At 69.9% G+C, this 115,343-nt stretch carries 85 protein-coding genes and 3 pseudogenes (1 of these 88 running past the window's edge); 42 read left to right on the top strand and 46 right to left on the bottom strand.

From position 1 onward, the window contains the following. Nucleotides 1-123: the start of an acyl-CoA thioesterase gene (locus ACIREO_RS27345; protein WP_404114817.1), read on the bottom strand. It extends 753 nt beyond the left edge of the window; only the first 123 of its 876 coding nucleotides appear in the window; the start codon lies at nt 121-123; its stop codon lies beyond the left edge, outside the window. A gap of 34 nt (nt 124-157) precedes the next feature. Further along, nucleotides 158-2,671 (bottom strand): DEAD/DEAH box helicase, encoded by a 2,514-nt coding sequence (locus ACIREO_RS27340; RefSeq protein ID WP_404114815.1) that lies wholly within the window; start codon nt 2,669-2,671, stop codon nt 158-160. Nucleotides 2,672-2,826: 155 nt separating this feature from the next. Here ACIREO_RS27340 and ACIREO_RS27335 point away from each other — a divergent pair, with 155 nt between their 5' ends. After that, on the top strand, nt 2,827-3,618 hold the full coding sequence (locus ACIREO_RS27335) for a metal-dependent hydrolase (RefSeq protein WP_404114813.1): 792 nt from the start codon (nt 2,827-2,829) through the stop codon (nt 3,616-3,618). A 65-nt stretch (nt 3,619-3,683) separates the two neighbouring features. Continuing rightward, nucleotides 3,684-5,219, top strand: coding sequence for an ATP-dependent DNA ligase (locus tag ACIREO_RS27330; protein WP_404114811.1), 1,536 nt, complete (start codon nt 3,684-3,686; stop codon nt 5,217-5,219). A 53-nt stretch (nt 5,220-5,272) separates the two neighbouring features. Here ACIREO_RS27330 and ACIREO_RS27325 read toward each other — a convergent pair whose 3' ends face one another. The 6 genes from ACIREO_RS27325 to ACIREO_RS27300 form a co-directional block, all read right to left on the bottom strand. Beyond that, nucleotides 5,273-6,634 carry an NAD(P)/FAD-dependent oxidoreductase gene (locus tag ACIREO_RS27325; RefSeq protein WP_404114809.1) on the bottom strand — a complete coding sequence of 454 codons (1,362 nt, stop codon included), beginning with the start codon at nt 6,632-6,634 and terminating at the stop codon, nt 5,273-5,275. A gap of 181 nt (nt 6,635-6,815) precedes the next feature. Then, nucleotides 6,816-8,597, bottom strand: coding sequence for an ABC transporter ATP-binding protein (locus ACIREO_RS27320; protein WP_404114807.1), 1,782 nt, complete (start codon nt 8,595-8,597; stop codon nt 6,816-6,818). Further along, complete coding sequence (locus ACIREO_RS27315) at nt 8,594-10,426, bottom strand: ABC transporter transmembrane domain-containing protein (protein WP_404114805.1); 1,833 nt, start codon at nt 10,424-10,426, stop codon at nt 8,594-8,596. The genes ACIREO_RS27320 and ACIREO_RS27315 overlap by 4 nt, the downstream gene beginning before the upstream one ends. Before the next feature lie 153 nt (nt 10,427-10,579). Next, complete coding sequence (locus tag ACIREO_RS27310) at nt 10,580-12,031, bottom strand: Gfo/Idh/MocA family protein (protein ID WP_404114803.1); 1,452 nt, start codon at nt 12,029-12,031, stop codon at nt 10,580-10,582. A 259-nt stretch (nt 12,032-12,290) separates the two neighbouring features. Beyond that, nucleotides 12,291-15,233, bottom strand: coding sequence for an FAD-binding and (Fe-S)-binding domain-containing protein (locus ACIREO_RS27305; protein ID WP_404114801.1), 2,943 nt, complete (start codon nt 15,231-15,233; stop codon nt 12,291-12,293). Nucleotides 15,234-15,279: 46 nt separating this feature from the next. Then, complete coding sequence (locus tag ACIREO_RS27300; protein ID WP_404114799.1) at nt 15,280-15,726, bottom strand: MarR family winged helix-turn-helix transcriptional regulator; 447 nt, start codon at nt 15,724-15,726, stop codon at nt 15,280-15,282. Between the two features lie 153 nt (nt 15,727-15,879). On the opposite strand from ACIREO_RS27300, the gene ACIREO_RS27295 reads away from it, so the two are divergent. Then, nucleotides 15,880-17,685 carry an ABC transporter ATP-binding protein gene (locus ACIREO_RS27295; protein WP_404114797.1) on the top strand — a complete coding sequence of 602 codons (1,806 nt, stop codon included), beginning with the start codon at nt 15,880-15,882 and terminating at the stop codon, nt 17,683-17,685. Nucleotides 17,686-18,143: 458 nt separating this feature from the next. Here ACIREO_RS27295 and ACIREO_RS27290 read toward each other — a convergent pair whose 3' ends face one another. After that, on the bottom strand, nt 18,144-19,220 hold the full coding sequence (locus ACIREO_RS27290) for an NAD(P)-binding domain-containing protein (protein ID WP_404114795.1): 1,077 nt from the start codon (nt 19,218-19,220) through the stop codon (nt 18,144-18,146). Between the two features lie 73 nt (nt 19,221-19,293). On the opposite strand from ACIREO_RS27290, the gene ACIREO_RS27285 reads away from it, so the two are divergent. From ACIREO_RS27285 to ACIREO_RS27265, 5 genes are all read left to right on the top strand, one after another. Further along, nucleotides 19,294-19,716 (top strand): secondary thiamine-phosphate synthase enzyme YjbQ, encoded by a 423-nt coding sequence (locus tag ACIREO_RS27285; RefSeq protein WP_404114793.1) that lies wholly within the window; start codon nt 19,294-19,296, stop codon nt 19,714-19,716. 667 nt (nt 19,717-20,383) lie between these two features. Next, on the top strand, nt 20,384-21,139 hold the full coding sequence (locus ACIREO_RS27280) for a (5-formylfuran-3-yl)methyl phosphate synthase (RefSeq protein WP_404115093.1): 756 nt from the start codon (nt 20,384-20,386) through the stop codon (nt 21,137-21,139). Between the two features lie 9 nt (nt 21,140-21,148). Then, nucleotides 21,149-22,558: an aldehyde dehydrogenase family protein gene (locus ACIREO_RS27275; RefSeq protein ID WP_404114791.1), complete on the top strand. Its 1,410-nt coding sequence runs from the start codon at nt 21,149-21,151 to the stop codon at nt 22,556-22,558. Beyond that, nucleotides 22,555-23,661, top strand: a complete 1,107-nt coding sequence (locus ACIREO_RS27270) for an NAD(P)-dependent alcohol dehydrogenase (protein ID WP_404114789.1) — start codon at nt 22,555-22,557, stop codon at nt 23,659-23,661. The genes ACIREO_RS27275 and ACIREO_RS27270 overlap by 4 nt, the downstream gene beginning before the upstream one ends. A gap of 92 nt (nt 23,662-23,753) precedes the next feature. Continuing rightward, nucleotides 23,754-24,644, top strand: coding sequence for a class I SAM-dependent methyltransferase (locus tag ACIREO_RS27265; RefSeq protein ID WP_404115091.1), 891 nt, complete (start codon nt 23,754-23,756; stop codon nt 24,642-24,644). A gap of 145 nt (nt 24,645-24,789) precedes the next feature. On the opposite strand, the gene ACIREO_RS27260 is transcribed toward ACIREO_RS27265, so the two are convergent. Beyond that, nucleotides 24,790-25,323 carry an EF-hand domain-containing protein gene (locus ACIREO_RS27260; RefSeq protein ID WP_404115089.1) on the bottom strand — a complete coding sequence of 178 codons (534 nt, stop codon included), beginning with the start codon at nt 25,321-25,323 and terminating at the stop codon, nt 24,790-24,792. Nucleotides 25,324-25,724: 401 nt separating this feature from the next. Between ACIREO_RS27260 and ACIREO_RS27255 the strand changes: the two genes are divergently transcribed. Beyond that, the gene (locus ACIREO_RS27255) at nt 25,725-26,441 is read left to right on the top strand and encodes a dienelactone hydrolase family protein (RefSeq protein WP_404114787.1); all 717 of its coding nucleotides are present in this window, start codon (nt 25,725-25,727) and stop codon (nt 26,439-26,441) included. A gap of 117 nt (nt 26,442-26,558) precedes the next feature. On the opposite strand, the gene ACIREO_RS27250 is transcribed toward ACIREO_RS27255, so the two are convergent. After that, nucleotides 26,559-27,050 carry a hypothetical protein gene (locus ACIREO_RS27250; protein WP_404114785.1) on the bottom strand — a complete coding sequence of 164 codons (492 nt, stop codon included), beginning with the start codon at nt 27,048-27,050 and terminating at the stop codon, nt 26,559-26,561. Nucleotides 27,051-27,259: 209 nt separating this feature from the next. On the opposite strand from ACIREO_RS27250, the gene ACIREO_RS27245 reads away from it, so the two are divergent. Beyond that, complete coding sequence (locus ACIREO_RS27245; RefSeq protein WP_404114783.1) at nt 27,260-29,638, top strand: hypothetical protein; 2,379 nt, start codon at nt 27,260-27,262, stop codon at nt 29,636-29,638. Nucleotides 29,639-30,119: 481 nt separating this feature from the next. Then, a complete protein-coding gene (locus ACIREO_RS27240; protein WP_404114781.1) occupies nt 30,120-30,725 on the top strand; it encodes a class I SAM-dependent methyltransferase in 606 nt (201 codons plus the stop codon). A gap of 183 nt (nt 30,726-30,908) precedes the next feature. Here ACIREO_RS27240 and ACIREO_RS27235 read toward each other — a convergent pair whose 3' ends face one another. Together ACIREO_RS27235 and ACIREO_RS27230 are read right to left on the bottom strand one after the other, a co-directional pair. Continuing rightward, nucleotides 30,909-34,280 carry a GH92 family glycosyl hydrolase gene (locus ACIREO_RS27235; protein ID WP_404114779.1) on the bottom strand — a complete coding sequence of 1,124 codons (3,372 nt, stop codon included), beginning with the start codon at nt 34,278-34,280 and terminating at the stop codon, nt 30,909-30,911. 521 nt (nt 34,281-34,801) lie between these two features. After that, on the bottom strand, nt 34,802-35,215 hold the full coding sequence (locus tag ACIREO_RS27230) for a MerR family transcriptional regulator (RefSeq protein WP_404114777.1): 414 nt from the start codon (nt 35,213-35,215) through the stop codon (nt 34,802-34,804). 421 nt (nt 35,216-35,636) lie between these two features. Between ACIREO_RS27230 and ACIREO_RS27225 the strand changes: the two genes are divergently transcribed. Then, nucleotides 35,637-37,124 carry a SulP family inorganic anion transporter gene (locus ACIREO_RS27225; RefSeq protein ID WP_404114775.1) on the top strand — a complete coding sequence of 496 codons (1,488 nt, stop codon included), beginning with the start codon at nt 35,637-35,639 and terminating at the stop codon, nt 37,122-37,124. Nucleotides 37,125-37,168: 44 nt separating this feature from the next. On the opposite strand, the gene ACIREO_RS27220 is transcribed toward ACIREO_RS27225, so the two are convergent. The 5 genes from ACIREO_RS27220 to ACIREO_RS27200 are packed head-to-tail and all read right to left on the bottom strand — an operon-like array spanning nt 37,169 to nt 44,706. Further along, nucleotides 37,169-40,294, bottom strand: coding sequence for an alpha-mannosidase (locus ACIREO_RS27220; protein ID WP_404114773.1), 3,126 nt, complete (start codon nt 40,292-40,294; stop codon nt 37,169-37,171). A gap of 58 nt (nt 40,295-40,352) precedes the next feature. After that, entirely contained in the window at nt 40,353-41,531 is a 1,179-nt protein-coding gene (locus ACIREO_RS27215) for a glycoside hydrolase family 76 protein (RefSeq protein WP_404114772.1), read from the bottom strand. Nucleotides 41,532-41,579: 48 nt separating this feature from the next. Continuing rightward, nucleotides 41,580-42,440: a carbohydrate ABC transporter permease gene (locus ACIREO_RS27210; protein ID WP_404114770.1), complete on the bottom strand. Its 861-nt coding sequence runs from the start codon at nt 42,438-42,440 to the stop codon at nt 41,580-41,582. 2 nt (nt 42,441-42,442) lie between these two features. After that, complete coding sequence (locus ACIREO_RS27205; RefSeq protein ID WP_404114768.1) at nt 42,443-43,396, bottom strand: carbohydrate ABC transporter permease; 954 nt, start codon at nt 43,394-43,396, stop codon at nt 42,443-42,445. Beyond that, nucleotides 43,393-44,706 carry an ABC transporter substrate-binding protein gene (locus ACIREO_RS27200; RefSeq protein ID WP_404114766.1) on the bottom strand — a complete coding sequence of 438 codons (1,314 nt, stop codon included), beginning with the start codon at nt 44,704-44,706 and terminating at the stop codon, nt 43,393-43,395. The genes ACIREO_RS27205 and ACIREO_RS27200 overlap by 4 nt, the downstream gene beginning before the upstream one ends. Nucleotides 44,707-44,990: 284 nt before the next feature. Between ACIREO_RS27200 and ACIREO_RS27195 the strand changes: the two genes are divergently transcribed. The 4 genes from ACIREO_RS27195 (at nt 44,991) to ACIREO_RS27180 (ending at nt 52,040) form a co-directional block, all read left to right on the top strand. Further along, the gene (locus ACIREO_RS27195; protein ID WP_404114764.1) at nt 44,991-46,703 is read left to right on the top strand and encodes a class I mannose-6-phosphate isomerase; all 1,713 of its coding nucleotides are present in this window, start codon (nt 44,991-44,993) and stop codon (nt 46,701-46,703) included. Continuing rightward, nucleotides 46,700-47,704 carry an ROK family protein gene (locus ACIREO_RS27190; protein WP_404114762.1) on the top strand — a complete coding sequence of 335 codons (1,005 nt, stop codon included), beginning with the start codon at nt 46,700-46,702 and terminating at the stop codon, nt 47,702-47,704. Before ACIREO_RS27195 ends, ACIREO_RS27190 begins: the two co-directional genes overlap by 4 nt. A gap of 191 nt (nt 47,705-47,895) precedes the next feature. Beyond that, nucleotides 47,896-48,879, top strand: a complete 984-nt coding sequence (locus ACIREO_RS27185; RefSeq protein ID WP_404115087.1) for a LacI family DNA-binding transcriptional regulator — start codon at nt 47,896-47,898, stop codon at nt 48,877-48,879. 98 nt (nt 48,880-48,977) lie between these two features. Beyond that, nucleotides 48,978-52,040 carry an alpha-mannosidase gene (locus ACIREO_RS27180; protein WP_404114760.1) on the top strand — a complete coding sequence of 1,021 codons (3,063 nt, stop codon included), beginning with the start codon at nt 48,978-48,980 and terminating at the stop codon, nt 52,038-52,040. A gap of 220 nt (nt 52,041-52,260) precedes the next feature. Here ACIREO_RS27180 and ACIREO_RS27175 read toward each other — a convergent pair whose 3' ends face one another. The 4 genes from ACIREO_RS27175 to ACIREO_RS27160 all read right to left on the bottom strand — a co-directional run bounded on the left by ACIREO_RS27175 (nt 52,261) and on the right by ACIREO_RS27160 (nt 55,816). Further along, complete coding sequence (locus ACIREO_RS27175; RefSeq protein ID WP_404114758.1) at nt 52,261-53,523, bottom strand: DUF6357 family protein; 1,263 nt, start codon at nt 53,521-53,523, stop codon at nt 52,261-52,263. 134 nt (nt 53,524-53,657) lie between these two features. Next, complete coding sequence (locus ACIREO_RS27170; RefSeq protein WP_404114756.1) at nt 53,658-54,302, bottom strand: hypothetical protein; 645 nt, start codon at nt 54,300-54,302, stop codon at nt 53,658-53,660. Nucleotides 54,303-54,447: 145 nt separating this feature from the next. Then, nucleotides 54,448-54,888, bottom strand: a complete 441-nt coding sequence (locus ACIREO_RS27165) for a hypothetical protein (protein ID WP_404114755.1) — start codon at nt 54,886-54,888, stop codon at nt 54,448-54,450. Nucleotides 54,889-55,330: 442 nt separating this feature from the next. Then, nucleotides 55,331-55,816 (bottom strand): carboxymuconolactone decarboxylase family protein, encoded by a 486-nt coding sequence (locus ACIREO_RS27160; protein ID WP_404114753.1) that lies wholly within the window; start codon nt 55,814-55,816, stop codon nt 55,331-55,333. A 196-nt stretch (nt 55,817-56,012) separates the two neighbouring features. Between ACIREO_RS27160 and ACIREO_RS27155 the strand changes: the two genes are divergently transcribed. From ACIREO_RS27155 to ACIREO_RS27135, 5 genes and pseudogenes are all read left to right on the top strand, one after another. Continuing rightward, nucleotides 56,013-56,936, top strand: a complete 924-nt coding sequence (locus ACIREO_RS27155) for an RNA polymerase sigma-70 factor (RefSeq protein ID WP_404114751.1) — start codon at nt 56,013-56,015, stop codon at nt 56,934-56,936. Nucleotides 56,937-57,093: 157 nt separating this feature from the next. Beyond that, nucleotides 57,094-57,264: pseudogene (locus ACIREO_RS27150) on the top strand (D-galactonate dehydratase); the annotation flags it as partial. Nucleotides 57,265-57,355: 91 nt separating this feature from the next. Then, nucleotides 57,356-57,997 carry a bifunctional 4-hydroxy-2-oxoglutarate aldolase/2-dehydro-3-deoxy-phosphogluconate aldolase gene (locus tag ACIREO_RS27145; protein ID WP_404114749.1) on the top strand — a complete coding sequence of 214 codons (642 nt, stop codon included), beginning with the start codon at nt 57,356-57,358 and terminating at the stop codon, nt 57,995-57,997. Continuing rightward, nucleotides 57,994-58,821, top strand: coding sequence for a sugar kinase (locus ACIREO_RS27140; RefSeq protein ID WP_404114748.1), 828 nt, complete (start codon nt 57,994-57,996; stop codon nt 58,819-58,821). The genes ACIREO_RS27145 and ACIREO_RS27140 overlap by 4 nt, the downstream gene beginning before the upstream one ends. Beyond that, nucleotides 58,713-58,967, top strand: coding sequence for a PfkB family carbohydrate kinase (locus tag ACIREO_RS27135; protein WP_404115086.1), 255 nt, complete (start codon nt 58,713-58,715; stop codon nt 58,965-58,967). The genes ACIREO_RS27140 and ACIREO_RS27135 overlap by 109 nt, the downstream gene beginning before the upstream one ends. Before the next feature lie 291 nt (nt 58,968-59,258). Here ACIREO_RS27135 and ACIREO_RS27130 read toward each other — a convergent pair whose 3' ends face one another. From ACIREO_RS27130 to ACIREO_RS27120, 3 genes are all read right to left on the bottom strand, one after another. After that, nucleotides 59,259-59,474 carry a DUF6243 family protein gene (locus ACIREO_RS27130; protein ID WP_404114746.1) on the bottom strand — a complete coding sequence of 72 codons (216 nt, stop codon included), beginning with the start codon at nt 59,472-59,474 and terminating at the stop codon, nt 59,259-59,261. 558 nt (nt 59,475-60,032) lie between these two features. Further along, nucleotides 60,033-62,753: an AAA family ATPase gene (locus tag ACIREO_RS27125; RefSeq protein ID WP_404114744.1), complete on the bottom strand. Its 2,721-nt coding sequence runs from the start codon at nt 62,751-62,753 to the stop codon at nt 60,033-60,035. A gap of 81 nt (nt 62,754-62,834) precedes the next feature. Then, entirely contained in the window at nt 62,835-64,337 is a 1,503-nt protein-coding gene (locus ACIREO_RS27120) for a multicopper oxidase family protein (protein WP_404114743.1), read from the bottom strand. 169 nt (nt 64,338-64,506) lie between these two features. On the opposite strand from ACIREO_RS27120, the gene ACIREO_RS27115 reads away from it, so the two are divergent. Together ACIREO_RS27115 and ACIREO_RS27110 are read left to right on the top strand one after the other, a co-directional pair. Continuing rightward, a complete protein-coding gene (locus ACIREO_RS27115) occupies nt 64,507-65,187 on the top strand; it encodes a response regulator transcription factor (RefSeq protein WP_404114741.1) in 681 nt (226 codons plus the stop codon). 119 nt (nt 65,188-65,306) lie between these two features. After that, a pseudogene (locus ACIREO_RS27110) lies at nt 65,307-66,323 on the top strand (sensor histidine kinase); the annotation flags it as partial. 46 nt (nt 66,324-66,369) lie between these two features. On the opposite strand, the gene ACIREO_RS27105 reads toward ACIREO_RS27110, so the two are convergent. Continuing rightward, the gene (locus ACIREO_RS27105; RefSeq protein ID WP_404114739.1) at nt 66,370-67,947 is read right to left on the bottom strand and encodes an aromatic amino acid ammonia-lyase; all 1,578 of its coding nucleotides are present in this window, start codon (nt 67,945-67,947) and stop codon (nt 66,370-66,372) included. A 62-nt stretch (nt 67,948-68,009) separates the two neighbouring features. On the opposite strand from ACIREO_RS27105, the gene ACIREO_RS27100 reads away from it, so the two are divergent. The 4 genes from ACIREO_RS27100 (at nt 68,010) to ACIREO_RS27085 (ending at nt 73,669) form a co-directional block, all read left to right on the top strand. Beyond that, entirely contained in the window at nt 68,010-69,584 is a 1,575-nt protein-coding gene (locus ACIREO_RS27100) for an NAD(P)-binding domain-containing protein (protein ID WP_404114738.1), read from the top strand. Continuing rightward, the gene (locus ACIREO_RS27095) at nt 69,581-70,651 is read left to right on the top strand and encodes an alpha-hydroxy acid oxidase (RefSeq protein ID WP_404114736.1); all 1,071 of its coding nucleotides are present in this window, start codon (nt 69,581-69,583) and stop codon (nt 70,649-70,651) included. Before ACIREO_RS27100 ends, ACIREO_RS27095 begins: the two co-directional genes overlap by 4 nt. After that, a complete protein-coding gene (locus tag ACIREO_RS27090; protein ID WP_404114734.1) occupies nt 70,645-72,015 on the top strand; it encodes a cytochrome P450 in 1,371 nt (456 codons plus the stop codon). The genes ACIREO_RS27095 and ACIREO_RS27090 overlap by 7 nt, the downstream gene beginning before the upstream one ends. Before the next feature lie 124 nt (nt 72,016-72,139). Continuing rightward, nucleotides 72,140-73,669 carry an MFS transporter gene (locus ACIREO_RS27085; RefSeq protein ID WP_404114732.1) on the top strand — a complete coding sequence of 510 codons (1,530 nt, stop codon included), beginning with the start codon at nt 72,140-72,142 and terminating at the stop codon, nt 73,667-73,669. Here the strand turns inward: ACIREO_RS27085 and ACIREO_RS27080 are convergent. The 5 genes from ACIREO_RS27080 to ACIREO_RS27060 form a co-directional block, all read right to left on the bottom strand. Continuing rightward, nucleotides 73,666-75,114 carry a class I adenylate-forming enzyme family protein gene (locus ACIREO_RS27080; RefSeq protein WP_404114730.1) on the bottom strand — a complete coding sequence of 483 codons (1,449 nt, stop codon included), beginning with the start codon at nt 75,112-75,114 and terminating at the stop codon, nt 73,666-73,668. The two genes, ACIREO_RS27085 and ACIREO_RS27080, sit on opposite strands and share 4 nt — an antisense overlap. After that, nucleotides 75,107-76,651, bottom strand: a complete 1,545-nt coding sequence (locus tag ACIREO_RS27075; protein WP_404114728.1) for an NAD(P)-binding domain-containing protein — start codon at nt 76,649-76,651, stop codon at nt 75,107-75,109. Before ACIREO_RS27075 ends, ACIREO_RS27080 begins: the two co-directional genes overlap by 8 nt. 105 nt (nt 76,652-76,756) lie before the next feature. Next, nucleotides 76,757-77,896: a M20 family metallopeptidase gene (locus tag ACIREO_RS27070; protein WP_404114726.1), complete on the bottom strand. Its 1,140-nt coding sequence runs from the start codon at nt 77,894-77,896 to the stop codon at nt 76,757-76,759. A gap of 11 nt (nt 77,897-77,907) precedes the next feature. Further along, nucleotides 77,908-79,332, bottom strand: a complete 1,425-nt coding sequence (locus ACIREO_RS27065; RefSeq protein WP_404114724.1) for an aldehyde dehydrogenase family protein — start codon at nt 79,330-79,332, stop codon at nt 77,908-77,910. 81 nt (nt 79,333-79,413) lie between these two features. After that, entirely contained in the window at nt 79,414-80,976 is a 1,563-nt protein-coding gene (locus tag ACIREO_RS27060) for a GMC family oxidoreductase (protein WP_404114722.1), read from the bottom strand. Between the two features lie 130 nt (nt 80,977-81,106). Between ACIREO_RS27060 and ACIREO_RS27055 the strand changes: the two genes are divergently transcribed. Then, a complete protein-coding gene (locus tag ACIREO_RS27055) occupies nt 81,107-81,604 on the top strand; it encodes a GbsR/MarR family transcriptional regulator (protein WP_404114720.1) in 498 nt (165 codons plus the stop codon). Nucleotides 81,605-81,716: 112 nt separating this feature from the next. Here ACIREO_RS27055 and ACIREO_RS27050 read toward each other — a convergent pair whose 3' ends face one another. Both ACIREO_RS27050 and ACIREO_RS27045 read right to left on the bottom strand, forming a co-directional pair. Beyond that, nucleotides 81,717-81,920: a ferredoxin gene (locus ACIREO_RS27050; protein WP_404114718.1), complete on the bottom strand. Its 204-nt coding sequence runs from the start codon at nt 81,918-81,920 to the stop codon at nt 81,717-81,719. Between the two features lie 70 nt (nt 81,921-81,990). Further along, the gene (locus tag ACIREO_RS27045) at nt 81,991-83,208 is read right to left on the bottom strand and encodes a cytochrome P450 (protein WP_404114716.1); all 1,218 of its coding nucleotides are present in this window, start codon (nt 83,206-83,208) and stop codon (nt 81,991-81,993) included. Nucleotides 83,209-83,517: 309 nt separating this feature from the next. Here ACIREO_RS27045 and ACIREO_RS27040 point away from each other — a divergent pair, with 309 nt between their 5' ends. Beyond that, nucleotides 83,518-83,976, top strand: coding sequence for a MarR family winged helix-turn-helix transcriptional regulator (locus ACIREO_RS27040; RefSeq protein WP_404115084.1), 459 nt, complete (start codon nt 83,518-83,520; stop codon nt 83,974-83,976). Nucleotides 83,977-84,137: 161 nt separating this feature from the next. After that, nucleotides 84,138-86,363: a PQQ-binding-like beta-propeller repeat protein gene (locus ACIREO_RS27035; RefSeq protein WP_404114714.1), complete on the top strand. Its 2,226-nt coding sequence runs from the start codon at nt 84,138-84,140 to the stop codon at nt 86,361-86,363. Nucleotides 86,364-86,443: 80 nt separating this feature from the next. Here ACIREO_RS27035 and ACIREO_RS27030 read toward each other — a convergent pair whose 3' ends face one another. Genes ACIREO_RS27030 through modA form a run of 3 tightly spaced genes read right to left on the bottom strand, consistent with a single transcriptional unit; the run spans nt 86,444 to nt 89,213 of the window. Continuing rightward, nucleotides 86,444-87,541, bottom strand: coding sequence for an ABC transporter ATP-binding protein (locus tag ACIREO_RS27030; protein ID WP_404114712.1), 1,098 nt, complete (start codon nt 87,539-87,541; stop codon nt 86,444-86,446). Next, entirely contained in the window at nt 87,538-88,389 is an 852-nt protein-coding gene (modB, locus tag ACIREO_RS27025; RefSeq protein WP_404114710.1) for a molybdate ABC transporter permease subunit, read from the bottom strand. Before modB ends, ACIREO_RS27030 begins: the two co-directional genes overlap by 4 nt. Next, on the bottom strand, nt 88,386-89,213 hold the full coding sequence (gene modA, locus ACIREO_RS27020) for a molybdate ABC transporter substrate-binding protein (RefSeq protein WP_404114708.1): 828 nt from the start codon (nt 89,211-89,213) through the stop codon (nt 88,386-88,388). Before modA ends, modB begins: the two co-directional genes overlap by 4 nt. A 224-nt stretch (nt 89,214-89,437) precedes the next feature. On the opposite strand from modA, the gene ACIREO_RS27015 reads away from it, so the two are divergent. Next, nucleotides 89,438-89,920, top strand: a complete 483-nt coding sequence (locus ACIREO_RS27015) for a molybdopterin-dependent oxidoreductase (protein ID WP_404114706.1) — start codon at nt 89,438-89,440, stop codon at nt 89,918-89,920. Between the two features lie 31 nt (nt 89,921-89,951). Here the strand turns inward: ACIREO_RS27015 and ACIREO_RS27010 are convergent, their stop codons facing one another. Then, entirely contained in the window at nt 89,952-92,861 is a 2,910-nt protein-coding gene (locus ACIREO_RS27010) for an alpha-glucuronidase family glycosyl hydrolase (RefSeq protein WP_404114704.1), read from the bottom strand. A 346-nt stretch (nt 92,862-93,207) separates the two neighbouring features. Further along, nucleotides 93,208-94,263 (bottom strand): alpha/beta fold hydrolase, encoded by a 1,056-nt coding sequence (locus ACIREO_RS27005; RefSeq protein ID WP_404114702.1) that lies wholly within the window; start codon nt 94,261-94,263, stop codon nt 93,208-93,210. Nucleotides 94,264-94,577: 314 nt separating this feature from the next. On the opposite strand from ACIREO_RS27005, the gene ACIREO_RS27000 reads away from it, so the two are divergent. The 3 genes from ACIREO_RS27000 to ACIREO_RS26990 all read left to right on the top strand — a co-directional run bounded on the left by ACIREO_RS27000 (nt 94,578) and on the right by ACIREO_RS26990 (nt 99,237). Continuing rightward, nucleotides 94,578-94,778, top strand: coding sequence for a hypothetical protein (locus tag ACIREO_RS27000; RefSeq protein WP_404114700.1), 201 nt, complete (start codon nt 94,578-94,580; stop codon nt 94,776-94,778). Nucleotides 94,779-94,888: 110 nt separating this feature from the next. Then, nucleotides 94,889-96,850 (top strand): acyl-CoA dehydrogenase, encoded by a 1,962-nt coding sequence (locus tag ACIREO_RS26995; RefSeq protein WP_404114698.1) that lies wholly within the window; start codon nt 94,889-94,891, stop codon nt 96,848-96,850. Nucleotides 96,851-97,233: 383 nt separating this feature from the next. Then, complete coding sequence (locus ACIREO_RS26990) at nt 97,234-99,237, top strand: NAD-binding lipoprotein (RefSeq protein ID WP_404114696.1); 2,004 nt, start codon at nt 97,234-97,236, stop codon at nt 99,235-99,237. Nucleotides 99,238-99,803: 566 nt separating this feature from the next. On the opposite strand, the gene ACIREO_RS26985 is transcribed toward ACIREO_RS26990, so the two are convergent. From ACIREO_RS26985 to ACIREO_RS26970, 4 genes are all read right to left on the bottom strand, one after another. Beyond that, nucleotides 99,804-100,691, bottom strand: a complete 888-nt coding sequence (locus tag ACIREO_RS26985) for a geranyl diphosphate 2-C-methyltransferase (RefSeq protein WP_404114694.1) — start codon at nt 100,689-100,691, stop codon at nt 99,804-99,806. A 16-nt stretch (nt 100,692-100,707) separates the two neighbouring features. After that, a complete protein-coding gene (locus ACIREO_RS26980; RefSeq protein WP_404114693.1) occupies nt 100,708-102,015 on the bottom strand; it encodes a family 2 encapsulin nanocompartment cargo protein terpene cyclase in 1,308 nt (435 codons plus the stop codon). Between the two features lie 107 nt (nt 102,016-102,122). After that, the gene (locus tag ACIREO_RS26975; protein WP_404114691.1) at nt 102,123-103,535 is read right to left on the bottom strand and encodes a family 2B encapsulin nanocompartment shell protein; all 1,413 of its coding nucleotides are present in this window, start codon (nt 103,533-103,535) and stop codon (nt 102,123-102,125) included. 539 nt (nt 103,536-104,074) lie between these two features. Next, nucleotides 104,075-104,500, bottom strand: a complete 426-nt coding sequence (locus ACIREO_RS26970; RefSeq protein ID WP_404114689.1) for a spore-associated protein A — start codon at nt 104,498-104,500, stop codon at nt 104,075-104,077. Between the two features lie 227 nt (nt 104,501-104,727). Here ACIREO_RS26970 and ACIREO_RS26965 point away from each other — a divergent pair, with 227 nt between their 5' ends. Continuing rightward, a complete protein-coding gene (locus ACIREO_RS26965; protein WP_404114687.1) occupies nt 104,728-105,282 on the top strand; it encodes a CGNR zinc finger domain-containing protein in 555 nt (184 codons plus the stop codon). Nucleotides 105,283-105,318: 36 nt separating this feature from the next. On the opposite strand, the gene ACIREO_RS26960 is transcribed toward ACIREO_RS26965, so the two are convergent. Together ACIREO_RS26960 and ACIREO_RS26955 are read right to left on the bottom strand one after the other, a co-directional pair. Further along, on the bottom strand, nt 105,319-106,224 hold the full coding sequence (locus ACIREO_RS26960; RefSeq protein WP_404114685.1) for a TIGR03619 family F420-dependent LLM class oxidoreductase: 906 nt from the start codon (nt 106,222-106,224) through the stop codon (nt 105,319-105,321). 173 nt (nt 106,225-106,397) lie between these two features. Continuing rightward, the gene (locus tag ACIREO_RS26955) at nt 106,398-107,456 is read right to left on the bottom strand and encodes an aldo/keto reductase (protein WP_404114683.1); all 1,059 of its coding nucleotides are present in this window, start codon (nt 107,454-107,456) and stop codon (nt 106,398-106,400) included. Between the two features lie 120 nt (nt 107,457-107,576). On the opposite strand from ACIREO_RS26955, the gene ACIREO_RS26950 reads away from it, so the two are divergent. The 5 genes and pseudogenes from ACIREO_RS26950 to ACIREO_RS26930 all read left to right on the top strand — a co-directional run bounded on the left by ACIREO_RS26950 (nt 107,577) and on the right by ACIREO_RS26930 (nt 111,449). Further along, on the top strand, nt 107,577-108,407 hold the full coding sequence (locus tag ACIREO_RS26950; protein WP_404114681.1) for a helix-turn-helix transcriptional regulator: 831 nt from the start codon (nt 107,577-107,579) through the stop codon (nt 108,405-108,407). 126 nt (nt 108,408-108,533) lie between these two features. Beyond that, entirely contained in the window at nt 108,534-109,112 is a 579-nt protein-coding gene (locus ACIREO_RS26945; protein WP_404114679.1) for a dihydrofolate reductase family protein, read from the top strand. A 154-nt stretch (nt 109,113-109,266) separates the two neighbouring features. Beyond that, nucleotides 109,267-110,007 (top strand): DUF1684 domain-containing protein, encoded by a 741-nt coding sequence (locus ACIREO_RS26940; RefSeq protein ID WP_404114677.1) that lies wholly within the window; start codon nt 109,267-109,269, stop codon nt 110,005-110,007. A gap of 146 nt (nt 110,008-110,153) precedes the next feature. Next, nucleotides 110,154-110,780, top strand: a pseudogene (locus ACIREO_RS26935) (ATP-binding cassette domain-containing protein). A gap of 150 nt (nt 110,781-110,930) precedes the next feature. Next, a complete protein-coding gene (locus ACIREO_RS26930) occupies nt 110,931-111,449 on the top strand; it encodes a GNAT family N-acetyltransferase (RefSeq protein ID WP_404114675.1) in 519 nt (172 codons plus the stop codon). 304 nt (nt 111,450-111,753) lie between these two features. Here ACIREO_RS26930 and ACIREO_RS26925 read toward each other — a convergent pair whose 3' ends face one another. Both ACIREO_RS26925 and ACIREO_RS26920 read right to left on the bottom strand, forming a co-directional pair. Next, the gene (locus tag ACIREO_RS26925) at nt 111,754-112,026 is read right to left on the bottom strand and encodes a hypothetical protein (protein WP_404114673.1); all 273 of its coding nucleotides are present in this window, start codon (nt 112,024-112,026) and stop codon (nt 111,754-111,756) included. A gap of 949 nt (nt 112,027-112,975) precedes the next feature. Next, nucleotides 112,976-113,854 (bottom strand): LysR family transcriptional regulator, encoded by an 879-nt coding sequence (locus ACIREO_RS26920; RefSeq protein ID WP_404114671.1) that lies wholly within the window; start codon nt 113,852-113,854, stop codon nt 112,976-112,978. Nucleotides 113,855-113,941: 87 nt separating this feature from the next. Here ACIREO_RS26920 and ACIREO_RS26915 point away from each other — a divergent pair, with 87 nt between their 5' ends. Continuing rightward, nucleotides 113,942-114,667, top strand: a complete 726-nt coding sequence (locus tag ACIREO_RS26915; protein WP_404114669.1) for an SDR family oxidoreductase — start codon at nt 113,942-113,944, stop codon at nt 114,665-114,667. Nucleotides 114,668-114,948: 281 nt separating this feature from the next. Further along, the coding region (locus ACIREO_RS26910; RefSeq protein ID WP_404114667.1) for a hypothetical protein at nt 114,949-115,343 on the top strand (395 nt) is incomplete at its 3' end.

The raw sequence follows: 115,343 nt of genomic DNA, 5'->3' as shown, positions 1-115,343 counted from the left end.
GCCCGCGACCTGCCCGCCGAAGACCCGCTGGAGGGACTCGTCGGGGCTGCGGCCACGGAAGATGTTGACCTCGATCCGCTCCAGGTCGAGCAGATCGACCAGGCTTTCGGCGGGGTTCGTCATGCGGTTCTGCTCCACTCTCCTGGCAGGGGCGTCGTCACAGCTGGCCCACGGCCGTGACCCGGACGACTGCCCGGCCCTCCTCGTCGGAGGCCGCGAGATCGACCTCCGCACGAATTCCCCAGTCATGGTCGCCCGCGGGGTCGGCGAAGGCCTGCCACACCCGCCACAGACCGTGCTCCGGGTCCTCGTCGATCTTCAGCAGCTTCGGGCCGCGCGCGTCCGGGCCCGTGCCCAGGTCCTCGTGCGCGTCCCAGTAGCCGTCCATCGCCTCGCCCCAGGCGTCCTCGTCCCAGCCGCTGTCGGCATCCAGCTCGCCCAGGTCACGGACCCGGTCCAGGGCGGCCAGCTCCACCCGGCGGAACATCGCGTTGCGCACCAGGACACGGAAGGCACGGGCGTTGGCCGTGACCGGCTTGACCTCCTCGGCACGCTCCTGCGCCTGCTCGGCCGTCTCCACCTCCGGATTGGCCAGCTGCTCCCACTCGTCCAGCAGACTGGAGTCCACCTGACGCACCATCTCGCCCAGCCAGGCGATCAGATCCTCCAGGTCCTCGGACTTCAGATCGTCCGGGATGGTGTGCTCCAGCGCCTTGTACGCACTCGCCAGATAGCGCAGCACGATGCCCTCGGTGCGGGCCAGCTCGTAGTTCGAGGTGAACTCCGTGAACGTCATCGCCCGTTCGTACATGTCCCGGATCACCGACTTCGGAGACACCGGGTGGTCACCGACCCACGGGTGGCTCGTGCGGTACACGTCGTACGCGTGCCAGAGCAGCTCGCTCAGCGGCTTGGGGTACGTGACCTCCTGGAGCCGCTCCATCCGCTCCTCGTACTCGACACCGTCCGCCTTCATCTGCCCGACGGCCTCACCCCGCGCCTTGTTCTGCTGGGCGGCCAGAATCTGCCGCGGGTCGTCCAGCGTCGACTCGACGACCGAGACCATGTCCAGGGCGTACGAAGGGGATTCGGCGTCCAGCAGGTCGAAGGCGGCCAGCGCGAACGTCGACAGCGGCTGGTTGAGCGCGAAGTTCTGCTGGAGGTCGACGGTGAGCCGTACGATCCTGCCCTCGGCGTCGGGCGTGTCCAGTTGCTCGACGACACCGCCGTCGAGCAGCGAACGGTAGATCGCGATGGCACGGCGGATGTGCCTCAGCTGAGCCCTGCGCGGCTCGTGGTTGTCCTCGAGCAGATGGCGCATCGCCGCGAAGGCGTTTCCCGGGCGGGCGATCACCGCGAGCAGCATCGTGTGCGTGACCCGGAAGCGGGAGGTCAGCGGCTCGGGGTCGGACTGGATCAGCTTGTCGAAGGTCGTCTCCGACCAGGCGACGAAGCCCTCGGGGGCCTTCTTCCGGACCACCTTGCGCTTCTTCTTGGGGTCGTCGCCCGCCTTCTTGACGGCCTTCTCGTTCTCGATGACATGCTCGGGGGCCTGCGCGACGACGAAGCCCGCAGTGTCGAATCCGGCCCGGCCCGCCCGGCCCGCGATCTGATGGAACTCGCGGGCGCGCAGGGTGCGCACGCGGGTGCCGTCGTATTTGGTGAGCGCCGTGAACAGCACCGTACGGATGGGGACGTTGACACCGACGCCCAGCGTGTCCGTGCCGCAGATGACCTTCAGCAGACCCGCCTGCGCGAGCTTCTCGACGAGGCGGCGGTACTTGGGGAGCATGCCCGCGTGGTGCACCCCGATCCCGTGCCGCACGTAACGGGAGAGGTTCTGGCCGAACTTGGTGGTGAAGCGGAAGCTGCCGATCAGGTCGGCGATCTTCTCCTTCTCCTCCTTCGTGCACATGTTGATGCTCATCAGCGACTGAGCCCGCTCCACCGCTGTGGCCTGCGTGAAGTGCACGATGTAGACGGGCGACTGCCGGGTGTCCAGGAGCTCGGTGAGCGTCTCCGTGATCGGCGTCAGCCGGTACTCGTAGCTCAGCGGCACCGGCCGGGTCGCGGAACGCACCACGGACGTCGGGCGGCCGGTACGGCGGGTCAGATCCCCCTCGAACATCTTGACGTCGCCGAGGGTCGCCGACATCAGCACGAACTGTGCCTGCGGGAGCTCCAGGATCGGGATCTGCCAGGCCCAGCCACGGTCCTGCTCCGCGTAGAAGTGGAACTCGTCCATCACGACCTGGCCGATGTCGGCGTACTTGCCGTCACGCAGCGCGATCGACGCGAGCACCTCGGCGGTGCAGCAGATGACCGGGGCGTCGGCGTTGACCGAGGCGTCGCCGGTCAGCATGCCGACGTTCTCCGTGCCGAAGAGCTTGCACAGGTCGAAGAACTTCTCCGAGACCAGCGCCTTGATGGGCGCGCTGTAGAACGTGACCTTGTCCTGGGCCAGCGCGGTGAAGTGCGCACCCGCCGCGACCAGGCTCTTCCCGGAGCCCGTGGGCGTGGAAAGGATCACGTTCGCCCCGGAGACCACCTCGATCAGCGCCTCCTCCTGAGCCGGATAGAGGGTGATGCCCTGCGATTCGGTCCATGACGAGAAGGCCTCGAAGAGGGCGTCCGGGTCTGCGGTCGGGGGCAGCTGATCGATAAGGGTCACGCCCCCATCTTGCATGCCCCCGGCCCGGATGAGGGAACCGGAGGATCCGGCGAAGATCACGGACGATACGCTTCCCACTCAACTCGGCCGCCTCACACAGACAATGGCGGCACGGCCTGGACACACGGCCGAATCACGATGGGGCGGGAACAGCCATGATGGGACCGGCACACTCTCTGTCAGGGGCAGCGGCCTGGCTGGGGGTGGGTGCCGCGGCCGCTGCCGCGGGCCACACGATGCCCTGGCCCGTCCTGGTCGTGGGTGCCCTGATCACCGCGGGCGCGGCGCTCGCCCCGGACCTCGACCACAAGTCGGCCACCATCTCCCGGGCCTTCGGACCGATCTCCAAGGGTCTCTGCGAGATAGTCGACAAGCTCTCGTACGCCGTCTACAAGGCGACCCGGGGCGCGGGTGACCCGCGCAGGACCGGCGGTCACCGCACCCTCACCCACACCTGGCTCTGGGCGGTGCTGATCGGCGCCGGAGCCTCGGCCGCGGCCGTCTTCGGCGGCCGGTGGGCGGTCCTCGGCATCCTCTTCGTCCACCTCGTGCTCGCCGTGGAAGGCCTGCTGTGGCGGGCGGCCCGGGTCTCCAGCGACGTCCTCGTGTGGCTGCTGGGCGCGACCAGCGCGTGGATCCTCGCCGGAGTGCTCGACCAGCCGGGCAACGGTTCCGACTGGCTGTTCGCCGCGCCCGGCCAGGAGTACCTGTGGCTCGGACTCCCCATCGTGCTCGGCGCGCTCGTCCACGACATCGGCGACGCCCTGACCGTCTCGGGCTGCCCGATCCTCTGGCCGATACCGTTGGGCCGCAGGCGCTGGTACCCGCTCGGTCCGCCGAAGGCCATGCGGTTCCGGGCCGGCAGCTGGGTGGAGCTCAAGGTGCTGATGCCCGTCTTCATGATCCTCGGAGGCGTGGGCGGCGCGGCGGCGCTCAACGTCATCTGAGGGCTGCCCCGTGATCCCGGCGCTCTCCGGGGGCGGCGTGCCCTCCGCCGTAGCACCATGGCCGCATGCTGCTCGCCAGGCTCGCCCGTGTGTCCCTGGAGGTCGCCGCGACCTCGGCCCGAACCCGGAAGACCGCCCTGCTGGCCGGCCTCTTCCGGGAGGCGGGGCCGGACGACGTCCCGGTCGCCATCCCGTATCTCGCCGGCCGCCTCCCGCAGGGGCGGCTCGGGATCGGCTGGAGCGCCCTGCGCCACGACGTGACGCCCGCCGACGACCCCACGCTGACCGTGACGGAGACCGACGCGGAGCTGACAGCGATCGGAGCCCTCAGCGGCCCTGGCTCGCAGGCAGCCCGCAGAGAGAGTCTGACACGGCTGCTCGGCGCCGCCACCGCCGAAGAACAGCGCTTCCTGCGCGCACTGCTCACCGGTGAGGTGCGGCAGGGCGCCCTGGACGCCGTCGCCGCCGACGCCCTCGCCGACGCGGCCGGAGCACCGCCCGCCGAGGTGCGGCGCGCCGTCATGCTCGCCGGATCCCTCGGACCCGTCGCCCGTACCCTGCTCGCCGAGGGGCCCGGGGGCCTCGCCTCCTTCCGGCTCACCGTCGGGCGCCCGGTCCAGCCCATGCTGGCGCACACCGCCGCCTCCGTGACCGAGGCGATCGACCGGCTGGGGCCCTGCGCGGTCGAGGAGAAGCTGGACGGCATCCGCGTACAGGTGCACCGTGACGAGGCGGGCATCCGCGTCTACACCCGCACGCTCGACGACATCACCGACCGGCTCCCCGAACTCGCCGGGGCGGTGAGCGCCTTCCCTGCCGACCGGTTCATCCTGGACGGAGAGGTGATCGCGCTCGGCGCCGACGGGAGGCCGCGGCCGTTCCAGGAGACAGCCGGGCGGGTGGGCTCCCGGCGCGATGTCGCCACCGCGGCGGGCGCCGTTCCCGTGGTCCCCGTCTTCTTCGACGCGCTGTCCGTCGACGGACGTGAGCTCCTCGACCTCCCTTTCGCCGAACGCCACCGGGAACTGGCCGCACTGGTCCCCGAACCGATGCGTGTACGGCGTGTCACCGTGGACGACCCCACGGACGAGCCGCGGCGCGAGGCCGCGCTGGCGTTCTTCGAGGCCACGCTGGCCCGCGGGCACGAGGGCGTCGTCGTCAAGGGCGGCACTGCGGCGTACAGCGCCGGCCGCAGGGGTGCCTCCTGGCTGAAGGTGAAACCCGTGCACACCCTGGACCTCGTGGTGCTCGCCGCCGAATGGGGCCACGGCAGACGCACGGGGAAGCTCTCCAACCTGCATCTGGGCGCCCGCCGTGAGGACGGCACGTTCGCGATGCTGGGCAAGACTTTCAAAGGGCTCACGGACACCGTGCTCACCTGGCAGACCGGACGCCTCCAGGAGCTGGCCACCGGCGACGACGGACATGTGGTGACGGTGCGCCCGGAACTCGTCGTGGAGATCGCCTACGACGGACTGCAGAGCTCCACGCGCTACCCGGCAGGTGTCACGCTGCGGTTCGCCCGTGTCCTGCGCTACCGCGAGGACAAGCGGGCCGAGGAGGCCGACACGGTCGGCACGGTGCTCTCCCGCCGGACATGACTCCGGCCCCTGCCCGCGTGGCCGGGGCCGGGGGACAGGGGCCGGGGCAGGGCTCAGCCGCGGGTCTGCGCGCCCGCCGTGTGCGCGCGGATCTCCTCCGGGGTGAGATAGGCGTCGGTGTACTCGAAGTCGCGCAGAGTGGCCTCCTTGCGGGCCTGGAACCCCGTGCGCACGAAGTCGTCACCGGCGATCGCGTTGAGCAGCCAGTTGGTCATGACACGGGTCTTCGCGACATTCGTCCGAAGCGCCGCCCAGTGGTAACCGCGCGCCGCGGCCTGGGCCGGCAGGCCCCTCAGCTCGATGCCCAGCGGCTTGGACACCGCGTCCATGCCACCCAGGTCCACGACCAGGCCGAGGTCCTTGTGGACGTACGGCTGCAGTGGACGGCCACGCAGCGACGCGATGATGTTGTCCGCGAGCTTGCGGCCCTGGCGCATGGCGTGCTGAGCGGTGGGCGGACAGATCGCTCCGTCGCCCTTGGCCAGATCCGGCACCGCCGCCGCGTCGCCGAGCGCGAACACCCCGTCGCTGCCGGGCAGAGTCATCTCCGGTGTCACGGCGAGCCGCCCGCGCACCGTCTCGGCGTCCAGGGTGGCGACCAGCGGACTGGCCGCCACGCCCGCGGTCCAGATCAGCGTGCGGCAGGGCAGCACCCGGCCGTCCGTGAACGTCACCTTGTCGGGGCCCGCCTCGGCCACGGAGACACCGAGCGAGACCTCGATCCCGCGCCTGCGCAGGATCTCGAGGGCGCTGAGGCCGAGCTTGTCGCCGAGCTCCGGCATGAGCTTGGGCGCGATGTCGATCAGATGCCACTTGATCAGCTTGGGGTCCAGCCTGGGGTAGTGCTTGACGGCGTTGGTGGTCAGGAGCTGCAGACACGCGGCGGTCTCCGTGCCGGCGTACCCGCCGCCCACCACCACGAACTGCAGCCGGGACGCCCGCTCCTCCTCGTCGTGACTGGCGTCGGCCAGATCGAGCTGGGAGATGACGTGGTCCCGGATGTAGGCCGCCTCGGCCAGGGTCTTCATGCCCCGGGCGTTGTCGACCAGCCCCGGGATGTCGAAGGTCCGGGTGACGCTGCCCGCAGCCATCACGAGGTAGTCGTACGGCTCGTTCACGATCTCGTCCGTGATCTTGCGGACGACGCAGACCTTCGCCTTCGTGTCCACCCCGATGGCCCCGCCCGGCACGATCCGGGTGCGGTGACGCCTGCTGCGTCGCAGGGACACGGCGACCGACTGGGGGGTGAGCACCCCTGAGGCGACCTGGGGAAGCAACGGCAGGTACAGCTGGTACGAGAACGGGGTGACGAGCGCGATGTCCGCCTCGCCCGGAGCGAGGGTGCGCTCCAGCCGGCGTACGCACTCGACCCCGGCAAAGCCGGCGCCGACAACGAGAATCCTGGGTCGTGCCACGGTGTGCGTCCCTTCTCGGGTTTACGCGGTCATCGCTCGCCTGCCCCGTATCCGAGGCCAGTCACTCCCTCATCCTCACCGGAGGGGACCGAGTTCGCCTCCTGTGCGGGGGGACCCGGCCGCCGGGACGGTGACACGCGGCAGGACCCCGCCCCGGGACGCCGGGCGGCGCCGCGGCCGCTCAGCCGTGCCAGGAACGCCACAGCGCCGCGTACGCGCCGTCCGCGGCCACCAGTTCGTCGTGGCTGCCCAGCTCGCTGATCCGGCCCTCCTCGACCACCGCGATCACATCCGCGTCGTGCGCGGTGTGCAGACGGTGCGCGATCGCCACCACCGTACGGCCGTCCAGCACCCGCGCCAGCGAACGCTCCAGGTGACGGGCGGCCCGCGGGTCCAGCAGCGACGTCGCCTCGTCCAGCACCAGCGTGTGCGGGTCCGCCAGGACGAGCCTGGCCAGGGCGATCTGCTGCGCCTGCGCGGGGGTGACGGCCAGGCCGCCCGAGCCGACCTCCGTGTCCAGCCCGCCGTCGAGGGCCTTCGCCCAGCCCTCCGCGTCCACCGCTGCCAGCGAAGCCCACAGCTCCGCGTCCCCGGCGTCCGTACGGGCCAGCAGGAGGTTGTCCCGCAGAGAACCCACGAACACGTGGTGCTCCTGGTTGACGAGAGCGACATGGGTCCGCACCCGCTCCGCCGTCATCCGGGACAGCTCGGCGCCGCCGAGCGAGACCGAACCCTCCCGGGGCGCGTAGATCCCCGCCAGCAGTCTCCCCAGCGTGGACTTGCCCGCCCCTGACGGCCCGACCAGCGCGATCCGCGTACCCGGGTCGACGGCGAGCGACACGTCGTGCAGGACGTCGACGCCCGCGCGGTAGCCGAAGCGCACCTCCTCGGCCCGCACCTCCCGGCCGTCAGGACCGACCAGGTCGTCGCCCGCGTCCGGCTCGATCTCCCGTACGCCGACGAGCCTCGCCAGCGACACCTGGGCGACCTGCAGCTCGTCGTACCACCGCAGGATCAGACCGATCGGGTCCACCATCATCTGCGCCAGGAGCGCCCCCGTCGTCAGCTCCCCGACGGTGATCCAGTCCTCCATCACGAACCAGCCGCCGAGCAGCAGCACCGCACCGAGAATCGTCACGTACGTCGTGTTGATGACCGGGAAGAGCACCGAGCGCAGGAACAGGGTGTACCGCTCCCAGGCCGTCCACTCCGCGACCCGGCGGTCCGACAGTGCGATCCTGCGGGCCCCCAGCCGATGGGACTCGACGGTGCGCCCGGCATCCACGGTCTCGGCGAGCGCGGCCGCGACCGCCGCGTAGCCGGCCGCCTCCGAGCGGTACGCCGAGGGGGCCCGCCGGAAGTACCAGCGGCAGCCGGCGACCAGCACCGGAAGCGAGATCAGGACGGCGAGCGCCAGCGGCGGGGCGGTGACGGTCAGGGCGCCGAGCAGCAGCCCCACCCAGACGACACCGATCGCCAGCTGGGGCACGGCCTCACGCATGGCGTTGGCCAGCCGGTCGATGTCCGTCGTGATCCTGGACAGCAGATCACCGGTCCCGGCCCGCTCAAGGACGCCGGGCGGCAGGCCGACCGACCGTACGAGGAAGTCCTCGCGCAGATCGGCGAGCATCTCCTCACCGAGCATCGCCCCGCGCAGCCTCATGGTCCGCGTGAACACGGTCTGTACGACCAGCGCCAGGGCGAACACCGCGGCGGTGCGCTCCAGATGGAGGTCGGTGGCCCCGTTCGAGAGGTCCTCGACGAGCCCGCCGAGCAGGTAGGGGCCGGTGATGGACGCGATCACCGCGACCGCGTTGGTGGCGACCAGGACCGCGAACGGCCTGCGGTGACGCCGTAGCAGGGCGCGTACATACGTCCGTACGGTCGTCGGCGTACCGACCGGCAGCGTCGTCGCCGACCGCGGTGCGGCCGGGTCGTACTCCGGTGGTGCCACGCCGATCATGCTCGCTCCTCGATTTCCTCTGCCACCCGGGCCGGCCGGAGGCCGTCCGTCACGGTGGTCCCGTCCGGCGCCACGGCCTCGTCCTCGGTCTCACGGGTCACGACCGCCCGGTACCGCGGTTCGTCCCGCAGTAGTTCGCGGTGTGTGCCCACCGCCACGACCGTGCCCCCGTGGACGAGCACGACGCGGTCGGCGAGGTCCAGCAGCAGCGGTGACGAGGCGAACGCCACCGTCGTACGGCCCCGGCGCAGGTGCTCGACACCGGCGGCGACCCTGGCCTCCGTGTGCGAGTCCACCGCGGACGTCGGCTCGTCGAGCACGAGCGCCTCCGGGTCGGTGACCAGCGAACGGGCCAGTGCCAGCCGCTGCCGCTGCCCACCCGAGAGCGATCTGCCGCGCTCGGTGATCCGGGTGTTCATCGGATCTCCGTCCGCGTCGACGGATGCCTGCGCCAGCGCGTCGAGCACGTCACCGCACCGGGCGGCGGCCAGCGCCTCCTCGGCCGTCACGCCCCCCGAGGACGGGACGTCCAGCAGCTCCCGCAGCGTCCCGGAGAGCAGCACCGGGTCCTTGTCCTGCACCAGCACCGCGGCCCGTGCCGAGTCGAGCGGCAGCTCGTCCAGGGGCACACCGCCGAGCAGCACCGAGGGGGCCGGGACGGAGGCGTCGTCGTCCGGCTCGGCGTGGCCGCCGAGCCGCTCCGCCAGCCGCCCCGCCTCGTCGGGATCGCCGCAGACCACGGCGGTGAACAGGCCCTGCGGCGCCATCAGTCCGGTCACAGGGTCGTACAGATCGCCTTGGGGCGCCGCCGCGTCCGCCGTCGGGGGGCGGGTACTGCGACGCAGGGACAGCACCCGGACGGCGCGCTGCGCGGACGGCCGCGAGAAGGAGTACGCCATGGCGATCTCCTCCACGTTGCGCAGAGGAAAGAGCATCAGAGTCGCCGCGCTGTACACGGTGACGAGCTGGCCGACGTCGATCCGGCCGTCCCGGGCCAGCGTCGCGCCGTACCAGACCAGTGAGATCAGCAGAACTCCCGGCAGGAACACCTGGATCGCCGAGATGAGCGCCCACATCCGCGCACTGCGTACGGCGGCCTTGCGGACCTCCTGCGACGCACGCCGGTAGCGATCGAGGAACAGCTCCTCGCCGCCGATGCCGCGCAGCACCCGCAGCCCGGCGACCGTGTCGGAGGCCAGCTCCGTGGCCCGGCCCGCCTTCTCACGCTGCAGATCGGCCCGGCGGGTGGCCCGGGGGAGCAGCGGCAGAACGGTCAAGGCCAGGACCGGGGTGGCGATCGCGACCAGAACACCGAGCGAGGGCAGATAGAGGACCAGCCCGACACAGATCAGTACGAGCGCGGTCGCGGCTGCCAGGAAGCGCGACAGCGCCTCGACGAACCATCCGATCTTTTCGACGTCGCCCGTGGATACCGCGACCACTTCACCGGCCGCCACCCTCCGGGTCAGCGCCGAGCCCAGCTCGGCCGTCCTGCGCGCCAGCAGCTGCTGCACCCGGGCCGCCGCGGTGATCCAGTTGGTGACCGCCGTCCGGTGGAGCATGGTGTCGCCCAGAGCGATGAGGACGCCGAGGACCACGAGGAGGACGCCGGCCACCGCGAGGTCCCGGCCGGAGCGGTCGATGACGGCCTGCACGGTGAGGCCGACGGCCAGCGGGAGGCCCGCGATCGCGCAGTGGTGGAGCAGCCCCCAGGAAAGGGACTTGAGCTGGCCGGTGAGCTGGTTCCGGCCGAGCCAGAACAGAAAACGGGGGCCTGACCGTACGTCGGGATCTCCTGGATCCGAGTACGGAAGATCGCGAATCTGCATGACGTCCCAAGAATCGGAAGCGGAGATCCGTGGCGGATCCGGTGGAGCAGTGGGGGGACCAAACCGTGCAAGGTTCGCTTCCCGCCCCCGCCCGGGGCAACCGATTATTCGGGGTGTGCGGGACCGGGCCCCGGCGTCGGGGCCCGGTCCGGCCTACTCGGCGGGCTGTTCGGAGTCCATGCCCGAGCGGGCCTTCTTCCACTCGCCTCGGGTGAAGTCCGGGATCTGCTGCGGGGCACCACCGGCCTTGATGGAGAGGTGGCTCAGCGGGACCGGCGAGGTCCAGGTGGCCGCGTCGTACACATCGAAGTCCGGGACGAGCCCGAGGCGCATGCACTGCATCAGCCGGAACACCAGCATGTAGTCCATCCCGCCGTGACCGCCGGGCGGGTCGGCGTGCTCCTTCCACAGCCAGTGGTCCCACTCCGCGTACGCGCCGAAGTCGGCCCACTCGTCGTTCGAGTGGTCCGGTTCGAGGTAGATCCGCTCGGGGTAGTCCTCGAAGACCCCCTTCGTGCCGCCGAGGCTGTTGATACGTGAGTACGGGTGAGGCGTCGACACATCGTGTTCCAGGCGTATCACCCGGCCCTTGGCTGTCTGGACGAGACTGATCGTCCGGTCGCTCTCGATGTACGTCTCCTTCCAGCTCGGGTCACCGGCCGGCATGTGCTCCTTGCGATAGGCGGCGAGACCGCGCGAGGGGGATCCGACGCTCGTGATGCTGACGGCCCGGTCGCCACGGTTGACGTCCATATAGTTGGCCACAGGGCCGAACCCGTGGTTGGGGTAGAGATCCCCGCGCAGCCGGGTGTGCCACAGCCGCCGCCAAGGGCCCTCGTAGTAGTCGGGGTCGAACATCAGCCCGCGCAGGTCGTGGTTGTACGCGCCCGCCCCGTGCAGCAGATCGCCGAAGAGGCCGGCGTGCGCCATCCGCAGCACGCGCATCTCGTTCCGGCCGTAGCAGCAGTTCTCCATCTGCATGCAGTGCCGCCGGGTCCGCTCTGAGAGGTCGACCAGCTGCCAGAGCTGGTCGAGTTGCAGGGCGACCGGACACTCGACGCCCACGTGCTTGCCGTTGAGCATGGCGGTCTTCGCCATCTCGAAGTGGAAGTCCCAAGGTGTCGCCACGTAGACGAAGTCGATGTCGCCGCGCTTGCAGAGGTTCTCGTAGTCGTCCTCGCCGTTCGTGTACACGGCGGGTGTGGGCTGACCCGCCGCGGTGACTTTCGCGGCGGCCTGTTCGGCCTTGGCCTTCACCGGGTCGCAGACCGCGACGACCCGCACCCCCGTGACGGCGAGAAAGAGATCGATCATGCTGCCGCCGCGATTGCCGAGGCCCACGATGCCGACGCGCACGGTGGAGCGCCGGTCGAAGGGGACGCCGGCCATGGTGGCGCCCTTGCGGGCGGGGGAGGCATCGGGGGCCGAGGCGGCGGCCACCGGGTTCTCGGCCGCCGACGCGGCGGTGGAGCCGAGGGTGCCCAACCCGAGTCCGACACCGGCGATTCCAGCGGCTCCGGCCGTGGTGCGAAGCACGGAACGACGGCTCATCGAGCCGTCGTCCGAGGTCAGTGGGTCCAGGTCCTGTGATGCGTCGTCATTCATCGAGCCTCCAGAAAAGGGCGATCCGACGGTGCGCGAACGGTTCGGGAACCCGCGAGAGGCGGGCGCCCGGACCTCGGTAAGGACCCTGGACGGTGAGGCTGTTGTTGCGCAAGGGATGCGTTTGGACTCTCGCGCGTAAACCATGGACTTTGCTACGGCGGTGGCGTGGAGGGCGACGGGGCACGAGGGAACGGCCGGGCGGCGCTCGCGGAGTCAGGGACCTTGTGGAGCCGGCGAGGAACCGGCGGGCGCCCCGTTTTCAGAGGACCGGCCGGGTGGCCCGCTCCAGCTCGATCAGCGCCGAGTGGTACCGGTGGCCGGTCGCCCGGTCCATCCCGATCTCGCACATCCGGTTCGCCGACAGATAGGCGTCGTACTCCCGGGTGTTGACCTCCGCCGCCTCCTTGGCGGTCGCCGAGTCGGTGAGCTCCTTGTGCAGCATGCCGCGGTCGCCCGCGAATCCGCAGCAGCCCGCGTCGTCAGGCACGACGACCTCATCGGCGCATGCCTCGGCGAGCGTACGCAGATGTGCCACATCGCCCAGATGCTCCATCGAGCAGGTGGGATGCAGGACGGCGGAACCCGTCCTGCGGAACACGGTCAGCGAGGGCAGCAGCTCGTCGGCGGCCCAGACGAGGGAGTCGACGACAGTCAGCTCCTCGTGCAGCGCCCTGTTGTCCTCGGTGAGATACGGAACCACCTCGTGCGCCAGGCCCAGCGTGCACGACGACGCGTCGACGACCAGGGGGAGCGCGCCACCGGCCGTCCAGCCCCAGGCCGCCTCCACGACGCGGTTGGCCATGACCGCGTTGGCGGCGTCGTACCCCTTGGAGTGCCAGATCGTCGCGCAGCAGGTCCCGGCGACGTCCTCGGGGATCCACACGGTCCTGCCGGCCCGCGCGGACAGGGAGACGACGGACTCGGCGAGCGACAGCGCCTCCGTATCCTCCGGGCCCGCGAAGATGCGGTTCACACAGGCCGGGAAGTAGACCGCGCTCGCCCCCGCGCGGGAGGTCGGCGGCAGAGTGCGCGAGGCGCGGCCGGGGATCTCGGGCAGCCATTCCGGCAGCAGATCCGGGCGTACGGCCTTGCGGGCGATCCGTGTCACGGCCTCGAGCAGCCCGTCGCCGGCACGGCGGGTCACGGCGTCGGCCATGCCGAGGGCGACCCGCGCCGACGCCTCGACGATCTTGAAGCGCCGTGCGGTGAGGACCGCGACCCGCTCCTCACGCGGCGAGTGCCGGTGATGACGGAAGTCCTTCATCATCGCCCCGGTGTCGATGCCGACCGGGCACGCGAGCTTGCACGTGGAGTCGCCCGCGCAGGTGTCCACCGCGTCGTAGCCATAGGCGTCCAGCAGCCCGGCCTCGACCGGGGAGCCGGCCGGCTGCCGCATCATCTCCCTGCGCAGCACGATCCTCTGACGCGGCGTGGTGGTGAGGTCCTCACTGGGGCAGGTCGGCTCGCAGAACCCGCATTCGATGCACGGGTCGGCGACCGGCTCGACCTTGGGAATGGTCTTGAGCCCGCGCAGATGCGCCTTCGGGTCCCGGTCGAGGACGACCCTGGGCGCCAGGACCCCGTCGGGGTCGATGGCCTGCTTCGTACGCCACATCAGCTCGGTCGCGGTGGTACCCCATTCCCGTTCCAGGAAGGGCGCGATGTTGCGGCCGGTGGCGTGCTCCGCCTTCAGCGATCCGTCGAAGCGGTCGACGACGAGCGTGCAGAACTCGTCCATGAACGCGGCGTACCGGTCGACGTCGGCCGGCTTCGCCGCGTCGAAGGCGAGCAGGAAGTGCAGATTCCCGTGCGCGGCATGACCGGCGACAGCGGCGTCGAAACCATGCACGGCCTGCAGTGCGAGCAGCGCCTCGCAGGCCTCCGAGAGCCGGGACGGCGGGACGGCGAAGTCCTCGGTGATCAGCGTCGTGCCCGACGGGCGGGAGCCGCCGACGGCGGTGACGAACGCCTTGCGCGCCTTCCAGTAGCCCGAGACGCTGGCGGCGTCCCGGGTGAACTCATTGGTGACGGAGACGGCCGGAGCCACCAGATCGAGGTCCGCGACGACCGCGCCCGCGGCCTGCTCACAGGCGGACAGCGCGCTCTCGTCCGGGGCGCGGAACTCCACGAGGAGCGCCGTCGTCCCCTGTGGGAGCCCCGCCCAGTCGGAAGGAACACCCTCGACGCGGACCGAGGCGCGCAGGGTGTTGCCGTCCATCAGCTCCACCGCGATCGCTCCCGCCTCGTTGAACCGAGGCACGGCCGCAGCGGCCGCCGTGAGTGAGGGGAAGAACAGCAGAGCGGAGGAGACGTGCCGGTCCAGGGGCAGGGTGTCGAACACGACCTCGGAGATGAATCCGAAGGTGCCCTCGGACCCGACCATCAGGCCCCGCAGGATCTCCACGGGGGTCGATCCGTCGAGGAACGCGTCGAGGCGGTAGCCGTTGGTGTTCTTGATCTCGTACTTGGCGCGGATCCGGGCGGTGAGCCGCTCGTCGGCCTCGATCTCCGCCTTGAGGGACATCAGCTCCTCGCACAGGCGCGGTTCCGCGTGACGCAGCAGCTCGTCGGCCTCCGCCTCGGCCGTGTCGACCACTGTGCCGCTCGGCAGGACGAAGGTCAGGGAGGAGACCGTGCGGTACGAGTTCCTCGTGGTTCCCGCGGTCATCCCCGAGGCGTTGTTCGCCACGACACCGCCGATGGTGCAGGCGATGGCGCTGGCGGGGTCCGGTCCCAGGATCCGGCCGTGCCGGGCGAGAGCGGCGTTGGCCCGCATGACGGTGGTACCGGGCCGGATCCGGGCCCGGGCGCCACCGTCCAGGACCTCGATCCCCGTCCAGTGCCGGCGTACGTCGACGAGGATGTCCTCACCCTGCGCCTGGCCGTTGAGGCTGGTGCCCGCGGCCCGGAAGACGACACCGCGGCCGTTGCCGTGCGCGTAGGACAGGATCGCCGAAATGTCGTCGAGGCCCTCGGGGACCAGCACGACCTGCGGCAGGAAGCGATAAGGGCTGGCATCGGAGGCGTACCGCACGAGGTCGGAGACCTTCCACAGCACCCTCTCCGGACCGAGCAGTGCGGTCAGGCCGGCCCGCAGCTCCGCAGGGGTCCCCGACGCTTTCCAGCCGGGCACCCGATCGGGGGACGGGGCGCGTGCCGTACGAGGGCGCAGGGCTTCCGGCTCCGGCTCCAGCAGCGGCATCTCAGGATCCCCTCGACGGTGCGGTGCGGTGGCCGCACCGCGTGCCTCAGCAGCGGCGGCGCTCCGGCATCCCGTCGACCAGAGCGGTGAGCAGTCCGCCGAGCACCTCACGCTGTTCGGCGGTCAATGGAGCCAGGATCTCCTCCGCGGCGGCCTTGCGCGCGTCGCGCATCGAACGGAGCACGGCGCGGCCCTCTTCGGTGATCTCGATACGGACCACCCGCCGGTTGGCCGGATCAGGGGCCCGCCTCACCCGGCCACTCGCCTCCAGGCCGTCGACCAGGGTGGTCACCGCTCGTGGGACGACGTCCAGGCGCTCGGCGAGATCGGCCATCCGGGGCGGCCCCTCGTAGTGCGCCGTCGTGCGCAGAAGGCGGAACTGGGCCGGGGTGATGCCGATCGGCTCCAGCTGCCGGCTCTGGATGCGCTGGAGACGGCGGGTGAGCCGCAGCAGCTGCTCGGCGAGCATGCCGTCGGAGTCGGGGGAGTCCATGAGGGAACAATATCAGGACCTTGTTCATTGTGAATAGAGGTAACAATGAGCTAGGCTCTCAAAAGTCCGCTCCTCTGCCAGCTCGACCCGGGTCTCCGTGCCGGCTGCCGGACGCACGAGCACCCCATCCGTCGCACGCTCTCGAAGGAGCCCATGAAACCCGACGAACCCACCTGGACACCTCCAGCCGCAGAGCCGGGGCAGCCACCCGCCGAGCTGCGCCGCATCTTCCGGCTCTTCCGGCCTTACCGAGGCAGACTCACCGTGGTCGGGCTGCTGGTCGGTGCCTCCTCGCTGGTCTCGGTCGCCTCCCCGTTCCTGCTCCGCGAGATCCTGGACACCGCGATCCCTCAAGGGCGCACAGGTCTGCTCACGCTCCTCGCTCTCGGCATGATCCTCACCGCAGTGATGAACGGCGTCTTCGGCGTCCTGCAGACCCTGATCTCCACGACGGTCGGCCAGCGCGTCATGCACGACCTGCGCACCGCCGTCTACACCCAGCTGCAGCGGATGCCTCTCGCCTTCTTCACCCGGACCCGCACGGGCGAGGTGCAGTCCCGCATCGCCAACGACATCGGCGGAATGCAGGCGACGGTCACCTCCACCGCGACCTCCCTGGTCTCCAACCTCACCGCCGTCATCGCCACCGTGGTCGCCATGCTCGCGCTGGACTGGCGGCTCACCGTCGTCTCGCTGCTCCTGCTGCCCGTCTTCGTCTGGATCAGCCGTCGCGTCGGCCGGGAGCGCAAGCGGATCACCACCCAGCGCCAGAGACAGATGGCGGCGATGGCGGCCACGGTCACCGAATCGCTCTCCGTCAGCGGCATTCTGCTCGGCCGGACCATGGGCCGCTCGGACTCCCTCACCAAGGCCTTCTCCGAGGAGTCGGAGCGCCTGGTCGACCTCGAAGTGCGCTCCAGCATGGCGGGGCGCTGGAGGATGTCGACCATCGGCATCGTGATGGCCGCCATGCCCGCGGTCATCTACTGGGCGGCCGGTCTCACGCTCCAGTCAGGCGTCACAGCCGTCTCCATCGGCACCCTGGTCGCCTTCGTCTCGCTTCAGCAGGGCCTGTTCCGGCCGGCGGTGAGCCTGCTCTCCACCGGTGTGCAGATGCAGACGTCCCTCGCCCTGTTCGCGCGCATCTTCGAGTACCTCGATCTCCACGTGGACATCACCGAGCCCGAGAAGCCCGTCCGGCTGGAGGAGATCCGCGGCGAGATCGCTTTCGAGGACGTCACCTTCAGCTACGACGAGAAGAGCGGCCCGACCCTGACCGGCATCGATGTGACCGTGCCCGCCGGGAACAGCCTGGCCGTCGTCGGCCCCACGGGATCCGGAAAGTCCACGCTCAGCTACCTCGTGCCCCGGCTGTACGACGTCACAGCCGGCCGGGTCACGATCGACGGCGTCGACGTGCGCGACCTGGACTTCGACACCCTCGCCCGGGCCGTCGGCGTGGTCTCCCAGGAGACCTACCTCTTCCACGCCTCGGTCGCCGAGAACCTCCGCTTCGCCAAGCCGGACGCCACAGACGAGGAGATCGAGGCCGCGGCCCGCACCGCGCAGATCCATGACCACATCGCCGGGCTGCCCGACGGCTACGACACCCTCGTCGGTGAACGCGGCTACCGCTTCTCCGGCGGCGAGAAGCAGCGGCTGGCGATCGCCCGCACGATTCTCCGGGACCCGCCCGTGCTGATCCTCGACGAAGCGACCAGTGCCCTCGACACCCGGACGGAACACGCCGTGCAGCAAGCCGTCGACGCCCTGTCGAAGGGCCGCACCACGCTCACCATCGCGCACCGGCTCTCCACTGTCCGGGACGCGGACCAGATCGTCGTCCTGGACGACGGCCGCACGGCCGAGCGCGGCACGCACGAGGAACTGCTCGCGCAGGACGGCCGGTACGCCGCCCTGATCCGCCGCGACAGTCATCCGGTCCCGGCTGCCACCTGAGAGCGCGGACCCTCCTGTGAAGGCGTCGGGGGGTGCGGCGGGATCGCCACCCATGCCGAGCACTGCTCGGGGTGGAACTCCCAGGACACCGGCCCCTGGATGTCGCTGCACTGCTTGGCTCCACCATCGGGTCTGAGGAGCCGACACACGGCAGCGCCGCCGCTCCCGTGGGACGGGGAGCGGCGGCGCCGTTGTGCAGGAAAGATCAGACGAGCCAACCCACGAAGTGGACGACGCCGGCAAGCAGGTTGGTGAGGAAGTTCATTCGGTGATTCTCCTTGTGCGTGGTGCATCTGTGGGACATGCGCAGTAGCGGTCTGCAGCCCGCTGTGTGCGTGTAGTAATCATCCGACGTCGCACGGTAGTTGAGCAACCAGATCCGGAACGACCACGCGTTCGAGCGAACACCCGATCCCGTGTTCGTGTGTTCTGCTGCCGAATCTGCCACTCGTGCCCGGTCAGGCCGGCACGCTGTCCAGCAGCCGGGTGGCCGAACGGACCGCCTCCCGGCCGGCCCGGTTGGCGCCGATGGTGCTGGCGGACGGGCCGTAACCGACGAGATGGACGCGTGCGTCCCGCACCGCCCGGGTGTCCTCGACGCGGATGCCGCCGCCGGGCTCCCGGAGTCTCAGCGGCGTCAGATGATCGACGGCGGCCCGGAAGCCTGTGGCCCAGAGGATGACGTCGGCCTCGACGGTGCGGCCGTCGGGCCAGGTGACCCCGTCGGGCGTGATCCGCTCGAACATGGGAAGCCGGTCGAGGACGCCCTGCTCGCGCGCCTGCCGGACGGCGTCGTCGAGCGGAAGTCCGGTCACGCTCACCACGCTCTGCGGCGGAAGCCCACGTCGTACGCGCTCCTCCACCATGGCCACTGCGGCCCGCCCCCGCTCCTCACCGAACGGCCCCTCCACGAACACCGGAGGACGCCGCGTCACCCAGTACGTCTCCGCCGCCACCTCGGCGATCTCCATCAGGTGCTGGGTGCCGGAGGCGCCGCCGCCGACCACGACGACCCGCAACCCGGCGAACTCCGCCGGCCCCGGGTAGTCCGCGGTGTGCAGCTGCCGGCCGCGGAAGGTCTCCTGACCCGGATAGCGCGGCCAGAACGGCCGGTCCCAGGTGCCGGTGGCGTTGATCAGCGCACGCGTGGCGTACGTACCCTCGGAGGTCTCCACGAGCAGCCGGCCGCTCTCACCGTCGCGCACGGCGCTCACCCCGACCGGCCGGTGCACCCGCAGGCCGAAGCGCCGCTCGTAGGCGTCGAAGTACGCCCCGATCACCTCGGACGAGGGGCGGTTGTCGTCGGCGCCCGTCAGTTCCATGCCGGGCAGGGAGTGCATGCCGTGCACCTTGCCGTACGTGAGCGAGGGCCAGCGGAACTGCCAGGCGCCGCCGGGCCGGGGTGCGTGATCGAGCACGACGAAGTCCTGGTCGGGCGCGAGTCCGGCGCGCAGCAGGTGATAGCCGGCGGACAGGCCCGCCTGCCCGGCTCCGATGACGACCACGTCCAGTTCACGCGCCTCTAGGTAGTTCACGTTTCTACTAACTCTGGAGGTGTCCCGGATCTTCCCGGAGCACGGTCCGCCCCTCCGGCGTGAGAATGGGACCATGTCCGACACCTTTGCCACGCATCTGCTGAACCTGACCACGGGACGGACCGAAACGGTCACGGACCTGACGGATGACTGTGCGCAGTTCCTCGCCCGCACCGCTCACGGACGGGACGGCCTGCTCAACGTCTTCGTCCCCCACGCCACCGCCGGCATCGCGATCCTGGAGACCGGCGCCGGCAGCGACGAGGACCTCCTCGCGGCGCTGGGGACCCTGCTCCCCGCCGACGACCGCTGGCGCCACCGCCACGGGAGCCCGGGCCACGGCCGCGACCATGTGCTCCCGGCGCTGGTGCCGCCGCATGCCACCTTGCCGGTGATCGGGGGGCGGCTGGAGCTGGGGACGTGGCAGTCCGTCTGTCTGGTCGACACGAACGTCGACAATGCGGACCGGCGGGTGCGGTTGAGCTTCCTGGGCTGACCAAGATCGCTTCCAGGGGTCGTGCCGCCGATTCTCCCTGGCTCCGCGACGAAGGGGGCCCCTACGACGGTCTCGTCGCGGCCGCCGTGGACCGGCTGGGCCGCAACGTCGTCGACTGCCTTCACACCGGATACAAGATGCGGGCAGGGCCACCGGCCGTGGCGGTGGACGTCCTGCGCGTCGAGCGCGGGGCCGGGTCGCAGGAGGGAGTCCCACCAGCGCCCGCGTGATGAGCGACCCTGCGGGCCACCATCCTTTGCGGCTGCCGGTCAGGTGGGCGCGAGCCAGTCCGTTCAGACCATCGGTGTGATGAGGACGATCTCCGGGCGTTGTCCGGCCTCTCCTGCAGCACCTGAAGGCCGCCTGCGAGGACATCTCCGTACATGCGGTCGTTGCCCAGGCGCATGACGGCCGGGCCGAAACGGTGCTGTGCGGTGCGCGTGACGCACGACGGGTGCGCCTCGGCGTTTCGGCGCGGCTCAACAGGCTCTGGTTCGCGCCGGTGCACACGGAGTCGTACGTGTGCGTACACGCGCCGCCCGGGGAACCCCGCACGCCCTACCGGTGCACGCGGGCAATGGAAATGATGAGCGCACCGCACATGAACCAGGTGATCCGCAGTTCCCCGTCCCCCGGCCGGGCGGACTCGCGGCGGAAGGAGTTCACGGTGTTGCTTCTCATCTCCCCTGACAGCGTCGAGGAAGCGCTCGCCTGCGCGAAGGCGGCGGAGCACCTCGACATCGTCGACGTCAAGAAGCCCGATGAGGGCTCTCTCGGCGCCAACTTTCCTTGGGTCATCCGGGAGATCCGCGACGTGGTGCCGGCGGACAAGCCGGTGTCCGCCACCGTGGGCGACGTTCCGTACAAGCCCGGCACCGTGGCGCAGGCCGCGCTGGGTGCGGCCGTCTCCGGCGCCACGTACATCAAGGTGGGCCTGTACGGATGCACGACTCCCGAGCAGGGCGTCGAGGTCATGCGGGCGGTTGTCCGGGCGGTGAAGGACTACCGCCCGGACGCGCTGGTCGTCGCCTCGGGCTACGCCGACGCCCATCGCGTCGGCTGCGTGAATTCGCTTGCCCTGCCCGACATCGCAGCCCGCGCCGGTGCCGACGCGGCCATGCTGGACACCGCGATCAAGGACGGGACGCGGTTGTTCGACCACGTTCCGCCGGACGTCTGCGCCGAGTTCGTCCGCCGCGCCCACGCGTCCGGTCTGCTCGCCGCCCTCGCGGGCAGCGTCAAGCAGGCCGACCTCGGTCCGCTGACCCGTATCGGCACGGACATCGTGGGCGTGCGAGGAGCGGTCTGCTCGGGCGGTGACCGGAATGCCGGAAGGATCCAGCCACACCTGGTCGCCGCCTTCCGGGCGGAGATGGACCGGCAGGCCCGGGAGCACGCCGCCGACGTCCCGGCACTGAACTGACCACCCGGGATGCCGACACCGGAAGCCGGCCGCGCCCCCGGACACCGCGCCCCAGGCCTCCCTGTCATCGACCCGGCCTCCGGGGAGACCTTCGACGAAGCCCCCGACCAGCAGCCGCACGAGCTGGACGACGCGATCGACCGGGCCCGGCGCGCCTGGACCGGATGGCGCGCCGACCCGGCCGCTCGCACCACCCGGCTGAACGCCGCCGCCGACGCCGTGGATGCTGCCGGAGACGACCTCGCTCCGTTGCTCACCCGGGAACAGGGCAAGCCTCTGGCCGAGTCGTACGCCGAGGTCGCCCGTACGGCGGCCCGGCTGCGGTACTTCGCCGCTCTGACTCCCCACCCACGCCGGATCGACGACGGCCGACCCGTACACAGCGAGATCCGCTGGCAGTCTCTCGGGCCCGTTGCCGCGATCGTGCCGTGGAATTTTCCCCTCCAGCTCGCGTCGGCGAAGTTCGCTCCCGCACTAGCCGCCGGCAACACCGTGGTCCTCAAACCGTCCCCGTACACCCCCCTTGCCACCCGACTGCTCGGTGCCGTCCTCGCCACAGCCCTGCCCGAGGGTGTCCTGACCGTCATCACCGGCCGGGAACCCCTCGGTGCCCACCTCGCCGCCCACCCGGGTATCCGCCACGTCACCTTCACCGGCTCGGTGTCGACCGGGCGGGCCGTCGCCGCAGCTGCGGCGGCCTCCCTCGCCCGTGTCACCCTGGAACTGGGCGGCAACGACGCGGCCGTCCTCCTGGACGACGTCGACGTGGACCGGGTCGCGGACCGGCTGTTCTGGGCCGCCTTCCGCAATTGCGGGCAGGTCTGCATGGCGGTCAAACGCGTCTACGCACCGGCCCGGCTCCACGCCGAGGTCGTCGAGGCCCTCGCACACCGCGCGAAGACCGTCGTCGTCGGATCCGGCCTGGACTCGGAGACCCGGCTCGGGCCGGTCAACAACGCCCCTCAGCTGGCCCGCGTCGAGCGGATCACGCAACGGGCCCTGGCGGCCGGCGCCCGGGCGGCGGCCGGTGGTCACCGGCTCGACGGACCGGGCTACTTCTTCGCTCCCACGATCCTCACGGACGTCCCTCCCGACGACCCGGTGGTGACCAAGGAACAGTTCGGGCCGGTCCTGCCGGTGCTGCCGTACCGAAACCTCGACGAAGCCGTCGAAGCGGCCAACGACACCGGATTCGGGCTGGGCGGTTCGGTGTGGGGCACCGACCTCGACCGGGCGGCGGCGACAGCCGAGCGGCTCGAATGCGGCACGGCCTGGATCAACCACCACGCCGAACTCTCCCTTGCCCAGCCCTTCGCAGGCGTCAAGGACAGCGGGGTCGGTGTCGCGGGCGGGCCGTGGGGCCTCTACGGCAACCTCCGTCCGTTCGTCGTGCACCGGCCGAGGGAGGAAGAGCGATGAGGTTCCGAGCCGCCGTGCTGCGCTCTTACGAGACCCCGTTCGCGGTCGAGGAGATCGTCCTGAGCACCGGCCCGGCCGCCGGTGAGATCCTCGTCGAGATCGCGGGATGCGGAATGTGCCGGACCGATCTCGCGGTCCGGAGATCAGCCGGCCGCACCCCGCTGCCGGCGGTCCTCGGCCACGAGGGGAGCGGAGTCGTGGTGGCGTCCGGCGATGGCCCGGACAGCGCGATCGGCGTCGGTGACCACGTCGTGCTGAGCTTCGATTCCTGCGGAGACTGCCGGAACTGCCGCAGCGCTGCCCCCGCCTACTGCGACTCCTTCGCCTCACTCAACCTCTTCGGGGGACGCGAGGAGGACGCGTCACGGCTCACCGACGCCGTCGGGGGAGCGCTGGCCCCCCGGTGGTTCGGCCAGTCCTCCTTCGCCGAATACGCCCTCGTCCCGGCGCGCAACGCCGTCAGGGTCGACGCCGCCCTGCCGCTCGAACTGCTCGGTCCGCTCGGCTGTGGCGCCCTCACCGGGGCCGGAGCCGTGCTGAACACCTTCCGTGCCGGCCCCGGTGACACCCTCGTCGTACTCGGCGCGGGAGCGGTGGGCCTGGCCGCAGTCATGGCGGCCACCGCCGCCGGCGTACGGACCGTGGCCGTCGACCGGCATCCGGGGCGCCTGGAACTGGCCGAACGGTTTGGCGCGGTCCCGCTGCCCGCCGTGACGGCCGGACTGGCCGAGCGCATCCGTCGTCACACCGACGGCGGCGCGCAGTACGCCCTGGACACCACGGCCTCCGCCCCGCTGATCAACGACGCGCTCCGCGCGCTGCGCCCCACCGGCACCCTCGGTCTCGTGGCACGCCTCCACACCGCACTGCCGCTCGAACCGGGCACGCTCGACGGGGGCCGCAGCATCCGGCACATCTGCGAGGGGGACGCCGTACCCGAACTGCTGATACCCCGGCTGATCAGTCTGTGGCAGGCCGGCCGCTTCCCCTTCGACCAACTGATCCGCACCTATCCCTTGGCCGACATCAACGAGGCCGAACGCGACTGTGACGCCGGACGCGTGATCAAGCCCGTCCTGCTGCCGGAGAGAAGAGACCGATGAGTGAAACCTCCACCACCGGAGACCCTCGCCATCCCACCAGCGACCCTTCCGTGTTCTTCGCTCCCACCGAAGGGGAGACGACCACCACGGCGATGCGGCGGACCGGTGCGGAAGGCGTGGACGCAGGCGTGGGACTGACAGCCCTCCTGGTCGCTGCCGCACGGGCGATCGAGACCCACCGCCACGACAGCCTGGCCCGGGACGTCTACGCGGAGCACTTCGTCCGTGCAGCCCCCGCCTGCGCGGACTGGCCGGTGAGGATCCAACAGGTCCCGGAAGGGGACGACAACCCGTTGTGGGGGAGGTTCGCCCGCTACTTCGGTCTGCGGACCAGAGTCCTCGACGACTTCCTCCACCGGTCGGTCGGCACGGGCGTTCGCCAAGTGGTCCTGCTGGGGGCGGGACTGGACACCCGCGCCTTCCGGCTGGACCTGCCGTCCGACTGCGTCGTCTTCGAGATCGACAGGGCGGGCGTGCTGGCCTTCAAGGAACAGGTGCTTGCGGACCTGTCGGCCGCCCCGAAGGCGAAGCGGATCCCGGTACCGGTCGACCTGCGCGCCGACTGGGTCACCGCCCTGACCTCTGTCGGCTTCGACCCGGCCGCTCCAAGCGTCTGGCTGGCCGAAGGACTGCTCTTCTACCTACCGGGCCCCGCCGAGACGTACCTCATCGACACGGTGGACCGGCTCACCACCGGGGGCAGCGCCCTGGCCTTCGAGGCCAAGCTGGAGAAGGACCTGCTCGCGTACCGCGACAGCCCGATCTACACGGCGACGCGAGAGCAGATCGGCATCGATCTGCTCGACCTCTTCGACAGGGGGCCGCGCCCCGACTCCGCGGGTGACCTGGCGGCCAAGGGCTGGTCCACCTCGGTGCACACGCCCTTCGACTTCACCCGTCAGAGGGGACGTGGTCCCCTCCCCGAGCCGAACGACGCGCTGGAGGGGAACCGGTGGGTCTTCGCGCACAAGACCCGATCCTGACGTCCGCTCACGAAGACGTCCCCACGGGCCCGGCACCGCCGTGACCGCACGGGGCCGACGACCCCGCGTGGGGGCGATCCGGGGCCCGACCCGCGGCGTCCCGGGACGGCCCGCGCCGCCACGGAACGCTCACGTCCGGGCCGTGTCAGACGGCCCGGACAGCCACCAGTTGGTCAGCCGGAATTCCACCCATGTCCGGCGCGTAGTAGTCCTCGATCCCCCTGGCCCACGTGGTCACGGTGATGCGGTCCTCGGCGTCCGGGCCGAAGGCGTCGAAAAGCGCATGGATGTTCGCCTCCGTGAAGCCGATCGCCCTCATCAGCGATACGAAGAGCGGGCGCTCGATCAGGCCGTCGCCGTCGGGATCGCCGAGTACGGCGAGTGCCTCGGCGAACTCGGTGATCGTGGGACCGAAGCGCTCGGGGTCGAGCACGAACGGACGGAACTCGTCGACGGAGATCACACCATCGCCGTTGGCGTCCAGCTCCGCGACCAGTGTGGTCCAGTAGCGGCGGAACGCGGCCCGGATGGCCTCCCTGGCGCCGTCGTCCGATGCGACCGCCACCTCCAGAACACGTCCCGTCATGAGGTCGAAGTCCTCGGAGTCGAGGACCCCGTTGCCGTTGGCGTCGAAGAGGGAGAACACCAGTTCGGCCCTCTCGATGGCCTCAGTTCGCATGTCCATCACTTCTCTCCTACGGTCCTTCGATCCCGGACCTGGCTCAATGAGTGCTCCTATGTAACCGCGTAGGGGGAGAAACGTGACGGTGAGGAGACCTCAGCTACCAGAAGGAGTGAGTGCGCCGACAACCAGTTCGTACGGTCGGGCGCTTGCGGTGTGCAGGGCGCAGAATCGGGGACCACACCAGTTCGACAGGAGCTCGATGATCAGCTGTGATCTTCCGGCGGCACCGGGTGCCCGGTCAGCTACAGCGCCTCGGTGGCACGGCGGTCGCACCTGGTGCGTCACCGGGCCATGCGCCCGGTGCCAGAGGCTGCTGGCAGCATCGTCGCCGGCTGTAGGGCAGGTGCGGCTGTCGTTCCTCGGGTAGCTCCGAAGACGTCACGACTGTGGGGGTCATGTCCGGCCGGACCACACCGGCGACGCAGGTCTGTTGCAGGTCGGCGCCGCCGGGTTCCGGACCTACGCGACGGGCGGCACCGACCACCGGATCCTTGTCGCGGCAGGCTGGAGTCGCGGTACGGCACGATGATGCCATGGCTCACATCGCGCTGTTCCACTCAGTTCTCGGCCTGCGCCCAGCCGAACTCCGCGCCGCCGAGCGGCTGTGTCGTGCCGGGCATGACGTCGTGACGCCCGACCTCTTCGGCGGCGAGACCGCAGACACCCTCGACCAGGGATTCGAGCTGGTCGACCGGGTCGGCTGGGGAGCGGTGGTCAAGCGCGCTCGGCAGGCCCTGAGGGGCATGCCGGACGAGACCGTGCTCGGCGGTTTTTCCATGGGCGCAGGTGTCGTCGCCGACCTCTGGCCCGAGCGCCAGGCTGCCGTCGGCGTTCTTCTCCTGCACGCCACTGCCGACCTTCCCGCATCCGTTCGGCCAGGTTGCAGGGTGCAGTTGCATGCCGCTGAACCGGATGAGTTCACGCCGCCCGAGCGCGTTGCCGCGCTCTGCCGAGCGGCACAGGAGAGGAGCGTCGACCTGGAGGTTTTCCGCTATCCAGGTGTCGGCCACTTCTACACCGACCGTGACCTTCCCGATCATGACCCGGCTGCGGCCGAGCTGACCTGGCGCCGAGTTCTGAACTTCCTCGACCAAGGGCTCGCAGATCATTAACACGTGGTTTTGATCTTGTTGTGGGGCTCGCCGGTTTGGGCGAGGACCCGAGTCCGGAGGGCCGCAAGGGAGGCGGGTGGCGTCGTTGCGGGTGGGATGACGAGCGGGGCCGTTTCATCAGTCGAAGCAGTCGAGAATGTCTCTCAGGCGCGGTTCGACGGGCTCGCCTGCGTCGTCTTCTTCCCAGAACAGCTCCACCAGCGCTCCGAGCGGGTAGATGCCGCCGTCGCCGCCCCCTCGGACCGATCCGCTCATGTAAGGGGTGTCCTGCTGCCCTCGGGTGCCTTCGAACAGGGCGGGAGCTGGACCTACGGGCGCCAGGTGGCGGGGATCGAACATCCAGGAAGCGGTGCGGTTGCGCCGTACGGTCTCTCCCACATACCAGACGGCCCCCTGGACGAAGCTGCTGGTCTTGGCCGTTCTGACCTCCATGTCCTCACTGAACCTCGCACGCACGACTGTTTCGAGGATGTCGAGGGATTCCTCACTGAAGTCCCAGCCCTGCAGGGAGCCGGTCTCCTCACGCCAGGCTTCGAAGAACGCTGCGCGGTCGTGGAGCCACACGTCGAGTTGCTGCGCGGGCTGCGGTGCTTCGTCTGCAGAGGGCATGCGCACCACTCTAGGCACTGGGAGCGGAAGGCATCCTCCGGAATGAGCCCGGCGAGTGGAGGAAGTGTCGATACCTTCATATCCCCTGCGGTCGGAGGGGGTTGAAGTTCTAAGGTGATGCCCGCGGCGCTGTTGTCACGGGGGCACTACGCGCCGTACACCCTCACCGCATCCCTCAACTGCCCCCCGACCAAGGGAAAGATGCAGGAGTGAGTTACGCGATAGCGCCACCCGAACGCCGACGCCGCCGTATATGGGCGCGTCTGACTGTGGCCGCCGCGGCGGCCTGCGCGGTCACGTTAGCCGGCCTTCCCGGCCTTCCAGTCACCGACGCGTCCGCCGAGATCATCGGCGGCACGCGCTGCGACAAGAAGTGGCTGGGCAAGGAGATCAACGCCAGCGGGCAGATCCCCGGATCCAGTCAGTTCTCCGAGATCGCCGCCGGCGCGGAGACCGCCTATGACTACGCCAACCCCAACGCCGCCTACGATGACCTCAAGGCCCCCACCGACGCCCAGAGGCAAAAGGCGGGGGATACCGACGCGGACGTCAAGAAGTGGGACGCGGCGTTCAAGAAGTCCGGTAACCCGGCCGACAAGGCGATGGCGATCTACGCCCGCTATAACCGGCAGTTCTCCGGTTCCAGGCCCACCACGGACTGGAAGACCTGGCGCGATGTGAAGTACATCGGCAACCAGGTCATCAACGCCCGCGGCAACAGGTTCGAGGCAAAGGTCGTCCAGGACTTCAACCTCGTCGGCCCCGACTGGCTGTGCCAGGTCAAGGTACGCGTCAAGGACCCCGCCACTGGGAAGTGGGTCGTACGCGACTTCGACGCCTACAACAAGGCCAACAAGGAGTTCGCCGAGTTCAAGTCCACCGGTGAGCATCGGGCCGACCAGCACAAGGCCGAACGCACCATCCTGCGCGACCCGAAATACCGCAACCACCGGCTGACGTACGTCACCGGCATGAAGACCGAAGACGTCACCAAGGACGCCACCAAGGCCCTCGATGACGAGCTGAAGAAGGAACGCGGCACCAACCGAACCCAGGTGCGTGTGCGTGAGCACCGTTCCACCGGCCGGGCCCAGATCGGCAAGCCGAACGTCTACACCAAGTACGACCCGATCCTGAACCCGGATCCGGACAAGGGCGGCCGGGGCCCGATCAACTCCGCCGCCCGCAATTCCGGACCGACGCCCAACGACGCCCGCCGCCTCCAAGAGGCCGCGAAGGGCGCGGGCACCCGAGGGGCATTCCCCGGCGGACGCGGGCCAGGCGGCGTGGACTTCTCCACCCTGGAACTCCAGTACGTAGGCAATCCCGCCAAGAGCAAGGGCATCGACTACAGCTTCAAGGCCGACTACATGCCCAACCCGGACGAAAAGCCGGGCTACGGCGGGCAGGCGAAGCTTCAAATGTCCTCGGACGCGGTATTCACCTGGCTTGCCTTGTCCCCGGACCGCATGTGGGTGAACCTCAACCCCGACCAGCCCGACAAGATCATGGACAGTGCGTTCGGTGAGACCGACGCCGGCCGCGTCTTGCTGGAAGCGGACATGGAGATGAAGCGGGACTGGTCTCGTGCCCTCAACCCGAAGAAGTCCCCGGGCCGGGAGTTCATGGCCGCGGCCCCGAAGGTCGACGGCGTTCCGTGCTGGGGCCCGGGCCGTAACTGGATCGTCCCGGACCGCGCCCAGGTCCGCGAGCAGGACGGCGGTATCTACATCCTCGACGCGCCGCTGAAGGTCAACCACGCACCGATGGACTTCACCACTCCGGTACCCGGCGAACGCTGTGACAAGAAGCTGTCCAAGGCGGAGAAGGAATACAGCGTCCGTCTGATGAAGCGGTGGATCATGCCCGCGGTCCAGGAGAGGGTCAACAACGACCCCAAGTACGCCGACCTGCGCCGCGTCTACAAGGCCCGCGTAGCGGCTGAGTGGATCCGCCAGCAGGACGCCAAGCGGCCCACCGACTTCCGGAAGATCATCAACAGCAACGACCTCGACCGGTGGCCGCTGCGGGCTCCCAACAAGGACTGGGACAAGCGCACGGTGTGGGAGGAGATGCGTAAGTCCTTCACTGAGGGCGAATACACGTACGAGTGGCCCTCCGGCGGTACCATCTACACCTTCACTGTGGGCGGCGTGGACTTCTCCAAGGCGGAGAAGCGCAACATCACCCAGGCCCGCTTCGACCTTCAGCATCCGCAGAGGGACAAGACCACCAAGACCTCTGTACGCGATGAGACCGCCTACCGGGACACCACCACCTCGTTCATGGGCGGCAACGGTGCCGGCGAGCTCGGGAGCGATCCGGGCCCGACCGATCCGCCGACCGAGGATCCGACGGACAAGCCCACCCCGACGCCGACCGGGCAGCCCTCGACTCCGGCGCCTGACCCGACCGCCTCCACCCCGGCCCCCGGCAACACCTACAAGCCGCAGGACCCGGACGGAGACCTCGCCGACACCGGCTCTGACACCCCCGTCGGGCTGATCAGCGCCATCGCCGCGGCCCTGGTCGCAGCAGGTGGCGCCCTCGCCTGGCGGATGCGACGGCGCAAGACGGCCGCCGGCTGACCAGCCGAACAGACATGACGGCGCCCGCCCGGTCCTCGGACCGGGCGGGCGCTTCGTCGCGCTCAGCGTGTGCCTGGCCGTCGAGGACACGAGCCCGCACGCCTGTATGCCCGTGGTGGTGGGTGCGAGGCGGCAACTCGGTGCTTTCGAGCCCCCGTTGGCGGGAGCGGAGCCAGGTCGCGAGGCGGGGACGCATTCGCGCTGCGCATGACCGGCCCTTCGTACCCACCCCGTTGCCCGTCAGCCTAGGGAATGGTGACGTCAGGGCTGGGGTGCCGGGGCAGGGTGAGATCGTCGACCCGGCCTGCGTCGGCCCGAAGGGGCATCGTCCATGAGCCGGTGCCTCTTCATCGCTGCAAGAAGGGCAGCAGACTTCACGCGCAGCGCATCGACGGCTCTGTCCTTACCCGCGCCGGCCTTCAGCGCTGCGAGGCCGGCCCGATTCTTCGCGTAGCCACACGGGCGCCCTATAGTTGGCCTTATGAGTCGCTGGACGGATTTGACCGGGAAGGCGTCCGGGGAGGACTACGCCGCACGATTCGCGACCCTGGCGCATAGTGGCAAGAATGTGCACGGTGAGGCGCGGTTCTGCGCAGCTCTTGTGCCTGTCGGAGCGCGGGTGCTGGACGCCGGGTGCGGTACCGGACGCGTCATGATCCGACTCGCGGATCTCGGGTACGACTGTGTCGGGGTGGATCTGGACGCGTCGATGCTGGCAGTGGCGCGGAAGCAGTCGCCTGGACTGCCCTGGTTCCAGCTCGATCTGGCCGAGTTCGATCCGGCCCTGCTCGGCATCGCGGAAGGCTTCGACCTTGTCGTTGCTGCGGGCAATATCTTCCCGTTGCTCGCCCCCGGCACCGAGACCGCAGTGGTTGAGCATCTCTCCGCGGCACTGCGTCCGGGCGGCCTGCTGGTCGCCGGCTTCGGCCTGGACGAAGCCCACCTGCCGGTGCTGCCCAACCTCACACTGTCGGACTACGACGACTGCTGCGCCGCGGCCGGCCTCACCCTTGTCGACCGCTTCGCCACCTGGGATGCCGACCCTTACGACGGCGGCGGCTATGCCGTCAGCGTCCACCGTCGGTGAGGACGTACTGGACGTCTTGATTGCGACGTCCACATCTATGTCTCATGTGGCTTGGCGGCCACCGGTCGCGGTCAAAGCCGAGAGTCGTACCCACCGCGTACCCGATCGACGGGGGGCCCGGTGCTCGCCGACACCGGGCCCCCGTCGATCGCCGCGAAACCGTGTGGCAGGCGATTGCGACGGTCAGTGCTCCAGGGTCATCGCGTACACCTCGAGGTCGCTGTTGCGTTGCCAGTCGAGTCCTCCGGACCCGGGTGCGACCCATGCCGGCACGGACGGTGCTGCCAGGGAGAGGGCCCGGACCTTCTTCCCGGACTCCAGTGGGACGGTCGTTTCGTAGAGTGATGCCTTGGTGGTGGTCTTCCCGCTTCCGGCCTTGAGCTGGTACGCGGTCGTCAGTGCGACGGCGTTGCCGAAGTCCGGAGTCTTGTTCGCCCAGCCGGTGAGTTCGAGCGGAACCGTCGCGGTGCTGCCGTCGGTGTAGGTGACGACGGCGGTGGCCGACGCGGCGCCGGTACTGCCGTTGTCGGAAGCGCCCACGACGTGGAGGCTGTGGTAGTTGCCGGAAGGCAGGGCGATTGCCTGCCCGGTGGACTTGACGAAGTTCTGGCTGCTCCCGGAGGTCGGGGGTGCCTGGTAGGTCACTCCGCCGAGGACGACCCGTCCCGGCTCGGGCAATAGGTCGGCGGCATAGCTCAAGCCCGTGCCATCGAAGTTGCCCTGGCCCGGGTCGGCGAGTGTGGCGACGCCGTCGTTGTTGTAGGCGGCGTTCAGATCGACGGCGCACGAGGTGTCCGTCGTGATGGCGCAGTTCCCGGCCTTCTGCACCACGACGGTGACGGACTTCTTGACCGGAGCGGCTCCGGGGAGTTCGGCGGTCACCGACACCGTGTAGGTGCCTGCTCTGGTTCCGGCCGGCGTGGTGATCCGCAACCGGTCGTTCATCTGGGCGGGGAGCCCGTTCGAGTCGGCCTTCGCCGTCGCGCTGGACGGGGACACCGACCACCCCTTCGGCGCCGTCGCGGTCACCGCGACCCGCGCGGTGTGCGGAGACGTGGCCAGCAGCGTCAGGTCGACCTGCTGCCGCGACGAGTGACCGGCCGTCGACTCCATCGTGACCTGGTCAGGCGCAACGTCAGCGCTGAGCCGACGCTGCGGATTCGGCGTCGTGCTGATCGACGGCGGGGCGTCCTTCGCCGCTGTCGCCCACGCCGTGGGCTCGGTGCTCAGGGCGTAGTCGATGCGCCCGCCGTGGGCGATGTCCGACTGGTCGACCCATGCCTTCTCCCAGGCCTTGCCGTTCACCGTCGCGGAGGCGATGTAACGGTTGGCCATGCTGGTGCCCGGTGCGGAAATCGTCAGAGTTCCGCCCTGCGTCTTCCCGTAGTGACCGATCTGCACCTGCGCGTTCGGGAACTGCGGAGTGGTGATGACGTCGAAGTTGCCGCCACTGGTCGTGGGGTAGAGCCCCAGCGACGACATCACGTACCAGGCAGACATCTCGCCCATGTCGTCATTGCCGGGGATGCCGCCGGGGCTGTTCGTGAACAGGGTCTCCTGCGCCTTGATCACGGTCGCGGTGCGGCCGGGCTGACCGGTCCACGCGTAGAGGTACGGGGCGATGAGGTTCGGCTCGTTGTTCGGGTTGTACTTCGTGGAGCCGTAGTAGTTGTACGGGTCGCTGACCCACGCCGTGCGCGCGGTCCCTTCCGGGTCGGTGACGAGGTCGTCATAGGCGAAGAAGTCGTTCAATCGCTGGTTCGTCGCGTCCTTGCCACCCAGCATGCCGACGAGCCCCGCCGGGTCCTGGGGCACCGACCACTGGTACTGGCTCGCGTTCTGCTCGTGGAACGCGTGGTTGCTCGTGACCGGGTCGTACGGGGTCAGCCAGGTGCCGTCGGCCGCGGTGCGCGGCCGGAACTGGCTGGTCTGTGTGTCGAATACGTTCTTGTACGCCTGGCCGCGCTTGGAGAACATCGTGGCGTCTGCCGTGTGGCCGAGCCCCTTCGCCATCAGCGCCAACGACGCGTCGGCCGCAGCGTACTCCAACGTGGCCGACGTGCCGTAGTAGCAGTCGTTGTCGTTCGACTTGGTCGGGCAGCAGTTGCCGCTCGTGTCCCCGTTGCAGTCGGTGCTCGACTTCACGTTGAGGCCGTAGGGGATGTAGCCGCGTTCCGCGTAATACGCGGCTCCGGCACGCCCGTTCTCCCGGACGTCGGCGGGTGGCACCTCGGTCGCGTTCGCCCGGAGGTACTTGTACGCCTCTTGGGCGTCCGCCCCGGTGAGCAGCCCCTTCGACCAGCCCTCGACCAGGAACGGCGTGACCGGGTCACCGGTCATGATGTTGCCTTCCTCGTCCTCCAGGTACCAGCGCGGAAGTGCGCCGCTCTCCCGCGCGATCGCGAGGATCGACATGTCGATGTCGTGTGCGACCTCGGGAACGAGCATCTCGAGGAGCTTGTTCTGCGTCCGGTACGTGTCCCACAGCGAGAGGTTGCTGTAGGGGGTGTAGTCCCTGGCGGTGTGGGTCTTCTTGTCGGCTCCGACGTAACGACCGTCGACGTCACCGACGATGTTCGGATCGACCATGGAGTGGTACAGGGCCGTGTAGTACGCAACCTGCCGGTCGTGCGAACCACCACCGATCGCGGCCTTGTGCAGCGTCGTGTTCCACTCGTCGTTCAACGCCTTGTGCACGGCGTCGAAGTCGAATCCGAACTTCCCCGTCTCCGCCGAGAGGTTCTTGTGGGCGCCGTCGAGCCCTGTGAAGGAGAGCCCCACCTTCGCGACCACGGGAGCATCGTTCTTCCTCGTGTCGAACGACACCCATGCTCCGTTGGCCCCCTTGGCGGCCGACGCGCGGGACCCCGGGCTCCGGTCGGTGCCCTTCCATGTGCCGTACGACGTGAACGGCCGGCTGAGCTGTGCGACGAAGTAGGTCTTCTTGGAATCCTCGACCCACCCCTCGACCGTCCGGCTGCCGACGACGCGGATCTCGGAAGCGGTCACGCCGGCACCGGCGTTGAACATCACGTTCGCCTGACTCGTCCGCGGGAACTCGTACTGCTGCCACCCGGTCCGCTCGGTCGCCGTCAAGGCGGCGGTCACGCCGTACTTGTCGAGCTTCGTCCGGTAGTAGTCAGGTCCCGTCGTCTCGTTCTCATGACTGAAGGTCGACGCGTACTGTGCCGGATCGGTCGAAGTCACCGCGCCGGTCGTGGGCATCATCGGCAGATAGTTGAACCGGCACCCGTTGATCGTCGTCTGACTGAACCCGATGACCGTGTCGGAGGACTCCTTGTCACACCCCGTGCCACCGGCCGTCTTCATCAGCGGACTCTGCTGCACCAGTCCGAACGGTGCGCCCGCGGCAGGGAAGGTCAGTCCCTCGTTCTCGGTCCCGATGAACGGATTGACCAGCTTCGTCAGATCGGTCCCCGCTCCCGGCGTCGCGTCGGACGCCGCCGCCGGCTGCGTGGCGGCGTCCGCGCTCGCCGCGGTCCCGGTGACAGATCCCGCGGCAGCGAGGGCGATACAGAGCGCAGCCGTCCCCAACCGGTTCCTCGGACGCTGCGCCGTCGACCCGTTCCGGGTCGGTGCGTATCGCGTTGATTGCATACCACTCCCGTCGTGCGCCCACTCGTGGACATCGTTGTCATGCACCGCACGTGACGCTAGATCGTCTCCTCCACCCCCTGCAAGGGGTTACCACTGCGTCACTTGGCTGAGGTAGCGACGCAGCCGTCGGTGGCATGCGAAGTGGGTGGGTGGTGGCTCGAGCTTGAGCCGGGGGGTGATGGCACGTCTGAGCGGCCGGATCGACGGGCCGCTGCGCCTGGTTCGATGCTGTTCCAGGAGGGGATGCTGCCGAGATCTTCGCTGGGAGCCGGAGGCTCCGGAGTGCCGCTGACCGGGCATAGGTGGACGGCGTTTTCGAAGGCGATCGGTGATCGTTGTCCGAGGCGGGAGTGTCGGCGGCGGCATTCCTCAGTGCGTACGAGGGTGCGTCCAGAAGCATCGGCGCACAGGGGCCGGAGCCCCGGCGAGGGCGCCGTCGCAACCGTGATGCGGAGGGTTCATGGGCGGGTAACGGCGGTGTTCTGTTCCAGACGGGCGCCGAGGGTGGCGGCGAAGTCCTCGGCGCGGGACAGCTGCGTCCGGAGCTTGTCGACCTGCTCGGTAGCGACCTGCTCGTACTCGCGCACCCGGACCAGCAGCGTCTCGCGCTCGTCGGCGTCGAGGTCGCCGTTCGCGTCAAGGCAGTCGGTCGCGTCCAGCAGGTCACGCATCTGGTCGAGAGTGAAGCCGAGCGGCTTCATGCGTCGGATGACCATGAGCCGCTGTACGTCGGTCTCGGTGTAGAGGCGGAAGCCGCCCTGGGAGCGGGCCGAGGGGATGACGAGGCCGGTCTCCTCGTAGTGCCGGATGGTGCGCAGGGACAGCTCCGTCCGTGCGGCGACTTCGCCGATCTGCATGTGCTTGTCGTCCACGCCCGTGGTCCTGGCCCTTCTCCCTGTGTGGCGGGCCGCGTCTCGTGCGGCCCCACCGTCTTCTACTCTAACGTTAAGGTAGAGTTGGTACCGTGCGGGCGGCTCGTTCTGTCCCGCTGCTGCCGTTCCGGGGCCGATGGTGCCCCCGGCGAAGATCCGATTCTTGCAGGGGAGTGCGTGCGCGAGCCCATGACGCCCATCGTCGCCGCCTGCCCGCCGTGATGCTTCGCCCCTGGACATGAGCTGTCCGGCCGCGCCATCGCGTCGGCCCGGCTCTCTCCTCTCCGACTTCCGGCCCGCTCCACGGGCCGTCCGCGGGGGTGCCGGCCCGGCTCTTCCGTGTTCTCCCGCACGTCCCTGACCTGCCAAAGAGGGGTGTGCCCGAGCACGACAGGTTCCCACTCTCTTGTCATCTTCCGTTGTGTCTGCCGCCACGCGCCTGCGCGGCCTGCGCCCCGACTGGCTGAACAACCCGAAGGTCTGGCGCACCGAGGTGCTGGCCGGCCTCGTTGTCGCCCTCGCGCTGGTCCCCGAGGCGATCTCGTTCTCGATCATCGCCGGCGTCGATCCGGCCATCGGCCTGTTCGCCTCGTTCACCATGGCCGTCACGATCTCCATCGTCGGCGGACGCCGCGCGATGATCTCGGCGGCCACCGGCGCCGTCGCACTCGTCATCGCCCCCATGAACCGTGAACACGGCCTGGGCTACCTGATCGCCACCGTCATCCTGGCCGGCCTCTTCCAGGTCATCCTGGGCGCCGTCGGCGTGGCCAAGCTCATGCGGTTCGTCCCCCGCTCGGTGATGACGGGCTTCGTCAACGCCCTTGCCATCATGATCTTCATGGCACAGGTCCCCGAGATGCACGACGTGCCCTGGGCGGTCTATCCCCTGATCATCGGTGGCCTGGCGCTCTTGGTGTTCTTCCCGAAGATCACCAAGGTGATCCCCGCCCCGCTGGTTTCCATCGTCATCCTCACCGTCATCACGGTCGCGGCCGCGATCGCCGTGCCGACCGTCGGCGACAAGGGTGAGCTGCCCTCGTCCCTGCCGGTGCCGGGTCTGCCGGACGTGCCGTTCACGATGGACACCCTGACCACGATCGCCCCGTACGCATTGGCGATGGCGCTGGTCGGGCTGATGGAGTCGCTGATGACCGCCAAGCTGGTCGACGACATCACCGACACCCACTCCTCCAAGACCCGCGAGTCCATCGGCCAGGGCATCGCCAACATCGTCACCGGATTCTTCGGCGGGATGGGCGGCTGCGCCATGATCGGCCAGACGATGATCAACGTGAAGGTCTCCGGAGCCCGCACCCGGCTCTCCACCTTCCTGGCCGGCGCGTTCCTGATGGTGCTGTGCGTCGTGTTCGGCCCGGTCGTCTCCGACATCCCCATGGCCGCCCTCGTCGCCGTCATGGTCATGGTCGCCTTCGGCACCTTCGACTGGCACTCCATCGCACCCAAGACCCTCAAGCGGATGCCCACCGGCGAGATCACCGTCATGGTCGTCACCGTGGTCGTCGTCGTCGCCACCTCCAACCTCGCCATCGGTGTCGTTGTCGGCACCATCACCGCCATGGTCATCTTCGCCAAGCGCGTCGCCCACCTCGCCAACGTCACCGGCGTCGCTGACCCCGACGGCGGCACGGTGGTGTACTCCGTGACCGGCGCACTGTTCTTCGCGTCCTCCAACGACCTCATCGGCCAGTTCGACTACGCGGGCGACCCGAAGAAGGTGGTCATCGACCTGTCTGCCGCACACGTCTGGGACGCGTCCTCGGTCGCCGCCCTCGACGCCATCGAGGCCAAGTACGCCCAGCGCGGCAAGACCGTCGAGATCACCGGTCTGAACGACCCCAGCGCCGACCTCCACGGCAAGCTCACCGGCGAGCTCAGCAGCCACTGACACCAGATGTGCCAGGCACGAGGCCCGGCCGAGGCCACGTTCTGTCAATCCCGATCCGGCTCGGCTCCCGTCTTCAGCGACACCGCCGTCGTGCCGAGCCGGGGTATCGGTACCGGCAGGGAGCCATCAGCCCCGGCGCACAATGCGGCGCCCACGCTACCGAGGTAGTCGGCGGACATGGCTGCGGTGGAGGGGAAGCCCGGGGTGAGTCGGCAGGTGACATGTTCTTCGGCGAAGGACTGCAACCGCACGAGCAGACGTCCCGGTTCCGGCACGGTCAGACCGACGATCCGCACGCGCGGGTCGTCGAGGGCCAGTAGTGCGTAGGAGGTGTCGGGAACCGGTTCGGCCGCCCGGGTTGCTCGTACCGCCACCAGGGGCCGACTGCCGACAGCGGCGGTGCGCATGCCCAGCACCGCACCGCCGAGGGCAGGTGCGTCCTCCCATCCGACGCTGTAGCGGAAGACGTGGTCGAATGCCTGCTCCGAGGGGAAGTTGGTGTCCCAGATGTTGTTGTGGACCCAGGAGAACACCGTCCCCGGCTCTTCCTGCGCCAGTGACTGCGGATACGGCACATAAGGGATGGCGACGCCGCCCACCTGGATCAGCGGTGCGTCCTGGGTGGCCAGCGCCGCGCTTGCAGCGTCTTCCTGGAGGCTGACCCAGCGGCGTACCGCCCGCATGTGCCGGGCCGAACCGGGCACGGTGGGCAGCCCCGTCCCGGTGACTCCGCCGGTTGCCTCCATCCGGACGACCGGGGCGCGCATCGCGAAGGGGAAGGCGAAGAACGCGCTCTCCTTGGTCAGGGTCGCGGCCTTGTCGATCCGGTTCTCCAGGTCGATCCGCGCACTGGCGCGCGGCAGATGGACCTTGACCCGCAGCCGTCGGGTGCCGGCCGGGGCACATTCGTAGATCAGCGTCTCGCCGGTGGTGTCCGAGGTCCGTTCCACCAGAGCCGCCGGAGGAGCTGTCCTCCGCGTGGCAAGCAGGTGCATCGACTCATCGGCCGTGGTCTTGCTCGACTGGTGGTTGAACCCGCCCGCCGTGGCGTACTCGTCGTAGAGGTACCCGTTGAAGCCGACGGTGGCGTCCTGGCGGACCAGTTCGCTCCCTGTCCGCTTGTCCAGGATCGAGTCGATGCACGCGGACGCCAGGTCGACGTGGACGCGCAGGAACTCGTTCTCCAGGACCGTGGAGGCATCGGCCGGGGAGCCGCCCTCCGCCGGCAGCCCGGCCGAGGCGGCGGGGGCGGGCTCGATGTCCACCCGTACCGCTCCGTGAGCCGGTATGCCGGCCGGCCGGAACAGCAGGAAGCGGCCGGCCGCCCGGTGGAGTTCGTTGCTCTGCTCCTCCTCCGTCACCTCCAGCGGTGTGCCGTCGCGGGAGTCGATGACCCGTACCGCGTCGGCGAGGGGCACAGTGCTCTCGGGGAGGAAGAGCCGGACCGTCTCGGAGCGCTCCCAGCTGCACGTGTTGACGACGTAGTACCCGGCGAGCGTGCCTTCGCGGGGGGCCAGCCGTTCTCCCAGCGCCGCACTCGCGGCATCCAGCAGGGTGTGCGCCCCGTCGTGGGCGCGCAGGGCCTGGGCGTACTTCCAGTGCCACTGCCTCTCGCCCGAGGCATGACCGTGGTCGCCGTGCGTCCAGGGGTCGCCGGCACCCCAGGTGTGCTCGTTGAACAGGGAGGCGGCGCGGTACACCTCGGGTGCTGCCCCGGTGATTCCGGCTCCGCCCGGTGCCCCCATGATCTCCGCGTGACCCGCGAGGGTCTGCGCTTCGGCCAGTGCCGCCTGCCCGTCACGGGTAGCGGCCAGCGGCACGGCCCCCGCGCCTACGCCGTCGACCCACCAGTCCGTCCAGTCGCCTTCGTACGTCTGGATCTGCTCGCCGAGCCGCTCCTCGGCGTCGATGAAGAAGTCCTCGTTGCGCGAGGTACGCAGGGCGGGGTAGGCCCACTCCTCGTTCCACCGGCGTACCGTGTCCGCGATGATGCGGCGCGGCGGTCCGTTGTCCGCGAACTTGCCCAGGACCCGGAGGTGCAGGATGTCCCACGGGTACGGGTCGCCCTTGAACTCCTCGTCCAGGATGGGGAACCCCGGGATGCCCCGGCCCTCATGCGGGTACTGGTGGTTCGTCATGGCCGTGAGGTAGTTCGGCAGCAGGTCGTCGACGCGGTCGAAGGATTCGTCGAAGCCGATGATCGAGCCCTCCATGTAGGCGAGGCCGTGGGGCGTGTCCGTGCGCCACACCAGCACCTCGCGCCCGCTCGGCGCCCGCCAGCGGAACAGGCGTGGCAGGTCCTGGCCGCCGACGTGGTGCGGCACTGCGCGCCCCGCCCAGTTGTGGGCGACCGACAGATAGCGGATTCCGCTGTCGGCGAGGACGTCGGGCAGCCCGACGACCTGGCCCGGCACGTCCGTCTGCATCGCCGTGGTGATGTCGATGCCCTCCCGCTCCCGCAACTCCCGTATTGGGCGTAGCAGTTCGTGTAGCTCGTCGGTGGAGCAGGTCTCGGTGTGGAGGTTGAAGGGCATCGCGGTGAGCTCGATGCGCCCTTCGCGCACCCGGTCCAGGAACTCCGCGACCAGCCGCGGCGGCCGGTTCTGCGACCAGTTCTCATAGCTGAAGTGGCCTTCGACCGCCCAGCGGAACTTCGACTCGTCGGGCAGGTCGTCGGTGGTGCGGCACAGTTCGAGGAGGGAGTCGAGGTACTTGCGCCCCTCGGCGAGCACAGTGCTCTGCGGGTCGGTGTAACCGATGTCCAGATGGGCGTGCTGGACCAGGTGCAGCGTCCAATGGCGCTGCGGGGTCAGCAGTACCTCGACGCTGTCCGTGTCGGTGAGCTCAGGCAGCTCGACCAGGACCGGCGTGCGCGCGTCAACCTCCGGAACCAGCAGCCGCGTGTCCGCCCCCGGCCCCGGAAGGACGTCGCAGCGCAGGGCGCTGCCGGTGAGAGTGGTGACCCGGGCACGGGTGAGTGGCCGGTCCGCAGTCACGCGGACGGACTGGAGCAGGCCCCCGGTGCCGTCGTGGCGCAGTAGCGGTTCACAGGAGAGCCTGACCCGGTGTCCGCCGAGGTCACCCTCGGCGGACACCGCGCGCTCGCGCAGGATGTCTCGGGCCATGTTCGAGTCCCACCAGGAGGGACGGGCAAGGTCGGGGCGGGGCATGGGAGAGGTCTCCACTCGTGTGTGGTGCCGGGAGGTGCTGCTCAGGCGTGCGGGAGGATCAGGAACGGTCGGTGGCGAGACCGGCGAAGATCTGTACCATCGCGGACTGTTCGAGTGTCTCGGCCTGCGCGGCCGGGGCGTGGTCGCCACCGCCGGAGGGCTGGAATCGGAACAGTCCGTCGGACGGTGTCCGGTTCTCCTTCCAGGTCTCCTCGGCGTAGGTGGCAGCGGCCGTTCGGTAGGCACGGTCGGGCCGCACCTCGTTCAGGATGCGCAGGTTGTCGAAGTAGAAGGCGTTGAAGATCGCCGGCTGGTCGTGCAGCCGGTCCCCCTCCTTCCAGTACGCGAGGGAGCCCTTCGCGTCCTCGACGGCGCGGTCGAGGTAGCTCGGATCCCCGGTCGCGCGGTAGAGCGTGGCGGCGGTGCCGATCATCGCGCCGGAGTTGTACGACCAGAGGGTCTCGTTCACGCTGCCGTCGTCGTCGCGGCTGTTGTCGTACAGGCCGGGGGACCGGCGCAGGCACGACCAGTTCCACTCGTACCACTTCTTCGCACTCGCGAGGAACTCGTCGTCGTGGTCGATGGCGTAGAGCTCGGAGGCCAGCTGGGCGGCCAGCCCCGTGACGTTCGCCGCGCGCATGGTGTTGTCCGGCGAGTCGACCCAGCGCATGCCTCCGGGGCACGGCTTGGCGGGGTCCTCGTCCCAGCCCCGGCTGACGACCGAATAGGTTTCCAGCGCCCGGTCGAGGTAGGCCTCCTCGCCGGTCGACCGGTACTGGTCCAGGAAGGAGAGCCCGACCACGGCGTTGTCGTCGTAGAAGACGTCGCCGCCCTGGCCAAGAGGGGCCGGCAGATAGGAGTCGTACCCGGGCCTGCCGTCGCGGGGGTCGAAGTACAGCCGCAGTGCCGTGAAGCGCTCGGCGGCATCGCGCTCGTAGCGGGCACCGACGCGCGGCAGTTCGGACATGTCGACGGTGGCGGCGGCCGCCTCACGCAGCGGCCAGAGGTAGGAGTGGGGGTTCTCCCCCTCCTTGCGCGGCGTCTTCTCCAGGTACAGCCCGTGTTCCTGCGAGCCCTGGTAGAGGTGCTGCTGCAAGGAGTCGTAGGTGACCTCGGCGCGGTGGGCCCAGGTCGAGGGCGCGGTCTCCTCACGGTCGGCGGCGGCGGCAGGACTCGCCCACAGCGCCCCGGAGAGGACGGCGAGGGACAGCGCGGCGCGTACAGGTGTCTTCACCATGGTCTGCCTTTCAAGAAGGTGGATCGGCGACGGGCAGCCGGTTGAGGCTCAGCCGTGCAGCTTGAGGCTGCTGACGAAGAAGCGCTGTGCGGAGAAGAACAGGACGACCGTCGGCAGCGAGACCAGGAGTGCCCCGCCGAGGACCACCGGCGGTCCCACATTGGAGTAGTTGCCCTGGAGTTCGGCCAGCGCGGCCATGACCGGGCGGATGTTCTTGCTGGTGGACAGCGTGATCCCGAAGAGCAGGTCGTTCCAGACGGCGACGAACTGGAAGACGAAGGCGGCCACCATGGCGGACCTCGACAGTGGCACGTGGATCTGCCAGAAGATCCGCCACCAGGACGCACCGTCCATCCGGGCGGCCTCGATGATCTCCGGTGCCAGCGTCAGCGCGAAGTTGCGCATGATGAAGTAGGCGAACGGGATGGCGATCGCCACGTACACGAGGAACAGCCCGAACTGGGCGTCGTAGAGCCCTGTGTCGGCGTAGGCGAGGAACAGCGGGCGCAGGAAGACCTGGAGCGGCAGCAGGGTTCCCGAGTAGATCAGCCAGAACCACAGCGTCTTGTGCCTGACCGGCATGATGACGGTCGCGAACGCGGCGGTGGTGGCCACCACGATCGCGGCGGCGGCGCTGGTGACGGCGTAGAGCAGGCTGTTGCCCATGGAGGGGCCGAGATCCGCCTTCGTCCAGGCCTGCGACATGTTGTCGAAGAGACCGAAGCCCTGCGGCCACCAGTGCGGCGTACCGCCGTAGTCGGCAGCCGGCACCAGGGCATTGACCAGCAGCAGCCAGGTGGGCAGCGCCCAGGCGACGGAGATGACCACCAGGGTCGTGTTGCGCAGGATCCGGCCCGGCGTGGGCCGCGTTCGCGGGGCACGGGCGGGTGTGCCGGGGAGGGTGGGCATGATCAGTTGCCTTTCGGGGTCAGCTGACGCCGCAGATACAGCCACGAGGTGAACAGCACGATCGTGGTGAGGACGACCGCCACCGCCGCGCCCGCGCCGGGGTGCAGAGCGAGGAAGGTCTCCTGGTACATCGAGACCGCGAGCGTCTCGGACTGCCGGCCGGGCCCGCCCTGGGTGAGCACCCAGATCAGGTCGAAGGACTTGAGCCCGTTGACCAGGCTGGTGCCGACGACGATCACCGAGACGGTCCGCAGCTGGGGCAGCACGACGAACCAGAACTTCCGCCAGCCCGTCGCACCGTCCAGGGACGCTGCCTCGAGGGTCTCGGGCGGGATGGTCCGGAGGCCGACCATGAAGAGGATCACCGCGACGCCCGCCGACTGCCATGTGTTGGCGACGATCATCACCAGCGTGTTGCCCGGCCACTCCAGCAGCCAGCCCTGAGCGAGTGAGCCCATGCCGAACGCCTTGAGCACCTGGTTCGCGGCGCCGTCGGTGTTGAGGACGAAGTTCCACACCACCGCGACGGCCGAGCCGGACAAGGCGTAGGGAAGGACGACGATCAGCCGTGCCGCACGGGACCATCCGGCGCCGTGCGTGACCACGGCGATGGCCAGGCCCAGCACGAGCGGCAGTGCGACCGTGCCGACCACCCACATCAGGGTGTTCTGGATCGAGCGGGTCAGCACCGGGTCGTTGAGGAACAGGGCGTAGTTGCCGAGACCGGCGAATCCCGAGACGCGCCTGTCGTCGAAGAAGCTCCGGTAGACGGTCGTGGCGAACGGGAGCAGCAGCAGGATGCTCACCAGGAACACGGCAGGAGCCAGGAACCCGGCCCCGGCCAGTCTGTCCCGTATTCGCCGGGCAGGCCGGGGCGTGGGCGCGGTGGGGCCCGGCCCTGGAGAGATGTGCGGCCCGGGGGGCGGGGGCCGGCGCTGGTCGAGGGAGGAACTCATGCCTCGTCCCTCTCCCACGCGGCCCACTCCTCGGCTGCCCGACCCGCCATGCTGCGCAGCGTGCTCTCAGGGGAGGAGGCCCCGGTCATAAAGCTCCCCAAGTCGTCGGTGTTTCCCTGGATGAGGTTGGGCGGGCCCGACTCGCCATAGCGCGGCAGCAGCGTCCAGTGCTCCCGCAGCGCACGGTCCTTGAGACCGGCCATCACCGGGTTGCCCGGCCGGGACCGTGGGTTGGCCGAGGCGTCCTGGAGGAAGTCGGTCCACACCTTCTGGACCTTCGGGTCGAGCCAGTTCGCCGCGTTGGCCATCGCGGCGTCGTGCGAGACGGCCTTGCGCGGGACGGCGAGCACCCCGGACTCGGTGATGACGGAGCGGCGGGTGGAGGACTCGACGGGAGGCATGACGAAGGCGTCGAAGTCGACACCCGGCTTCATGCCGGTGGCGGCGAGCCCCTGCGACTGCCAGGAACCGTGCAGGAACATACCGACCCGCCCGGCCTTCAGCGCCGCAGGGCCGTTGTTCTGGTCGAAGTCCGCCGGCGTCATCCAGCCCTTGCGCATGAAGTCCTGCCAGATCTGCAGGGCTTTCATCGCCTGGGGGTCGGTATAACGCGCCTTTCCGCTGATCAGCTCCGTGTAGAACGCGGGATCCACCTTGCTGACGAGCTCCTGGAACCACTCGTAGGCGGGCCAGTTGCCGTTCTGTGTGGCGACGAACGGGATCACGCCCGCCTTCTTCAGCACCTCGGCGTTGTGCAGCAGCTCCTCCCAGGTGCCGGGCGCCCGGAGGCCGTGCTTGCGGAAGAGGGCCGTGTTGTAGAACAGCACGTAGTACGACTCGTAGAGCGGGATCCCGTACACGGAGCCTCGGTAGGACATCGACTCGCGGGTCTGGGACGTGACCCAGCCCCTGCGTTCGTAGTCGGCCCACATGGAGGAAAGATCGCTGAGCTCCCCGGTGCGGGCCAGCGATTTGAGGAAATAGCCCGAGGCCCACTTGATCATGTCGGTGGCTTTGGTGGTCTGCAGTGAAATCTGCGTGACCTGCCTGTACGACGTGGGGTTCGGGTTGGACAGTGGCCGCAGCGCGTAGCCGGTGAGCTTCTTCAGCTCTCGCCCGGCCGTCACATAGCCCTGGTCCCAGGTGGCGTTGTCGTTGGCGAGCGAGGTGGTGCCGGGCTTCACCGCGGTGCTGTCGCCGCGGGCGCAGCCTGCCAGCATGGCCGCACCGCCCGCTCCGATGCCCGCCAGAACGCTCCGGCGGCCGAGCGGGTGGGACGACCACTGTGTCGCCCCGCCGATTGATCTCATGGGTTCCCTTCCCTTGGGACCCCGGCAGGGATCCCCGGCTCTGGGGTGTGGTGGGTGAGGGGGTACGGCCCTCAGAGAGATCTCGCCGCACCGCACGGCATCGGCGGTTCGGATTGCCAGGATGTTAACGACACCATGGGGCCGAAACAAGGCTTCCTGACGAAAATTCGCCTGCAACCCATATCTAGCAGTGGTTATGCCTGGCAGTCGCTCACTTGCCTTGTCCACTCTGAATGTTATCGATACCATCCCCTCGGTCGCCCGCTCACTCTTCAGGAGTACCTGTGCACTCAGAGCCCCGCCCTTACGAACGCAACCCCCGCTATCCGGCCACCGGTGCCGTGGTCACCGGGTGGAACGACGCTGTCGCGACCCTGCCCACGCGACCGGCCGTACTCGCCCTGGACGGGCCTGCGGCTCTGGACTGGCACGAAGCCGCCCAGGGGATCGCCACCGCCCTGCGGGAACGGTCCATCGAGGTTGCCGTTCTCGATGTGCGAGAGCGCTGGTCATCGGCAGCCGTCGAGCGGTTGTGCGTCCCTGACGCCGAGTCCGACGCGTTCTTCCTGCCGCTCGCCGAGTTCGAGGTGGCCGACCTCTTCGACGGCCGGCCGGCCGTCGAACGCCCCACGAGCGGCATCCTGCTGGTCTTCGGCCCCGGGGCCGCCCTCTGCTCGCCCGATCTGCTCTGGTGGGCGGACCTGCCCAAGCGGTACGCCGAGAGTGCTGTCGCCTCCGGAACGCTGCCGGTGGGCGTCAACCTCGGGCGTCCGCACGCAGCGGGCGACCTGCGCAGCCTCTTCTACACCGACTGGCCCGTCACCGACCGTCACCGTGATGCGCTCGCGTCCAGGATCGACCGGTGGATCGACGTACAGGACCCGGGGGCCCCTGCCTCCCTGGACGGCGAGGCGGTCCGCGCCACCCTCGCCGGCCTCGCCCGGCAGCCCGTACGCACCCGCCCCTACTTCAACTCGACCCCCTGGGGCGGCCAGTGGGCTGCAGAGAAGCTCGGCTTCGAGCCCGGCAACGGCAACACCGCCCTCGGCTACGAGCTGATCGCCCCCGAAGCGGGCGTCCTCGTCGGCCAGGACACCGGGGCACTGGTGGAACTGCCCTTCCAGCTCCTGTGCGTCCTGCACCCGGAGCAGTTCCTCGGCACGGACGTGCATCAGCGCTACGGCACCTCGTTCCCCATCCGCTTCGACTACCTCGACACCGTCGGGGGCGGCAACCTCTCTCTGCACTGCCACCCGCAGGAGCAGTACATGCGGGAGACCTTCGGCTGGCCCTACACCCAGCACGAGACCTACTACGTCACGGCGAGCGATCCCGGGTCCCGGGTCTTCCTCGGGCTGCGGCAGAATTCGGACGTGGACATCCTGCGCAAGGAAGTGGAGGCGTCGGCGACCAACGGCACACCGCTGCGCGTCGAGGACCACGTCCAGACGTTCCCCGCCGATCCCGGCCAGCTGTTCATGATCCCGGCCGGCACCCCGCACTCCTCCGGGGCGGGCAACCTCGTGCTGGAGATCAGCGCCACGCCCTACCTCTACTCGCTGCGCTTCTACGACTGGCTGCGCCGCTCCACCTCCGGAGTGCCCAGGCCGCTGTCCCACCGTCATGCCTTCGCCAACCTCGACACCGGGCGGCGCGGCAGCGAGGTCGTCGAGGACCTCGTCCAGCAGCCACGCCTCCTCCGCGAGGGCGCGGGCTGGCGCGAGGAGGTCATCGGTGCCCTGCCCGAGATGTTCTACGTGGTCCACCGCTTCGTACTCGACGGAACGGGGCCGGCCGACGACGACACCGAGGGCCGATTCCACATCCTCAACGTCGCCGCCGGTGACGGCGTGGTGGTGGAGACCGCAGACGGCCGGCGTCACGACCTGGCCTTCGCCGAAACTCTCACCGTGCCGGCCGCAGTGGGAAGTTATCGACTCCACCCCGTCGGCGGACGGCCCGTACAGGTCGTCAAGTCCTTGGTGACACCGTCATGACCCGGGTGCCCGTACTGGAGATCGGCGGTACCCATGTCACCGCCGCCCTGGTGGACATGACGACCGGCCTGCCGGTCGCCGGTTCGGTCATCCGCAGGCCTGTGGCCGCCGATGCCGGTGCCGCGGAGATCCTCGACTGCTTCGCCGAGGCCGCCCGGCACATCGCGGCACCCCACCGGACGCGTTGGGGCGTCGCGGTACCGGGGCCGTTCGACTACACGGCCGGCATCGGCAGATTCCGGGGCATCGGCAAGTTCGAGTCGCTGCACGACATCGACGTCGGGGCGGAACTGCGCGATCGGCTGCCGCACGCGCGCGCCATCAGCTTCCTCAACGACGCGGACGCCTTCGCCATCGGGGAGCACCACAGCGGGGCCGCAGCACTGCGGAACCGGTCCGTGTGCGTCACGCTCGGTACCGGTGTCGGATCCTCGTTCCTGCACGACGGACGCCCCGTGACCGAAGGCCCCACCGTGCCGCCGGGAGGCCGCGCCCACCGCATCACCGTCGACGGACAGCCGCTGGAGGAGGTGGTCTCGCGGCGGGCGATCCGCGCGAGGTACGCAGAGGCGGCAGGTCTTGACGGGCGGGCCGAGGGCCCGGACGTGAGCGCGATCGCCGCATCGGCCCGCAGGGCGGACCCGCACGCCGTGGCTGCGATCAGCGGGTGTTTCACCACGCTGGGGCGTGCCCTGGCACCCTGGTGCGCGGTGTTCCGGCCGGACGTGATGGTCGTCGGCGGCTCCATGGCCGCGTCCTGGGACCTCATAGGCCCCGAGCTGCGCGCCGGACTCACCACCGGGGCCGGGGCCGCCGGGCCGGGAGCGGAAGCCGTCGTCGCCGCGATGGACCTGCGTACCGCCCTACGGCCCGCCGACGCACCCCTGATCGGCGCCGCCCACTGGTCGCTGGCATGCCGGACGGAGGGTGACCCACCGGAGCCCGGCCTTCCGGCGGCCGGACCCGTAGCCTCTGACGCCCACCGGGCTGCCCGGCCGTGAGGACGGCGCCGCCCCGCGACAGGGAGCCGCCGGATCCGCCCGCCGGGTCGGACGGCGCCACCGGCCGGGCACTCTCTACAATGACGGCTCCTGCGGCTTCGGCAGCCCACCGACGGCACAGTTCCCCTGACGGCACGAAGGAAGGACCGGCCGTGGCGCAGCATCGACCGAGTGGCGTCGCCACGCCGACGATGCGTGACGTCGCCGCCCGTGCCGAGGTCAGCGCGATGACCGTCTCCCGCGTGCTCAAGGACGACCCCCGGGTCACCGAAGCCACCCGGGAGCGGGTGATGAGCGCCGTCGACGCACTCGGCTACCGGCGGAACGAAACCGCTCGCCGACTACGGGTCGGTGGCAGCGGGATGATCGGTCTGGTCGTCACCAACCTGGCCAACCCCTTCTACTCGCGGCTGGCTCTCGGCGTCCAGGAGGTGGCGTACGAACACGGCCTGCGGGTCCTGCTCGGCAACACCGGCGAACAGGTCGACCGGGAGCGAGGGCTGGTGGAGGACCTGGCGTCCCGCCAGGTCGACGGGATGATCGTGGTACCGGCGGGCGGCAGTCACCGTCACCTGGCACCAGCCGCGCTGCGCGGCATGCCGATCGTCCTCGCCTCCCGGCCGCCGGCGGGGATGGACGCCGACTGCGTACTGGTCGACGACTTCGGCGGAGCGGAAGCGGCCACCGGGCGGCTGATCGAGGACGGACACCGGCGGATCGGGTTCCTGGGGAACCCGCCCGCGCTCTACACCGGCGCCGAACGCTTCCGCGGCTACTGGGCCGCCCATGAGGCGGCCGGCCTGGAGCCGGACGAACGCCACATCCGCCGCGGACTGGCCGACGTCGCCACGGCCGAGCGCGCCGCCGTCGCCTTGCTGCGGGAGCCCGGCGCCCCCACCGCCCTCTTCTGCACCAACAACCGGCTGACCCAGGGCGCCATCCGGGCCGTCCGCACCCTCGAAGTCCCGGTGGCCCTGGCCGGTTTCGACGACTTCGACCTGGCGGACGTCCTCGGGCTCCCGTTGACGATCGCGTCCTACGACGCCGACGAGATCGGGCGCAGGGCCGGCCAGATGCTCATCGACCGCATCAACGCCGGCCCCGACAACCCGCTGCCCGCACGACGCTCCGTGGTCCCCACCGAAGTCATCCGGTACGGGATCAACCGACCGTAAGCCTCGCACCGTCCGCCCGTTTCCGGGACACCACTGCCATTCGACGTGCCGACGGACGGACCTGCCGCCACTCGCGCGGAACTTTCGATGGAGTCTCCATGCACGACGACCGCACGCTGACCGAACGCCGGCTCGCCCGGGTACTCGACCAGCGTCTCAGGCCCGCAGTCCACGTCAACTCCCTCCCTCTGGAGGTGAGCGTTCACCACGTCTCCGGCGAACCGGTCCCGGTGAGCGAGGGAATCTCCGGACCCCACAAGCCGATCAGCATCGGTGAACACTGGGGCCCGGCCTGGTCCACCAGTTGGTTCAGGATCCGTGGCACCGTCCCTGCCGACTGGGTGGGTGAACGGGTCGAAGCGGTGCTCGACCTCGGCTTCGGTTCCACGCAGCCCGGCTTCTCCGCCGAGGGGCTCGTGTACCGCGCCGACGGCACCCCCGTAAAAGCCCTCAACCCGCGCAACACCTGGCTCCTCGTATCCGAACGGGCGGAGCGGGGCAAAGACTTCGAGTTCCACATCGAGGCTTCCGCCAACCCGCTGATCTTCGACTTCGACGCCGCGGGCGACCCCTTCGTCCCCACCCGTGCCGGCGAAGTCGCCCCCTGGCTGCGCGCCGAGGGGCCCAGCGGTCATGTCGGTGAACCGCTGTACCGGCTGACCCGCATGGATCTCGCCGTCTTCGACGAGACGGTCTGGGAGCTCGTCCAGGACCTCGACGTCCTCTCCGGGCTCATGCATCAGCTGCCCGAGGACTCCACCCGCCGCAGCCAGATCCGGTACGCGGTGAGCACAGCCCTCGACGCGATCGATCTCCAGGACATCGGCGGCACCGCCGGACAGGCCAGGACACTGCTGGCTCCCGCGCTCTCCGCGCCGGCACACGCGAGCGCCCACCGAATCTCGGCCGTCGGCCACGCGCACATCGACACAGCCTGGCTGTGGCCGGTGCGCGAAACCGTCCGCAAGGCGGCCCGCACCGTCTCGAACGTGACCGCGCTGATGGACGACCACCCCGACTTCCGATTCGTCATGTCACAGGCCCAACAGCTGGCCTGGCTCAAGGAACAGCGCCCCGAGGTGTACGCCCGGGTGCTGGAGAAGGCGGCGACCGGGCAGTTCCTGCCGACCGGCAGTCTCTGGGTCGAGCCCGACACCAACCTCTCGGGCGGCGAGTCCCTGGTCCGTCAGTTCGTCCACGGCAAGCGGTTCTACCTGGAGGAGTTCGGCGTGGAGACGCGGGACATGTGGCTGCCGGACACCTTCGGCTACAACGCCGCGCTGCCACAGCTCATGAAGCTCGCCGGTATCGACTGGTTCCTCACGCAGAAGATCTCCTGGAACACCACGAACGCGTTCCCGCACCACACCTTCTGGTGGGAGGGCATCGACGGCTCTCGGGTGTTCAGCCACTTCCCGCCCGTCGACTCGTACAACGGCGACCTCTCCGGAGCCGACATCGGCCACACCGAACGCAACTTCCGCGACAAGGGGGCTGCCAACCGCTCCCTGGTGCCGTTCGGCTACGGCGACGGCGGGGGCGGCCCCACCCGCGAAATGCTGGCGCGTGCCGACCGGCTCACCGATCTGGAGGGCTCGGCAAGGGTGGAGATGGAGGGGCCCGCCGACTTCTTCGCCAAGGCCCACGAAGAGTACCCCGATGCGCCGGTCTGGGTCGGCGAGCTCTACCTGGAACTCCACCGGGGCACCCTCACCAGCCAGCTCGCCACCAAACAGGGCAACCGGCGCAGCGAACACCTGCTGCGGGAGGCGGAACTGTGGTCGGCCACGGCCGCGTTGCGGACGGGGGAGCCCTATCCGTACGCCGCGCTCGACCGCATATGGAAGACCGTTCTGCTGCACCAGTTCCACGACATCCTGCCCGGCTCCTCCATCGCCTGGGTGCACCGGGAAACAGAGAGCGCCCACCAGGAGGTCGCCCGCGAACTGAACACCATCGTCGACACCGCCCAGCGCGCCCTGGCCGGGCCGGCAGACGCCGATGGCGGCAGCGTCGTCTTCAACGCTGCCCCACACAGCCGCGACGGGGTGCCGGCACTCGCCGGCGCCCCCCGCAGCACACCACCGCGGACGGCACCCGTACGACCAGGCCCCGACGACAGCCTCGTCCTGGACAACGGATCGGTGCGGATCACGGTCGACGCCCGCGGCCTGATCACGTCCGCGTACGACCTGACAGCCGGGCGCGAGGCGCTCGCCCCCGGTTCGGTGGGCAACCTGCTCCAGCTCCATCAGGACTTCCCCAACCAGTGGGACGCCTGGGACGTCGACGCGTTCTACCGCAATACCGTGCAGGACCTCACCCTGGCCGACGAGGTCACGGCCCACGACGACGCCATCGAAGTCGTACGGAGCGTCAACAGGTCGCGCATCCGGCAACTGCTGACCCTGCGGGAAGGCGCCCGCCGACTCGACATCGACACCACCATCGACTGGCGGGAGCGCGAGAAGATCCTCAAGGCCGCGTTCCCCTTCGACATCCGGGCTGGTAACTCCACCAGCGAGATCCCCTTCGGCCATGTCCGGCGGCCCACCCACTCCAACACCAGCTGGGACGCGGCCCGCTTCGAGATCTGCGCTCACCGCTTCCTGCACCTGGAGGAGCCAGGCTGGGGAGTGGCGCTGGTCAACGACTCCACCTACGGCCACGACGTCACCCACGATGTCCGTCCCGACGGCGGCACGACGACCACCGCCAGGCTCTCGCTCCTGCGCGCACCGCTCTTCCCGGACCCCGACACCGACCAGGGCGAACACCGTTTGCGCTACGGCCTGGTGATCGGCGCGGACATCGGTGACGCCGTCCGCGAGGGCTACCGTTTCAACCTTGCCGAACGCGCCGTCGTCGGCACAGCCGTTGTCGCCCCTCTGGTCGAAGTCGACCACAGCGGTGTCGTGATCGAGGCGGTCAAGCTCGCGGACGACTGCTCGGGAGACGTGATCGTGCGTCTTTACGAGTCGCTCGGCGGACGCGCCACGACGATCTTGTACGCCGGTTTTCCGTTGACCACCGTCGCAATGACCGACCTGCTCGAACGGCCCTTGGCAGAAGGATCCGAGCTTCCCGTCACATCCGACGGCGTTCCGCTCGTGCTGCGCCCGTTCCAGATCCTGACTGTGCGGCTGACTCCACGCGCCTGACCAAAGTTCGGCGGGGGCGGTTGCATTCGCTCCCGCCGCCCGCCGGAGCCCGGGACGGCGGTTACCGTGACGGTTGCCTCAACGGAGTTCGGTGGGATCTCCACCACCTGCATCACTGGGCGGCGTTCACCCACCAGGGCAATCCGGCGGCGAGCGGCCGGTGAGGCGCCCTCCCGGTGCGCCCCGCAGTGGCCGGTTTCAGGCCGCGGCTTCACGCGGACTACCTTGCGTCGCGCCGCCGCCGCGCGCGCTCGAACTCAGCGGTATCCGACATCCAGGAGCCGTGCTGTTCGAGTGCGGCACAGCCGCCGCGGACGAAGGCGCTCACCAGCTTCCGGTACCCGCTGATCCCGTCGACCAGGCTGTACTCGACCCGGTACTCCGGATCCGACCCGCCTTCACCCTCGTGCGCCGTCCTGATCCGGGCGATGGAATCCGCGTAGAAGTGGAGTTGGATCCCTTCGCCCATCTCCTCGTCCTCAATGGTGAACACCTCGTTGTCCGCGGCAGAGCGATCTCCGACGAACGCCCAGAACTCCGCGGTGGCGGTGCGGGGGCCGGCCGTGAGCCACTGCTTCTCGACGCCCTTGTCGTCGGTGAACGACAGGATCGTCTTCCTCGCACTCTCGCCGAAGCCGACGCGGTCGCCGGCAGCCTCCCCGTCGTCGTCCATGGGCGTGCTCCTGGAGCGGTCGGCGGCCTCCGAGCAGATGAGGAAGCTCACGGTACGCACCGCGTCATCGACGAGCTCAGGGTGTGCACGGCGCACGGCCGCGTCGCCCGTCGTCGCCATCCGATCCCAGTCGCGCTTGTCCGTGGCGCGCTTTCCCCGTCGCGGATCGCGGCCGATCCGTATCCCGGCGCACGCCTGCTCCGCAGCGGCGATCACACGCATGACCTCCGGCAGCAGCGCGGGGTCGACGGCATCGGGCGTCCGCCTCGGTACCGTCGAGCCGTGCAGATACTGGCCCGTGTACGTCAGGATCGCGGCGTCGAGCGGACCGAGTACTGTTCCGCGCTCGGCACGACGGCGGTTCGCGTGGTACTCCTGAGCTCGTCTCCCGTTGGACGTCTCCGTCGCCGTGCGCATCGCCGCGCAGACCTGACCGCGCTCGAGCAAATCGATGTCGGCCCCATGGGCGATGAGCCGTCCCCTGTCCCACCGGATGCGCTGGAAGAGCGCGTCGACGTCCGCGGGCGCGGAGAGGAGGATCGGGTCCAGGAGCGCGACGGCAGCGTCCTCTTCGAGCTGTCCCCGGGTTCCGGCGGCGTCGCACAGCGGAAGGACCGCACTCCACAGCAGCAGGTGTCTGGCCAGGTCCTCCCGGATCACCGCAAGATGGGCTTCCCTGATCGAGAACGTGAACGTGCGCGGCGCGTGGTTGGCGTCGGCCCCGGCGCCGAGCATCAGCTTCAGCTCACCGTCCTCACGGATCACGCTCGGGATCCAGCCGCCCTCGCGCGTGAAAACGACGTCTCTCATGTACTTGGTCTTCCCCATCGGACGAGACGAGCGAGTAGGGAGCACGCTCGTCATGGTCGAGCCAGACGGTTGTGCCCCCCCGGGCCCACGGCGGGCATCACGGCGGGGTTACAGCCCCATCCCGAACCACCTGTTCATGACCACCGTTCGAATTCGACGTCGAGGCGCACATCGGTGCGCACCCAGACTTCGCCATCGTCGGCCTCGGCCGGGGCGTCGACTCGTTCGAGACCGAGAAATCCGATCAACATGAGCAGTTCGGCTCGTTCAGCTCGGTCATCGTCGACATCATGCGAGTCGAAGAAGACGTAGTACTGGTTGCTCGGGTCTACGATGCCCGAATCGCCCCAGATCCGGGCGACTTCTTCGACTGCCGCGGCTTCGGTCGTGATGGTGGCGGCGCGGGTAGCACCGCGAGTCTCCGGCGACGCGTCGAGATCCGAGAACCACTGGCCGAAGCGGTTGAGACCGGCATATCCGTTCTCGAAAAACAGCATCGCGCTCGGCAGGTAGCGATTGGCCCTGTCGACCTGGAGGTATTCCGGCCGAGGCCGATCCGCCACCTCGATCCGGGCGATCACACCTTGAACCGGCATGAGTACCAAGCTTTGGCCCGCCGGTTCATCCGCGATGGTGTAGGTGTCGGAATCTCGATTCCGGAAGAACTCGGAGAATGCTTCGTACGCTTCCTGAGGGTCGCCTACGGAGACCCGCTGGTCGTTGCCATCACCGACAGCGAAGACGAACTGTTTTGGTCCGGGAATGTAAGGGCGAGCCATGTGAGTCCTTCGTTCACGTGTGGCAACTTCGCCAGCGTAGTCGCATCGGAGCAGACGGACCTGCCGCTGCCACGTCCCGGGCACCGTGAAGCCGCCGGCGTTCCCCGCCCCTTGCGTATGGCCGCGGCAACCGCGCTGGTGACGGTCAGCGGCGGCCGGTGGTCAGGGTGACGAGGAACTGACCGCCGCCCGGCTCGATGCCGGCGGTCACCGGCAGCCCCGGTACGAGCCGGGAGAACCGGTCCACCAGCCAGTCCGCCGCCTCTTGGGCGTCCCGCTCGGTCGGGCAACGGCCCACCATCTCGCGGCCTCCCTTGCGCTCCAGCCTCCCGGCAACGGTGATCAGCGGCGCGGGTTCGACCACGTACAGGCGCTCCGGCCAGGCGATGACCACCTTGACCGCGCCCTTGCGGGTGTTGCATCCGCGGTGCGCGAGCCGCTCGGCGACCTTGGCCTTCCGGTCGGCGGTCCGGCTGTCGACGCTCGGCCCCCGCGGGTCGTTCACCGACTCGCCCGGGTCGACCGCTTCGTCACACACCCAGCACCGCCAGCCGTCGCGCTCGGCCACATCATCAAGGAGACTCATCCGAGCAAACTAGCCTGCCCGGCCGCCACCCCGCGCACCAGGGCCACGGCAAGGTCTCAACACCGGCCGACAAGGTCGAGCAACGTCGGGTCGACGCCGACGAAGTGCACGTAGGCGGATTCGGGCTCTGCCTGCGACAGGAAGCCGACCAGGAAGGCCGCAACGTCGCCACCGTCGCGTTCGACCAGAAAACTGGTGGTGGTGAAGTGCAGCCGGGCAGCAGCGACGCACGTTCAGCCGACCCCGCCCCCTCTTGAGGCCGTCCCATCGCCGAGCCGCTGCACACCTGTTCCTGCACGAATACGCTCGCGCTCGTCAGCAGCGGGATCCGGTTGCGGACGGCAATGCCTCGCCCTGGGGCCCCAGGGCGAGGCATTGGCCGATCGCTCGACGAAGTTGCGGTAGTCCGCCTCACTCGTCCAGTGCACGGCAGCAGGGATGATCAGCCGGCGATGGTGGCGAGATCGCCGGGTTCGTAGGCGCCGCCCTGGTTGTTGAGGATGACGCCGAGCCGGTTGGTCGCGTTGATCATGGCGATCAGGGAGACCAGCGCGATGGTCTGGTCGTCGTCGTAGTGCTTGCGGACCTGTGCCCAGGTCTCGTCGGCGACGCCCTCGTGGCTGTCGATGATGCGGGTGCCCTCCTCGGTGAGGGCCAGCGCGGCCCGCTCGGCCTCGGTGAACACGGTGGAGTGACGCCAGGCGGCGACCAGGTTCAGCCGGGCCGCGGTCTCGCCGGCGGCCGCCGCGTCCTTGCCGTGGATGTCGACGCAGAAGCCGCAGCCGTTGATCTGGCTGGCGCGCAGCTGCACCAGCTCCTGGGTGGGCTTGGGCAGCGACGACTCGTGGATCACCTGGCTCACGGCGAAGATCCGCTTGCCGATCCTGGCGCCGGTCTCGTTCGCGAAAAGGTTCATACGGGGTTCCATCACAGCGTCCTCGCTTCTGGAATCGTGTGCCGCGGCCGTAGCCGCAGCGTCCTGATGCTCATAAGGCGCCGGCCGCCCCGGCCCTGTGACAGCACGGCGGTGTGACGAAGACCACCGGACTTCTGTGTCACGCGACAGCGCGGAGCGGCGACTTGTGCGCGACACGGAGAAGGAAATCGACAGGCAGGAGCGGACGATGGACGAGCACACCGGGCAAACGGCCGACGTGAGCGGGCACAGTCCTCATACCGGGGGCACGGACCCCGCCACCGAGGCGTTCGTCGCCCACCGAAACCTGCTGTTCACCGTCGCCTACGAGATGCTCGGCTCCGCCTCCGACGCCGAGGACATCCTTCAGGAGACCTGGATCCGATGGGCGGACATCGACCAGGACACTGTTCGGGACTCGCGCGCCTTCCTGGTCCGCATCACCACGCGCCAGGCGTTGACCCGGCTGCGCACGCTGCGTCGACGCAAGGAAACCTACGTCGGCCCGTGGCTGCCCGAGCCCCTGCTCACCACGCCCGATGTCGCGGAGGACATCGAGCTGGCCGACAGCGTCTCCATGGCCATGCTGCTCGTGCTGGAGACGCTCGCGCCGACCGAGCGCGCGGTATTCGTGCTGCGCGAGGTCTTCGAGCTGGGGTACGACGAGATCGCTCAGGCCGTCGACAAGACCCCCACCGCGGTCCGGCAGATCGCCCACCGCGCACGGGCGCACGTCGCGGCGCGCCGACCGCGCGAGGTCATCTCCCCCGCCCGGACACGCAAGGTGCTCGCGGCCTTCCAGCAGGCGGTCGAAACAGGCGACTTGCGGCGCCTGCTCGACATGATCGCCCCCGACGTAGTGCTGCTGACCGACGGCGGCGGGGTCGTACAGGCCGCGCTGGAGCCCGTCGTGGGAGCCGAATCGGTGGCTGACGTGCTCACCAGGCTCACCTCCGTGACCTTGCAGCCGGCACAGGTGAACGGCTGCCCCGCCCTGATCCTGCGTACGGGCGGCGAGATCGACACCGTCCTGGCGGTACGCCACGAAGGCGGCCTCATCACAGGGCTCTACGCCGTCCGGAACCCCGAGAAGCTGTCACGCGTCGACCGGGAGACCACAGTGAGCCGCTGAGAGCCCGCCCGATCCGCCTCGGGCGACCTGGGGCGGTGTGCGGGATCCGCGCGAGCGGGCCCGGGCGCCGGTCGGATGGGGCAGAGGGAGTCAGCTCAGGGGCGAGGCCGGTTCGGGTCGGTGTACTCCGCGGGGCCGGTATGCCCGTGCGTCGGACGTCGTCGACCGCGAGGTCTTCCGCTTCGGCGAAGGACATCTGAACCGGCCCACCCGGCCGGAACCGGGGATCGAGGTGGATGAGAAGGTCGTACGGGCGGCCGATGGGAAAACACCGGACTGGCGTGGCCCGATCTGGCGCCATCCGGATGGTTCCTTCGCCGAGTGGTGAGCGGCCGCACACTGTCCTGCTCGCCACACCGCCCCGCTGTCCGTACCGGACGCACATCTCCAGTCACCACCTCACGGAGCAGTTGACCCACATGGACACAGACGATTTCACCACCAGGCTGCGCCGGGACCGCCTCGTCGCGATCGTGCGAGGCCGCGACGCCGAAGCCTCGCTGCGCACAGTTCTGACCCTGGCGGAGGAGGGCATCGGGCTCATCGAGGTCTCCCTGAACACGGCAGACGCCCTCACCGTCATCTCCCGAGCGGCCGACGCCGTCGACTCCTCCATCGCGATCGGGGCGGGGACCGTCGTCACCGCTGACGATGCCCGGCGTGCCCAGGAAGCGGGCGCGACCTGGATCGTCACTCCCGCGCTCGGCAGCGGATTCGAGGAGGCCGTGGCCCGGCACCTGCCCGTGCTGGCGGGCGCGCTGACCCCGTCCGAGGCGGTCGCGGTGAGCACCGGAGGCGCGAGTGCCGTCAAGCTGTTTCCCGCCTCACTGGGCGGCCCCGCATACCTGCGCGCACTGCGCGACCCCTTCCCCGACGTGCCGTTCGTACCGGTCGGGGGCGTTGACGCACAGGCAGCCGCGGAGTACTTCGCGGCGGGGGCCGTCGCCGTGGGAGTGGGCAGCCCGCTCGCCGGTGACGCACCGCACGGCGGCGACCTGAGCGACCTGCGGAAGCGGGCGAAGGACTTCCTGAGCGCCTGCCGAACGGAGGGACGCTCGTGAACTCCCCGGCCGTCGAAGTCCTCACCTTCGGTGAGGCCATGCTGTCGCTGCAGACCGAGGGGCCGCTGGGAGCCGGGGGTACGGCGCGTACGACGGTGGCGGGGGCCGAGTTCAATGTCGCGGTGGGCATGGCGCGGCTGGGCCACCGCGTCTCGTGGGCCGGACGCACCGGCAGGGACGAGCCGGGCCGGCTCATCCTTCGCACCTTGCGCGGCGAGGGGGTCGAGACCAGCCACGCCACGATGGACCCGCAGGCGCCGACCGGCGCCATGCTCCGGGAGCGCCGCGTCGCCGACCTGGCGCGCGTGCACTACTGGCGCTCAGGATCCGCCGCATCCCGCCAGCAGCCCGAGGACCTGGCCCCGGCACTGGAAGCGGGGGCCCGCATCCTCCACCTGACCGGCATCACCTGCGCCCTGGGAGAGGGCCCTCTGGCAGCGGTGAGGACCGCTGCCGCGTACGCCGCCGAGCACGGCTGGACGGTCACCCTCGACGTCAACCACCGCACGCGGCTGTGGAGCCAGGAGGCCGCCACAACGGCACTGCGCCCCCTGCTCCCCTACGTGGATGTCGTGATCGCGTCCGACGACGAACTTCCCCTGCTCTTCGCCGCCCCCGGGACGTCCCCGGAGCGAGGGGAAGCAGACCTGATCGCGGAACTGTCGGGGCGGGCATCGGAGAAGTCGTCGTCAAACGCGGTGCGGACGGCGCCGACCTGTACCTCCCCGGGGCGGCCCCGGTGCGCGCGGCCGCCCGCCCGGTGCCGGTCACCGACACCGTCGGTGCGGGCGACGCCTTCTGCGCCGGGTACTTGTCCGGCCTGATCGACGCCCTCGATCCCGATGCCAGGCTCCAGCGTGCCACCACCACCGCGGCCTTCGCCGTCGCCTCCAACGGCGACTGGGAAGGGCTGCCGCACCGTGACGAACTGACCCTGCTGGAAGCGGCCCCCGGCAGTGCCCTTCGCTGATCCTGCCCGAGTGAACACGTGGGAGTACTGGTTCACGACGATGCCGGCGAGGTAGGAGGTGTTCCCGTCGGCGACCGCTTGCGCGACCGTCCGGGTCACGACATCGCTGGTGGACCGGACCGGACCGGACCGGACCGGACCGGACCGGCGTAGCGTCGGCGGTACCGCACGCGGCCAGGGCCGGGGCGGCCGGCAGGCTCTGCGGCCGAGGCCGGTACGGAAGCAGGGCCCGGACCGCGACGCGGTCCGGGCCCTGCTTCCGTACGGTGCCGCCCTGCGGTGGCGGGCGCGTCAGCTCTGTGCGGCGGCGTCGCCCGCCTGCCCTGCGCCCTTGGATGCGCCTGCCTTCTCGCGCATCTTGCGCACCAGCTCCGCCTTCTGGTCGGCTGCACCCTGGCGGTCGAGGTTGCGGTGCGGACCATTGTTCTGCCGTTCGGCGCGGGACAGCTTCTTGCGCTGGCCGCCGCCCATGCCTACGGGGTTGTTGATGTTCTTGCTGACGGTCACGGGTTCTCCCGGTAATGATGTGAAGTGATCTGCGGATTCATCGGTGAGGGACGGGCGGCGACGTCCGAAGGACGTCAGCAGGGGCCCATCACGCTCTCACTCGTAAATCGGCGCCTGGAAGAACATGACAAAGACGTTACCCCGTTCTGTCGGCCCCGCGCACCAACCCTTTCGCCGCCCGGGCGAGAGCACCGGAACGCGTCGATGGGCGCGTAGGCCAGTTCGGACTCCGTGGGGAGCTCCCGGAAACGGCGGGTGTCGGCGGAGACGGCGTACGCCGTGACGAAGCGTGTGCGGAGCGGGGCGGTCAGTGCGGCGACGGCGGCCTCGTTCCGAAGATCGACGGTATGGACCACCTCGTTCGCGGCCTCGGCCTGGAGCGGCGTGGTCCTGCTGGCACACGGTCTGCTGGCACGCCGGGCCGCCCGGCGCGGCACCGGAGGAAGGCTGCCCGTGGGTGCCGGTGCCGGTGCCGGTCTGCTGCTGGTGGCCTCGGCGGGTGCGGTGACCGTTTTCGCCACCGTCGACACCACCGTCCGCGCTGCTGAAGGCGGGTCCTCACAGTGCGCCCGATGGCCCGGCCGGGACGGCCTGGTCTGCAGGGTGCAGGTCGGGCCGGTCCCTCAGCTGCCTGCGGGAGTTGATGCCCAGCTTGCGGTAGATGTTGCGCAGGTGGGTGTCTATGGTCCGTGGGCTGAGGAACAGCCGGGCGGCCACCTCTTTCGTCGTCGCACCGGTAGCGACCAGCCGCGCTATGTGCAGCTCCTGCATGGTCAGCTGGTCGCGGGCGTGATCGGTGCGGCTGCGCGCCGTCTCGCCCGTGGCGCGCAGCTCGTCGGCTGCGCGCCGGCCGAACGCCTCGAGCCCGGCGCCGGAGAACAGCTCGTGCGCGGTGCGCAGGTGGAATCGGCAGTCCTGCCTGCGGCCCTGCCGCCGCAGCCATTCCCCGTACAGGAGGTGGGCCCTGGCCCGGTACGGGAGCATCGGCGTGCCGGCGAGGTGGTCGATCGCCTCCCGGTAGTCGTTCTCCGCTCCCGTCACCAGCGCTCGCGCGTAGGCGGCGATCCCCAGGCCCGACGGGGTCCCACAGGCCTCGGTGCGTTCGGTGAGCGACGCCAGCGCGGCGACGGCGGCGGCCTGCTCGCCGCAGCGTACGGCGGCCTCCACCAGCTCCGGCAGGGCGAACCCCGCGGTGAAGAGCTCCCCGTCGGCGGTGGCACGTCGTGCGGCGGCCAGTGCCTCCTGGTATCTGGCCGAGCCGTTGTTGAGCACGGCGCTCGCCCAGTGGACGTTGGAGACCACCTGTCCCGTGGCGGGGGCCGTCGCCATGACTGCTTCGAACAGCGCGGTCGCCTCCTCGCGGCGTCCGCGCATCGCGGCCAGCTGCAGCCGGTGGTAGATGACCGGAGGCGCACCGGTCGCGTCGGCGATGGCCTCCTCCTCCGCGATCGCGGCCATCGCCTCGTCGAGGTCGCCGGTGAGCGCGGCGGCGGAGGCGGCCTGCGCGAGACCGAGCCTAAGGACGAGCGGCGATCCCGACTCACGGCCGTTCTTCAGCAGCCACTCGATGATCCGCATATGGGCATCCGGGTCCCACAGCTCGGCCGCGAGGATGGTCGCGAGTGCGGGATGCCGGGTCCACAGGGGGCCCTCCGCCCCGTCGAGGGCCTCCCTGATGAGGGGTACGGCCGCCCGGTGCCCGTTCGAGGTCAGGATGTCCAGCGCGTCCAGGATGTCCGGTGGATGTGGCGGCGCGGACTTCGCCTCGGCGAGGACCACGTCCATCACACCGTTCGCGCGTCCGACGAGCAGACTCATCTCGAGCGCTTCCAGATAGCTCTCCCGGGAGCGTTCGGGGTCCAGGAGCGCGAGCCGCCGCGCGGCGCGCAGCATCCACGCCGGCCCCTCGCTGTCGTCGGCCCGGGCCAGGGCGATCCGGCCCCGCAGCAGGTCGGTCTCCGCCCGCTGGAACGTGTCAAGACCCGAGACCCCCGCTGTCCTGAGCAGCGTGGCCGCCTTGTCGGTGGCGCCCGCGTCGAGGTGGGCGCGCGTGGCCGCGAGGGTCCGTTCGAAACGCTGTTCGGCGTCGGGAGACAACTCCGCCGCGCGTTCGAGAAAGGCGGCCGTGGCCACCGCACCACCACGCGCCCGCGCCCGGGACGCCGAGCGCTCCAGCTCGGCGGCGACGTCCTCGTCGGGGACGGCCGCGGCCTGGGCGCGATGCCACGCGCGCCGGTCGGGGTCGGCGACCGGATCGGTGACTTCGGCGAGCACACGATGGGCCAGCCGCCGTTCGTCCGCCGCGGCGGCGTCGTACGCCGCGGTCCGCGCCAGGGGGTGGTAGAAGCGCACGCGGGTTCCGAACTCGACCAGTCCGGTGGCGGTGGCGGCCGTACCGGCGGTCGGCAGGTCGATGTCCAGACGGCGTGCGGCGGGCCAGAGCAGCCCGGGATCGCCGGTCGGGTCGGCACCGGCGATCGTGAGCAGGAGTCGCGCCTGTGCGGGCAGACCGGAGAGCGTGGCCCGGAATTCGTGTCCGACCCGGGTCGGCACCGAGGTGAGCCGCGGCGGGGCGAACCCACCGGCTCTGGGCAGGGCGACCAGAGCAAGTGGGTTGCCCCGCGCCTCGTCCACGAGCCGGTCACGCACCTGTTCGTCGAGCGTCTCGTGGCTCTGCGCGGCGAGCACCGCCCGCGCGTCGGCGTCGCTCAGCCCGTCGACGCTCAGGCTCGGCAGGACGTCCAGATCGCCTGCCTCGCACGGCAGCCGGACGCTGAGCACCATGGCGACCGACTCCGCGGAGACGCGCCGGGCGAGAAACGCCAGCGCCGTCGACGAGGCCGCGTCGAGCCAGTGCGCGTCGTCGACCACACAGAGCACCGGGCGCTCCTGGCCCGCTGCCGTCAGCAGCCCCAGGGTCGCCAGGCCGACCCGGAACACGTCCGGTGTCCCGGACGCCAGGTCGAAAGCGATCCGGAGCGCCTGGCGGTGCCCGGCGGGCAGCTCGGTCAGGTGCCCCAGCAGCGGAAGGAAGAGCTGGTGCAGTGCGGCGAACGGCAGCTCCGCCTCGATCTGGGACCCGCTCGCGCGGAGCACGCGGAATCCGGACGCCGCCCCTTCCGCGTGCTTCAGCAGCGTGCTCTTGCCGATCCCTGCCTCACCACGCAGGACCAGAGCGCCGCCCCGGCCTGTCCGTGCCGCGCCGATCAGCTCCTGGAGGCGCTGTGTCTCGTACTGCCTGCCGAGCAGCGGACCGTGAGTGGGAGCCGACGTTTGCACAGCGCGTACGCTACAGCGCGCAGGTGATCCAGCCGGTCCAGGGTCGTCCAGCCGTCAGGGACGTCCAGCGCTCCGGGGACTTCAGGCGTGGTGGTGTGTCCGCGGCACGACTCCGACCTTCTCGCCCTCGCCCAGGACGACGAACTGGCCCATCATTCCCTCGTCCTCGTGCTGCAACAGATGGCAGTGGTACATGTACGGCGTGTTCGGGTCGGTGTGGCCGCGGAAGCGCATCGCCAGCCGGTAGTGCTTTCCCTGCGCCAGCAGGACGGTGTCCTTCCAGCCGCGCAGGTGTGGTTCCGGCTTCCCGCCGTCGACCGTCAGCACCTGGAACTGCACATCGTGGACGTGGAAGTTGTGCAGGAAACCGTTGTCGTTGACCACGTCCCACACCTCGACGGTGCCCTCGCGGACACCGAAGTCGATGCGGTCCATCGCCATCGACCGGCTGTTGATCTGGTCCGACGCGAGCACGAAGGAGCGTTCCCGCGCGGCCTTCTCGCCGGCGAGGTCCGGCGCGACGCCGAGCGCGGCGGGGATCTCTGCGCCGTCGGACAAGGTGGCCGCGGCCCGGAACCGGCAGATGTCGAGACGGTCGTCGAAGCCGTCGACCCGTCCCAGGTTGCCGCCGTACTCGGACGGGTAGGAGCGCAGCTCGACCTGCTCTCCTGGCTTGAAGGCCACCACGATCTCGGCGCGTTCCCCCGGCGAGAGGTACAGACGCTCGGTGTTCCACGGTCTGGCGAGCAGACCACCGTCGGTGGCGACGAGCGAGAACGTCCGGTCATCGGAGAACCCGAAGTTGTACAGGCGTGCGTTCGAGCCATTGAGCAGCCGCAGCCGTACGAGCCTGGTCGTGACGTCGACGTACGGACCGATCGTGCCGTTGACGAGCACCTCGTCACCGATCACGCCCAGCGAGCCGCCCAGAGGCACCCGCTCCTCGAACTGGTTGTCCCCGTCGAACGCACGGTCCTGAACGATCATCGGGATGTCGTCGACGCCGTACTCGGACGGCAGTTTCGACACCTCGGTGTCCTCGTCGTCGATGATGAACAGTCCGCCGAGGCCCCGGTACATGTGGTCGGCGGTCGAACCGTGCATGTGCGGGTGGTACCAGAGCGTCGCGGCGGGCTGGTCGATCGCCCACCGCGGTCGCCAGGTCTCTCCGGCCGGGACGACCTGGTGTGGTCCGCCGTCCATGGCCGCCGGCAGGCGCATCCCGTGCCAGTGGAGCGAGGTCTCCTGATCCAGGCCGTTGCGCACGGCGAACTCGACCTTCTCGCCGCGCGCAACGCGGATCGTCGGACCGAGGTATGTGCCGTTCACACCCCAGGTGCGGGTGGCCGGCCCGGCCTTGAACCGGGTCCTGCCCGACTGGATGCCGAGCGTGAAGACCCGGGCACCCGACGTGCTGGTCTTCGATTCTGCCAGCGGCGGGATCGACAGGGCCTTGTCGAAGGCGATCCGGCCGACCGTGTCCTGCTTCGCGACGGCGTAGTAGACACCGTAACCACCGCCGGTCAGGACGATCGGGCCCCCGATGCCGAATCCGAGGGCCTTCAGCGCTGTGCGTCGTTTCATGGGGACACCGTCCCGCGCCGGAGGGCCCTTTCGCGTCGGCGTAAGTTGCGTAGACCCCGGATTCCGCCGACAACTCTGACGGCAGTTCACGCGCGCCTCCCGGCCGGGAACCCCTTGGCGTGCAACGGCGTTGACTGGTGTTGCGGGGAGGGGTGAGGAGACTGAGACGGTGAAGCAGAAGCGTACGCGGGATCCGTGGCGGCTGTTGCTCGTCGAGGACGACCGGGAGCTGGCGGCCATGCTCTCCGAAGTGCTGTGGGAAGAGGGGTACGCGGTCGACGTGGCGGCCGACGGCCACCGGGGACTGCATTTCGGCCTCACCCGGCAGTACGACGTGCTCGTCCTGGACCGGCGCCTGCCGGTGCTGGACGGCATCGACCTGCTGGGCCGGCTGCGGTCGAGCGCGGTCCGCACACCGGTGCTGCTGCTCACCGCGATGGGCACCGTGCACGACCGGGTCGACGGGCTGGACGCAGGCGCCGACGACTACCTGGTGAAGCCGTTCTCCCTCGACGAACTCAGCGCACGGTTACGGGCGTTGCGCCGTCGTGCATTGGACGGTACCGATGTGCTGAGGATCGGTGCGGGCCATCTGCACGTCGGTCACCGGGAGGTCGGGCTGGCCGGCGGGGAGCGGATCACCCTCGCGGCCCGGGAGTTCGAGCTGCTGTGGGTGCTCGCCTCGCACCCGGACACCGTGTACTCGCGGGAGCAACTGCGCCGGACGGTGTTCCAGGAGGCGTCCGCCTCGTCCCTCGTCGACACCTACGTCTACTACCTGCGCCGCAAGCTGGGCCGGCGGGTCGTACGCACGGTCCGCGGAGTCGGTTACCGGCTGGGGGCGTTGTGAAGTCCTCGGCGGACGCGGAGTGGGCGGCGGTGCGCAGGGCACGGCTGCGGATCGCCGTGATCACAGGCGTGACCATCACGCTGCTGATCACGGTCGTCGGCGGTGTCTCGTACGGGCTGATGGTGGAAGCGCAGAACGAACAGGTGCGGCGGGAGCTGCACTACGGCGCGGCATACGGCGACCTGTCGAGCCCGCCCGTGTGCACCTGGCTGTACGCGCCCGGCGCGACTCCACTGGCGAACGCCCCCTCCGGTTTCCCGGTGCGGGCCGACGTGGCCCAGGTGCTACGGACCCACGAGCCCGTGGAGCGCACCGTACGGCGCGACCACACGGAGTATCTGGTCCGTACGCAGCTCCGGCTGGACGGGAAGCCCGTGCAGGCGGTGTTCGACCTGCGCTTCCAGCTGGCCGACCGGGACCACCTGTGGACCGCGCTGGGCGTCGCCGAGCTGGTGGGGCTGCTCGCCGCGGCCGTCACGGGGGTGGTCCTCGGGCGCAGGGCCGTGGCGCCGCTGGCCATGGCGCTCGCCCGGCAGCGGCGGTTCGTCACCGACGCCAGCCACGAGCTGCGCACCCCGCTCACCCTGGTGTACACGCGGGCCCAGGTGCTGGTGCGGCAGGCGGCCGCCGAGGAGCTGCCCGGCCCGCATCGTGAAGGGCTGACCCGGCTGGTCGGATCGGTCGGCCGGCTCGGCGATGTGCTGGACGACCTGCTGCTGTCGGCCAGCCTCGCGACGGACCCGGCACGCCGGTCGGAGCACCGCCCGGTCGATCTCGTGGCGCTGGCCAGGGCAGTGGTCGCCGAGGAGTCCGACCGGGCACGCGAGGGACGCCTCACCGTCGTCGTGGAAAGCCCGCCGCATCCGCTGTCCGTCGACGGTGTCGAGTCCGCGCTGCGCCGCGCCGTCGGTGAACTGCTGTCCAACGCGATCAGCCACACCCCGGCGGGCGGGCGGATCGAGGTGATACTGACCCGCTCCGGCGGCACGGTCGAGCTGGCGGTCTCGGACACCGGGCCCGGCTTCGACATCGCCGGGGCGGAACGGCTGTTCCAGCGCTTCCACCGCGTCGGGGAAGGCGGCCGGTACGGGCTGGGTCTCGCGTTGCTGAGGGAGGTTGTCACGCACCACGGCGGCACGGTCGCCGCAGCCGGCCGGCCGGGGAGAGGTGCCCGGTTCACCATCACGTTCCCGGAGTGCGGTCCCCGGCCCGCCCCCGGCCCGGCACGTCCGGTAGGGGCAGGTCGCGGGTGGCGAGCAGGTGTGCAGCGGCGCGTACATCCGCGTCCAGCGGACGGTCCGGATCAACGGGCGGGATCAGGTCGATGAGGGCGTCGAGGAGCTCGGCGCACCCGGGGGCGGTGGGACGCCGGGCGCCGACATGGACGGTCTGGCGCAGACCGAGGGCGAGCGAGCCGCACAGCAGACCGAGCAGTTCCGCCATGTCGTAGGAGCGCAGGGCCGCCTGGGTCCCGAACGGTACGACGTCCTGGTTGTGCAGGTTCGTGGGCAGGCTCTGCATACCAGCAGGTGTCGCGGCCCGGCGGATCTCCGCCACGAACGCGGTGGTGGCCAGCTGCACGCCCTGCAGGCCGTGCTGGGCGCCCGGCACGGTGGCGAGCATCGGCGGCAGGCCACCGTTGCGTGCCGGGTCCATCAGCAGGTCGAGCTGGCGTTCGGCCAGGTTGCCCAACTGGGCGGTCACGGAGGCGAGCAGGTCGGCCGCGAACGCGGCGGGCTGCCCGAAGAAGTTCCCACCGTGCACCACCTTGCCCTTCCCGGCCATCCCCTTCTCCGCGTCGTCGTGGAAGAACAGCGGGTTGTCGCTGACGCCGCCGAGATCTGCGGCGACCACACCGTCGACGTAACGCAGCGCGTCCTCGGCCGCGCCGAGCAGCTGCGGGGAGCAGCGAATGCTGTACGGCTCCTGCAGCGGCCGGGTTCCGGAGGGGCTGGTGCCGGTGAGCGTGCGCCGCATGTGCGCGCCGACGTCGATCGCGCCGCTGTGTCCGTAGGCGCGCAACAGGTCCTCGTCGAGGAAGCCGGGGTCGCAGCCGAGGAGGTCGGCCAGCAGGCAGGTGAGGTCCATGAGCGAGCGGTGAGCCGCCCGGACGGCGTCGTGGGCCAGTGCCGTTGCTGCCGTGGTGACGGAGGTGCCGTTGACGAGAGCGAGGGCGTCACGGCCGTCCAGGGCGAGCGGGCGCAGCCCGGCGGCGGTCAGAGCCGCGGCGGCGGGCATGCGGCGGCCGTCCACATAGGCGTGTCCCCGGCCGCGCAGCGCCTGTGCGGCGTAGGCGAGTGGAATCAGGTCTCCGCTCGCCCCGACGGATCCGTAGCGGGGGACGGCTGGCACGAAGGTCGTGGCGAACATCGCGGCGAGCCGGTCGACCACCTCGGCGGACACGCCTGAGAGCCCCTGGGCGAGGGACCAGGTACGCAGCAGGATGGCGGCGCGGCAGATCTCCTGGGGCAGGTCCGGCCCCTGGCCCGCGCCGAGGTGCGCCAGGGTGTTGTCGCACTGGTCGGCCTCGTCGGGGCGGCCCGCGTAACCCACGAGCGCGCCGAAGCCGGTGGTGGCGCCGTAGATCGCGGGGGCCTCGCCGCTGTCGCCGTGCCGCAGGTCGTGGAAGAAGCGGCGGCCGCGGTCCAGGCGCGACCGGGCCGCGTCGTCCACGGTGACGGTGAGCGGTGCCGCCGCGCGGAGCAGAGCGGCGGAGTCCAGAGGGCCGGTGAGTGAGACGCTGTCCGTGGTGGTGAGCACGTCCGGAAACGTAGGCGGGGAATCTCAGAGCGCTCTGAAATCCGGTGGATAGCTTCCGGAGCATGACCCATGACTATCTGATCATCGGAGCGGGGCCTGCCGGACTTCAGCTCGCCGCTTTCCTGGAGCGGGACGGCGCGGACTACGTCGTTCTGGAGCGCGGCAGTGGTCCGGGCACGTTCTTCACGCGGTTCCCCCGGCATCGCTATCTGATCTCGAACAACAAGGTTCACACCGGGTACGACGATCCGGAGCTGCGGCTGCGGATGGACTGGAACTCCCTGCTGAGCGACGATCCGGAGCTGCTGTTCACCCGGTACAGTCCTCGCTACTTCCCGCCGGCCGACGACCTGGTGCGCTACCTGTCGGACTTCGCCTCCGGGACCGGGGCGCGGGTGCGGTACGACACCGCGGTCGAGAGGGTCTCCCGCGATGACGAGGGGTTCGTCGTCACCGACCACACCGGCAAGGAATGGCGGGCCCGGCGTGTGGTGACCGCCACCGGGATGCCGCTGCCGAACCTGCCGTCGGTCCCGGGCGTCGAACTGGCCGAACGTTACGACACGATCGACACCGATCCGGAATCCTACACCGACCAGCGGGTGCTCATCATCGGGCGGGGCAACTCCGCTTTCGAGACGGCCGAGAACCTGATGGAGACCGCGGCGGTCATCCACGTCGTCGGTTCGGGCTCGCTGAAAATGGCCTGGCGCACGCATTACGTGGGACATCTGCGCGCGGTCTACAACAACTTCCTGGACAGCTACCAGCTGAAGTCGCAGAACGCCCTCCTCGACGGCCGTGTGCTCGCCATCCACCGGGACGCGGACGGCTTCCGTGTCCCGGTCGCCTTCGAGCGGGCCGACGAGGTGGTCAAGGACCTTCGCTACGACCGGGTGATCGTCGCGACCGGATTCCGGTTCGACTCCTCGGTCTTCGACGACACGTGCACGCCGGACCTGATCGTCGACGGCCGTTTCCCGGCGCTGACGCCGATCGGCGAGTCCGTCAACGTGCCCGGCCTGTACTTCGCGGGAACACTGATGCAGGGCCGTGACTTCAGGAAGTCCACGACCGGCTTCATCCACGGCTTCCGCTACGCGGTGCGGGCACTGCACCGTGGGCTGCGGCAGCGCCATGACGGCGTGCCCTGGCCGGTGACGGAACTCGGCGACGCCACGGAGCGGGCCGTCGACGCGGTGATCACACGCGTCAACCGGTCCTCCGCGCTGTGGCAGCAGTTCGCCGTCCTCGGTGACCTGCTGCTGCTGGCCCCGGACGGCACGCTGAGCTACGCCGAGGAGGTTCCCGTCGACCACGTGCCGGACGCGGTGCGCGCCGGGGACTTCGGCGAGGCCGACGCGTACGCGGTGATCACCCTGGAGTACGGGGCGGGCCACGACTCGGTGGACCCCTTCGACGTCTCCAACGGCCGCAAGTCCCAGCAGGACGTGGCGGGCCTGGACGGCCGCTATCTGCATCCGGTCGTCCGCTGGTACCGGGACGGCGCGTTCGTGGCCGAGCACCACATCACCGAGAATTTGGAGAACGAGTGGGACGACGAGGAGGTCCACCGCGCCCCGCTGCGTACCTTCCTCACCGCTCACCGGAGCCCGGCCGCCCCGGTGGCGTCGTGACACTCCGCGAACTGCACGAGACGGCACGGAAGATGCTGGATCCGGTTCCCTACGACTATGTGGCGGGCGGCGCGGGAGAGGAACGCGTCCTCGCCGAGAACGAGCAGGCGTTCGACCGGTACCTGCTGCTGCCCAGGGTGCTGTGCGGCAGCGAGGAGCGGGACACCGCCGTGGATCTGCCGGGCGGCCGTCGGGCGGCGCCGGTGGTCGTCGCACCGACCGCCTTCCACCGGCTGGTCCATCCGGACGGCGAACGGGCCACGGCCCGTGCCGCCGCCGCCGAGGGCGCGGTCATGGTGACGGGGACGGCGGCGACCACCGCGGTCTCCGAGGTCGTCGCCGCGGCGCGCGAGGCGGCCGCGGACCCGGCCGTGTGGTTCCAGCTGTATCTGCATCCGCGCCGGGAGGTCACCGAGGCGCTCGTACGGCGTGCCGAGGAAGCGGGCTGTACGGCGCTGGTGGTCACCGTCGACTCGCCGGTGTTCGGCCGGCACACCAGGGACCTGCGCAACGGGTTCACCGACCTTCCGCCCGGCCACGCCGCGGAGAACATGCGCGACCTGCCCGGCGCCGGACCTGGCGCGCTCACCGACATCCCCATGTCCCCGGCGGTCCACTGGCCCGACTTCGCCGAGACCGTGCGCAGCACGTCACTTCCCGTGCTGGTCAAAGGCGTACTGCATCCGGACGACGCACGGCTCGCCGTCGAGCACGGCGCCGCCGGTGTGATCGTCTCCAACCACGGTGGCCGCCAGTGCGACGCGGTGCCGGCGACGGTGGACTGCCTGCCCGCGATCGCCCGCGTGGTCGCGGGCCGGGTGCCGGTCCTGCTCGACGGCGGGGTACGCCGGGGCAGCGACGTGGCCGTGGCGATCGCGCTGGGCGCGACGGCCGTCGGCGTGGGACGCCCCGTCATGTGGGGCCTGGCGGCCGAGGGGGAGGCGGGTGTCCGGCGGGTCCTGGCGACGCTGCGCGACGAGTACGACCACACCCTCGCCCTGTGCGGCGGGCGCCGGAACACCGATCTGACGGCCGGTTCGGCCGTCCGGAAGGGTGGGACGTGGTGAGGAGCCGGACGGGAACGGACACGTGGTGGGTGCCCCGCGCCGTGGTGGCGCTGCGGGTGCGCATCTTCGAGAAGGTGAACGGCGACCGTGTGGTGACCCTGCCCGGCACGGCGCACGGGCCGGAGGTCTTCGAGCGGGTCTACGCTCACCCGGCCGCTGACGGACGGAGCGAGGGGGCGGGCCTGTCGGATCTGTTCTGGTACTGGCTGGCGCCGGGGCCGGAGGTGCACCAGGAGCACCTGGAGCCCGGCGAACGCTACGAGGACGTGGCCGCGACGACGCGGCGTATCGTCGCCGGCAGCTCGGCCGGACTCACGGCGGCGGCCGGCCGTGCCGTGGCCGGTGCGCTGGACGCGGTGCCGGACAACCGCGTGAGCCTCGTACGGCTGCGGGATCTGGTGATGCCCGCGTGGGCCGCGTTCTGCTACGAGCTGGTCTTCCAGGAGCCGTGCCCCCCGCATGCCCGGGATCTGATCACCGCGCACGCCGATGACGTGATCACCGCTCTGAAGTGCACCGGTCTGCGCCATCCGCGGCGCCGCGCCCGGCTGACCACCTATCTGCGCGACCGTGTCGCGGCCGGCGACGTGGCGCACCCGCTGCCCGCCTCCCTGTCCCTGCAGGAACAGGTGCACTACCTGCAGGGGACCTTCTTCAACACGGCGGTCGTCCAGCTGTCCGAGGCGACCGCACACGTCCTGCTCGCTCTCGCCCGCCACCCCGAGGTGCAGCACCGCCTGGTGGCGGATCCGGAGGACGACCGGTACCTGACGCAGGTGCTCGACGAGACGATGCGGCTGTACCCGCTGTTCGGCATCGCCCACCGCATCACCACGGGCGAGATTCCGCTCGACGACGTGACCGTGCTGCCGGCCGGATCGGTGGTGTGCTTCAACTACCCCGACTACCACGCCACCGGATACGAACGGCCCGACGAGTTCGACCCTGACCGCTGGACCGACCTGGCCACCAAGGACGTCCACCACATCCCGTACGGCATGGCGGCGAACCGCCCCTGCCCGGCCTGGCGGCTGTCGCCGCTCGTGCTGCGCGCCGCGGTCCGCGAGGTGCTGCACCGGTACCGGCTGGACTCGACGGCATCGCAGACCCGCTCCATTCCGCACCGGGCTCCCTGTCTGCTGATTCCACGCGGCCTGTCCCCTCAGCCCCGTCGCCTCCACGCGTTGCGGGCGTTCGTCCGGCTGCGGGACGGGGTGGAGGACGTGACCCGGGGCGTGCGTCAGCTGGTGCTCGGCACGGTCATGGTGCTGCATGCCCGTCAGCAGCGTCCGGCAGCACGCTACTTCGAGGAGGGGCGGGCCGGGGGCTGTCCGGTCCGCCACCCGGAAGGATGGAACGGATGACACGCACGGAGCCCGGCCCCGGGACCGCGGTGGGCCTCATCTCCCACGAGCCGCGTCCGGTCCTTCACGTGGTGGGGGACTGACCTTGCCCGAGCAATCAGCATCGCTGATACCCCGGCCCCTGATGTTCTGGACCGGTGTCGCCCTCACCTGTGCCGGCGTCGCCCAGCACCTGTGGATGTTCATCGATTCCGCGTCCATGGGATTCCACATGGCCATGATGGGCACGTCGTGGGTGATGTGGGGCGCCATGGCCTCCATCCTCGTGGGCGTGGTGATCTCCGGGTTCGCGGTCGTGCGGCGTCCCGGAGTCGGTCCTGCGGCCGGCCCCGATCCGGCCAGGACCACCCCGGCGAGCCGGCGGCGCCTCATCGCCGTTCTGAGCTTCGCGCTGATGGTGGACCAGATGAAACCCGCCACTCTGGCGTTCATCCAGCCCGGCATGCGTGCCGAGTTCCACCTCAGCGCCGCCGAGGTGTCATGGCTGCCCACAGTGGCACTGAGCGGCACGGTAGTGGGATCACTCGTGTGGGGCCGCGCCGCGGACCGTATCGGGCGCAGGGCCACGATCCTCATCGCGTCCCTGCTCTTTCTCGGTACGACGGTGTGCGGCGCCATGCCGACCTTCGGCGGCATCCTGGTCATGTGCTCGTTGATGGGGATGGCCGCCGGAGGCATGCTGCCGGTCGTCTACGCCCTGATGACCGAGAGCCTTCCACCCGGCCGACGCGCCGCCATCATGGTGCTGCAGGCCGGACTCACCACCACCGGCGGCTACATGGCGGCCGCCGGACTGGCCGCTGTGCTCGTCCCGCTGGCCGGGTGGCGCGTTCTCTGGTTCGCCCAACTGCCGCTCGTCCTGATCCTGGTCGCGCTGAACCGTTGGATTCCGGAATCAGCCGCCTTCACCGCCCGGCAGGCGCAGCCCGGGCACGTCCCCGCCTCCACCCTGTTCAAACGCCCTCAGACGGCCAAGACGCTGGTCGTCAGCGGCTACGCACTCGCATGGGGTCTCGTCTACTGGGGTTTCATCACGTTCCTGCCCAGCCAGCTGGAGTCCTCGGGCCGGCACGGCATGTCCGCGGCCACGCTGCTGTTCGTCTCGTCGCTGCTGTCCATCCCCACCTGCGTGGTGGCCGCCTGGCTCTACATGCGCTGGTCGGCGAGGGGCACCATGGTCGTCTACGCGGCCCTCACCGTCGCGGCGCTGCTCGCTCTGGCCGTCGTCGGGATGGACGGCAGCCGGCCCGTCCTCCTGACCGCCGTGATGCTGCTGTTCGCCGGAACCGCCGGTGTCATCGCCCTCATCGGCCCCTACACGGCCGAGATCTACCCCATGGCCATCCGGGGGACCGCCGGCGGCTGGGCCGCGGCCGTCGGCAAATCCGGCGGAGCCTTCGGGCCACCTCTCATCGCCATGATCCTCTCCGCTCCGGGAGGCATGCGCACCGCCGCGGTGTTCGTCGCGGTGCCCATGGCCGTGGCGGGAATCGCTGTCGCCGCCCGCGGGAGCAGCCGGCCGGCCGCTGCCCAGGACGAGGACGCCATGCAACTGGATGCCGAACTCGACGATCTGGTGCGCAGCGAAGCCGTCCCCGCCGACAGGACCACGACGACAACGCCCCTGCCGGAGAAGGGAGGTACGGCCGGCTAGATCCCGGCTGCGAGACGCCGTCTGTCCGGCTTCCCCGCAGGCGTGAGCGGAACCTCTCCGATGAGGGTGAGGCGGGTCGGAGCGCACGCCTCACCCAGGTCCGCCGTCACCAGAGCGCGGAGTTCACCGAGGCCCGGGGTGTGGCCTGCCGTGGGTACGACGAACGCGTGGACGGCCTCGCCCGTACGGTCGTCGGGGACAGCGACGACGTACGCCTCGGCCACCGCGGCATGACGGGCGAGCAGCCGCTCGACAGGTCCGGAGTAGTACACCTGGGCGTTGACGATGACCACGTCGCGGGTCCGCCCGGTGAGCCACAGCCGGCCCGAGGCGTCGAGCCGGCCGAGGTCGCGGGTGCGCACCCAGCCGTCGCTGAACACCTCTGCGGTGAGGGCGGGTTCCTGCCAGTAGCCGGAACTCTGCGACGGGGTCCGGACGAAGACCTCGCCGTCGGTGCCGTGCGGGACCGGGCGGCCGGAGCCGTCCCGGATCTCCAGGTCGACGGGCGGCACCCCGAGGGAGCCGGGCTGTTCCTCCGGCACGGCCATGGAGATCATGCCTGTCTCCGTCTGTCCGTAGCCGTGGAAGACGACCGGGCCGAGCACCTCGGCGGCCTCGCGCAGCCGTCCTGGCTCCAGCGGTGACCCGGACACCATCAGTGCGCGCAGACCGCCGAGGTCCACGGGCGACTCACGCTGGCTCGCCACGAGTTTCGTCAGCCGGGCCACCGTGATGACACTCGCGGTCGCCCGGTGCCGTACGAGGGCATCGGGAAAAGCCGGCGGGTCGGCGGTGACGAGGGTGCCCCCGGCAGACAGTGCCAGCAGCCCGTACTCCATCATCACCTGGCTGGCCAGGGTGCCGAACACCAGGAACCGGTCCAGACGCCGGGCGAGCTCACGGATGGCGGGCGGCCGGCGGTCCGGCCGGAGCGCCCAGCCCGCGGTCAGCGCCGCATAGGTCTGGGCGCACGCCTTGGGGACGCCGGTGCTGCCGCTGGTGTGCAGGAGCCGGGCGACGTCCCCGGGCCGTGCGGAGACCCGCGGCCGGCTGCCGTCGTCCGCCGTGGACAGCAGCTCGTCGACCGCCAGGACGAGCCGGCTCCCACGCGTGGCCGGGCCGTCGGGGCCGTCCGTGATCCATACGCCGATGTCCCGCACGAGATGGCCCTGCTGACGCTCCGTCAGCCCCGGCGGGACGCCGACGACCCGGGCTCCGACGACATGGGCGGCGATGATCGCGGCAAACGCCTCGGGGCTGACCTTCAGCAGCAGGGCGAGGCCGTCGCCGGGTGCGACGCCGTGCAGCCGCAGCCCGTTCGTCGCGCACCGCACCATGCGAAGGAGCTCCGCTCCCGACACGTACCGGCCGGCGTGCTCGAACACCGGGCGGTCGCCCGCCGCGTCGAGGATGTCGAGTACGGCGCCGGGGAACTGCTCAGTCAAGGCACTCCTTCACGAAAGCGGTGAGCGGCTGCCGGTGGATCGCCGCGAGGTTCCACTCGTTCTCGAGGTTCTCCGCCAGGTGATGGGTACCGGTGAGCACGCCGTCCCGGTAGTGGCGGACCACGGGATGGAGATATATGGAGTCCATGGCATGGTCGACGTCGTTCTCGACGACGCGCGGGACGCCCACGTCGAACGGATCGGTCAGGTCGTGATCGGGTCCGTACTCCAGGTCGATGACGAACCGGTGCGCGGCGGGCCCGAGACCACCGTCGGTGATGTAGTCGAGCGGGACCTCCTCCTGGTACGCGGCCCGGCCGTCCTCCACGCCCACCACGTCGCCGAGGAACCCGAACTGCTGCCAGAGGCCCGACGAGCGGTTGACGCGGGTGATGACAGCGTCCGCGATCGCCTCCGGCGACACGGTGAGCGTCCGGGCCGGCCAGGGCGTGTCCAGATGCCGGGCGCCGAGGATGCGGTGCAGGGCGCGCGTCCCGTAGCGGAATCCGTGGATGAAGCCGCTGGTGGACTTCTTGAAGTCCCGCTGCTGCGTCACGGTGCCGGCGAAGTAGAGGTCCGGTACGTTCACCGACTCGAAGGCGGAGGTCTGCTCGGGGAACCGGTCGTTGATGACGAGCGCTGGGCGGCAGGTCTCGTCGAAGACGGACGCGTCGAAGCGGAAGCCGGTGCACGCGATGATCCGGTCGTAGTGCAGCTCGCGGAGCGGCTCCGTGGTCCGGGTGTAGCGGAGCATCACCCGGAAGCCGCCGTCCCCGGACTTCTCGATGCTTTCCACGATGCCGTCGAGAACCGAGTTCTGCGACTTGAGCTGGTAGGTGTCCAGGAAGTTGTTGTTGACCGCGCGCAGATGCCCGACGTAGTGGGTCTTCCAGGCGAGTTTGACCGAGTGCGGGCCGGCGACGTGGATCACCGCGGCCTTCTCGATGAGGGAGTCGGCGGTTTCGAACGCTGAGTTCCCCTTGCCGATGATCAGCACCCGCTGATTGGTGAAGGAGGCCGGGTCGGGGTCGAAGGTGTCGTACCGCTCGGCGAGTTCGATGCCCGGGACGGGTGGCTCGTTGAACCGGGACAGGCCGGTCGCCACGACGAGGCGCCGGGCCCGCCAGGTACGGCCGCCGCGGTCGAGGACGGTGAAGACACCGTCCGCGCGGGATATCCGTACGGCCTCGGTCCCGTACTCGACGCGGATGCGGGTCCGGTCCGCGAAGTCGGTCAGATAGCGCACCCAGTCGTCCGCGTGCGGGAAGTAGCGCTCGCTGTACCGGGTGAAGAGCAGATCCGGGTCGTCGCTGAGCAGCGAGTTCCAGTCCATGCGCAGGTTGAGTTCCGGGTCCGTGAAACCCGTGTTCACCTTGTTGTTCGAAATCATCTGCCGATGACGGGGATACCGGGTGAAGAAAGTCCCCGGCCCACTCCCGCGTTCAAGAACGGCATAGTCGCACCCGTCACGCTCCAGCAGAGAGGCAAGTTGAAGTCCGGCCGGTCCGGCCCCGATGATGAGGAAGTCGCGCACCATGGGCCGGGACGTTAGTGACGTGAAATCAGAAGGCTCTGAGATTGGGCCGGCTGGATCCCCGTCGCCGGGGAGCGGGCGCCCCGGCGCGACCACGGAGGCCGCACGTCACGATCGGGTCGGCCGGGAGGACGCGGCGAGGTCGGCGGCGGTCCAGGCCATCGCGACGGCGCCGTCGAGGACGGCACGGTCGGCGGCCGGTGTGATGCACGCGGCGGTGAATTCGGGCTGGTGGTTGACCGCTGGCGCGCAGTCCAGCCCGAGCATGGGATGGATGGTGGGCACGACGTGGGAGACGTTGCCCATGTCCGTGGCGGCTCCGACGGCCGCGCCGCCGGACAGGTCCGCGAAGGTCCGGCCGAGGGCCTCTGCGTTGGCCCGGTACAGCGCCAGCAGCCGGGGGTCGGGCCGCAGGTCGGCGTAGTCGGGGCCGGCCGGGGCGATCGACAGTTCACATCCGGTCGCGAGTGCCCCGGCTTCGAAGCAGCGCTGTACGCGTGCCGTGAGCGGTGCGAGCGCCGACAGTGTGTCCGAGCGGACCACCCACTGTCCTCGGCTGGCCTCCGGGATGATGTTCGCCGCGCTGCCGGCCTCAGTGACGATGCCCTGGATACGGTCCCCGCTCGTGGTCTGCTGGCGCAGCAGCCCGATGGCCACCTGGGCGACCGTCATGGCGTCGGCGGCGTTGAGGCCGCGTTCGGGATAGGCACCCGCATGCGCGGGCGTGCCGCGGTAGGACACGTCGAACATGGAGACCGCCGAGCCGGGCATGGCATCCATCTCGACGGCCGCGGGATGCACCATCATGGCGGCGTCGAGTCCGTCGAAGGCTCCGCGTTCGAGCATCAGGACCTTGCCGCCGCCGCCTTCCTCGGCCGGTGTCCCGAGCACGGTGAGCGTGATTCCGAGGTCGTCCGCGAGGCCTGCCAGCCCGATACCGGCGCCCACCGCCGCGGCGGCGATCACGTTGTGTCCGCAGGCGTGGCCGATCTGCGGCAGCGCGTCGTACTCCGCGCAGACCGCGATGTGCAGCGGGCCGGAGCCCACGGTGGCACGGACCGCGGTGGGCAGGCCGTAGCAGCCGTGTTCGACCTCGAATCCGGCTTCGCTCAGGTGCTGGGCGACCCAGTCACTGGCCCGGATCTCCTGGAAGGCCAGTTCCGGGTGGGCATGGATCCGGTGGGACAGACCCACCAGGCCGCGTTCCGCCGCCCGGATCCGCCGCTCGATGACGCTCTTGGGATTCAACGGTGTGCTCCTCACGGCGCCGGCCGCGCGGCGATGTGGACGGTGGCCGGGCGGGTGGCGGCGTCATAGGCCGCGGTCGCGCCGGTGGCCCCCATGCCGCTGTCGCCGGCGGGTTCGTAGAGGCGTTCGGGACCACCGCCCTGCCACTGGTTGATCCAGACGACGCCTGCGGGGAGCCGGGCGGCCGCGGCGATGTGGCCGGGGTCGTCGGTGTAGACCGTCGCGGCGAGGCCGAAGCGGGACCGGGAGGCACGATCGAGGCCCTCCTCGAAGGAGGAGACGACCACGACGGGGGCGAGCGGGCCGAAGGTCTCCTCGCTCATCACCAGCATCGAGTCGTCGACGCCGGTCAGGACTGTGGCCGGGTAGAAGAAGCCCTTGCCGTCCGGCTCGACCCCTCCCGTGCGGACCGTCGCACCGCGCTCGACCGCGTCGGCGACGTGCCGCCGGACGATGTCGCGCTGACGCCCGTCGACCAACGGGCCCATCATGACGCCTTCGTCGTGGCCGTCGCCCATGGTGTACGTCCGCGCCGCCCGCACCAGGGCGTCGACGAACTCGTCGGCGATCTCCTGATGCACGTAGACGCGTTCCATGGACGTGCAGATCTGCCCGGTGTTGACGAAGGCGCCGAACGCGACGGCGGCGGCCGTCGCGGCGGGGTCGACCCCCGAGTCGATGACGACGGGGTCCTTACCGCCGAGTTCGAGCACCGCGCGGTGCAACAGCCTGCCGGTGCCCGCTCCGACCTTCCGGCCTGCCTCGACAGATCCGGTGAAGTGCACGAGCTGGATCTGCTCGTGCTCGGCCAGAGGAACTCCGGAACGTACGTCGCCGAGAACCAGGTTCACCACCCCCGGCGGCAGATTCAGCAGCTCGAAGAGCCTCACGGCCGACAGCGGGGAGTGCTCCGAGGGCTTGACGACGACGGTGTTGCCGGCCGCCAGCAGGGGACCGAGCGCGCCGAGAACCATGGGAACCGGGAAGTTCCAGGGGGTGATCACCGCGGTGGCTCCCAGCGGGTGACGCAGGATCCTCGTCGCGCTGCCGTCCGGGTGGTCGACCGTCTCCTCGAAGCCGTACGACAGCGCCTGGGCCGCCGCGGCCTTGAGACCGGCCACCGCGCCGTCGATGAAGGTGCGGCCGATCCCGGTCGGCTTGCCCATCTCCCGGCACTCGAGCTCGGCGAGTTCATCGGCGTGTTCGGCGATGGTGTCGGCCCATGCGGAGATGTGCGCGACGCGCTCGGCCACAGGCAGTGCTGCCCATGCGGGCTGGGCGTGCGCCGCTGCGGCCACCGCGCGGTCGATGTCGCCCCGGCAGCCACCGGGAGCGCGGGCGACGACGTCCTCGGTCGCTGGGTTGACGACATCGAGCAGTGCGTCATCCAGGGAGTCCTCCCAGATGCCGCCGACAAGGTTCCGCAAGGTCTTCATAGGGAAGATCTCCTCCGTGGACGGAGCGGGGAGCGTGGCACCGGCACGGCCCGCTGACAAGAATCGGCAAACGGGGCGGTGTCAGGCGATCCGGTCGGCCATGAGCTCACCGACCATGATCGCGGCGAGATTGGTGTTGGCGCGGGGCACGGTCGGGAAGACCGAGGCGTCGACCACGTGCAGGCCGTCGACGCCGAGGACGCGGCACTCGCTGTCGACGACCGTGCCGGGGTCGCCGGTCGCGCCCATGCGGCACGTGCTGGTGCCGTGCTGTGCGTCCACGACCGTGGCCAGCAGGTAGTCGTCGAGTCCGGTGTCGCTCTCCAGCACGGAGAACAGAGCCGCGTTGTCGTGCTCGAGCGAGCCGGCCGTGATCTCCGCGACCTCGGGCCTGCGGGCCACGTCGACCAGCGCCCGCACACCGTGGCGCATGCGGGCGAGGTCCTTCTCGTCGGACAGCATCCGCTGCCGCACGAGCGGCTGGTCGGAGGGGTCGGCCGAGGCGAGCGTCAGCGCGCCGCGGGAGTGGTTCCGGTTCAGCCAGACCCCGAAGGCTCCCGAGCTGGTGCCGGTCGAGGCGGTGGCCATGGCCAGCACGTTCTGGTTGAGCGAGACGAACATCAGGTCGTTCTGCGGGGCGTCGGCGCCGCTGGTCCATCGCACGCAGACGTTGGTGTGCCGATCGTGCGGCGTCCTGATCGCTGCCGCGTCCGTCAGGGGGATCGACACCAGAGCCATCGGGTGGTCCTGCATGCCGCGCCCCACCGGAAGGTCCTGACGCACGTCGATGCCCACGGAGCGCAGGTGCGCCGCGGGGCCGACGCCCGAACGCATGAGGATCGCCGGGGAGTGGATCACACCGGCGCTGAGGACGACGGTGTCGGCACGCTCGGTCACCACCTGTCCGCCGACGAGCAGCTGGACGCCCGCCGCCCGACTCCCGGCGAAGATCACCCGGTCCACGAGGGCGTCCCCGCGGATGGTGAGTGTGCTCAGGTCCCGGGCCGTCTCCAGGTACGCGTCGTTGACCGTCACCCGCCGGCCGTCACGCGAGTTGATCGGATACGGCGAAACGCCGGTCGCCGAAGGCGCGTTGACGTCCGGGGCCCAGCCGAAACCGGCCGCGAGAGCGGAACGGGCCAGCGCCGTGTCGACAGCGCCCCACTGGTCCTGCGGCATCCGGTGGATCGGCGTCGGCCCACCACGGCCGTGGTGCGGCTCGTCCCCGAACTCCGTGTCGTCCTCCAGTTTCGCGAAGTAGGGCAGGACATCCTCCGGTGACCATCCCGGACAGCCGAGGGCCGCCCAGTCCTCGAAGTCCGCCATGGGCGGACGGATCGCGATCTGTCCGTTGACCGACGAGCTGCCACCGACCCCCCGGCCGCGCCAGTACGGCGCTTGCTGTTGCTTGTCGGTGCGGGAGGACATCAGGCCCGTCCAGAGCAGCCCATCGGCCGCAGTGGGATCCATCAGCGCGACCACCGGGTTGGGCGAGCGCCACGCCTCATGCATCTGCGCCGACCGGTAATCGGGTCCCGCCTCCAGCAGCAGGACCCGCCTGCCCTTCTGCGCCGAGCGAACCGCATATGCCGCACCCGCGGATCCCGCCCCCACCACGATGACGTCCCAGTCGCCGCTCGTCATATCTCGTCTCCCGCCGTAGGGTGATCGGTCGTGGCCTCGGAGGTGTGCAGGCTTGCCCGGTACTCTCCACTCGAGCATATGGTTCAGTCAATACTGAACGTTCATTTTATTCTGATCCTTGGAGGCCTCGGTGTCCCAGGCGGCCGAGGGCGTCGGAGCCGACGCGCGCGAAGCCCTTGTCGAGGAGTTCGGCATGCATGTCGGCCGGGCTATGGGCTGGCCGCCGATGGCCGGCCGGGCAGCCGGCCTGTTGATGCTGAGCGAGGAACCGATGACCCTCGCCGAACTCCAGGACGCCCTCGACGCGAGCAAGGGGTCGGTCTCGGAGATGACGCGACTGCTCGTCACCAACGGCACCGTGGAGCGCTACAAGGCAGCCGGACAGCGGCATTTCGTCTACCGCTGGAGGGACGACGCCTGGGCCGGGTGCCTACGGCACATCGTCGCTTCGACCACACAGCTGCGCGAGCTCGCCGAACAGGCGCAGGTGCGAGGCGCCGGCATGACGGCCGTGCAGCAGCACCGGCTCGGCGAGATGCAGGAGTACTACCGCTTCATGGTGAGCCATCTCGAGTCCCTGCTCTCGGAGTACACCGCCGCGCGGGAACCTCGCGGGACGCAGCCGTAAGCGCCGGTCGACCGAGGACGGACTCCGGGCGCATCCGAGGCAGGTGGAAGCCGGTCGGCCAGTGCTCTGCGGCAGCCGGCCCGGCGGTGTGTCCGGGCCGGCCTCTCCGGGGTTACGGCGACGTCGGTGTGAGGTCGATGGCGGCGGCCGGGCAGACCGCGGCGGCTTCACGGACCGCGGTGTGCTGGTCCTGCGGGGGCGCGGCGTCCAGCAGGACGACGATGCCGTCGTCGTCGCGCTGGTCGAAGACCTCTGGGGCGATCAGGACGCACTGGCCCGCGCCGCAACACTTGTCCTCGTCGACGGTGACGTTCACGCGGACGCTCCCTTCAGCGGGGTGGTGGTGGAGTTGGCCGAGCGGGCCGCCGGGCGGCGGGGGAGGGGGATCACCAGCGCACGGGGACGGTGCGCAGACCGCCGACGAGGAGCCCTTCCACTCGTTGCAGGTCGTGCACGGGCACGGCCAGTTCGAGGGTGGGCAGCTTGCGCAGCAGGACATCCAGCACGACCTGGAGTTCGGTGCGGGCCAGTGCCTGTCCGAGGCAGGAGTGGGGTCCGGCGCCGAAGATGAGATGGGGGTTGGGGCTGCGGCCCAGGTCCATCTCCTCGGCGTTGTCGAAGACGTCTTCGTCACGGTTGGCGGCGGGCATGCTGCAGATCACCGTGGTGCCGCCGGGGAGGGTCCGGCCGCTGATCTCCGCGTCCTCGGTGAGATAGCGGCGCAGGCCGAATCCGAGGTTGGTGTCGAAGCGGAGCGCCTCTTCGACGGCGGTGCGCACCAGGGAGGGGTCGGCGAGCAGCTGCTCCCATCGGCCCCGGTCCGCCAGGAGCATGGCGACCATCTTGCCGATCATGTTTGCGGTGGTCTCGTGCCCGGCGACCAGGAGCCCCATGGCGGTCGCCAGCAGCTCCGCGTCGGTGAGTCCCTGGCCATCCGCGGAGTCCCGGATGAGCGTGCTGATGAGGTCGTCGGTCGGCTTCTCGCGCTTGGCCTCGATGTGACCGGACATGTACTGGACGAATTCGGTCTGGGCCCGCTCGGTCTCCTCCTGGGTGAAGCGCGTGATGCTCAGTAGTGCGTCGGACCAGTGGGAGAAGCGGTCATGGTCCTCCGCGGGTACCCCGAGCATGTCGCAGATGACGTAGACGGGCAGGAGGAAGCCGACGTGTGCCTTGAGGTCGGCGGGGGCGCCGACGGCGACCATGTCGTCGACGAGCCGTTCGGCGGTTGCCGTCATGCCGGGCCGAAGGGCTGTCATGCGCTTGGCGGTGAACCACTTGCTGACCCGGCGGCGCCATTGCTGGTGGGGCTCGCCCTTCGCGGGCAGGGACAGCGCGTCCGAGCTGCCGGAGGCGAGGGCTCCGCCCTCGCCTCCGGGCGCGAGGCGGGCCGCGCCGTCCTCTGCGGCAGGGCGGGCGAAGCGCGGGTCGGACAGCAGTGCCTTGACGTCCTGGTGGCGTGTGAGCAGCGTCGCTCCGTCACCGCTGGGCAGTTCGACCGAGGCCACGGGGCACTGGCTGCGCAGCCGCTGCCAGTCGGCGGGGGCGTCCAGGGGGCCCTGTTGGGGGAGCGGGTAGTGCACGGTCTCTTGGTTCTGACTCATCAATGATCTCCCTCGGAAATGTGGGGCTTTCGTCCGGTGGGTGTCGCTGCGGGGTGGTGCTGGTCCGGGGGCGTGGGCAGGTCTCCCTTTGCTCGGCGACCGGGGCCTTGTCACCCGGAGTGGCGTGTGGGTTTCACGCGGAGCGTGCGGCGTCGGCCGGTCGGCGTCCCCAGGCGGAAGCATTCACGCATTGCACCACACACAAAAAAAGCATCATGCATACAAGTTGCATTGTGCTCTCTATGAGCATCATGCACATTTGTGACGTAGGGTGAGGATGTGCAAATGACAGAGCCGGAGATGCCCCAGATGGATTCCCAGCAGGCGGGGGAGCAGCTCGAGCGGGAGCTCCTGATCCTCACGCGGCACCAGGAAATGGCCTCTCCCCGCCGGCTGCACGGCAGCGAGGCCCTGGAGCGAAGCGCCTATGTGCTCCTCAGCCGGATCGAGGCACAGGGGCCCATGTCGGTTGCCGATCTCGTCGATGCCTTCGGGCTCGCCGCCTCGACCTTCAACCGTCAGACGGCCGCCCTCCTCAGGGACGGACTCGTCGAACGGACCCTCGACCCAAACGGCGGGGTGGCCAGGAAATTCCGTATCACCCAGAAGGGCGTCGACGCCCTCAGAGCCGACCGGGGGAAGGTGGTCGACGGGCTCGCCGAAGTGGTCACCGACTGGGCTCCCGAGCGCCTCGGCCGTTTCATCGCGGACCTTCAGCAGTTCAACAAGGACATCGAACGGCTCACGGGGCGTCCCTGGCCGCGCTGACGCTCCTCCTCGCCCTCGGTGGCGAGGCGAAAAGCCGCCGACGGAGACCAGGGCCCCTGGGGCGACTTTCAGGCCATGATGCCTTGCGGCTAGTTTGGGTGCAGGACAGGTAAGCGGGCCCGTGGTGGCAGAGGTGCACGGGGGACGGGAGGTCGGGGAGAGTGTCGCTGCGCGTGGGCGATCCAGCCGAGATCGGCGGTTATCCGCTTGAGGCGCGGCTCGGCTCGGGTGGCATGGGCACGGTCTTTCTGGCCCGTACGAGTTCGGGGCGGCCTGTCGCGATCAAGCTGATCCACCAGCAGTTCGCGGGGGACGACGAGTTCCGCATCCGGTTCCGGCAGGAAGTGGCGGCGGCGAGGCGGGTGAGCGGCGCGTTCACCGCCGCCGTGGTCGACGCCGCCCCTGAGGCCGAACAGCCGTGGATGGCGACGACCTATATCGAGGGACACACGCTCGCCCAGCACATCGCAGCCAACGGCCCCCTGGACGGGGCCGAGCTGCGAAGGCTCGCCATCGGGCTGGCGGAGGCGCTGCGCGACATCCACCGGGTGGGAGTCGTCCACCGTGATCTGAAGCCCTCGAACGTCGTGCTCTCGCCCGAGGGCCCGCGCGTCATCGACTTCGGTATCTCGCGCGCCGCGGACCAGCAGACGCTGACGATGACAGGACGGGTCATCGGTACGCCGCCCTTCATGTCACCGGAGCAGTTGCAGGCGCCGCGTGGTGTGGGGCCACGGTCCGATGTCTTCTCGCTGGGGACGCTGCTGGTGTACTCGGCAACGGGCCACGGGCCCTTCGACGCGGACAGCCCGTACATGACGGCGTACCAAGTGGTGCACGAGGAGCCGTCGCTGGATGCCGTGCCGGCGGCTCTGCGCGCGGTCGTGGAGTCGTGTCTGGACAAGGAGCCCGAGGGGCGCCCCTCGGCGGACGAACTCCTCGTGCTGCTGCGGGACCTGCCTGCCGACCTCGGCGGGACCGCCACGGACACGGCCGGCACGGGCCGCACCCGCGACATGATCACCCAGCCTCACCGCGCAACGCCGGCCCCGGCCACCGCCCCGGCCGGCCCCGACACAGAGAGCACCAGCACCCGCATCGGCCGCCGTCTGCGCAACCGATGGCGTCCTGTGCTCGCGGCCGCGGTCGCGGTGGCAGCGATCGGCGGGGGAGTCGCCGCGCTGGAGGCGGGTGGCTTCGGGGGGAACACCGGCGGCGACCAGGGCAACAGCGTCGCAGCGCCGGGCGCCGCACTTCCGGACGGCTTCGAGCCGTGGCGCAAGACCGTGCAGAGCGGTGGCGAGGGCATCCCCGACGAGCTGCGTTGTGTCGCGCGCGGCGACGCGCTGTTCTGCGGGGGCGGCGGGGTTGTCGCGACCCGTATCAGGGCCGTGGACGGCTCACGGGCGTGGACGGTGGAGAGCCCGGGCGTCCCCGTCCAGGGCATGCACCTGGTGGGCGCCACCGACGACACGGTGCTCGGTTACCGCTTCGCCTCCCAGGACGCCCCGCAGGGCCCTCCCAGCGAGGTGGTGGCCGTCGACGCGGACAGCGGCAAGGAGCTGTGGTCCGTACCGACCGGTGCCCAGTCGACGGCCGTCACGGGCCGGACTCAGGACGCCCTCGTGGTCGGCTCCGCCGTTGTGACGGTCGACGCTTCCGGCTCCCGCTTCGAGGCCCGGGACGCGCACAGCGGTGAGGTCACCTGGACGACGTCGTTCCCCACGGGTACGCAGTGCGCTCCCGTCCTGGTGGGTCCACGGCTCGTCGCGATGTGCGCCGATGGCGCGGAGGTGGATGCCTCGGAGGTGCGCCACCCCACCCTGTACGCGGTCGACCGCGCCTCGGGGGCACTGGGCAGGCCCATCGCGGTCGACGGCCCCGCCGTGCCCATGGGCGTCACCGACGGCAGGCTCGTACTCCTTCAGGAGCACAGGGAGGGGCCGGAGCCGACCGGTTACGACGGGGTGGCGCTGGTCGACCCGGCCTCGCGGAAGGTCACGTACTCCCGACTGGCCAAGACGTACGAGGGGACTCCCGGCATGGCGGGCGGCACCCTCTACGTGAGCGGGCAGGCCGGTCTCATCACGGCGCTCGACCCCGCGACCGGCCGGAAGAAGTGGTCGCGGCAGACAGGCGTGGAGGGCGCGTCGGGTCCTGTGGCGGGAGCCGACACGCTGTATTTCAGCTCGGCCACCGGTCGGGTGGTCGCTCTCTCTCCGCACGACGGCAAGCCCCTGTGGACCACGGATCCGCAGGTCGACGGAGTGACGGGCGAGCAGGGCGCAAGCCCGCGCGTGACCGTCGCGGGGCGTGCGCTGGTCGTGGCCGCGGACGAGAACACTCTCTTCGCGTTCGACGCGCAGAAGCCGCCGACGTCGGGCTGACCCCGGCGGCGGGCAAGCAGAGTTCCGGCACTCCCGCACGTATGCCGCGCCGAGCGTGAACGTGTCGCGGCCGCGTGTTCTCAGACGGGGTAGGCGTGGGTCTGTGTCGCCTTCACCGTCGCCCAGACCGCCGCGCCCGGGCGCAGGTCGAGTTCGGCGGCGGCGAGCGTGGTCAGGTCCGCGGCGAGCGGCAGTTCTCCGGTGAGGTCGGCGCGGATCTGGTCACCGTGGGTCTCCAGGCCCGCGATCTCGCAGTGCCAGAGGTTGCGGGCGCTGGCGCCGGCGGGCCGGTCGCGGTAGAGGGTGACCGCGTTCGGCGGGAAGGCCACGAAGGCCGGGCCGGACAGGACCTCGGCAGTGGTGATCGGAGGGCCGGCGTCCAGACGGACGGTGTGGCCGTCGGCCGTGCCCCGGTAGAGATTCAGGCCGACCAGCTGAGCGATGTAGTCCGTACGGGGATGGCGTGCGATGTGGGAGGGTGCGCCCTCCTGGACGACCCGGCCGTCCTCGACCACGACCAGTCGGTCGGCCAGGACCATGGCGTCCAGCGGATCGTGCGTGACCAGCACGGCGACGGCCTCGAACTCGGCCAGGTGCCGCCGGAGCTGCGATCGGACCTCCAGGCGGGTGCGGGCGTCCAGCGCAGCCAGCGGCTCGTCCAGGAGCAACAGGCGCGGGCGGGTGGCCAGCGCGCGGGCGAGCGCGACACGCTGGGCCTGGCCGCCGGACAGCTTGCGCGGCTTGGCGTCGACGTGGTCCGCGAGCCCCAGACGGACGAGCCACTCGGCGGCCTGGGCCCGGGCCGCCGCCTTGGCCGCGCCGTGGCAGCGCGGTCCGAAGGCCACGTTGTCCAGCGCGGAGAGGTGGGGGAAGAGCAGATAGTCCTGGAAGACGACGCCGACGGGGCGGGACTCCGGCGGCGTACGCTCCAACGCCGTGCCGTCCAGCCGCAGATGGCCCTCGGTGAGCGGCGTCAGACCGGCCAGAGCGCGCAGGGCGGTGGTCTTGCCGGCACCGTTCGGGCCGAGCAGAGCGACGACCTCTCCCGGCGGGACGGCCAGTGCCACGTCGAGCCGGAAGGTGCCGCGCTCGACGACGAGGCGGGCGTCGAGGCCCTCTTCGGGCCTGTCGGAGCGCGGGGTGCGGGCGGTGTCGCGGGTGTCGGGGGTTTCGGTCATCCTGCTGTCATCCAACGGTCGCGCAGACCGGCCAGCACCGCGATGGACACGGTGAGCAGGACCAGGCTGAGGGCGATGGCCGCCTCCGGGTCGCTCTGCAGCGCCAGGTACACGGCCAGCGGCATGGTCTGGGTTCGGCCCGGGAAGTTGCCGGCGAAGGTGATCGTCGCACCGAACTCGCCCAGGGCGCGAGCCCAGGCCAGCACCGCGCCCGCCGCGATGCCCGGCGCGATCAACGGCAGCGTGACCCGGCGGAACGCGGTGAAGCGCGAGGCGCCGAGTGTGGCGGCGGCCTCCTCGAAGCGCGGGTCGGCGGCGCGCAGGGTGCCCTCGACGCTGATGACGAGGAACGGCATCGCGACGAATGCCTCCGCGATCACGACTCCAGCCGTGGTGAACGGCAGTGTGATCCCGAACCAGTCGTCCAGTGACTTCCCGACGATGCCGTTGCGGCCGAGTGCCATCAGCAGTGCCACACCGCCGACCACGGGCGGAAGGACGAGCGGCAGGGTGACGAGGGCCCGTACGAGACCGCGGCCGGGGAACTCGACGCGGGCCAGCAGCCAGGCCAGCGGCACGCCGATGACCAGGCTCACCGCCGTGGCGGCCGTGGCACAGACCAACGACAGCTGGAGCGCCTGCCACACCTCGGCGCTGGTCAGCAGATCGGGCAGGCTGGCCCACGGGGCCCGTACGAGCAGCGCGAGCAGCGGCACGATCAGGAATGCCAGGCCGAGCAGCGCGGGCACCAGGAGCGGCAGGGGCACGCCCCGGCCCCCACCGGTCCGGACGCGCCGACGCCGAGGCCCGGGGCGGGTCGCGGCGTCGGACTTGTCGAGCCTCGTCACGACTTGAGGAACCCGGCCTCGGTCAGGACCTGCTGGCCCTCGGGGGACTGCACCAGGGCGATGAACGACTTGGCGGCCTCGGCGTTCTCCGTGTCCTTGAGCTCCACGATCGGGTAGTCGTTGATGGCGTCGGCGGACTCGGGAAAGTCCACCCCCTCCACCTTGTCGCCCGCCGCGTGCACATCGGTCTTGTAGACGACGGCAGCGTCGGCCTCCTTCAGCTCGACCTTGGTCAGAGCGGACTTGACGTCCTGCTCGTAGGAGACGGGGGTGAGTTCGAGCTTGCTGGCGTCGAGGGCCTTCTGGGCGGCGGCGCCGCAGGGCACCTCCTTGTCACAGAGCACCACCTTGAGATCGGACCCGGTGAGGTCCTTCAGCGAGGAGATCTTGTCGGGATTGCCCGGAAGGGTGGCGATCTCCAGCTGGTTGCGCACGAAGGTGGCGGGTGTGCCGGAGGCGTCCCCGGCGTCGGTGACGATCTTCATCGTCTTGGGGCTGGCCGAGGCGAAGACGTCGGCCGGGGCGCCGCCTGTGATGCTCGCGGCGAGGGAGTCGCTGCCCCCGAAACTAAAGGTGACCTTCGCGCCGGGGTGCTGCTTCTCGAACTCCTTGCCCAGAGCCGTGAAGCTCTCCTTGAGGGAGGCGGCGGCGAACACGGTCACCGTGCCGGACAGCTTGTCCGACGAGGAGGCGGACGCGGAAGAGCCCGACGCCGTCGACGAGGAGTCGCCGGACGACGAACAGGCGCTCAGTGCCAGCAGCGCGGCAGCACCTGCACCGGCCACCTGAAGAGTCCGGTGGGTCCGGCGTGCGGTACGGGTCATCACGGGTCTGCTCCCTCTTGTCCTGCTTGTCCTGATGGACTCAATCACCTGTGGTCCTGGCGGACCTCGATCCGGCAGGTATGCGTGCGCTGATGATACTGCCGCAGATGCGAGGGGAAAGTCTGCTGTCGCTTCGCATGAGGCCGAGTAGCCATGGCCATGGCTGGTATGTGCGTTTGTACGGGGTGTGTGGCCGGGTACGTTCATCCGGGAGGTGGTAGCCCGTGAGTCAGTCCTTCGCAGCTGCCGGTCCGACCGCAGGCCCGGTGCCGGAACTCGTCCTCACCGGCGATCTGGGCCGTCCGTCCCGGCTGACGGTGCCCGACCTGCTCGCCTGGCCGCAGCACCGGGCGGCCGTAAGCTTCGAGTGCGCCACCAGCGGCGTCCAGCACCACCGATACACGGGGCCGCTGTTGCACGACGTGCTCGTGGGCGCCGGGCCCCGCTTCGATCCGGCCCGTCGCAAGGACCGCCTGCGCTTCCTGATCGCGGTGTCCGGCGCGGACGGCCACCACACGCTGTTGTCCTGGGCGGAGATCGATCCCGACTTCGGACGGGCCCAGGTGCTGCTCGCGGTCACCGTCGACGGCGCCTCGCTGGACCGCGCCGGGCCGCAGCTCGTCCTCCCGCAGGACCGTTGCGGCGCCCGGCACATCAGCGGCATCAGCGCGGTACGCGTGGACGGCGGTTACGACACGTGGGAGTGACACCGAGCGCTGTCCGTACGGCGCTTTCGCCCTAGGACACCTCGTCCGCCAGGACGACGCAGGCGCTGAGATGCCAGGTCTGATCCTCCTTCGCCGAGAGTTCCAGATCCACCTCCCGCCCGGTGGGACCGCCGTCCAGCGGAACCTGGAGCCAGGTGAACTCCCGGCCGTCGAGTTGCTCGCTGCGGGCCGCCTCGGCTCCGTCCACGCGCACGATCAGTGTCCTGTTGAACGTGTTGGGGTCGCCGGTGAGCAGATGTGCCGTGGAACGCCCGGCGGGCAGCTTCAACCGCAGCACGGCGGGGGCGCTGTCCCGTACGTAGTCGCGGCGGACGACGTCGAACAGCCCCGTGTCGGTGGCGTCGGGCGTGGTGCCGACCCAGCCGAAGTCCGCGCCCTCGTGCCAGCCGCTGTCGGGCGCGAGGCGGGTGTAGTCCTTCAGTACCGGTGCGTCGGAGGGCCCCGCGTCCAGCGCGTGCACGCAGCGGGCGGCGGGCGGGACGACGACGGCCTTGGCCAGACTGCGCAGCGAGGAGTCGAGGACCCGCACCGATCCCGACCTCGGGCGCGCGTGCACGGTGGCGAGCGCGGGGGCCGCCGGAGGCACGACGGTCATCCTCACCGTCTCGTCCCCCAGGGAGGCCACGTAGCATGTCGCCGGCTCGGAGCTCCATCCTTCGGGCACACCGAGCGTGATGTGCGTGCGCAGCCCGGAGCCGGTCGCGTTGACCACCTGTACTGGCAGTTCGTTGCGCTCCCCGCCCAGCAGTGCCGTGTCGGCGGGAGCGACGGATGCCTGGAGCCAGCTGCGGTCCGCGTCGCGGATCCGGCTCAGGTCGAACCAGTACGCGACCAGGGTGTCCCGCCACCGTGCCGCCTGGGCCGTCTGCTCGCCCAGCTGACGATGGACGTCCGAGAGCCGGCGGTGATCGACGCGGCGACGCAGCCCGTCCCAGGCCTCGCGCATGTCCGCGACCCGGGCGGCGCCGGAGAAGTGGGTGTCGTAGATGTGCTGGATCACCGTCTTCCCGCTGTCGAGCCGGTGGGTGTACGGCACGTGGTGCAGGAAGAGGAGCAGTTCCTCCGGGCAACTCTCCAGGGACTCGTAGGCGTCGCGGATCGCCGGCGCGTACAGCTCGGTGTAGCCGTCGCCGGTGGCGGCGGTGCGGTCGAACCCGAGACCCTCGTGGTCCGACTTGTGGAACTGGGTGGTCGTGGTCGGGCTGGGATCGAAGTGCCCGGTCACCGAGCCGTCCGGGGGATGAGTGATGTACCCCGTGCCGAGGGGCGAGGTGTAGTCCTCGTAGGTGCGCCACGAGCCGAGGAGGAGGCCGGAGACCGTACCGACGACGTGCGGGTCGTTCCCGAACGTCATCCGGGTCCACTCGGCGGCGAGTTCGGCCGCGGACAGTTCCGGGTTCCACGCCAGCCGCCCGTAGCCGTGGGTGTTGGCGGCGGCGAGGTGGGAGCCGGTCCAGTTCGTCGCGTCACCGACGTTCATCACGCCGGCGAACCCGAAGTGGGAGTAGGAGTGCACCCGGCCGGTCACGACACGGGCCACGGTGCTGCCCGGGCCGGCCTTCAGCGTGTCGAAGTCGAGAACCTCCTTCCACTGAGGCACCTGGTAGCACAGGTGGGTGGAGTGCCCGGTGTACTCCTGTGTCACCTGTAGTTCGATCATCGAGTTGGTCCGGGGCAGGGAACCGAAGAGCGGGTGGGCGGGTTCACGGACCTGGAAGTCGATCGGCCCGTTCTTGATCTGCAGGACGGCGTTGTCCGCGAACTTCCCGTCCAGCGGCGTGAAGTCGAGGTAGCCCTGCCGGTCCCACTTCGCGTCGGTGTCATGCACGAACGCCCGCCACATCACGATGCCGCCGTACGGCTTCAGCGCGCCCGCGAGGAGGTTGGCCCCGTCGGCGTGGGTACGGCCGTAGTCCAACGGGCCTGGGCGGCCCTCGGAGTTGGCCTTCACCAGGAAGCCGCCGAAGTCCTCGATCCTGCCGTAGATCTCCTCGGCCTTCCTCGTCCACCAGCCGCGCACCCCGGGGTCCAGGGGGTCGGCGGTGGTGAGCCCGTCCAGATCGATGGGGGCGGCGAAGTTCGCCGTGACGTACAGGGTCACGCCGTAGCGGCGCAGCACGCCCGCCAGCGCGGCCAGTTTGGTGAGGAACGGTTCGGCGAGGTACGTCGCGGGCGTGTTGACGTTGTTGATCACGGCGCCGTTGATGCCGAGGGAGGCCAGGGCGCGCGCGTAGTCGGTGTAGCGGTCGTCGAGCTGAGGCAGCTTCTCCCAGTCGAAGAAGGACCGGCCCGCGTAGCCTCGCTCGATCGAACCGTCGATGTTGTCCCACTGGTCGGCCACGCGCAGCGGGGCGGACGGCCGTTCGGTGAGGGAGATGTGCTCCAGTGGCTGCCGGGTCTGCACGAGCCGTAGGAGGTGGAAGGCCCCGTAGAGCACGCCGCGGTCGGCATGGGCCGCCACCACGATGCGGGTCCTGCCGCCCTTCGCGACCCGGCGGATGACGTAGCCCTCGTCGCCCAACTCGGCCAGGTCGGCCTCGGGCACGAGTGCACGGACCAGGGTGGAACTCGTCGGAGTGCCCACCACGAGCGCCGTGTCCGACGGGGCCTGGGCGCGCGGCGTGACCCGGGTGCCGAGCAGAGCGGTCAGCCCCCGGACGAGCTCGTCCACGGCCGATCGCTGGAGCGGTCCGCCGCCCTGCCAGACCAGGGATCCGAGGGCCGCCCGGTACTGCCCGAGCTGATCAGGGTCCTCCACCTTCCGGTAGCGCAGCCACAGCTCGTAGCCGTTCTCGGCGGGCAGTGCGCCGCCCGGAGAGACCGGCTGTGCCGACGCCGGTGGGGCCAGGGCGAGCGAGCCGGCCGCGCTGCCGAGAGCCGCCGCTGCGAGGACGCTGCGGCGGCGTATTCCTGAGCTCATGTCTCTCACTTCCGTCGACGACGAACAGTGCACGTGCAGGGCCAGGGACAGGCGTCGCAACCGTCACATGCGCTACGACAGGTGTCAACATAGTCAACCAGAAAAGAACACCTGTGCCTTGAGGTGTGCTACGGGTCCGTGCGTGATGAGTTGAGCGGATAGCAGACAGGCCTGGAATCCGCCCAGTTCAGCGATTTGATTCCATCTACGTGAACGTCAGCCACCTACGTTTACGATCAAAAAGCAACAGATGGGTGGCGCCGAGGAGCGGGATCCGGCCATGGCGGGTTGCGGGGTCCGTCCGTGCCGAGAGGACTGCTTGGACCCAGGTTCGACACACCTGGGTTCAGAGACGGGTGGCGTCGACGACCGCCCGGGCGAAGGCGGCCGGGGCCTCCTGGGGCACGTTGTGGCCGATGCCGACGAGGGTGCGGTGCTCGTAGCGGCCGGTGAAGCGGTCTCGGTAGGAGGAGCCCTCTCCGGGAGCGGTGAAGGGGTCGCGCTCCGCGTCGATGGTGATGGTGGGCGTGTGGATGAAGGGGCGGGTGGCCAGCTTCTTCTCGTAGGTATCGAAGCGGCGTTCGCCGTCGGCGAGGCCGAGTCGCCAGCGGTAGTTGTGGATGACGATGGCGGCGTAGTCGGGGTTGTCGAAGGCGGCGGCGGTGCGTGCGAAGGTGGCGCCGTCGAAGTCCCAGGTCGGAGAGACGGTGTCCCAGACCAGGCGGCACAGGTCGTCGCGGACGTCCGGTGTCTCCATGGCGGTGCGGCCCCGCTCTGTGGAGAAGTAGTACTGGTACCACCAGCTGTACTCCGCCTTCGGAGGCAGCGGTGTCTTCTGCGCATCGACATCGGTGATGAGGTATCCGCTGACCGAGACCAGAGCCGTGACCCGGTGAGGCCACAGGGCGGCGATGATGTCGGCGGTGCGAGATCCCCAGTCGAATCCGGCCAGGGCGGCCTTCTCGATCTTGAGGGCGTTCATCAGGGCGATGATGTCCAGGGCGATTGCCGACTGCTGGGCGTTGCGGACCGTGCGCGAGGACAGGAACCGTGTCGTGCCGTGACCGCGGAGATACGGGACGACGACCCGGTAGCCCTGGTCGGCCAGGAGGGGGACGACGTCGATGTAGCTGTGGATGTCGTAGGGCCAGCCGTGCAGGCAGATGACCACGGGGCCGTGCTGAGGTCCCGCCTCGGCGTAACCGACGTCCAGCACGCCTGCACGCACCTGCTTCAGGCCGGTGAATGAGGGGTGGGTGGCCGTGGGCGGGGTGGGGGCGGCCGTCCGGGGCGGCGTGCCGGCCGGCTCCACGGCCGACGCATCCCGTAAACCGGCCAGTGACATGCCGACCGCGCCTGTACCCATACCGACGGCCCTGCCGAACCTGCGCCTGTTGATCATGTGGTGGCCCTTCCTGTGCCGACTGTTGACGCGCCCGTCCCGCACCGTGCGTGAGCAGGCGTACGGCGTCCCGGCCGGCATCAGTTGTGCGGTGCCCGCCGGGCGTGCCGCTCGCCGACTTTGACATGCCCTCGCGTCACCGGTCAAGGCGGTGACGCGAGGTGTGTCGGGCGTTTCCGGGCGGGAGGTGGTGACGTGCCCGGGCTGCCGTGCGTCCGGCCCGCGTCACCGCCTTGACCGGTGATGGACTGGGGTGCATGCTGCAAGGAGTCAGGCGTTGTGGCCAGCCGTCACCGAACGAGCGGAGATCGACCGTGAAGAGCGAACAGGCGTCGGAGAAGGACACCGCTGCGATGCGGCGGCGCGCGCGTTTCGGGAAGCTGCCCGACCGCATCCCCTACCAGGACCTCATCGAGGAGGAGGCCACCGCTCCGGGCGCCGGATCGGACAACCGCTACGACCCCGAGGGTTCGTGGAACCGGTTCTCCTGTCTGGCCCTCGATCTCGCTCCCTGAGTGTTCTCCCTGCGCGTCCTCGCCGTGCGGTGGCCGCCGCGCTTCCCCCGTACGGCTCCGAGAGCCCCGGTCGACCGCTTGACCGTCCTTGGGCGGGGTAGCGAAGTGACATGGCTACTGACAAGACATCTACTGCCGCGAGCGGTTACGTGCAGCCCGAGGTCGACGTCCGGGCACTGACCGAGGTGCTCGACGGCGAGTATGCCGAGATTCGCGGCCTGGTCCGGAACAACCTGGTCACGTATGCCTCCGTTCTCGAGGAGGCCGACGAGCTCGGCGTCGACGCCTTTCGCGAGCGGGTGCGTGAGCTCGTGGTCGACATGGCTGCGACGGGGCAGACCGGTATGGGCTTCCCGAGCAGGTACGGCGGGGGCGGCGACATCGGAGCCTCGATCGCCGCGTTCGAGACGCTGGCCTTCGGTGACCTGTCCGTCCTGGTGAAGGTCGGCGTGCAGTTCGGACTCTTCGGCGGCGCGATCCTGCATCTGGGCACCGAACGCCACCACGACGCCTTTCTGCCGGACCTGATCACGGGGCAGCTGATGGGTTGCTTCGCGATGACGGAGAGCGGGCACGGCTCCAACGTCCAGGCACTCGGCACCTTCGCGAGGTATGACGCCGTCGCCCAGGAGTTCGTCATCACCACGGACGGCGACCAGGCGCGCAAGGACTACATCGGCAACGCGGCCCGCCACGGCGAGCTGGCGGTCGTCTTCGCCCAGCTCGAGGTGGGCGGGAAGTCCGAGGGCGTGCACGCGTTCGTCGTGCCGATCCGGGCCGGCGGCGAGGTGGCGCCCGGCGTCAGGATCGAGGACGACGGCCGCAAGATGGGCCTCAACGGCGTGGACAACGGCCGTATCTGGTTCGACGGCGTGCGGGTGCCGCGCGAGGCGCTGCTCAACCGCTTCGCCGACGTCACCGCCGAAGGCGCCTACGAGAGCTCGATCGAAAACCCCGACCGGCGCTTCTTCACCATGCTCGGCACGCTGGTGCAGGGCCGGGTCAGCGTCGGCGGCGCAGGGGTGAACGCCGCGAAGGTCGCCCTCGCGATCGCCACGAAGTACGCCGTGCGGCGCCGGCAGTTCGAAGCGGCCCCGGACGCGGGGGAGCAGCTGCTCCTCGACTACGGTCTGCATCAGCGTCGCCTGCTGCCGCTCATCGCCCGTACGTACGCGTTGCACTTCGCGCAGGACGTGGTCCGCACACAACTGCACGAGGTCTTCTCCGGCATCAAGGACGACGCGCACGCGCGCCGACAGCTGGAGTCACGGGCCGCCGGCACCAAGGCGCTCGGCACCTGGCACGCCACCCGGGTCGTCCAGGAGTGCCGGGAGGCGTGCGGGGGCGCCGGCTATCTCGCCGTCAACCGATTCGCCGCCCTCAAGGCGGACAGCGACATCTTCACCACCTTCGAGGGCGACAACCACGTCCTGCTGCAGCTCGTGGCCAAGGGCCTGCTCACCCATTACGCGAGCGAGTTCGAGGACCTGGACCAGCTCGGCATGGTCCGCTACGTCACCGGCCTCGCCGTCGAGACGGTCATGGAGAGGACGTCGGCCCACAAGCTGCTCGAGCGGGTACGTGACCTGCTGCCCGGTGGCGACGAGTGGGACCAGGAAGCAGGCCTGCTCGACTCGGAATACCAGCTCGCCATGTGCCGCTACCGCGAGGAGCACATGCTCGCGGGCGTGGCACGCCGGCTCAAGAGCGGGATCGACCAGAAGCGCGATCCCGGCGTCGTCTTCTCGCAGGTGCAGGACCACGTCATCGCGGTCGCACACGCACACGTCGAACGGCTGGTGCTGGAGGCGTTCGTCGACAAGGTGCGTGCACTGCCCGAGAGCGGCAACAAGGTCGCGCTGGGCCTGCTGTGCGACCTGTTCGCCCTGTCGACGATCGAGGCGGACCGGGCCTGGTTCATGGAACACGGCCGGCTGACCGTCCAGCGTTCCAAGGCGATCAGCCGTGAGGTGAACGACCTCTGCCGCAAGGTCCGGCCCCTCGCGGTCGGCCTCGTCGACGCCTGGGGCATCCCGGCCGAGATGCTGCGCGCGCCGGATCTGGTGGGCTGATCCGGGACGGAGCTCCCGCTCAGCCACAGCGAGGACGACGCCGGACCGCCCGCCACGGCCGGGGAGGGGGCGCCCCTCCGGCACACGCCCCGTGTTCCTCCGGGGAGCGGCAGGTCATCCGAGCCGGACGCCGCCACCCCCGACGTCCAGAAGGTTTCTACTCGCTGATCCTGGACCGGCGGATCGGACCGTACGAGCTCCACTCCGCCGTTCACACCGCACGGCCCGCTGTTCCGGTTGAGCTGAGGGTCCGGCGTGACGGTGTTCGCGTGGAGGCCCGCCCGGACGGGGAGAAGCTGCGCCGAAATCCGCCTGGCCCTCTAAAGGATGAACCATGGCCGGATACCCGTATGCCGTGATCAACGACTCTCCACGCTGCTGCTGTGCACAAGACGAGCAACGATCAGGACAGGCGCCGGCGGGCCGGGATCGCCAGGGTGGGGAAGCAGCGGCAGGGCCGGGACGCCCCCACGGCCCCGGCGGACCCCTCGGCGGGAGTACCTCGCCGGGCAGCACCGAGCGAGCAGGCGCGGTACTGGTTCGACAACACGCTGGCAGGTGGCGCCGCCGTCCTCATCGGTTGGCTCGCTGTCGCGTGCCTGGTCATCGTCGTCCCGGCGAGTGCCATTCTGGTGTGGACGGACGACGGGGCCCCCGACGACCGGTGGGCGAAGGCCGCGGCGGTGTGGCGGAGCGTCGGACAGACACTCCGGTTGGGCGGAGAGGCCGGATCACCCCTGCGCGTCGCCCTGTCGGTCCTCCTCGCCCTGGTCGCACTCTTCTACGTGTCCACCCTCGTCAGCCTGATCACTGCAGCGATCACCGAGAAACTCCTCGACCTCCGGCGCGGCCACTCCACCGTCCTGGAGAACGGCCACACCGTCGTACTCGGCTGGTCCGACCAGATTTTCACGGTCGTGGCCGAGATCGTGGAGGCCAACAGCAACCAGGGGCGGAAAGCTGTCGTCGTTCTCGCTGACCGGGACAAGACGGACATGGAGGAGGAGCTGCGTACCGAACTGGGCGACACGGGGGGTACTCGGATCATCTGCCGCAACGGGCGCCCGACGGACCCGGCCGCAATCGAGCGGGTCAGCCCGGCCACGGCGGACGTCGTCCTGGTGCTACCGCGCGACGAACCCGACGAGGACGCCGAGATCGTCAAGAACCTGCTGTCCCTTCGGTCCGTGATCGACGGCAACTGCCGTGCCCGGATCCTGGCGGTGGTCCGGGACGAGCGCTACCGGCTCGCCGCGACGCTCGCCGCCGGCCCGGGTGCGGTCGTCCTGGAGATCGACGACATCACCGCACGGCTCGTGGCGCAGTGCGCCCGGCAGCCCGGACTGTCGCTCGTGTACCAGGAGTTGCTCGACTTCGCCGGAGACGAGTTCTACGTCGTCGAGGCGCCGGCACAGGCCGGTCGTCCATTCGCCGAGGTCCTGAGGGCCTATGTGTCGTCGACCGTGGTCGGCGTCCTACGGGCTGACGGGGCGTTGCGGCTCGCCCCGCCACCCGACTCGCTCGTGTGCACGGGCGACCGGCTCGTCGTGATCGCGGAGGACGACGACACCACGGTGGAGGCTTCTGAGCCCGCGGCCGTCGACGCGTCGGTGATCGTGTCCCGGCCACCGGCAGCGGTGCGGTCCGAAAGGATGCTCCTGCTGGGGTGGAACCGCCGCGCACACCGCATCGTCCGCCACTTGTCCCACCACGTCACCCCCGGTTCGGTCCTCCACGTCGTGACGGACGGCGGGGAGCTCACCGCCGCGGAGGTGCGGGCCGCGGAGACGGAGGCCTCCACCGGCCTCACCGTCGTCCTCAACCCCGGGGACCCCACCCTGCCCGGGACGGTGAACGGCCTGGATCTCGCCATGTACGACGGCGTCATCGTCCTCGGCCCCGACCGCAGGACCTGTGGCGGCGCACCGGACGACCGGACGCTGGTCACCCTGTTGCTCCTGCGCGAACTGGAACGCACATCGGGGGGCCCGGCCGCCGTGGTCACCGAGATGACCGATGACCGCAACAGGGCGATCGCGCCGGTCGGCCCCGGTGCCGACTTCATCGTCAGCGGCAAACTGGTCGGCCTCCTGATGTCTCAGATCTCGCAGAACCGGCACCTCGCCGAGCTGTTCGAGGAACTCCTCGCTCCGGGCGGCAGCACGATCCAGCTCAAGCCGGCCGGCCACTACGTCAGGTCGGGGTGCCACGCTTCCTTCGCCACCGTCGTCGAGTCGGCCTCGCGCCGAGGGGAGTGTGCCATCGGATACCGGTGCCGTGACCGTGTGACGACGGGCCCCGACTACGGGGTGCGGGTCAACCCCTGCAAGACCGACGTCCGGCGCTGGAGTGGGGACGACGATGTCATCGTGATCACCCGGCAGTGACCTCCGGCGGCGACCGGTGCGGTGGGTCTCCCGTCGCCCGGTTTCCCCACCGGCGGGTGGAGGCCTCGGCGTCACTCGAACCTGTATGTGGCGCTACGGCGTGAAAACCGCTCAGGGACGGGACATGTGACGGGGCATGCGAAGCCGCAGGTTTCTCGCGCAACGGTAGCCTCCAGGCGCGAGAGCCGACGCCGTTCGCAACGTGGAACCGCCTGCCGGCGGTTCACCTCCCGCGAGGAACTCCGCGCGGGAGGTTCGCGCGTCCCGGCTGGGGGCCGTCGAGCGCGCCATCGACGAAGGCCTGCTCCGCTCCGACACCCCGACGGAACGGGCTGGTGCTCTGCTGCCTCAGCTCATGCGCCTCGCGTCACGGCAGATGCCCGGGCTGACCGCAGCCCGGGCGTAGTGGACGTACTGCTGTGGCGTCCCCCGCTGTGGCAGCAGCACGACCGCGTGCCCGCATGCGGGGGTAGAGGCCACTCCGAACGCTCCATGACGTTCAGGAGAATGCCACGTTCGCGGGGGAGGGCTCGCGCCGTCGTGGCGGGCCCCCGGTCAGCGGCAGGTCAGACGCGGTCCGCCGCGATGAGGAGGTACTGGAAGGAACCGTCCTTGTAGGAGTTGATGAACGCGTCCTCGATCCCCGTGACCAGCGAGGAAGTCGCCCGCAGCTCCCAGTAGGGCAGGGTGTCGGGGGTGAGGTCGATGACGGCCTGCGGCACGAGGCGGTTGTCGGCCATGGCGCGCAGGTACTCCCGGCGCGAATGGATGTTGCACTCGAAGTGCGTGTTGATCTGCGAGACCCACTTCGAGGGCTGCCCGTACCTCGGGTTCCAGCAGCCGGTGATGGTCACGTAGCGGCCGCCGACCGAGAGGATGCGGGAGTGTTCGGCGAAGAGGTCGTCCAGGTCGACGTACATGCTGGACTCGTTGTTCCATGAGGCCGCGGCCGACCCGGTCCCGAACGGCGTGGCGAGCATGTTGCAGACGCGGGCCCGGACGCGGTCCTGGATGCGGAGCTCGCGGGCACGGCCGTTGGCGAATTCGGCCTGCTTGGCGGAGAGCGTGACACCCTCGACCTTGGATCCGAAGCGCTGGTGCGCCATCACCATCGAGCCGCCGCGGCCACAGCCGGCGTCCACCAGAGTGTCGTCGGGCCCGATGTCACCGAGGTTCCCCAGGAGGAACTCGGCCTGCGCCGACTCCAGCCGGTGGAGCTCGGAGATCAGCTTCTTCTCGCTCGCGCCGTCCTCGGGGTCGCCCAGTGCGGCATGGTCCACCTCGCCGATGCCGTAGTGGTGGTGGTACAGGCCGTCGACATCGCCGAGACGCAGGTTCACGGGCCTGGCCTCCCCGTCCCAGTAGCGGGCGATGTCCCCCTGGTAGGGCGTTGCCGGGCGGGGGATGCGCACGGGAGCGGTGGTGGCGGCGGTGGTGAGCTCGGTGTCGGTCACAGATGCATCCATTCTCTTACCAGAAATCGGGCAGGCTGTAGCGATAGGTGTTGGACCGGTGCCAGTGGTGGTTGCCGTCGACCCATGCGGCCACTCCCCGGAGGAAGCGCCGCACATCCGGGACGGGACAGGCAGCGGCCAGGGCCGAGGCTTCGGTCTCGAAGTCGTGCATGAGGTCGTTGTGGACCTCGACCGACTTCAGATAGGCGTCACGGTCGGAGAGGCCCTCACGCTCGGCGATCACGACGGGCAGGTTCAGGTGCTGACCGGGAGCGTCGAGTTCCTTGGTGTACGAGTACAGGTCGTTCACGATGGTCGTCGCGTTCCCCGCGAGGGCGATGACCTTCTGCATGGCGGCCCTGGCGTGCAGGTCCGCCGGCAGTTCGTAGCCGCCGACCGTGTCGGTGATGGTCGGGCAGGGGCGGAAGTTGTTGAACTGGCGCATAGCCAGGTACTCCCACACCTCCGGGACGTGGTCCAGCTGTGCCCAGGCCGCTTCGGCGAGATACCCCATGTGCAGCCGGGCCATGTCGTGCCGGAGCCGGTCCGCCTGGGAGGGGCTGGCCGCCCGGACGAAGTACTCCATGGCGGAGCGGTAGGCGCGCCGGGGCGCGTCCGCATGCAGCGACTTCGCCCATTGCGGCTGGTACTCCGCCGTCGTGTGCAGGGGATCGAGGGCGGTGTGTGCCAGAAGGAGACGCTCGCCGAGGCCGACGGGCGAGCCCCCGTGGTCCTCGCAGTAGCAGTCGTCGACCGCGTTCTCCGCCACCATCAAGCGGGTGGCGAGCATCAGGTGGTCGACGGTGGGGGCGTCCGGATGGCAGCCGACCATGTAGCGGCCCACGGAGAAGCCGTCGAACTCCTCCTCCCAGTCCTCGGGATACAGACTGATCTCCTCCAGCGCCCAGGACTTGATCCTTCGGCTGACCTCCTCGACCCGCGCCGGGTCGGGCTCGGGCACCGGGTGGTAGTAGAGGCCCGGGACCGGTCTGCCTTCCGCCATGTCGGCAGGCGTGGCCGCGGGCGTCGCCGGTTCCTCCCGCAGGATCAGGCGCAGGCCCGCCGTGCCCAGGCCGCTGGGGCCACGCAGGATCCGTTCCAGGCCGGCGGCGGGCGCCGGCACACCCGCTGCCGGGGCCGCGGGGGGCGTCGGGACGGGGGCGGAGAGTGCGGCCGGGGCGGGCAGGGAGGGCTCGTGGGGCGGGCCGCCGGTGGCGGCCCTGACGCCGGAGGCGCGGGCGGCGGAAGCGAGTACATGTGCCCCGAAGTGGGAAGCGGCCTCTGGCAGGCTCGGCTGTGTCGGTGGCAGCTCAGGCGCGGGCATCCATGGCTCCTTGATGGGGTGGGCAGCTGTCCCGGAGCCCTCCGGGGCATGCGTGACCGCCCCGGAGGGCTCCGGGGGAGTCACACAGCCGTCGCGGGCCGGGCGGGCTACCTGGGCCAGTGGGCGATCTGCACGTTCTCGAGCACGCCGACCGCGTCCGGCACGAGGATGGCGGCGGAGTAGTAGGTGCTGACGAGGTAGGAGGTGATGGCCTTCTCGTCGAGGCCCATGAAGCGGACCGACAGACCCGGTTCGTACTCGTCCGGCAGTCCGGTCCGGTGCAGTCCGATGACGCCCTGGTTCTCCTCGCCCGTACGCATGGCGAGGATGGAGCTGGTCTTCTCCTTCGTGACGGGGATCTTGTCGCAGGGGAGGATCGGGACCCCGCGCCAGGCCAGGACCTGCTGACCGCCGACGTCCACCTGGCCCGGATAGATCCCGTACGAGTTGAACCCGCGCCCGATCGCCGCGATCGCCCGGGGGTGCGCGAGGAAGAACTTGGTGCCGCGGCGCCGGCAGAGCAGTTCGTCCATGTCGTCAGGGGTCGGCGGGCCCGAGTGCGTCTGGATGCGCTGCTTGAAGTCGGCGTTGTGGAGCAGGCCGAACTCCCGGTTGTTGATCAGCTCGTGCTCCTGGCGCTCGCGCAACGCCTCGACGGTGAGCCTGAGCTGCTCCTTGGTCTGGTCCATCGGTCCGTTGTAGAGGTCGGCGACCCTCGTGTGGACCCGCAGAACGGTCTGGGCGATCGAGAGTTCGTACTCGCGCGGCTTCAGTTCGTAGTCGACGAACGCGCCGGGCAGTTCGTGCTCTCCGGTGTGCCCGGCCGACATCGCGATCTCAGCCTCGCCGCGATGGTTCTGCCGTCGGCGGGAGAGTGCTGAGAACGCATCGAGGTGGGCTCGGAGGCTCGGCGCTGTGGACAGCACGGCCTCGAAGTCGGCACGTGACAGGGTGAGGAGCGTGCCCGAGGTCTCGGCGGTGGCGGTGTGCTCCCACCGCGCGTCCTCGTCCTGCAGGGCCTTCTCTCCGAACCGGTCGCCATCGGCGAGTACGTCCAGGGTGACCTCGTCGCCGTAACTGCCGACGGAGGCCCGGCCGATGCGGCCGTGGGCGATCAGATGGAGCTTGTCCGCCGGTGCCCCGCGCTCGACCAGCGTCTCGCCGACGCGGAAGTCGCGTTGAACGCACCGATCGGCGATGGCTGTCAGCACCTCCACGTCGTCGAAGCCGCGCAGCAGGGCCAGTTCACCGAGTTCACGGGGAATCACCCGGGCTTCGGCGCCGTCCTGGACGAACTCCACTTTTCCGTCGCCGACGGTGCAGGTCAGGCGGCGGTTCACCCGGTAGGCCCCACCCTGGGTCTCCACCCAGGGGAGCATGCGCAGCAGCCAGCGAGAGGTGATCTCCTGCATCTGCGGGGCGGACTTGGTCGTGGAGGCGAGGTTGCGGGCAGCCGCCGTGCTCAGGCTGGATTGCCGCGGCGGCTCCAGTCCCACTTCCGGACTCGAGTCAACAGTCATCGGGGGAGCGCTCCTTGGTCGGGCGGTGATGTGCGCATACGGACGTCACGGGCAACAGGAGGTGAAAGGGGTATATGAACGGGAACCCGTCCAGACCCAGGGAAACACTAATGTCCGCTCAGCCTCCTGGGCCAAGGAAAGTCGCCGACATTAACTCGATACGATGATCGCGTCCGCACGATGTTTGTCCGGGTGACGACGTGATCCAGCCGGACGTATTCAGCCGGACCGGAGGCGCGTGCAGGGGAGGAGTGGCCCCGCTCGATCGCGCAGCTGTGTGTCGGGGTGACGTACGTGATCAGTCACCCTCGTGCTCAAGAGCCCGGTGGCGGGGTGCGTGCCCTGGCACCGCGTCATCACCGGATCACGCAGGGGCTTACGGGTGTGTGCTCCGGCACATGGGGCGACACGGTCAACCGTGCCTCTGCGCGCCCGCTCCAGGCGCGCCAAGTACTTGATGTGGCGACGCACCGTGCCCCTTGCCACTGCTGGCCGGGGGCACGGTGCGGTCTCGGTCTCGGTACGCCGGCCGCGGTGGATCAGCCGCAGTTCGTCGCGTACCTGATGACGTACTGCTCGGGCGCGGGGCCGATGGCGCCGGACCAGTCGATGCAGGCCCCCTTGCCGCTGATGTACACGGGGCCCGCGTAGCTGGTGTACGTGCCGTGGTCGTCGACAGCGGTGTCGCCCTGGTCGGCGAGCTGGAATCCCGCGTAGACGTAGACAGCCGAACCCGGCGTGTTGCGAATGGTGACGATGCAGTTCTTCCCGGTGGCCGCGCTGTAGGTCAGATACGTCATGCCCCGGGTGCCCACCGCACCCGAATTGACGACGGAGTATCCGGCTCCACAGGCGCCGTTGTACGCCGCTGCCGCGGAGGCCGAGGGCGCGGCGACGAGGCCGGCCCCGAGGAAGGTCATCGAGAGAGCGCCACCGGTGACCGTACGCCGCAGGGAGGGACGCATGAATACTCCTTCAGGGACGACCGTGAGGGCCGGAGATGATCTGATGATCATCAGAGCACCGAGGGTGTGTTCGCGTCAACATCCTGTAATCGCCAACACATTGTCGTGACGCTGGAGTTCGAGCGACCCGAGCCGCGCTCACCGGAGCGGACCCCATGTGAAACGGAACGTGGCCGAGTGGGTGCCGCTCCTTGCGGCCCCCCTCCGTCACCTGTCAGACTGGTGATGTGAATCTCGAACACGTCTTCGTCTGCGGGAACCCCGCCCTTGACTTCGCCGCTACCCTCCGGGCTCGCCGTTCGGTGCGGTTCGAGATGTTCGCGACGCCGGACCGGCTGACGGCCTGGTACGTGGAATCGGGAGTCGTCGATGCCGTCACCCCCGGCACGGAGGGTGACGTGCGGCAGGCGAGAGCCGTGCGGGAAGCCATCTACGAGCTGGTCACGGCCCGGCGCCTGAGGGAGGAGTTCGGCGAGGAGGCGCGCGGTGTGCTGAACGGCGCGGCGTCCAGGCCCGCCGCTGCGCCGCAGCTCACACGGACCGGGCGCCGGACCGAAGCGACTCCGGCGCAGGCTCTGTCGGCCGTGGCCCGGCTCGCCGTCGAGCTGCTCGGTGGGCCCGAGGTGCCCTTGATGAAGGAGTGCGGCAACCCCGAGTGCACACGCGTCTACATCGACCGGTCCCACGGCATGCGGAGGCAGTGGTGCGGGATGGACTCGTGCGGCAACAAGATCAAGGCGGCCGCCTACCGTGCGCGAAAGAAGAGTGTGCCCGCCGACTGAGCCGGGCACAGAGCCACGGCGCCTCGCGCCCGTACGTCAGCCCGCACGCACTCCGGTGAGAAAACGACCGGCGATGTCGACGCGCTCGTCGAGCGTGGTGGGCGTCTGGCCGAAGTCCACGAACAGTTCGTGCACGCCGGCCTCGGCGGCCTCCCGGGCGTAGTCGACGTACTGCTCCAGCGTCCCCCGCTGTGGCACCTGCTCAGGCTCGGCCGCGGTGCCGGTCAGCACCGGGTTCACACGCAGCGCCATACGCAGGGATGCCGGGTCCCGCCCCGCCTTCTCGGCTTCCTCCACGATGGCGCCCCACATGTCCATGAGACGCGTCAGCGGCATGGCGCCGGGCAACCAGCCGTCGAGCCGCCGGCCGATGCGTGCGAAGCCCCGGGGTGTGAACGCCGCCAGGAGTACAGGTGGCCCGGGCCGCTGATGCGGCCTGAGGCCGACCCTGGTCTCGGGGACGGTGAACAGCGGACCCTCGTGGGCGAAGGTGCCGCCGGACCAGTACCCGTCCAGGACGTCGAGCGTCTCGTCCAGTCGCGCGCCCCTGCCGCTCCAGGGCACGTCCACGGCCTCGTACTCCTCGGGCATCCAGCCGAGCCCGAGGCCGACGTCGAGACGTCCGCGACTGACCACGTCGAGCGTGGCCAGTGACCTGGCGAGCATGATCGGCGGCTGCCAGAGGCCGTTCAGCGTGCTGGTCCCGAGACGCACCCTGTTCGTGTGCGCCGCGGCGAAGGTCAGGGCCACCAGGGGATCCAGGTGGTTCTCGTAGGTGCGCGGCATCACGCCGTCCTGGCCGGGGTAGGGGACGCTCGGCGCGACGGGGGCGAGTACACGGTCGCCCGTCCACAGGGAGTCGTAACCCATGTCCTCCGCGGTGCGGCTGACTCTCATGATGCCTTCCGGCTGCGCGTCCGGGCCGAAGGTCGGGAGGGTCACGCCTAGTCGCATGTGAGTGCTTTCTGTGGCAGGGGAACCCACGATGCCATGGGACCGCGTGCGGGGGAACAGGGCTTCGCTCCGAGCTCACCTGCGGGGCGGGGTCACGACGCCCACGACATCGCCCCGAGGGCGGCCGTGGTGCTGCCCTCGGGGCGGTTACCGGCCGGATATCAGCGGCGGGCCTCCAGCTTCGTGTCGCCGCGGGTCGCCACGCGCATCGCGTCGCCGGCGAGCAGGTCGTGCGGGAAGCCGAGCTCGATGGCACTGGCCTGGTCGAGGCGGGCCAGCTGGGCGGCGGTGAAGTCGACCTCCAGCGCGCCCAGATTGTCCTCCAGCTGCGCGGTGGTGCGGGCGCCGATGACCGGTGCCGTCACGCCCGGATTCCGCAGCGTCCAGGCCAGCCCGACCTGGGCGGGTGTGTGGCCCAGCTCCGCGGCGACCTCCTTCACGGCGTCCACGATGTCGAAGTTACGTTCGGTGAGCGCGCCGGTGGCGATCGTGACGCTCTTGCGGGTGCTGTCGGCGACGTTCGTCGCGGTCAGGTCGTCGCGGCTGTATTTGCCGGTGAGTACCCCGCCCGCCAGCGGTGAGAACGGGACGACCCCCAGCCCCATCTCGCGCGCCATGGGTATCAGGTCACGTTCCCCGGTGCGCTCGATCAGGTTGTACTCGATCTGCAGCGCGACGAGCGGCGACCAGCCGCGCAGGTCCGCTGTCGCCTGCATGCGCGACACCTGCCAGGCGGGGGTGTTGCAGATCGCCACGTGCAGGACCTTGCCCTGCCGGACCAGATCGTCCAGGCCGCGCAGGATCTCCTCGACCGGCGTCGTGTGGTCCCACACGTGCAGGTAGAGCAGATCGATGTAGTCCGTGTTCAGCTGTCGCAGACTGGCTTCCACCGACGCGAACAGGCTCTTGCGCCCAGGACCACCGGAATTCGGGTCGCCGGGCCGGCGCAGGGTCGTGTATTTCGTTGCCAGCACCAGGCTTTCGCGGTTGTCGCGGGTGAATTCGCCCAGCAGACGCTCGGAACTGCCATTGGTGTAGGTGCTGGCGGTGTCGATGAAGTTGCCGCCGCGCTCGACATAGAGGTCGAACAGTTTGCGCGCCTCGTCCTGCTCGGCGCCCCAGCCCCATTCGGTGCCGAAGGTCGCCGCGCCCAGTGCCAGGGGTGAGACCCGCAGCCCGGAGCGGCCCAGCAGCCGGTATGTGTCGAGGGTGAGTGACATCGTGTCCTCCTGTGCTTGTGATCCGTTGCCGGACACGAGTCTGTGAGCGCCGCGGGCCGGGGGTAAGGGAGAAGATTTCCTGGGAACGCCAGTCCTACCCTGGCTGTAGCATCGAAGACGATGACCCGCACTGTTGACATGACACAGGAGTTGGCCGCGTTCCTGCGGACTCGTCGGGAGCGCCTGGACCCGGACGATTTCGGTCTGCCGCCCCGTCGGCAGGCCCGGCGGACCCCGGGACTGCGCCGCGAGGAAGTCGCCGAACTGGCCGGGGTCAGCATCGACTACGTCGTGCGGCTGGAGCAGGGCCGCGGGCTGCGGCCTTCGGCGGACGTGGTGGAGGCGCTGGCGCGGGCGCTGCGCCTGGGCCCCGACGAGCGCGCCTACCTCTTCGACCTGGCACAGCACCGCCCCCGCAGCGCGGACACGCCCGCCACCACCGCGGCGCCGCCGCTGGCCGGGTTGGTCGCGGACCTGTCGCCGCTGCCCGCCATGCTGCTGAACCACCGCTACGACATCCTCGCCTGGAACGCCGAAATGGCGAGCCTGCTCCTGGATTTCGGCACCCTGCCGCCGTCGCAGCGCAATTCGATGTGGCTCTGCCTGGTGCATCCGGTGACGCGTGAGTTCTATGTCGACCGGAAGCGTGTCGTGCGCGAGGGAATCGCCCATCTGCGTGCCGCGTGGGCTGCGCATCCGGAGGACCGGGCGCTGGCCGACCTCATCGCCGAATTCATCACTCGTGACGATGAGTTCGCGCGGTTGTGGGCCGAGCGGGACGTGAAGGCCAACGGTCGCGGGAGCAAGTTGATGCGACATCCTGACGTCGGTGTGATCGCATTGGATTTCGAAGTGCTCATGCCGCTTCAGGACACGGACCAGCGGCTGGTGATCTACCGTGCCGCCGACGACGACAGCCGGTCGGCGCTGGACCGGTTGTGCGCACGGTGACGACGGACGGTCCAGTCGCACGCTGAGCCGGGCCCTCGTCCCGGCACGGGGTCGAGGGCGATGAGTTCTGCCGTGGTTTCCGGTCTCTATTACCAGTGGTGATCGACGGCACCCGAGGAGCGCATCATGACTGCTACCTACACATTCGACGTCTTCTCCAGCCTCGACGGCTTCGGCGCCGCAAGCGGCGACTGGACCGGCTACTGGGGTAAGCAGGGCCCCGAGCTCCTCGCCCACCGCCTCGCCCTCTACGGGGTGGAGCAGCGAATGGTTTTCGGGGCCAACACCTACAGGGCGTTCGCGCGGATGCTGGCCGCGAGCACCGAGGAGTCCGACGTGCGTGACCCATGGGTCACGCGAATGCGGAGCCTGCCGGCCACGGTGGTCTCGACCACCCTGGACGGACCTCTCGACTGGCCGGACGCGGACGTCGTGAGCGGCGACGCCGTCGATGTCGTCGCCCGGCTCAAGGAGGAGTCCGAGGTCCCGCTGCGTTCGCACGGGAGTCTGTCGATGAACCGTGCGCTGATGGCCGCAGGCCTGGTCGACCGTGTGCAGGTCACGCTGTTCCCCGTGATCACCGGCCGGACCGGGCTGGACCCGGTCTTCCAGGGCGCGGCCGACTTCGACCTCGAGCTGATCGAGTGCCGAACCCTCGACGGCCACATCCAGGAGCTCGTCTACCGGCCGGCTCCGCACGTCTGAGTCCGTCCGGTAGGCCCCGATGCTGAGACATCCGTCTCAGCATGTGGTGCGGAAGTTTGACATTAGATGAGCTTATAGTCAATAAAGGTCATGCTTTGGCCACTTATTCACGTCCTGTTGCCCGGGGACCGTGAGGGCTGCCCCGCCTAGACGAATGAGTACTGCCGTGTCCCACTCCGCCCCCGACCGCGCATCCCTCGACCCTGCGGAGGAATGGGACGCCTGGCGCGCCGGGCGCCACCGCGCGCTCACGGCCCCGACGGGCAATCTCGCCCTGGTCGAGACCCGCTGGGCCCCGGCGGGCGAGGTCCCGGACGCGGCGGACGCGCGCGCGGGCCGGCCGGGCACCGTGACCGTCACCACGCTCCGGCGCACCGACCGGGTCACCGGCGAGGACGAGCACGGCCTGCGCTTCTGGGACGCCGACGCACCCGCCATCCGCCACTTCGACCGGGTCGACGCCTTCCCCTACGACCCGGCCTGGGTCCTGGAAGCGTCGTACACACCCGTCGCCGGGGCCCGGCGCATCGCCTTCGAGCACATCCGGGACAACGGCGGCAGCCGCGACCTGGCCGTCCCCGGCGACATCACGCTCACCATCGACGGCCGCGGCTACACGCTCAGTGCCTTCGACGACGACGGCACCCTGCTGCTCGTCTTCGGCGACCCGACCAACGGTGGTATCACCTACGGGGCCGGCCGCTTCCTCTTCGTGCGGCGCACGCACGACGAGAGCCGGGTCGTCCTCGACTTCAACCAGGCCTTCGTGCCGCCCTGCGGATTCTCCGATCAGTACAACTGTCCGATGCCGCCGCGGCAGAACCGCTTCCACCTGCCCGTCGAGGCCGGCGAGAAGCTCCCCCTCTTCCGCGACGGCTTCGACGCCCAGCACTGATCGGCCCGCAGCTCCCCGCACCGAAAGAGCCTCACCCATGAGTGCCCTACGACGCCGGGGACACCTCCGGCGGGCGGCTCGCCGGACCGGGCGGCGGCCATCTGCTCGGCACCGACAAGCTCGGGCGTGACCTGGTCACCCAGGTGATGACCGGCTCCCGCATCGCCGTCGAGGCCGGCGCGAGCCTCGCGCTGGTCGGCGAGTCCGGCGCGGGCAGGACGACGCTGCTGCGCCCGCTGCTGGGCCTGGCCCGTCCCACGGCCGGCACCCTCCGCTTCGACGGGACGGTGCGTCTTCCAGGACCCGTACTCCTCGCTCGACCCCAGCCGACGCGTGGGTGTGATCGTCGCGGAACCGCTGCGCTCCCTCGGTCTCGGCATCCGTACCACAGCGCTCCCCAAGGTGGCCGAGGCGCTGGAGCGCGTCGGTCTCCAGGCGGACGCCGGTAGACCGCTGCCCGCACGAGTTCGCCGGCGGCCGGCGCATCGCCATCGCCCGCGCGACGGTCTGCGATCCAAGCGTCCTGCCGGCCGACGAGCCGGTCAGCGCGCTGGACGTCACCACCCGGGTGAAGGTCGTTGATCTGCCGGCCGAACTCAAGGAGGAACGACCTGTCGGTCGTGGCCTCCCAGTGCGCGCGCACCGCCGTGCTGGAGCGCGGCCTCGTCGTCGAGCAGGGGACCACCTCCCAGGTGCTCGGTGAACCCGCGCACTCCTACACCCGCCGGCTGATCGAGAGCGTGCCGCGGCTGCCCACGGCATGGCCGGCCTGATCACAAGACCGGCGTAACAGCCCCTGGGCCGTGTCCCCATGGCCCTGGATACTGTCGCGCCTCACGCACCGGACACGAAGCACTGCGGGCGCTGCCCGGTCGGATAATCCAAGTGCGCTCCGGTCGCCCAGCGTGATACTCCTCCTTGCCATGAGTGATCTTGTGACAGCGCGGCTCGTGCTTCATCCGTTGTCGGTCAGCGAGTCGGAGCGAGTGGTGGCGGGCGAGTCGCACAGCGGTGCCCGATGGGCGCCCGGATATCCCACCGAGGGGGACGTGTCAGCCGCCAGGCGTTTCCTGGCCACCTGCGCCGACACCGGTGATCCACAGCCGTTCGGCAACTATGAGATCCGTCGCCGCGAGGACGGTCAGGCGATCGGCGGCCTGGGCTTCCACGGACCCGCGGATGCGAACGGCAGCGTCACGATCGGCTACGGCCTCATCCCGTCAGCGCGAGACCAGGGATACGCCTCCGAAGCCCTCCGAGAACTGCTGCTGTTCGCGCGGGCACGCGGCGTCACCTGCGTGAAGGGCGACGCCGATCACGACAACATCGCGTCCCAGCACGTCATGACGGCAGTCGGAATGCGGCCGGCCGGAGAAGACGAACGCGTCAGGTACTTCGAGATCGCCTGGACCGACACGACGGCGGCCGGTGATCGTAATTGACCGGGCCGACGCTCCGGAGAGATCCAAGCCTTGCTCGAACCAGCAGTCCTCGAACCAGATAGCGTGATCGACCTGCGCGGCAGCCAGGCTGAGGCGCCCGGATATCCGGGCACCGGCCAGACTCAGGGACGCGATGGCGCCCGTCTGTTTGCGCCCTGGAGGAGCGCCACGATCACCATGGCGCGAACTGTTCGACCGGGGCCATAGTTCACGCTCGGATGAAGTCAACTCGTCGTACAAGAGCACTCGTGCAGAGTAGTGATCGTCCGGCGGTGACACTCCTCGCCCGACGGGAGCCGGCCGGTCACGGCCGGCCCGCCTTCTCGACAGCGGCGGTGACCCGGGCACGGAAGGCGGCCTCGCCGGCGGCGTCGTAGTGCTGAAGAGAGTTCCACCAGCGGTCCCAGTCGAAGCCGTCACAGTGGTTGAAGGGGTGAGCGGTGGCGCGCAGCTGCTGCCACTCGCGCACGATGGCCACCGTCTGAGACTCGGTGCGCTCGGCCGGGTCCGTCTTCAGCAGGTTCTCCAGCATCCCGGCGGAGGCGGAGGCGGAGACGTAGCGGCTGAGGGCTCCCATGGCGAAGGAGAGCTCGCCGGTCTCGCCGACTTGTTCGTGCAGCCGATCCAGCTGCTGGTACCAACCTTCAATTGCCGGCCTCCGGCCTCCGGTCTGGCACGCCGTATTTACCGTCGGCGGCTGACCGCTGTCCAGAAGGCGCCTACCACTGCCAGAGGGACACCGACGAGAAAGGATATGAGCTCCGGCGAGCTGGCTTGGTTCGACTCGTCCGGATCTCCATTTGCGGCGCCGATCGAGTGCACAAGGCGCTCGATCTCGGCTCTGTCCTCGCTGGACAAGCCGTCCGATCCCAGCTGGCTCGCCAAATCGAGAACTCGCTCTTCTTCCTCGGCCGAGAACGGAAATGACCCTTCGAGGGTGTCTTTCCCTGAGGTGGGGAAGCACAGCATTGATCGCCCCGTACGACTGTCCAGGTAAATCTCCCTTGCCGTACATGCGGTTCCAGACTTGACGAAAGCAACCCGGTACTCACTCCCGGCTGTAAAAATGCCGATGAGCCCGTAGGCGGCCAGTGTGAGCCCAAGGGCGAGGCAGGCGAGTGCAGCTCGGCCGGCCCTCGGGCTTGGCGGCAGCGGCACTCGCGAGGGGGTACCGGATGAAGAATCCACGGCCCACGGCCGCCCGTTCTTCCTTGCGCGATCATTCAGAGAATTCCGCCGATACCCCGGCCCGCGCGCGGAGAGGAGGGTGCGCAACACGGCCAGACTCATCGCCCGCCCCATTCATCGAGAGCACCAACGCTTCGATGCTACCGACAGATTTCATTGAGGGTGACGAAACCTCAGATTTCACCTGCCTCAACTCCGGGTTCTAGGCAGCACAGCTTCTCGACGCCGACTTCTGTGCCTGAGGTCGGCGTCGACGTCTGCCTTGCAGGCCAATACCAGTAGGCGAGCGCCCGGGGTCGGTGGTCGGCGGGAGGGCATCGATCGGGGCTGGTCGGCGTTCAGCGTGTGGGCGCAACTGGTGGCCCGTTACGAAGCCCGGCCGCGGCTCGGGCCAGTGCGGCAAGGGCCGATGAGTGGTGTCCGGCTGGCCAGGCAAGCACGGTTGTGATGTCCGGGGCGTCGACGACGGGCACCGCGACATGGTCGGGCCACTGCCAAGCGCGGCTGGAGGCAGGGATGACGAGCAGGGTCTTGCCGAGCGCGACGAGCTGAGCGAGCTGTGACTGGGTGTGCACCTCTGGCCCGGGGCCGTCGGGGTAGTTGCCGTCGAGCCGGGGCCATCGGGCGATGGGAAGGTCAGGCACGTTGCCGACGTCCGCGAGGGTGAGCTGGGGACGTGCGGCGAGCGGGTGTCCCGATGGGAGGAGGGCGACTTGGCCTTCGGTGCAGAGGTCCTCGGTACCGAACCCGGCGAGGTCGTCGACCGGCCGGTGCATGAGGGCCACATCGGCGCGCCCGCTGCGCAGGTACCGTGCCTGCTCACCGACCTCGCACAGGACGACTTCGACCGGTGCCGTATCGGTGTCGGCTGCCCACGAGGCGAGGAGCCGTTGCAGCAGCTCGTGTGATGCGCCGGATTTTGTCACCAGTACCAGCGGCCGCTGGGGATCCGATGCCCGCCGGGTCCGGCGCGCGGCAGCTGCGACCGCATCGAGGGACACCCGGGCTTCGCGCAGCAACACCTCGCCGGCGCCGGTGAGGGCCGCCCCCCGTCGGTCCCGGTCCAGAAGCTGGACGCCGAGCCGACGTTCCAGCTGCCGGATGGCGCGCGACAGCGGTGGCTGGGCGATCCCGAGCCGCTGGGCCGCGCGCCCGAAGTGCAGCTCCTCGGCGACCGCGACGAAGTACCGCAGCTCACGCGTCTCCAGGTCGTCCATGCGCACAGCCTATCCACCTCCTGATACCTGCCGGGTATCACGACGTACTTGATCGATATTGGACGAAACGGACGCCCCACGCCGAGTATGGGCAGCGTGAACAACACCAAGACAGCGCTGGTCACCGGTGCGAACAAGGGAATCGGCTTCGCCATTGCTCAGGGCCTCGGAGTCCTTGGCTTCACCGTCGCCGTGGGGGCGCGTGACGAAGTCCGACGCAAGGAGGCTGTGGAGCGGTTGCATGCGGCAGGTATAGACGCGTTCGGAGTCGCCCTCGATGTCACCGACGACGGCAGTGTCGCCGCAGCGGCCGCGAGCATCGAGAAGGAGGCCGGACGACTCGACGTCCTCGTCAACAACGCAGGAATCTCCGGCCGGTTCGAGGACGGGGCGCAGGACCCCACGACCCTCGACCTCGACGTCCTGCGCACAGTCCTCGAGACGAACGTGTTCGGGGTTGTACGGGTGACGAACGCGATGCTCCCGCTGCTCAGCCGTGCCGCCTCGCCCCGGGTCGTCAACATGTCCAGCAACATGGGCTCGCTGACGCTGCAGACCGGCCCGGTCATGGCCGCCTACGCACCCTCCAAGTCGATGCTCAACAGCGTCACAGCACAGTACGCCCGCCGATTCGCTGACACGGACATCATCGTGAATGTGGCATGCCCCGGGTACGTCGCAACCGACTTCACCGGATTCGCCGGGGAACGAACACCCGAACAGGGCGCCGCGATCGCGCTTCGCCTCGCCACCCTGCCCGACGACGGCCCCCGAGGCGGCTTCTTCGACGACAAGGGAGCCGTCGCCTGGTAACTCTGCGTGCCTGGACGGCCGCCATGGGTTCTCGTCTGTGTCTGACCGGGCACCTGAACTCTCTGGCTGGCCCTTGTGCGCCCTCCCAGCAGCACGCCAGATGCAGACTTCACGGACCGGCCACCGTCATGTCACGAACGTGTTCTGAGAACGATCAAGACGCAACTGGGGCAACCAGGCCGACTGTCTGAGAAGGCAGAAAGCCACACAGGCGAACAGTCGCCCGGATCACCTGCCCGTCCGCTCCCCAAGAGCATCCCCACGCAGAGGAATGACACAGCATGCGCACTCGGAAGATCTCGGTACTGACCATGACCGCAGTGGCCCTCGGCCTGACGCTGACGGCATGCAGCAACGACAGCGCCGGCAACGCGTCCTCTTCCGCGAGCAGCTCATCGACGGCGGCCACGAGCACCACCCCGCAGTCCGACACCGCGGAGGGCAAGTCGTCAGGCACGCCCGCCAAGTCCGACATGAAGTGCACGGACCAGATCAACTATGCGGGTGATTCTCGCTCCAACGCTGAGATCAACTCCATTGGTGAGGAGACGGGGACGTGCCCGCCGGTCCAGAAGTCGCCGTCCGACATGAAGTGCACGGACCAGATCAACTATGCGGGTGACTCGCGCTCCAACGCTGAGATCAACTCCATTGGTGAGGAGACGGGGACGTGCCC

The sequence above is a fragment of the Streptomyces sp. NPDC102441 genome (genome assembly GCF_044765585.1).
Classification (GTDB): Bacteria; Actinomycetota; Actinomycetes; order Streptomycetales; family Streptomycetaceae; genus Streptomyces.
The sequence above is the reverse complement of the archived record's forward strand: the minus strand, read 5'-3'. Positions and strand labels throughout refer to the sequence as shown.

Bases quoted from the DNA above. Each gene is read 5' to 3' on its own strand.
- ACIREO_RS27330 (WP_404114811.1), top strand. From the start codon at position 3,684: ATGCTGCTCGCCAGGCTCGCCCGTGTGTCCCTGGAGGTCGCCGCGACC.
- ACIREO_RS27270 (WP_404114789.1), top strand. From the start codon at position 22,555: ATGAGGTTCCGAGCCGCCGTGCTGCGCTCTTACGAGACCCCGTTCGCG.
- ACIREO_RS27040 (WP_404115084.1), top strand. From the start codon at position 83,518: ATGGATTCCCAGCAGGCGGGGGAGCAGCTCGAGCGGGAGCTCCTGATC.
- ACIREO_RS27075 (WP_404114728.1), bottom strand. From the start codon at position 76,651: ATGGTGCGCGACTTCCTCATCATCGGGGCCGGACCGGCCGGACTTCAA.
- modA (WP_404114708.1), bottom strand. From the start codon at position 89,213: ATGACCCGTACCGCACGCCGGACCCACCGGACTCTTCAGGTGGCCGGT.
- ACIREO_RS27085 (WP_404114732.1), top strand. From the start codon at position 72,140: ATGTTCTGGACCGGTGTCGCCCTCACCTGTGCCGGCGTCGCCCAGCAC.
- ACIREO_RS26970 (WP_404114689.1), bottom strand. From the start codon at position 104,500: ATGCGTCCCTCCCTGCGGCGTACGGTCACCGGTGGCGCTCTCTCGATG.
- ACIREO_RS27045 (WP_404114716.1), bottom strand. From the start codon at position 83,208: ATGAGTCAGAACCAAGAGACCGTGCACTACCCGCTCCCCCAACAGGGC.
- ACIREO_RS27300 (WP_404114799.1), bottom strand. From the start codon at position 15,726: ATGGACTCCCCCGACTCCGACGGCATGCTCGCCGAGCAGCTGCTGCGG.
- ACIREO_RS27305 (WP_404114801.1), bottom strand. From the start codon at position 15,233: ATGCCGCTGCTGGAGCCGGAGCCGGAAGCCCTGCGCCCTCGTACGGCA.
- ACIREO_RS26930 (WP_404114675.1), top strand. From the start codon at position 110,931: ATGAGTGATCTTGTGACAGCGCGGCTCGTGCTTCATCCGTTGTCGGTC.
- ACIREO_RS26995 (WP_404114698.1), top strand. From the start codon at position 94,889: ATGGCTACTGACAAGACATCTACTGCCGCGAGCGGTTACGTGCAGCCC.
- ACIREO_RS27175 (WP_404114758.1), bottom strand. From the start codon at position 53,523: ATGAGAGACGTCGTTTTCACGCGCGAGGGCGGCTGGATCCCGAGCGTG.
- ACIREO_RS27310 (WP_404114803.1), bottom strand. From the start codon at position 12,031: ATGAATGACGACGCATCACAGGACCTGGACCCACTGACCTCGGACGAC.
- ACIREO_RS26925 (WP_404114673.1), bottom strand. From the start codon at position 112,026: ATGGGAGCCCTCAGCCGCTACGTCTCCGCCTCCGCCTCCGCCGGGATG.
- ACIREO_RS27265 (WP_404115091.1), top strand. From the start codon at position 23,754: ATGCGGCGGACCGGTGCGGAAGGCGTGGACGCAGGCGTGGGACTGACA.
- ACIREO_RS27165 (WP_404114755.1), bottom strand. From the start codon at position 54,888: ATGAGTCTCCTTGATGATGTGGCCGAGCGCGACGGCTGGCGGTGCTGG.
- ACIREO_RS27185 (WP_404115087.1), top strand. From the start codon at position 47,896: ATGCGTGACGTCGCCGCCCGTGCCGAGGTCAGCGCGATGACCGTCTCC.
- ACIREO_RS26950 (WP_404114681.1), top strand. From the start codon at position 107,577: ATGACCCGCACTGTTGACATGACACAGGAGTTGGCCGCGTTCCTGCGG.
- ACIREO_RS27155 (WP_404114751.1), top strand. From the start codon at position 56,013: ATGGACGAGCACACCGGGCAAACGGCCGACGTGAGCGGGCACAGTCCT.
- ACIREO_RS27170 (WP_404114756.1), bottom strand. From the start codon at position 54,302: ATGGCTCGCCCTTACATTCCCGGACCAAAACAGTTCGTCTTCGCTGTC.
- ACIREO_RS26945 (WP_404114679.1), top strand. From the start codon at position 108,534: ATGACTGCTACCTACACATTCGACGTCTTCTCCAGCCTCGACGGCTTC.
- ACIREO_RS27255 (WP_404114787.1), top strand. From the start codon at position 25,725: ATGTCCGGCCGGACCACACCGGCGACGCAGGTCTGTTGCAGGTCGGCG.
- ACIREO_RS27210 (WP_404114770.1), bottom strand. From the start codon at position 42,440: ATGCCCACCCTCCCCGGCACACCCGCCCGTGCCCCGCGAACGCGGCCC.
- ACIREO_RS27250 (WP_404114785.1), bottom strand. From the start codon at position 27,050: ATGCCCTCTGCAGACGAAGCACCGCAGCCCGCGCAGCAACTCGACGTG.
- ACIREO_RS26975 (WP_404114691.1), bottom strand. From the start codon at position 103,535: ATGACTGTTGACTCGAGTCCGGAAGTGGGACTGGAGCCGCCGCGGCAA.
- ACIREO_RS27240 (WP_404114781.1), top strand. From the start codon at position 30,120: ATGAGTCGCTGGACGGATTTGACCGGGAAGGCGTCCGGGGAGGACTAC.
- ACIREO_RS26980 (WP_404114693.1), bottom strand. From the start codon at position 102,015: ATGCCCGCGCCTGAGCTGCCACCGACACAGCCGAGCCTGCCAGAGGCC.
- ACIREO_RS27285 (WP_404114793.1), top strand. From the start codon at position 19,294: ATGTCCGACACCTTTGCCACGCATCTGCTGAACCTGACCACGGGACGG.
- ACIREO_RS27200 (WP_404114766.1), bottom strand. From the start codon at position 44,706: ATGAGATCAATCGGCGGGGCGACACAGTGGTCGTCCCACCCGCTCGGC.
- ACIREO_RS27215 (WP_404114772.1), bottom strand. From the start codon at position 41,531: ATGGTGAAGACACCTGTACGCGCCGCGCTGTCCCTCGCCGTCCTCTCC.
- ACIREO_RS27190 (WP_404114762.1), top strand. From the start codon at position 46,700: ATGACCCGGGTGCCCGTACTGGAGATCGGCGGTACCCATGTCACCGCC.
- ACIREO_RS27005 (WP_404114702.1), bottom strand. From the start codon at position 94,263: ATGATCAACAGGCGCAGGTTCGGCAGGGCCGTCGGTATGGGTACAGGC.
- ACIREO_RS26920 (WP_404114671.1), bottom strand. From the start codon at position 113,854: ATGGACGACCTGGAGACGCGTGAGCTGCGGTACTTCGTCGCGGTCGCC.
- ACIREO_RS26940 (WP_404114677.1), top strand. From the start codon at position 109,267: ATGAGTACTGCCGTGTCCCACTCCGCCCCCGACCGCGCATCCCTCGAC.
- ACIREO_RS27120 (WP_404114743.1), bottom strand. From the start codon at position 64,337: ATGAAACGACGCACAGCGCTGAAGGCCCTCGGATTCGGCATCGGGGGC.
- ACIREO_RS27205 (WP_404114768.1), bottom strand. From the start codon at position 43,396: ATGAGTTCCTCCCTCGACCAGCGCCGGCCCCCGCCCCCCGGGCCGCAC.
- ACIREO_RS27100 (WP_404114738.1), top strand. From the start codon at position 68,010: ATGACCCATGACTATCTGATCATCGGAGCGGGGCCTGCCGGACTTCAG.
- ACIREO_RS27335 (WP_404114813.1), top strand. From the start codon at position 2,827: ATGATGGGACCGGCACACTCTCTGTCAGGGGCAGCGGCCTGGCTGGGG.
- ACIREO_RS27145 (WP_404114749.1), top strand. From the start codon at position 57,356: ATGGACACAGACGATTTCACCACCAGGCTGCGCCGGGACCGCCTCGTC.
- ACIREO_RS27160 (WP_404114753.1), bottom strand. From the start codon at position 55,816: ATGGAACCCCGTATGAACCTTTTCGCGAACGAGACCGGCGCCAGGATC.
- ACIREO_RS27295 (WP_404114797.1), top strand. From the start codon at position 15,880: ATGAAACCCGACGAACCCACCTGGACACCTCCAGCCGCAGAGCCGGGG.
- ACIREO_RS27010 (WP_404114704.1), bottom strand. From the start codon at position 92,861: ATGAGCTCAGGAATACGCCGCCGCAGCGTCCTCGCAGCGGCGGCTCTC.
- ACIREO_RS27320 (WP_404114807.1), bottom strand. From the start codon at position 8,597: ATGATCGGCGTGGCACCACCGGAGTACGACCCGGCCGCACCGCGGTCG.
- ACIREO_RS27060 (WP_404114722.1), bottom strand. From the start codon at position 80,976: ATGACGAGCGGCGACTGGGACGTCATCGTGGTGGGGGCGGGATCCGCG.
- ACIREO_RS27275 (WP_404114791.1), top strand. From the start codon at position 21,149: ATGCCGACACCGGAAGCCGGCCGCGCCCCCGGACACCGCGCCCCAGGC.
- ACIREO_RS27030 (WP_404114712.1), bottom strand. From the start codon at position 87,541: ATGACCGAAACCCCCGACACCCGCGACACCGCCCGCACCCCGCGCTCC.
- ACIREO_RS27220 (WP_404114773.1), bottom strand. From the start codon at position 40,294: ATGCCCCGCCCCGACCTTGCCCGTCCCTCCTGGTGGGACTCGAACATG.
- ACIREO_RS27065 (WP_404114724.1), bottom strand. From the start codon at position 79,332: ATGAAGACCTTGCGGAACCTTGTCGGCGGCATCTGGGAGGACTCCCTG.
- ACIREO_RS27315 (WP_404114805.1), bottom strand. From the start codon at position 10,426: ATGCAGATTCGCGATCTTCCGTACTCGGATCCAGGAGATCCCGACGTA.
- ACIREO_RS26955 (WP_404114683.1), bottom strand. From the start codon at position 107,456: ATGTCACTCACCCTCGACACATACCGGCTGCTGGGCCGCTCCGGGCTG.
- ACIREO_RS27260 (WP_404115089.1), bottom strand. From the start codon at position 25,323: ATGCGAACTGAGGCCATCGAGAGGGCCGAACTGGTGTTCTCCCTCTTC.
- ACIREO_RS27180 (WP_404114760.1), top strand. From the start codon at position 48,978: ATGCACGACGACCGCACGCTGACCGAACGCCGGCTCGCCCGGGTACTC.
- ACIREO_RS26915 (WP_404114669.1), top strand. From the start codon at position 113,942: ATGGGCAGCGTGAACAACACCAAGACAGCGCTGGTCACCGGTGCGAAC.